This window comes from Pyxidicoccus fallax (assembly GCF_012933655.1).
Classification (GTDB): domain Bacteria; phylum Myxococcota; class Myxococcia; order Myxococcales; family Myxococcaceae; genus Myxococcus; species Myxococcus fallax.
In genome coordinates, this window is record NZ_JABBJJ010000002.1 from 1 (window position 1) to 113,574 (window position 113,574).

97 protein-coding genes and 1 pseudogene (1 of these 98 only partly in view) are annotated in these 113,574 nt (G+C 69.5%); 46 read left to right on the plus strand and 52 right to left on the minus strand.

The window, feature by feature from the left end; translation table 11 throughout:
* Positions 1 to 475: 475 nt before the first annotated feature.
* Entirely contained in the window at positions 476 to 826 is a 351-nt protein-coding gene (locus HG543_RS00545) for a type II secretion system protein GspG (protein WP_169342646.1), read from the minus strand.
* Positions 827 to 1,006: 180 nt separating this feature from the next.
* Between HG543_RS00545 and HG543_RS00550 the strand changes: the two genes are divergently transcribed.
* Positions 1,007 to 1,450 carry a RidA family protein gene (locus HG543_RS00550; protein ID WP_169342647.1) on the plus strand — a complete coding sequence of 148 codons (444 nt, stop codon included), beginning with the start codon at positions 1,007 to 1,009 and terminating at the stop codon, positions 1,448 to 1,450.
* A gap of 156 nt (positions 1,451 to 1,606) precedes the next feature.
* Here the strand turns inward: HG543_RS00550 and HG543_RS00555 are convergent, their stop codons facing one another.
* Positions 1,607 to 3,607 carry a hypothetical protein gene (locus tag HG543_RS00555; RefSeq protein WP_169342648.1) on the minus strand — a complete coding sequence of 667 codons (2,001 nt, stop codon included), beginning with the start codon at positions 3,605 to 3,607 and terminating at the stop codon, positions 1,607 to 1,609.
* Between the two features lie 175 nt (positions 3,608 to 3,782).
* On the minus strand, positions 3,783 to 5,102 hold the full coding sequence (locus tag HG543_RS00560; protein WP_169342649.1) for a DUF418 domain-containing protein: 1,320 nt from the start codon (positions 5,100 to 5,102) through the stop codon (positions 3,783 to 3,785).
* 108 nt (positions 5,103 to 5,210) lie between these two features.
* On the opposite strand from HG543_RS00560, the gene HG543_RS00565 reads away from it, so the two are divergent.
* The 4 genes from HG543_RS00565 to HG543_RS00580 all read left to right on the plus strand — a co-directional run bounded on the left by HG543_RS00565 (position 5,211) and on the right by HG543_RS00580 (position 11,461).
* Positions 5,211 to 5,387 carry a hypothetical protein gene (locus tag HG543_RS00565; protein ID WP_246356649.1) on the plus strand — a complete coding sequence of 59 codons (177 nt, stop codon included), beginning with the start codon at positions 5,211 to 5,213 and terminating at the stop codon, positions 5,385 to 5,387.
* A 608-nt stretch (positions 5,388 to 5,995) separates the two neighbouring features.
* Positions 5,996 to 9,391 (plus strand): CARDB domain-containing protein, encoded by a 3,396-nt coding sequence (locus HG543_RS00570; protein WP_169342650.1) that lies wholly within the window; start codon positions 5,996 to 5,998, stop codon positions 9,389 to 9,391.
* A 380-nt stretch (positions 9,392 to 9,771) separates the two neighbouring features.
* Positions 9,772 to 11,190 (plus strand): hypothetical protein, encoded by a 1,419-nt coding sequence (locus HG543_RS00575; protein WP_169342651.1) that lies wholly within the window; start codon positions 9,772 to 9,774, stop codon positions 11,188 to 11,190.
* A 31-nt stretch (positions 11,191 to 11,221) separates the two neighbouring features.
* Positions 11,222 to 11,461, plus strand: coding sequence for a hypothetical protein (locus HG543_RS00580; RefSeq protein ID WP_169342652.1), 240 nt, complete (start codon positions 11,222 to 11,224; stop codon positions 11,459 to 11,461).
* 74 nt (positions 11,462 to 11,535) lie between these two features.
* Here the strand turns inward: HG543_RS00580 and HG543_RS00585 are convergent, their stop codons facing one another.
* Positions 11,536 to 12,297, minus strand: coding sequence for an SDR family oxidoreductase (locus HG543_RS00585; protein WP_169342653.1), 762 nt, complete (start codon positions 12,295 to 12,297; stop codon positions 11,536 to 11,538).
* Positions 12,298 to 12,395: 98 nt separating this feature from the next.
* Between HG543_RS00585 and HG543_RS00590 the strand changes: the two genes are divergently transcribed.
* Positions 12,396 to 13,301, plus strand: a complete 906-nt coding sequence (locus HG543_RS00590; protein WP_169342654.1) for an AraC family transcriptional regulator — start codon at positions 12,396 to 12,398, stop codon at positions 13,299 to 13,301.
* Between the two features lie 268 nt (positions 13,302 to 13,569).
* On the opposite strand, the gene HG543_RS00595 is transcribed toward HG543_RS00590, so the two are convergent.
* The 8 genes from HG543_RS00595 to HG543_RS00630 form a co-directional block, all read right to left on the minus strand.
* Positions 13,570 to 14,979, minus strand: a complete 1,410-nt coding sequence (locus tag HG543_RS00595) for a dihydrolipoyl dehydrogenase family protein (RefSeq protein WP_169342655.1) — start codon at positions 14,977 to 14,979, stop codon at positions 13,570 to 13,572.
* 11 nt (positions 14,980 to 14,990) lie between these two features.
* Entirely contained in the window at positions 14,991 to 16,328 is a 1,338-nt protein-coding gene (locus tag HG543_RS00600) for a Dyp-type peroxidase (RefSeq protein ID WP_169342656.1), read from the minus strand.
* A 16-nt stretch (positions 16,329 to 16,344) separates the two neighbouring features.
* Entirely contained in the window at positions 16,345 to 17,394 is a 1,050-nt protein-coding gene (locus HG543_RS00605; RefSeq protein ID WP_171817841.1) for a hypothetical protein, read from the minus strand.
* 8 nt (positions 17,395 to 17,402) lie between these two features.
* Positions 17,403 to 17,954, minus strand: a complete 552-nt coding sequence (locus HG543_RS00610; RefSeq protein WP_246356650.1) for a hypothetical protein — start codon at positions 17,952 to 17,954, stop codon at positions 17,403 to 17,405.
* A 149-nt stretch (positions 17,955 to 18,103) separates the two neighbouring features.
* Positions 18,104 to 19,228, minus strand: a complete 1,125-nt coding sequence (locus tag HG543_RS00615) for an ABC transporter permease (protein WP_169342657.1) — start codon at positions 19,226 to 19,228, stop codon at positions 18,104 to 18,106.
* A gap of 2 nt (positions 19,229 to 19,230) precedes the next feature.
* The gene (rbbA, locus tag HG543_RS00620) at positions 19,231 to 22,122 is read right to left on the minus strand and encodes a ribosome-associated ATPase/putative transporter RbbA (RefSeq protein ID WP_169342658.1); all 2,892 of its coding nucleotides are present in this window, start codon (positions 22,120 to 22,122) and stop codon (positions 19,231 to 19,233) included.
* 28 nt (positions 22,123 to 22,150) lie between these two features.
* Positions 22,151 to 23,164 carry an HlyD family secretion protein gene (locus HG543_RS00625; RefSeq protein ID WP_169342659.1) on the minus strand — a complete coding sequence of 338 codons (1,014 nt, stop codon included), beginning with the start codon at positions 23,162 to 23,164 and terminating at the stop codon, positions 22,151 to 22,153.
* A gap of 10 nt (positions 23,165 to 23,174) precedes the next feature.
* Complete coding sequence (locus tag HG543_RS00630; protein ID WP_246356651.1) at positions 23,175 to 24,734, minus strand: efflux transporter outer membrane subunit; 1,560 nt, start codon at positions 24,732 to 24,734, stop codon at positions 23,175 to 23,177.
* 290 nt (positions 24,735 to 25,024) lie between these two features.
* Between HG543_RS00630 and ppk2 the strand changes: the two genes are divergently transcribed.
* Positions 25,025 to 25,798, plus strand: a complete 774-nt coding sequence (ppk2, locus tag HG543_RS00635) for a polyphosphate kinase 2 (RefSeq protein ID WP_246356652.1) — start codon at positions 25,025 to 25,027, stop codon at positions 25,796 to 25,798.
* Here the strand turns inward: ppk2 and HG543_RS54345 are convergent.
* Positions 25,744 to 27,357, minus strand: coding sequence for a Cof-type HAD-IIB family hydrolase (locus HG543_RS54345; protein ID WP_211193641.1), 1,614 nt, complete (start codon positions 27,355 to 27,357; stop codon positions 25,744 to 25,746). The two genes, ppk2 and HG543_RS54345, sit on opposite strands and share 55 nt — an antisense overlap.
* A gap of 294 nt (positions 27,358 to 27,651) precedes the next feature.
* On the opposite strand from HG543_RS54345, the gene HG543_RS00655 reads away from it, so the two are divergent.
* The 7 genes from HG543_RS00655 to HG543_RS00685 all read left to right on the plus strand — a co-directional run bounded on the left by HG543_RS00655 (position 27,652) and on the right by HG543_RS00685 (position 37,479).
* Complete coding sequence (locus HG543_RS00655; protein WP_371876497.1) at positions 27,652 to 31,068, plus strand: class I fructose-bisphosphate aldolase; 3,417 nt, start codon at positions 27,652 to 27,654, stop codon at positions 31,066 to 31,068.
* Between the two features lie 9 nt (positions 31,069 to 31,077).
* The gene (locus HG543_RS00660) at positions 31,078 to 32,286 is read left to right on the plus strand and encodes an acetate/propionate family kinase (protein WP_211193642.1); all 1,209 of its coding nucleotides are present in this window, start codon (positions 31,078 to 31,080) and stop codon (positions 32,284 to 32,286) included.
* Positions 32,283 to 32,657, plus strand: a complete 375-nt coding sequence (locus HG543_RS00665) for a DUF202 domain-containing protein (RefSeq protein WP_169342662.1) — start codon at positions 32,283 to 32,285, stop codon at positions 32,655 to 32,657. Before HG543_RS00660 ends, HG543_RS00665 begins: the two co-directional genes overlap by 4 nt.
* A gap of 115 nt (positions 32,658 to 32,772) precedes the next feature.
* Positions 32,773 to 33,825: a 2-hydroxyacid dehydrogenase gene (locus tag HG543_RS00670; protein WP_169342663.1), complete on the plus strand. Its 1,053-nt coding sequence runs from the start codon at positions 32,773 to 32,775 to the stop codon at positions 33,823 to 33,825.
* 27 nt (positions 33,826 to 33,852) lie between these two features.
* Complete coding sequence (gene pyk / locus HG543_RS00675; protein ID WP_169342664.1) at positions 33,853 to 35,304, plus strand: pyruvate kinase; 1,452 nt, start codon at positions 33,853 to 33,855, stop codon at positions 35,302 to 35,304.
* 129 nt (positions 35,305 to 35,433) lie between these two features.
* The gene (locus HG543_RS00680) at positions 35,434 to 36,477 is read left to right on the plus strand and encodes a zinc-dependent alcohol dehydrogenase family protein (RefSeq protein ID WP_169342665.1); all 1,044 of its coding nucleotides are present in this window, start codon (positions 35,434 to 35,436) and stop codon (positions 36,475 to 36,477) included.
* A 21-nt stretch (positions 36,478 to 36,498) separates the two neighbouring features.
* On the plus strand, positions 36,499 to 37,479 hold the full coding sequence (locus HG543_RS00685) for a glucokinase (RefSeq protein WP_169342666.1): 981 nt from the start codon (positions 36,499 to 36,501) through the stop codon (positions 37,477 to 37,479).
* A gap of 106 nt (positions 37,480 to 37,585) precedes the next feature.
* Here HG543_RS00685 and HG543_RS00690 read toward each other — a convergent pair whose 3' ends face one another.
* Entirely contained in the window at positions 37,586 to 38,293 is a 708-nt protein-coding gene (locus tag HG543_RS00690) for an outer membrane beta-barrel protein (RefSeq protein ID WP_169342667.1), read from the minus strand.
* A gap of 296 nt (positions 38,294 to 38,589) precedes the next feature.
* Here HG543_RS00690 and HG543_RS00695 point away from each other — a divergent pair, with 296 nt between their 5' ends.
* Complete coding sequence (locus HG543_RS00695; RefSeq protein ID WP_246356653.1) at positions 38,590 to 39,687, plus strand: chemotaxis protein; 1,098 nt, start codon at positions 38,590 to 38,592, stop codon at positions 39,685 to 39,687.
* Positions 39,688 to 39,717: 30 nt separating this feature from the next.
* Here HG543_RS00695 and HG543_RS00700 read toward each other — a convergent pair whose 3' ends face one another.
* Complete coding sequence (locus HG543_RS00700; protein WP_169342669.1) at positions 39,718 to 40,296, minus strand: DUF4136 domain-containing protein; 579 nt, start codon at positions 40,294 to 40,296, stop codon at positions 39,718 to 39,720.
* Positions 40,297 to 40,588: 292 nt separating this feature from the next.
* Between HG543_RS00700 and HG543_RS00705 the strand changes: the two genes are divergently transcribed.
* The 5 genes from HG543_RS00705 (at position 40,589) to HG543_RS00725 (ending at position 45,019) form a co-directional block, all read left to right on the plus strand.
* Positions 40,589 to 41,986 (plus strand): DUF2254 domain-containing protein, encoded by a 1,398-nt coding sequence (locus HG543_RS00705; protein ID WP_169342670.1) that lies wholly within the window; start codon positions 40,589 to 40,591, stop codon positions 41,984 to 41,986.
* 229 nt (positions 41,987 to 42,215) lie between these two features.
* Positions 42,216 to 43,028, plus strand: coding sequence for a DUF2092 domain-containing protein (locus HG543_RS00710; protein WP_169342671.1), 813 nt, complete (start codon positions 42,216 to 42,218; stop codon positions 43,026 to 43,028).
* Positions 43,025 to 43,432 carry a hypothetical protein gene (locus HG543_RS00715; protein ID WP_169342672.1) on the plus strand — a complete coding sequence of 136 codons (408 nt, stop codon included), beginning with the start codon at positions 43,025 to 43,027 and terminating at the stop codon, positions 43,430 to 43,432. The genes HG543_RS00710 and HG543_RS00715 overlap by 4 nt, the downstream gene beginning before the upstream one ends.
* A 216-nt stretch (positions 43,433 to 43,648) precedes the next feature.
* Positions 43,649 to 44,212: a hypothetical protein gene (locus tag HG543_RS00720; protein ID WP_169342673.1), complete on the plus strand. Its 564-nt coding sequence runs from the start codon at positions 43,649 to 43,651 to the stop codon at positions 44,210 to 44,212.
* Positions 44,213 to 44,407: 195 nt separating this feature from the next.
* Complete coding sequence (locus tag HG543_RS00725; protein ID WP_169342674.1) at positions 44,408 to 45,019, plus strand: outer membrane protein; 612 nt, start codon at positions 44,408 to 44,410, stop codon at positions 45,017 to 45,019.
* A 60-nt stretch (positions 45,020 to 45,079) separates the two neighbouring features.
* Here the strand turns inward: HG543_RS00725 and HG543_RS00730 are convergent, their stop codons facing one another.
* Both HG543_RS00730 and HG543_RS00735 read right to left on the minus strand, forming a co-directional pair.
* Positions 45,080 to 45,418 carry a protealysin inhibitor emfourin gene (locus tag HG543_RS00730; RefSeq protein WP_169342675.1) on the minus strand — a complete coding sequence of 113 codons (339 nt, stop codon included), beginning with the start codon at positions 45,416 to 45,418 and terminating at the stop codon, positions 45,080 to 45,082.
* A gap of 14 nt (positions 45,419 to 45,432) precedes the next feature.
* Positions 45,433 to 46,590, minus strand: a complete 1,158-nt coding sequence (locus HG543_RS00735; RefSeq protein ID WP_169342676.1) for a M4 family metallopeptidase — start codon at positions 46,588 to 46,590, stop codon at positions 45,433 to 45,435.
* A gap of 318 nt (positions 46,591 to 46,908) precedes the next feature.
* On the opposite strand from HG543_RS00735, the gene HG543_RS00740 reads away from it, so the two are divergent.
* Positions 46,909 to 48,759 carry a glycoside hydrolase family 15 protein gene (locus tag HG543_RS00740; protein WP_169342677.1) on the plus strand — a complete coding sequence of 617 codons (1,851 nt, stop codon included), beginning with the start codon at positions 46,909 to 46,911 and terminating at the stop codon, positions 48,757 to 48,759.
* A 199-nt stretch (positions 48,760 to 48,958) separates the two neighbouring features.
* Here HG543_RS00740 and HG543_RS00745 read toward each other — a convergent pair whose 3' ends face one another.
* From HG543_RS00745 to HG543_RS00755, 3 genes are all read right to left on the minus strand, one after another.
* A complete protein-coding gene (locus HG543_RS00745; RefSeq protein WP_246356654.1) occupies positions 48,959 to 50,941 on the minus strand; it encodes an FG-GAP-like repeat-containing protein in 1,983 nt (660 codons plus the stop codon).
* A 217-nt stretch (positions 50,942 to 51,158) separates the two neighbouring features.
* The gene (locus HG543_RS54875; RefSeq protein WP_246356655.1) at positions 51,159 to 52,241 is read right to left on the minus strand and encodes an MBL fold metallo-hydrolase; all 1,083 of its coding nucleotides are present in this window, start codon (positions 52,239 to 52,241) and stop codon (positions 51,159 to 51,161) included.
* 321 nt (positions 52,242 to 52,562) lie between these two features.
* The gene (locus HG543_RS00755) at positions 52,563 to 52,763 is read right to left on the minus strand and encodes a hypothetical protein (RefSeq protein ID WP_169342679.1); all 201 of its coding nucleotides are present in this window, start codon (positions 52,761 to 52,763) and stop codon (positions 52,563 to 52,565) included.
* A 523-nt stretch (positions 52,764 to 53,286) separates the two neighbouring features.
* On the opposite strand from HG543_RS00755, the gene HG543_RS00760 reads away from it, so the two are divergent.
* Positions 53,287 to 53,847 carry a hypothetical protein gene (locus HG543_RS00760; protein ID WP_169342680.1) on the plus strand — a complete coding sequence of 187 codons (561 nt, stop codon included), beginning with the start codon at positions 53,287 to 53,289 and terminating at the stop codon, positions 53,845 to 53,847.
* A gap of 209 nt (positions 53,848 to 54,056) precedes the next feature.
* Here HG543_RS00760 and HG543_RS56140 read toward each other — a convergent pair whose 3' ends face one another.
* The 3 genes from HG543_RS56140 to HG543_RS00775 form a co-directional block, all read right to left on the minus strand.
* The gene (locus tag HG543_RS56140) at positions 54,057 to 55,586 is read right to left on the minus strand and encodes a M57 family metalloprotease (RefSeq protein WP_343073235.1); all 1,530 of its coding nucleotides are present in this window, start codon (positions 55,584 to 55,586) and stop codon (positions 54,057 to 54,059) included.
* A gap of 743 nt (positions 55,587 to 56,329) precedes the next feature.
* Positions 56,330 to 56,716: a VOC family protein gene (locus tag HG543_RS00770; RefSeq protein WP_169342682.1), complete on the minus strand. Its 387-nt coding sequence runs from the start codon at positions 56,714 to 56,716 to the stop codon at positions 56,330 to 56,332.
* Positions 56,717 to 56,771: 55 nt separating this feature from the next.
* Complete coding sequence (locus HG543_RS00775) at positions 56,772 to 57,719, minus strand: LysR family transcriptional regulator (protein WP_169342683.1); 948 nt, start codon at positions 57,717 to 57,719, stop codon at positions 56,772 to 56,774.
* A gap of 93 nt (positions 57,720 to 57,812) precedes the next feature.
* Here HG543_RS00775 and HG543_RS00780 point away from each other — a divergent pair, with 93 nt between their 5' ends.
* From HG543_RS00780 to HG543_RS00800, 5 genes are all read left to right on the plus strand, one after another.
* Positions 57,813 to 58,808 (plus strand): aldo/keto reductase, encoded by a 996-nt coding sequence (locus HG543_RS00780; RefSeq protein ID WP_169342684.1) that lies wholly within the window; start codon positions 57,813 to 57,815, stop codon positions 58,806 to 58,808.
* Positions 58,809 to 58,842: 34 nt separating this feature from the next.
* Positions 58,843 to 59,943, plus strand: a complete 1,101-nt coding sequence (locus tag HG543_RS00785; RefSeq protein ID WP_211193644.1) for an FAD-dependent monooxygenase — start codon at positions 58,843 to 58,845, stop codon at positions 59,941 to 59,943.
* A gap of 47 nt (positions 59,944 to 59,990) precedes the next feature.
* Positions 59,991 to 60,887, plus strand: a complete 897-nt coding sequence (locus tag HG543_RS00790) for an aldo/keto reductase (protein ID WP_169342686.1) — start codon at positions 59,991 to 59,993, stop codon at positions 60,885 to 60,887.
* A gap of 211 nt (positions 60,888 to 61,098) precedes the next feature.
* The gene (locus HG543_RS00795; RefSeq protein ID WP_169342687.1) at positions 61,099 to 62,037 is read left to right on the plus strand and encodes a DUF2381 family protein; all 939 of its coding nucleotides are present in this window, start codon (positions 61,099 to 61,101) and stop codon (positions 62,035 to 62,037) included.
* 11 nt (positions 62,038 to 62,048) lie between these two features.
* A complete protein-coding gene (locus tag HG543_RS00800; protein ID WP_169342688.1) occupies positions 62,049 to 62,540 on the plus strand; it encodes a serine/threonine protein kinase in 492 nt (163 codons plus the stop codon).
* Positions 62,541 to 62,608: 68 nt separating this feature from the next.
* On the opposite strand, the gene HG543_RS00805 is transcribed toward HG543_RS00800, so the two are convergent.
* The 3 genes from HG543_RS00805 to HG543_RS00815 all read right to left on the minus strand — a co-directional run bounded on the left by HG543_RS00805 (position 62,609) and on the right by HG543_RS00815 (position 69,862).
* Positions 62,609 to 62,920, minus strand: a complete 312-nt coding sequence (locus HG543_RS00805; protein ID WP_171818011.1) for a hypothetical protein — start codon at positions 62,918 to 62,920, stop codon at positions 62,609 to 62,611.
* Positions 62,921 to 63,125: 205 nt separating this feature from the next.
* Positions 63,126 to 64,022 (minus strand): CHAP domain-containing protein, encoded by an 897-nt coding sequence (locus HG543_RS00810; RefSeq protein WP_343073236.1) that lies wholly within the window; start codon positions 64,020 to 64,022, stop codon positions 63,126 to 63,128.
* A 68-nt stretch (positions 64,023 to 64,090) separates the two neighbouring features.
* On the minus strand, positions 64,091 to 69,862 hold the full coding sequence (locus tag HG543_RS00815) for a hypothetical protein (protein ID WP_246356657.1): 5,772 nt from the start codon (positions 69,860 to 69,862) through the stop codon (positions 64,091 to 64,093).
* A gap of 202 nt (positions 69,863 to 70,064) precedes the next feature.
* Between HG543_RS00815 and HG543_RS54350 the strand changes: the two are divergent.
* From HG543_RS54350 to HG543_RS00840, 5 genes and pseudogenes are all read left to right on the plus strand, one after another.
* A pseudogene (locus HG543_RS54350) lies at positions 70,065 to 70,223 on the plus strand (DUF2380 domain-containing protein); the annotation flags it as partial.
* 28 nt (positions 70,224 to 70,251) lie between these two features.
* On the plus strand, positions 70,252 to 70,965 hold the full coding sequence (sitI6, locus tag HG543_RS00825) for a SitI6 family double-CXXCG motif immunity protein (protein ID WP_169342692.1): 714 nt from the start codon (positions 70,252 to 70,254) through the stop codon (positions 70,963 to 70,965).
* A gap of 73 nt (positions 70,966 to 71,038) precedes the next feature.
* Positions 71,039 to 71,551, plus strand: coding sequence for a GNAT family N-acetyltransferase (locus HG543_RS00830; protein WP_169342693.1), 513 nt, complete (start codon positions 71,039 to 71,041; stop codon positions 71,549 to 71,551).
* A 121-nt stretch (positions 71,552 to 71,672) separates the two neighbouring features.
* Complete coding sequence (locus tag HG543_RS00835; RefSeq protein ID WP_169342694.1) at positions 71,673 to 71,906, plus strand: hypothetical protein; 234 nt, start codon at positions 71,673 to 71,675, stop codon at positions 71,904 to 71,906.
* 19 nt (positions 71,907 to 71,925) lie between these two features.
* Positions 71,926 to 72,660 carry an endonuclease III domain-containing protein gene (locus HG543_RS00840; protein ID WP_371876499.1) on the plus strand — a complete coding sequence of 245 codons (735 nt, stop codon included), beginning with the start codon at positions 71,926 to 71,928 and terminating at the stop codon, positions 72,658 to 72,660.
* Between the two features lie 8 nt (positions 72,661 to 72,668).
* Here the strand turns inward: HG543_RS00840 and HG543_RS00845 are convergent, their stop codons facing one another.
* Complete coding sequence (locus tag HG543_RS00845; protein ID WP_169342696.1) at positions 72,669 to 73,955, minus strand: phospholipase D-like domain-containing protein; 1,287 nt, start codon at positions 73,953 to 73,955, stop codon at positions 72,669 to 72,671.
* A 146-nt stretch (positions 73,956 to 74,101) separates the two neighbouring features.
* Between HG543_RS00845 and HG543_RS00850 the strand changes: the two genes are divergently transcribed.
* Positions 74,102 to 76,447, plus strand: coding sequence for an acyl-CoA dehydrogenase family protein (locus HG543_RS00850; protein WP_169342697.1), 2,346 nt, complete (start codon positions 74,102 to 74,104; stop codon positions 76,445 to 76,447).
* 16 nt (positions 76,448 to 76,463) lie between these two features.
* Here the strand turns inward: HG543_RS00850 and HG543_RS00855 are convergent, their stop codons facing one another.
* From HG543_RS00855 to HG543_RS00860, 3 genes are read right to left on the minus strand one after another with little or no spacing between them, the layout of a single operon-like run.
* Positions 76,464 to 76,805, minus strand: coding sequence for a DUF4276 family protein (locus HG543_RS00855; protein ID WP_211193645.1), 342 nt, complete (start codon positions 76,803 to 76,805; stop codon positions 76,464 to 76,466).
* Complete coding sequence (locus HG543_RS54355) at positions 76,759 to 76,971, minus strand: DUF4276 family protein (RefSeq protein WP_211193646.1); 213 nt, start codon at positions 76,969 to 76,971, stop codon at positions 76,759 to 76,761. The genes HG543_RS00855 and HG543_RS54355 overlap by 47 nt, the downstream gene beginning before the upstream one ends.
* Positions 76,968 to 78,056 (minus strand): AAA family ATPase, encoded by a 1,089-nt coding sequence (locus tag HG543_RS00860; protein ID WP_169342698.1) that lies wholly within the window; start codon positions 78,054 to 78,056, stop codon positions 76,968 to 76,970. Before HG543_RS00860 ends, HG543_RS54355 begins: the two co-directional genes overlap by 4 nt.
* A gap of 263 nt (positions 78,057 to 78,319) precedes the next feature.
* Between HG543_RS00860 and HG543_RS00865 the strand changes: the two genes are divergently transcribed.
* The gene (locus tag HG543_RS00865) at positions 78,320 to 78,811 is read left to right on the plus strand and encodes an ester cyclase (protein ID WP_246356667.1); all 492 of its coding nucleotides are present in this window, start codon (positions 78,320 to 78,322) and stop codon (positions 78,809 to 78,811) included.
* Here HG543_RS00865 and HG543_RS00870 read toward each other — a convergent pair.
* From HG543_RS00870 to HG543_RS00880, 3 genes are all read right to left on the minus strand, one after another.
* Positions 78,784 to 80,436 (minus strand): RCC1 domain-containing protein, encoded by a 1,653-nt coding sequence (locus tag HG543_RS00870; RefSeq protein ID WP_169342700.1) that lies wholly within the window; start codon positions 80,434 to 80,436, stop codon positions 78,784 to 78,786. The genes HG543_RS00865 and HG543_RS00870 overlap by 28 nt on opposite strands.
* A 29-nt stretch (positions 80,437 to 80,465) precedes the next feature.
* Complete coding sequence (locus tag HG543_RS00875; protein WP_169342701.1) at positions 80,466 to 81,173, minus strand: LysM peptidoglycan-binding domain-containing protein; 708 nt, start codon at positions 81,171 to 81,173, stop codon at positions 80,466 to 80,468.
* Between the two features lie 82 nt (positions 81,174 to 81,255).
* Entirely contained in the window at positions 81,256 to 81,759 is a 504-nt protein-coding gene (locus HG543_RS00880; RefSeq protein WP_169342702.1) for a hypothetical protein, read from the minus strand.
* A 196-nt stretch (positions 81,760 to 81,955) separates the two neighbouring features.
* Between HG543_RS00880 and HG543_RS00885 the strand changes: the two genes are divergently transcribed.
* Both HG543_RS00885 and HG543_RS00890 read left to right on the plus strand, forming a co-directional pair.
* Positions 81,956 to 85,060, plus strand: a complete 3,105-nt coding sequence (locus HG543_RS00885) for a tetratricopeptide repeat protein (RefSeq protein WP_169342703.1) — start codon at positions 81,956 to 81,958, stop codon at positions 85,058 to 85,060.
* Complete coding sequence (locus HG543_RS00890) at positions 85,057 to 85,950, plus strand: sigma factor-like helix-turn-helix DNA-binding protein (protein ID WP_169342704.1); 894 nt, start codon at positions 85,057 to 85,059, stop codon at positions 85,948 to 85,950. Before HG543_RS00885 ends, HG543_RS00890 begins: the two co-directional genes overlap by 4 nt.
* Positions 85,951 to 85,963: 13 nt before the next feature.
* On the opposite strand, the gene HG543_RS00895 is transcribed toward HG543_RS00890, so the two are convergent.
* Positions 85,964 to 86,584, minus strand: a complete 621-nt coding sequence (locus HG543_RS00895) for a hypothetical protein (RefSeq protein ID WP_169342705.1) — start codon at positions 86,582 to 86,584, stop codon at positions 85,964 to 85,966.
* A gap of 176 nt (positions 86,585 to 86,760) precedes the next feature.
* On the opposite strand from HG543_RS00895, the gene HG543_RS00900 reads away from it, so the two are divergent.
* Positions 86,761 to 88,197, plus strand: coding sequence for a M48 family metalloprotease (locus HG543_RS00900; protein WP_169342706.1), 1,437 nt, complete (start codon positions 86,761 to 86,763; stop codon positions 88,195 to 88,197).
* Positions 88,198 to 88,219: 22 nt separating this feature from the next.
* Here the strand turns inward: HG543_RS00900 and HG543_RS00905 are convergent, their stop codons facing one another.
* Positions 88,220 to 88,966, minus strand: a complete 747-nt coding sequence (locus HG543_RS00905; protein ID WP_343073237.1) for a hypothetical protein — start codon at positions 88,964 to 88,966, stop codon at positions 88,220 to 88,222.
* A gap of 233 nt (positions 88,967 to 89,199) precedes the next feature.
* On the opposite strand from HG543_RS00905, the gene HG543_RS00910 reads away from it, so the two are divergent.
* The gene (locus tag HG543_RS00910) at positions 89,200 to 89,664 is read left to right on the plus strand and encodes a DUF3293 domain-containing protein (protein ID WP_169342707.1); all 465 of its coding nucleotides are present in this window, start codon (positions 89,200 to 89,202) and stop codon (positions 89,662 to 89,664) included.
* Positions 89,665 to 89,707: 43 nt separating this feature from the next.
* Here the strand turns inward: HG543_RS00910 and HG543_RS00915 are convergent, their stop codons facing one another.
* Positions 89,708 to 90,613, minus strand: a complete 906-nt coding sequence (locus HG543_RS00915; RefSeq protein ID WP_169342708.1) for a LysR family transcriptional regulator — start codon at positions 90,611 to 90,613, stop codon at positions 89,708 to 89,710.
* Positions 90,614 to 90,783: 170 nt separating this feature from the next.
* On the opposite strand from HG543_RS00915, the gene HG543_RS00920 reads away from it, so the two are divergent.
* Positions 90,784 to 91,842, plus strand: coding sequence for an SDR family oxidoreductase (locus tag HG543_RS00920; RefSeq protein WP_169342709.1), 1,059 nt, complete (start codon positions 90,784 to 90,786; stop codon positions 91,840 to 91,842).
* A gap of 12 nt (positions 91,843 to 91,854) precedes the next feature.
* Here the strand turns inward: HG543_RS00920 and HG543_RS54360 are convergent, their stop codons facing one another.
* Together HG543_RS54360 and HG543_RS00930 are read right to left on the minus strand one after the other, a co-directional pair.
* Positions 91,855 to 92,577 carry a hypothetical protein gene (locus HG543_RS54360; protein WP_211193647.1) on the minus strand — a complete coding sequence of 241 codons (723 nt, stop codon included), beginning with the start codon at positions 92,575 to 92,577 and terminating at the stop codon, positions 91,855 to 91,857.
* Positions 92,578 to 92,589: 12 nt separating this feature from the next.
* Positions 92,590 to 92,871 (minus strand): hypothetical protein, encoded by a 282-nt coding sequence (locus HG543_RS00930; RefSeq protein WP_169342710.1) that lies wholly within the window; start codon positions 92,869 to 92,871, stop codon positions 92,590 to 92,592.
* Positions 92,872 to 93,475: 604 nt separating this feature from the next.
* On the opposite strand from HG543_RS00930, the gene HG543_RS00935 reads away from it, so the two are divergent.
* Positions 93,476 to 94,036, plus strand: coding sequence for a pyridoxamine 5'-phosphate oxidase family protein (locus HG543_RS00935; RefSeq protein WP_169342711.1), 561 nt, complete (start codon positions 93,476 to 93,478; stop codon positions 94,034 to 94,036).
* Between the two features lie 2 nt (positions 94,037 to 94,038).
* On the opposite strand, the gene HG543_RS00940 is transcribed toward HG543_RS00935, so the two are convergent.
* The 3 genes from HG543_RS00940 to HG543_RS00950 all read right to left on the minus strand — a co-directional run bounded on the left by HG543_RS00940 (position 94,039) and on the right by HG543_RS00950 (position 95,850).
* Positions 94,039 to 94,461, minus strand: a complete 423-nt coding sequence (locus HG543_RS00940) for a hypothetical protein (protein ID WP_169342712.1) — start codon at positions 94,459 to 94,461, stop codon at positions 94,039 to 94,041.
* A gap of 129 nt (positions 94,462 to 94,590) precedes the next feature.
* Positions 94,591 to 95,295, minus strand: coding sequence for a hypothetical protein (locus tag HG543_RS00945; protein ID WP_169342713.1), 705 nt, complete (start codon positions 95,293 to 95,295; stop codon positions 94,591 to 94,593).
* Between the two features lie 105 nt (positions 95,296 to 95,400).
* Positions 95,401 to 95,850 (minus strand): hypothetical protein, encoded by a 450-nt coding sequence (locus tag HG543_RS00950; RefSeq protein WP_169342714.1) that lies wholly within the window; start codon positions 95,848 to 95,850, stop codon positions 95,401 to 95,403.
* Positions 95,851 to 96,032: 182 nt separating this feature from the next.
* Here HG543_RS00950 and HG543_RS00955 point away from each other — a divergent pair, with 182 nt between their 5' ends.
* On the plus strand, positions 96,033 to 96,833 hold the full coding sequence (locus HG543_RS00955) for a helix-turn-helix transcriptional regulator (RefSeq protein ID WP_343073238.1): 801 nt from the start codon (positions 96,033 to 96,035) through the stop codon (positions 96,831 to 96,833).
* Here HG543_RS00955 and clpP read toward each other — a convergent pair whose 3' ends face one another.
* Entirely contained in the window at positions 96,834 to 97,439 is a 606-nt protein-coding gene (clpP, locus tag HG543_RS00960; protein WP_169342716.1) for an ATP-dependent Clp endopeptidase proteolytic subunit ClpP, read from the minus strand.
* Positions 97,440 to 97,691: 252 nt separating this feature from the next.
* Entirely contained in the window at positions 97,692 to 99,092 is a 1,401-nt protein-coding gene (gene fumC, locus HG543_RS00965; RefSeq protein ID WP_169342717.1) for a class II fumarate hydratase, read from the minus strand.
* Positions 99,093 to 99,261: 169 nt separating this feature from the next.
* Here fumC and HG543_RS00970 point away from each other — a divergent pair, with 169 nt between their 5' ends.
* A complete protein-coding gene (locus HG543_RS00970) occupies positions 99,262 to 99,684 on the plus strand; it encodes an MOSC domain-containing protein (RefSeq protein ID WP_169342718.1) in 423 nt (140 codons plus the stop codon).
* A 42-nt stretch (positions 99,685 to 99,726) separates the two neighbouring features.
* Here HG543_RS00970 and HG543_RS00975 read toward each other — a convergent pair whose 3' ends face one another.
* Positions 99,727 to 100,074: a PspC domain-containing protein gene (locus HG543_RS00975; protein ID WP_169342719.1), complete on the minus strand. Its 348-nt coding sequence runs from the start codon at positions 100,072 to 100,074 to the stop codon at positions 99,727 to 99,729.
* Positions 100,075 to 100,348: 274 nt separating this feature from the next.
* Between HG543_RS00975 and aceB the strand changes: the two genes are divergently transcribed.
* The 3 genes from aceB to HG543_RS00990 all read left to right on the plus strand — a co-directional run bounded on the left by aceB (position 100,349) and on the right by HG543_RS00990 (position 103,960).
* Complete coding sequence (gene aceB / locus HG543_RS00980; protein WP_169342720.1) at positions 100,349 to 101,974, plus strand: malate synthase A; 1,626 nt, start codon at positions 100,349 to 100,351, stop codon at positions 101,972 to 101,974.
* Between the two features lie 83 nt (positions 101,975 to 102,057).
* Entirely contained in the window at positions 102,058 to 103,344 is a 1,287-nt protein-coding gene (aceA, locus tag HG543_RS00985; RefSeq protein WP_169342721.1) for an isocitrate lyase, read from the plus strand.
* Between the two features lie 184 nt (positions 103,345 to 103,528).
* Positions 103,529 to 103,960 (plus strand): hypothetical protein, encoded by a 432-nt coding sequence (locus HG543_RS00990; RefSeq protein ID WP_169342722.1) that lies wholly within the window; start codon positions 103,529 to 103,531, stop codon positions 103,958 to 103,960.
* Between the two features lie 88 nt (positions 103,961 to 104,048).
* Here the strand turns inward: HG543_RS00990 and HG543_RS00995 are convergent, their stop codons facing one another.
* Complete coding sequence (locus HG543_RS00995) at positions 104,049 to 104,315, minus strand: hypothetical protein (protein WP_169342723.1); 267 nt, start codon at positions 104,313 to 104,315, stop codon at positions 104,049 to 104,051.
* A gap of 104 nt (positions 104,316 to 104,419) precedes the next feature.
* Positions 104,420 to 104,764: a hypothetical protein gene (locus HG543_RS01000; RefSeq protein ID WP_169342724.1), complete on the minus strand. Its 345-nt coding sequence runs from the start codon at positions 104,762 to 104,764 to the stop codon at positions 104,420 to 104,422.
* A 206-nt stretch (positions 104,765 to 104,970) separates the two neighbouring features.
* Here HG543_RS01000 and HG543_RS01005 point away from each other — a divergent pair, with 206 nt between their 5' ends.
* A complete protein-coding gene (locus HG543_RS01005; RefSeq protein WP_169342725.1) occupies positions 104,971 to 106,752 on the plus strand; it encodes a DUF1565 domain-containing protein in 1,782 nt (593 codons plus the stop codon).
* Positions 106,753 to 106,766: 14 nt separating this feature from the next.
* Here HG543_RS01005 and HG543_RS01010 read toward each other — a convergent pair whose 3' ends face one another.
* The 6 genes from HG543_RS01010 to sitA5 all read right to left on the minus strand — a co-directional run.
* Complete coding sequence (locus HG543_RS01010; RefSeq protein ID WP_169342726.1) at positions 106,767 to 108,050, minus strand: TIGR04013 family B12-binding domain/radical SAM domain-containing protein; 1,284 nt, start codon at positions 108,048 to 108,050, stop codon at positions 106,767 to 106,769.
* A 69-nt stretch (positions 108,051 to 108,119) separates the two neighbouring features.
* Positions 108,120 to 109,742 carry a serine hydrolase domain-containing protein gene (locus tag HG543_RS01015; protein WP_169342727.1) on the minus strand — a complete coding sequence of 541 codons (1,623 nt, stop codon included), beginning with the start codon at positions 109,740 to 109,742 and terminating at the stop codon, positions 108,120 to 108,122.
* Positions 109,743 to 110,679: 937 nt separating this feature from the next.
* Positions 110,680 to 112,203, minus strand: a complete 1,524-nt coding sequence (locus HG543_RS01020; protein WP_169342728.1) for a pyridoxal-dependent decarboxylase — start codon at positions 112,201 to 112,203, stop codon at positions 110,680 to 110,682.
* A gap of 61 nt (positions 112,204 to 112,264) precedes the next feature.
* On the minus strand, positions 112,265 to 112,615 hold the full coding sequence (locus HG543_RS01025) for a HEAT repeat domain-containing protein (protein ID WP_169342745.1): 351 nt from the start codon (positions 112,613 to 112,615) through the stop codon (positions 112,265 to 112,267).
* A 33-nt stretch (positions 112,616 to 112,648) separates the two neighbouring features.
* Positions 112,649 to 112,999, minus strand: a complete 351-nt coding sequence (locus HG543_RS01030; RefSeq protein ID WP_169342729.1) for a DUF2019 domain-containing protein — start codon at positions 112,997 to 112,999, stop codon at positions 112,649 to 112,651.
* On the minus strand, positions 112,996 to 113,574 hold the 3' portion of the coding sequence (sitA5, locus tag HG543_RS01035; RefSeq protein WP_169342730.1) for a SitA5 family polymorphic toxin. It continues 756 nt past the right edge of the window; 579 of the gene's 1,335 nt are visible here — the last part of the coding sequence; the start codon falls outside the window, past its right edge; the stop codon is at positions 112,996 to 112,998. The genes HG543_RS01030 and sitA5 overlap by 4 nt, the downstream gene beginning before the upstream one ends.

A 113,574-nucleotide genomic window follows, 5' to 3' on the forward strand; every position in this document is an offset into this window, starting at 1 on the left:
GCTGTCGCCCTCCTGCTTCGCCTCAGGAGGTGGAGCCGAGGGCCAGCTGCGCTTGGGCACCCGACGGTGCAGGGTGAACCGCACCAGCCTTTTGTCGTTTGTGGCTAAACCGCCAACTCGAACGTCCTCCTCAGCAACTCGGCAAAGTCCACTCGCGGCGTTCTCTGCTTCATCCGCTCCGTTCTGGCCGCTGCCTCCTTCCCCGCTCTCGCCTCCTCCTCACCTGCTTGGGGGAGCAGAAATGGCCGCAGTTTGGCGCCTGGAGCGAAGACGCCGTGGAACCTCGTGAGGTTTGCCCGAGGCACCAGGGACGCCACACGTCGTAACAGTTCCAGTCCGGTGAAGTGCAGGTGCGTCGTACCGTTTCATGGATGGGAACGAGCACTGCTTCCAGGCGGTGAGGTAGCGCGGGCCAGGGGAGGTGCCGCCGCTGCTGGAGCAAGAAGTCGAGGTCGCGGCGGAGCCGCGTCGTTCGCTAGGGGCCGGGGCGCGGGTCGGGCAGGACGGGGAGTTGGAGGGAGATGTCCGCGTCAACGCCCTCGCCGCCGGGGGCGCCGTCCTCTCCGAGGGACAGAATGACAGGCCCGCCATCCCTCACGTGGTACAGGTAGTCATGGCCCCAGGGGTCTTGGGGGAGGAACTTCAGAATCCCCGCGTCCACCAGAGGCTGGAAGCCGCTCGCCTCATCTGGATAGCGGCCGTGCTTCCTCGCATACACGGAGAAGGCGCTCCGCAGCTCCCGGAGATCCAGGCCGGCACGGTCCCGGGCCGCATCCTGGCTGGGGAGGACCACCACGAGCACCGAGCCGGCCGCGAGGCCGAGCACGAGGAGGACGAGGAGGAGTCGTCGTGGACGTCTTCTCGCGCACACGTTCGAGGTGCATCTGCGTCACGCGCTGCGCGGAGAGCGTCTCCCTCCCCGGAGGAGTGCGAGGTTCCCTCGGATGGGGGGTGCTGCCGGCGGTGGAGCCGTTCAGAATCCGGCTTCCACTCAGAGGGCCACATCATGAGCAGCTCGAATCGAAAGACCGCCAGCTTCGGGGTTCCTTGGGAAAAGGCGTATGGCTACGTGCAGGCCGTACGCGTGAACAACACCATCTACGTCTCCGGCCAGCTTTCGCACACCCCGCGGGGCGAGCTCGTCGCTCCGGCAACGCTGGGCGCGGGCGGCAAGCCCGCGGACTTCTCGACCATGGAAGCGCAGATGAAGCGCACCTACGAGAATGCCGAGGTGCTGCTGGCCGAACTGGGCGCGACCCTGGCGGACGTGGTGGAAGAAACGCTGTTCGTGCTCGACGTTCCGTCTGCCTTCGCAGCCAGTTCGAAGGTGCGGCCGCGGGTCTACAAGCAAGCGGTGCCGCAGGTTGCCAGCAATCTCATCGGCGTGTCTGCCTTGGCCTTCCCCGAGCAGCTCATCGAGATTGCTTTCAGGGCGGAAGTCCAGGGCTGAGCCCGGCCGCGCGCGAGGCCGGGCGTGGAGCTGGTGCCCTCCCCCCACTTCTACCCGTAGAGCTCATCGCCACGGGCCGCATCGCGGAGCACGTCAAGCCGCTGTGAGGCGGGCGGGCACCGCTGGAGTCGGGTGCCCGCCGTTGCCGCGAGCGGACTACCCGTTGATGTAGGCGCCGCCGATGTTGATGTTCGGCTGGCCGCTGCGCCCATCCGCGAGCGAGACGCCCGCGTTGATGAGCTCGAACATGTCCGTGAGGTCCCCCGGGTTGGCGCCCTGGAGGGCCTCGTCACCGAAGAACGGCGCCCACGCGCCCTCGATGATGGAGCCGGCGAGCTTGGTGACGGCGTCCTTGGACGCGCTCACGTCGCCAGCGAACTTGTCACCGAGCCAGTTGAACACCGCGTCCACGCTCGCGCGGTCTCCGGTGCCGCTCTTGATCTTGCTGTAGGCGCCGGACACCGGGCTGGCCTCGATGGCGGTCTCCACGAGGCTGCCCATCACGTCCACGATGGCCTTCTTGCGCGCGTGCTCGTCGCCGATGTCCTTCAGCGCGCCCTCCGCGCCCTGGTAGAGCGCGCCGAGGAGGAAGCCCATGTTGCGCGCCAGGATGTTTCCGCGATCCGCCATGAAGGCGTCGTTGCCCTTGCTCGCGGCCAGCTCGTCGACGATGCCCTGCTCGTTGCCCACGCCCAGGTATTTCTGCAGCGCCTGCGTCACCTTCTCGCGGCTGCCCTCGCTGCGGAAGGCGACGTGGTCGAAGAACTTCGCCAGCGCCTGGCCCTCCCGGTCGTGGAGGCGGTGGGAGGTGTTGGCGGACGTGTTGACGATGCCCTCGGTGTCCGCCGCGAACATGTTGGCCAGCGCCCGGTGCGTCCCCGCGCCCTCGGCGAAGAAGTCACCGTCCACCGCCTTGGAGACCTTCTGGAAGGTCTCGATGCGCAGCTCGCGCGCGGCCAGTCTCGCTTCCGGCGTGTTGCCGAAATTGGCGGGGTTGATGCGCGACACGTCCATCAGGAACTCGTTCACCCCGGCCCGCACGTCCGCCTGGAAGTTCGCCCCGGCGTCGACGTCCGGCGCGCCGTAGCGCTCGGAGGTGGTGAGCTTGTCGAGGAACTGCGTGCGCTGCTCGTGGGTGAGGTTGACGATGGGGCCCATGCCGCCGGTGCTCGGGCTGCCCGTCGTGGAGCCCAGCGCCCACGCCACCGCGCGCGCCTCCTCGGGCGACAGCGACTCCGGGTTCGCCTTGAACTCGTCGAGGTACTTGTTGGCGAAGTCATTCTTGAGCGCGTCGCTGCCCGCGTGGGCGACGAGCCACGCCGCGGTGGAGACGCCCGGCGCCGAGGTGTACTGCTCGCCGTTCTGGATGCGCTCCAGCGCGCCCGCGGCCTCGGCCTTGCCCGGCGAGCCGGCGGGCTGCGAGTGGAGGGTGCCCAGCATCTTCGCAACGTTCTCGAGCTTGGTGCGGTAGTCCGGGTTCACGGCATTGGGGTTGCTGACGTATTCGACGCCCTCCGCCAGGGTCCTGCCGAGCATCTCGGAGCCGAGGCTCTGCACGAGCTTGCCCTGGTCCGCGGGGGAGTACGCCTCGGACGCGGCCGACAGGATGTTGACGGCGAGACCCGGGCCGTTGTCCGAGTCCTCACGCACGTGGCCCATCATCTCGGCCACGCGGTCCGCCCCCAGGGCGTTCATCAGCTCGCGGCGGAACGCGACGTCCTCGGGGCTGTTGGTGTTGTGCTCGCTGAGCGCGATGGAGAGCCCGATGCCCTGGGCCTGCGGCTGGAACTCGTTGATTTCGTCAATGGCCGCCTGGACCTCGGGAGAGACCTGCGTGCCGCCCTGGCCAACGGGCCCCCCCTGGGCGACGGGGCCGGGGTTGCGGACCGTCGTGTTCTGGGCCAGCGGGGTGCCGCCCGCGTTGGCCACCGGACCGGGCTGGAAGGTCTGGGCCGTGGTGCCACCAAGGAGGTTCTGGAACTGCGCCTGGGGCTTCGTCGAGCCGGCCTCGAAGCCGTCCTTGTTCAGCCGGTTCCGGACGGAGCTCGGCTCCAGCTTCTTCGGGGCGGGCGTCTCCACCTTCGGCTCGGGAGGCTTGCGCTCTTCGACGCGGTGGGACTTCGAGGCCTTGCTGCCGCCGTCAACCTTCATGGACATGGAACTACCCCCCTCTCGGCCAGGTGGGCCGCGATGTGTCTGAGACATTATCGTGCGGGGGCTCGGCGGGTTGTGTACCGGGTGGACAAACATCTGCCACGGGCGCACTCCCGGAAAAAGCCGTGGCCGGCCCCTCGAGTGGAGGGAGCTGGGCGTGGTGTTCCGAGTTCACGCATCAGCTCACCGAGGGCTCCACGGTGCTCCGAGGAGCCAGACGCATGGGCTGTGCCCGTCCGTAGGTGAGCGAGCGCCACAGCCACTCGGCCGGGCCGAAGCGGAAGCGTGCCAGCCACCACTGGCTGAGGGGCACCTGGAGCGCGAAGAGGATGAGCGTGAGCGCCACGCAGCGCGATGGCGGCATCCGTCCGATGAGGCCCAGTCCCCAGCCGTCATAGATGCAGAGGCTCACCACGGTCTGCAGCAGGTAGTGGGTGAGCGCCATGCGGCCCACCGGTGCGAGCACCTCCTGCACCTTCCACCACCACTGCTCGCGCTGCAGGAGCAGGGCGAAGGCGGCCACGTACACCGCGGCCAGACCCAGCAAGCCCAGCTCCCCGAGGGTGGGCAGGGCGAACATCCAGTGGTCCTTCGCCGGATCCACGACCCCCGCGATGCGCAGGCGCTGCGCCACCCCCCATGCGCCGTTGCCCAGCACGCCCACCACTGCACCCCAGACGAGCATCCGGCGGTACGAGGCCCGGTGGCGCTCCACGTCCTGGAGCAACAGGTACCGCCCCGCGAGCAGGCCCAGCAGGAAGCGGCCCAGGGTGACGCTCATCCAGAGCAGCCGTTTGAACTGGGGGAGGACGAACATGGCGTATTGCGCGTTCGCCGCCTGGGCCAGCTGGAAGGAACCGCTGGAGAGTCCCTCCAGGAAGAGTGTCCGCGCCTGGGCCTCTTGCGCTTCACTGGCCTTCGCGGCCTCGGCCGCCGCCTGGGCGCCGGACATCAGCAGGGGCACGAAGTGCTGGAGGGCGGAGACGAGAAGCGGCACTCCCACGATCAGCACCAGCGCCCAGATGAGCACCGTCCGATTCGAGCTCCGGAGGAAGAGCAGCAGCGCGAAGCCCACCAGGGCGTAGGAGGCGAGCACGTCGCCCACCCAGAGCCCGAACATGTGCGTCACACCGATGCCCAGCAGCACCAGCAGCCGCCGCGAGTACAGGGGGACGATGGGGACGCCCCGGGCCTCGGCGCGCGTGAGCTGGATGGAGAAGCCCAGCCCGAAGAGGAAGGAGAAGAGGACGACGAACTTCTGGTTGACGAAGAAGTAGTAGAGCGCGGTGACGACGCTCTCGAGGGGAGGCGCCGACAGCGCCTGGATCTGCTCGCGTGGCAGGAGCGCGCGGCCGCTGAACCACGAGAAGCTGTTGGAGACGAAGACGCCGCACAGCGCGAAGCCGCGCAACACGTCCACGAGGAGTACTCGCTCGGTGACGTCCACCGGGCGGGCGTGGGCTCCGGAGGGCGGCGCGGGAGGAGTGGGCTCGAACATGTGTCCAGCAGATGCCCGAGGGACTCCTCGGTCAATCCGCCCCTCCCCGTCGTACGGGGGGCGACCATCCACCACACGACGGCCCTGTCGTCGCACCACGCGGGAGTCATGCGGAACTCTTCCCTGATGAACACCCGCGGCCCACCCGACTCCGAATCCACCGAGCCCACCGCTCCGTCCGTGGAGGCGGCCTTCCAGGCGGCTCCCGAGGAATGGGTGGCGGAGAGCCTGGAGGGCGTGCTGCACCTCCGTCCGCGTCCGGCCCGTCCTCATGCGTCCGAGTGAGGCGCGTGAGCGTCACCCGGCGCTCTCAAGTAGTCGTCGCAACAGCTGACGCGAATACTTCGGCGGGCGTTCGCCATGCAAGTGTTTGACGCGGATGCCCGTTGAGCTCGTGCGCGATGGCATCAGCCTCTTCGGGCCGGCCACGGCCGGTGCGGACCCCGCCGCCGCCGAGGCCATGCTGCGCCTGCTGATGTCGAGCCCGCAGACGCCCTGAGCATGGGGCGGCTCGCCCCCCTTCGGACTTCACGTGGTGGTGGCGACTTCTCACCAACCCAGACGGCCCCTCCAGCAAGGGGGCCGCAGGGGCGTGAGCTTCTGGAGCAGCCGAGCTGTGTGCCAGGCCGGTGTAGGGGGCCGAGCCTCCCATGGGGCCCACCGCTGACGGCCCGCGTCGGCCTGAGGCTGCGCGGCATCCCCTGAGAAAATGGAAATCCACTCTCTCTGCTTTCGTCGGGCCGCTCGGCGACTTGTAGAGCCGGCCTGTAGCACCAAGCCAGCAGGGAGCAGAAACACACATGCAACGAAACATCGGACGAACGTTCGTCGGCGCGCTTGCGCTGGCGAGCGTAGCGGCGGGGTGTACCTCGAAGGACGACTCCGGGGAGTCATTGACGGAAACGAAGCAGGGGCTGGGAGGACCCGACTTCGTGGTGACGGCGCTGCGTGCGCCGCCCAGCACGCCTCCCGGCAGCCCGTTCGAAGCGACGGTGACGGTCTGCAACCAGGGGGACGTGGGGATCGGGACGGAGGTGGCGCTGGTGCTGTCGGATGACACCAGCCTCTCCATCTCAACAGACACCCGGGGTGGGAGCGTACACCTGGGCTACCTGCCGGCCGGCGGCTGCGAGACGCGCTCGCTGCAGGTCAGCCCCGCGCCGTCGGCAGGCGCGTGGTACGTGGGCGCGCTCGTGGACCCGTACGGCCGCGAGCTCGAGTCCGACGAGCGCAACAACACGCGGCTGCACGGTCCGATGAGCGTGGGGTACGGCCCCGACTTCGTCGTCACCCGGGTGGACGGGCCCCCCAGCGCGCGGGAGGGCCAGCTCCTGAGCTTCTTCGCCACGGTCTGCAACCAGGGCACCGAGCCCGGTGACGCCCCCGTCGAGCTGTCCCTGTCCACGGACACCGTCATCCGTCCCGGCACCGGCCCACTGGATGATGCGCCCTTTGGCAGGGCGCCCTCCGACACACTGAGGCCCGGCCAGTGCCAGACCCTCCCGGTGCAGGGCAGGGTCCAAACGCCCTTCCCGAGCAGTGGAAGTGCCTACTACGTGGGCGCGGTGGTGGACCCGCAGGCTTCGCGCCCCGAGCTGCGCGAGGACAACAACACCCACGCGGCCTTCCGCATCGGCGTGGGCGACGCGCCGGACTTCGTCGTCACCTCCGTCACCGGCCCCGCGAGCGTGCAGCGCTTCCAGCCGTTCCCCGTACAGGTCACGGTCTGCAACCAGGGGACGCAAGCCGGCGGCGCGCAGGTGGGGCTCTTCATGTCCGCCGACGCGGTCATCCGCCCCAACACCGGCCCAGGGCCCATGGAGGACGCACCCGCGGGCCAGGCCTCGGTGGGCTTCCTCGTCCCCGGCCAGTGCTCCACGCTCCCGGTCCAGGCCTACGCCCAGCTGCCCCCTCAGGGTGAGGAGGGGCCGTACCACCTGGGCGCGGTGGTGGACCCGAATGGCACCGTCTCCGAGATCCTGGAGGACAACAACACCTCGTCGGGCCATCGCCTCGGCGTGGGCCACCGACCGGACTTCGTCGTCACCGCCGTGAAGGCCCCCGCCAGCGTGCGGGAGGGCGAGCCGCACGGCGCGCAGGTCACGGTCTGCAACCAGGGCACCGCGTGGGGCGATACAGAGGTGGAGCTGTACATGTCCGTCGATGAGGTCATCCACCCCCGCATCGGACAAGCCTCCTCCGAGGACCGCCTGGTGGGTCGAGGGGTCTCGGGCCTCCTCGCTCCGAGCCAGTGCACCACGCTGGCGATGCCGGGCGAGGCGGGGCTGCCCTACCCGGGCACTCCGGGCGCGTACCACCTGGGCGCGGTGGTGGACCCGCGTCAGTGGATGACGGAGCTTCGCGAGGACAACAACACCTCGGCGGGCCAGCGGCTGGGGGTGGGTGACGGGCCGGACTTCGTCGTCACCGCCGTGAAGGGCCCCGCCAGCGTGCGGGAGGGCGAGCCGCACGGCGCGCAGGTGACGGTCTGCAACCAGGGCACCGAGTGGGGCGCGGCCGAGGTGGAGGTCTACCTGTCCGCGGACGAGCACATCCAGCCCAGCGACAACTCAGGCCCCTCGGAGGACCGCTTCGTGGGCGGGGCCCCGACGGACACCCTGGCGCCGGGACAGTGCACCACGCTGGCGGTGCCGGGCTCGACGTGGCTGCCCGCTCCGGGCATGCCGGGCGGCTACCAGCTGGGCGCGGTGGTGGACCCGCGCAACCAGCGCACGGAGCTGCGGGAGGACAACAACATCGCGTCCGGCTACCGCATCGGCGTGGGCGCGGAGCCCGACTTCATCATCACCGCCGTGAAGGGCCCCGCGAGCGTGCAGGTCGGCCAGTCCCTGACGGCGCAGGTGACGGTGTGCAACCAGGGCACCGAGCCGAGTGGCACCTGGGTGGAGCTGCTCCTGTCCGCGGACGCCATCCTCCGGCCCAACCCGGGCGGGGGAATGGTGGAGGACCTGCGCGTGGGTGAGGCCCTGGTGGACGTCCTCCAACCGGGCCGGTGCGCCACCGTTCCGGTGACGGGCCTCGCGACCCCGCCGCCTCCGGGCAGTCAGGGGGCGTACTACCTGGGCGCGGTGGTGGATCCGCGCGGCCAGGACCTGGAGCTGCGGGAGGACAACAACATCGCGTCCGGCTACCGCCTGGGGTTGGGCACCGAGTCGGACTTCGTGGTCACCTCCGTCACCGGGCCCTTCAGCGTGCAGCCGGGCAGCGCCTTCAGCGTGAGCGTCGCCGTCTGCAACCAGGGCCAGCAGGGCGGCATCGCGGACGTGGACGTGTACCTGTCGGCGGACGCCACCGTCCGGCCGACCTCGCTCGCGCCGGCCGAGGACTTCCCGGTGGGCACGGTGCGGGGCGTGGCGCTCAGCCCGGGCCAGTGCGCCACACGGACCGTGAGCGCCACGGCGCCCTCGGTGGTGGAGGGCGCCTACTACCTGGGCGCGGTGGTGGACCCGCGCAACGACGCCGTGGAGCTCATCGAGGACAACAACGTCTTCACGGGCAACCGCATCGGCGTGGGCAGCCGGGAGGACTTCGTCGTCACGGCCGTCACGGGTCCGAGCAGCGTGAAGCCGGGGAGCACCTTCAGCGCCAGCGTCACGGTGTGCAACCGGGGACAGCAGGCGGCCACGGTGGACGTGGACGTGTACCTGTCCGCGGACAGGGTCATCCGTCCGGCGTCACCGCCCCGGTTCGTGGAGGACTTCCTGCTGGGCACGGTGGCGGGGGTGTCCCTCAACGCGGGCCAGTGCGCCAGCCACGCGCTGGGCGTGACGGCGCTATCGTGGCTGCCGGAGGGCGGATACTTCCTGGGTGCGGTGGCGGACCCGCGGCTGCAGCGAGCGGAGCTCATCGAGGACAACAACATCGTCACGGGCAGCCGCATCGGCGTGGGCCTGAGGCCGGACTTCGTCATCACGGGGGTCTTCGCACCCGCCAGCGTGCGGCAGGGCGCCGCGTTCGCGGTGAACGTCATGGTGTGCAACCAGGGGCAGGCCCCGAGCACCACGGACGTGGACCTGTTCCTCTCCGCGGACGGCGTCATCCGCCCGCCGGCGGGCTCGCTGCCGCCGGAGGACCTCTACCTGGGCACGGTGACGGGGGTGTCGCTCGGCGTGGGCCAGTGCGTCATTCGCTCGCGCATGGTGAACGCCAACGTGATGACCACGGGCGCGTACTTCGTGGGCGCCGTGGCGGACGCGGCCGGAGCGCGTCAGGAAATCCTCGAGGACAACAACGCCCAGCCGGGCACCATCGTGTCCGTCACGCCTTGAGCTGAGTCGTAAGAGCCGGCCCGCCTCGTCCCTTCGCCCCGGGGCGCGGCGTGTGCCGGGGCTCTTCAGCGAATCGTCGATGCGGCGCGCGGGCGGCAGGCTGGAGACGGCCCGGTGCTTGGGGGTCTACCGGAGTGATGGAGCGCAGGAGCCGCCCGTTCCGGTCGATGCACTCGCCCATGCTCGAGGTCCGCGTCGGCCTGCCAATGCTTGCGGATGCACTCGTACCCAAGATACAACAATATTCCGATTGTTCATGTAAAGCTGGTTTTCGCAAAGACACTTCGAGGCTTCGCTCATCGAGGGGGAAGCCCCCGAGTGAAAGCCGCCGCGACGAGGCGCTCCGCCTCGCCGACCCCCTGCAACGAGGAGCGCGGGTGATGCTGCACAAGACGGGTGTTCCCACCATTCTCATCTGGAGCAGCCTGTGTCTGCTCATGGCATGTGACAACACGCCCAGGGCCACAGAGGTCATCAAGTCCCATGGCCCTGAAGAGGGCTCCGCGGCGCTGGTGCTTCTCATCGAGCGGGCAGGCGGCGAGGGGCCGTACGTCGAGGGGGCGACGGAGCACTTCCGCGTCGTCACCTCGGACGAGACGTTCAAGTCGGTGCGCTGGAGCGTGAGCGCGGGTCTCGTCACGCCCGACTCCGAGCGCGTCAGCTGGACGCTGCCCCCGGCTGGACAGGCCGTCCTGTCCGTATCGGTGGAGACGCAGTCGGGGAAGACGGCCGAGGGCGCATTCACGTTCAACGTGGTCGCCGCTTCGCTCGCCGCGGGCATCGCCATCGATTCGGGACCGGATGTGACGGGCAGCGCCTGCGAGCTCGCGTTCGACAACGCCGGAAGGGGGCACCTCCTCTACCTCAACGACACCCACCGCTCCCTCTGGTACGCGCGCTGGGATGGCACGACCTGGACGAGGGAGCAGGTGGACGGTCCCGGCTTCGGCACCGGGGGTTTCATCTCGGCCTTCGCGCTCGCGCTCGACGCCGTGAGCGGGACACCGCACGTCGCGTACCTGAAGGGGTATGGCAGCCCGGGTGGTGCGCCCGGCTTCAATCGCATTTGGTACGCCACGCGCGTCAATGGCGCGTGGGTCACCGAGAACACGGCTCCCGTGAATCGCTCCCCCAACACCCGGGTCAGCATCGCACTCGACCCCGCGCAGGGACTGCGGCCCGTCATCGTCGTCAGTGACAACGTCACCTCCCTCTCGTCGCTGACCCGGACGGCGCCAAACACCTGGAGCCCCGCGATCATCGATGCCACGTCCGGCACCGCGGTCGAGTACGTCATGGGCGATGTCGCCTTCGATGCGGCGGGGACGTTGTACATCCCCGTGACCACGGGCAGCGGCGGGCCCATCTACCTGACCGCGGTCCGGGGGACGACGGCCGAAAGCCTCCGCCTGGAGCCGGTGGACCTCGCGAACCGCTGGCTCCCGATGGTCTGGGGACCTGGCAACCATCTCCTGATGCTGGCGAGCGGTGGCTCGCTGGGTGCGAGGATGGGCCTGCTGGACATCACCGTCGCGAGCCCCTTCTCCGCGAGCACGTACACCGCCTTTCCGGTCGACAACGAGAACGACGCCAGCGACCTGGCGTATGCCGGCAAGCTGTTCATCGCCCACCGCCATGGGACGGCACTCGAGCTCATCACCCCCGACGCACGGAACCTCTGGACGTACACCCAGATTGGGACGGCGCAGTCGTCGTCGCGCCCGAGCATCGCGGTGCGCCCCACGACCGGCGTGGCCCACGTCTGCTACCAGCGCGATGACAAGGTGAGCTTCCAATAGGCGCTGGCCTCGAAAGGAAGATGGACAACAGATGAAGCGGCTGTGGCTGGTGGTGCTCGCGGTCGCGGGCCTCCCCAGGCAGCAGGCCTACCTCAAGGCCTTCAACACGGAGGTGGACGACTCGTTTGGCGGAGGCACTGCGCTGTCGGGAGATGGCCACACCCTGGCGGTGGGGGCGTCCAATGAGGACAGCAGGGCCACTGGCGTCAACGGCAACCCCGCGGATGAAAGCAGCGAAGAAGCCGCCGCCGTCTACATCTTCGGCCGCTGAGCAGCTTGATTATCTGCGCACGCCTTTCCGGGCGTGAGCCGCTCTCGTGGAGGGCGCCCTGGACCCTCTGCTAATTAGGGGCTTGTGCGGGCCATCTCCACGGCGTCCGCGCCCGCGGGCAGGCGGAGCGGAGCGGACGGGTCGGTCACCGCGCGCCAGATGGCCTCCGCCACGTCGAGCGACCGGGTGAACGGCTCCGACTGCTGCGCCGTCCTCCGCTCGAAGATGCCCCGCACGAAGTCGGCGTAGGACTCGGGGACGGTGACGCCCTGGTCCCGCATCCGGGCCTGCGCGTTCTGCCCGAAGGGCGTCTCCGGGGACCGGCCCGGAATCACCAGGCTCACCCGTACATTGACGGCCTGGAGCTCCAGCGCCAGCGACTCGGTGAACGCGTTGAGCGCCGCCTTGCTCGCGGTGTAGACGGAGAGCAGCGGGAGTGGCTTGAACGTCGTGCCCGACGAGACGTTCACGATGACCCCCGCCTTGCGCTGCCGGAACCCGGGCAGGAACGCCTGGGTCACGGACATCACGCCGAACACGTTCGTTTCGAAGGTGTTGCGGACCGTCTCCATCGGGGTGCCTTCGAAGACGCTCATCAGGCCCACGCCCGCGTTGTTGACCAACACGTCGATGGGGCCGGCGGCCTCCGCCAGCGCGTGGATGCTCTTCGGGTCGGTGACGTCGAGCGGGAGCACGCGCAGGTGCTCGGAGCGGGGCAGGACGTCCTCGCGCGGCGTGCGCATCGTGGCGATGACCTTCCAGCCGCGCTCGAGGAAGTAGCGGGCGGTATCGAGGCCGAAGCCGGACGAGCAGCCGGTGATCAGAATCGTCTTCATGGTGTCTCCTGGGAGGTGGCTTTCGGTGACGGATATACGGAGCGATGTCCGGACCTGCTACAACAGGGAGTCCAGATTTCATTCGCAGGAGTCCGGTCATGGTGGATCCGCTCGCTGAAGTCGTCACGCTGCTCCAGCCGGGCGCGCCGTTCTCGAAGCTCGTCAGCGCCGCGGGCCGGTGGAGGGTGCGGCGCGCGGAAGCAGGGCGGCCCTTCTACTGCGCGGTCCTCATGGGGCGGATGCGCCTGGCCATCGACGGACGCGAGCCGGTCATCCTGGAGAAGGGGGACTTCGTCCTCGTCCCCGCGGCGTTCGACTTCACGACGACGAGCGTCGAGCCGCCCAAGGGGAAGCACGAGACGCCGCGCATCATGTTGCCCGATGGGGAGATCCGGAACGGTGAACACCACGGTCCGCCGGATGTCCGGCTGATGGTGGGCTACTGCGTCTTCGCCTCTCCGGACGCGAGCCTGCTCGTGTCGCTCCTGCCCCAGTTCGTGCATGTCCGCGGTGAGCAGCGGCTCTCCTCCCTCGTGGAGCTCCTGCGGGAGGAGTCGCGCGAACGGCGGCCCGCGCGCGAGGTCATCCTCGCCCGCCTCATGGAGGTGCTCCTCATCGAAGCGCTTCGTTCCACGGCGGGCACCGCCGCGTCGCCGGGCCTGCTGCGCGGGCTCGCCGACGAGCGCCTGGCCGTCGCGATCCGCCGGATGCACGAGCACCCGACCCGGGCGTGGACCGTGGCGCAGCTGGCGAAGGAGGCCGCGCTGTCGCGCTCGACGTTCTTCGAGCGCTTCAGCCGCGCGGTGGGCGTGGCCCCCATGGAGTACCTGCTCGGCTGGCGCATGGCCCTGGCGAAGGACCTGCTGCGGCGCAAGAAGGAGGTCACGGTCGCGGAGGTCGCGGAGCAGGTTGGCTACGGCTCCGCGAGCACCTTCAGCGTGGCCTTCACCCGCCACGTCGGACTGCCGCCCACGCATTACGCGCGGGAGCGGGCGGCGTCGTGAGAGCAGCCGGGCGGACCGGCCCCGGGCGAAGGCCCTGGAGGGACACCGGCAAGGGGGCTCATGCGGCCTGTCCACCGGCCGGGAGCATCGCTCGGGCGGCGCTGTCAGCGGCCCTGCTCGGCCTCTCTGCACCCTCCCTCCCCCTCAACAGGTCAGTCGATGGCGGCCCATCAGGGCGAGTCGATGCGCAGCACGGACTCTCTGGCTCAGCGTCGCCCGGAGGGCCGCCAGCTCCTTGCAGGGGACCTGCTGCGATGCGCCCCCACCCTCAGGCGCCGTCCAGGGGGTTCTCCTGCCAGCCGACCTGCTGGTTGAGCTGGTGGGCCGCGACCGCCGCCGCTCGCCCGAGCATGCCGGTGTAGGTGGGAAACGAGAACGGGACTCGCGCCAGCTCCGCGACCCGCATCCGCGCCGCGATGGCGATTGCCGCCGCCTGCGCTGTCTCAGCGGCCCTCTCGCCGACGATATGGCACCCCAACACGGTGCCCGAGCGGTCGACGACGAGCTTGCAGAAGCCCGTCGTCCTCCCATCGATGATGGTGCGGGTGGCCGAGTCGCAGCGAACCATCGCCACGATGACATCGTGGGTTTCACGGGCCTCCGCTTCGGTCAGTCCCACCTGCGCGTACTCGGGGTCCGTGAAGCTGGCGATGGGGTTCACGGAGTATTCGCTCGTCAGGTGGGTGTCGAGCACGGCATTCGTCGCGGCGACGAAGCCGTCCTGCATCGCCGGGGGGACCAGCATTCGCCGGCCCGTGACGTCGCCCGCGGCGAAGATGTGGTGGGCGGAGGTCCGGAGCTGGTCGTCCACGGCGATGAAGCCGCGAGCCGACGTCTCGACCCCCGCGGCCGCCAGGTTCAGCCCCGCGACGTCCGCGGCCCAGCCAATCGCGACGACGGCGAGCGCCGCCTCCGCTCGCTCCTGGGCGCCAGCATGGGTGAAGTTCATCCGGACGCCGTCCCGCGTCCGCTCGAACGAGTCGATGGTGCCGAAGCCCTCGCGCACGTCGATGCCCGCCTCGCGCAGCGCGGCCCTGACGGCCACGGCCACGTCCCCGTCCTCGGTGCGCAGGATTCCAGGGCCCGCCTCGAAGAGCTGGACGCGCGAGCCGAAGGCGTTGAAGACCGAGGCCAGCTGCACCCCGGTGGCTCCCCCGCCGACGACCAGGAGTGAGGGCGGGACCTGGGTCAGGCTCCACGCATCGCTGTGGGTGGCCGTCAGCTCGGCGCCTGGGACCGGGAGCGGGCGGCTGATTCCTCCGGCGCAGATGATGAACCTGTCCGCCCGCAGCCGCTGGCCGCTTTCTGTCTCCAGGGTGTGCTCGTCGAGAAAGCGCGCGGTGCCCGCCTTCTCGCGCACGGTGACTCCAAGGTCCTCGAGCTGCTCTCGAAGAATCGAGTGCTCGCGCACGTCGTCGACGACCTCGCGCACCCGGCCGAGCAGGTGGTCGTAGTCCAGCCGCGGCGTCCCCGTTTCGATTCCATACCGGTGACACTGGCGGACCTCTCGCATCAGCCGGGCTGCATGGGCGAGCGTCCGCACTGGAACAGGTCCGTCATTGGCGGCCATGCCACCATATTCAGCGCGGGTGACGAGCGTCGTTCGTGCTCCCAGGATGGCGGCACGCATCGCCGCCGCCAGTCCCGCCGGTCCGGCGCCAATGATCAACACATCCATCGTCCGCTCCTCTAGGTACGCAGGTCTCCGAGCCAACGCAGGGCCTGGAGTCCCGGCATGAAGGCGTATTCACCGCCGCGCGTGGTGACGAAGCGCTGCAGGCCCGTCAGGCGGCGGCGAATCGGGCGGTGGGGAATCGAGAACTCACCCCTGCCGTCATGGGCTCCGGCGAGCGGGTCCTTCGTGTGTCCCCCACCGAAGAAGGCGCCTTCGTTCATCCATTCCGACTGCACGAACTCGAACTGGCGTCCGAGGTGCGCGCCGACGAATGCGAACATCAACCCTCGCTCGACACCGTCGTCTTCGAGGACTCCCTCGGGCAGAGGAGGGCCGTACGAGGTGCCCCGCCGAAGCATCCGATGCAGGCTGACGACGCCGGCGACCGAGGCGTCGCGCGGGTTCGCTCGCCGGATGTGCGAGCCGGGCGGGGTCTTGTACCCAATCGCATCGTCCTCTTGAAAGAGGAAGTCGTTGTTGCGCCGGGGGTCGGCGCCCAGCTCGGGGTCATCATGAAAGGGGCACCGTGCGAGAGGCGCTCCACTGCGCCAGCGCCCCATCATCTTCGCGGCGAGCCACTCTTCCTCCCCTGCCGCCCTGGCGTTGGCCTTCAGGTACTGGCGGAACTTCGCCACATCCTGGTGCAGCTTGCGGAAGGCGACGTAGGTCCCATTGCGGCCCAGGGCTTCGGGTACCGGCGCGGGAGGAAGTCCACCCGTTTCGTCCGGGTAGCCGAGCACGAACTCGCCTGCCTTGAGGGGACGCTCGTGTGGGTTGGAGCCGGGAACGGACGAGCCTTCGATTCCCGGAAAGCTGATTCCATCCTTGAAGCCAAAGGCCTCCCTGCCGGTGGCCAGCGAATGACAATCCTGGCGCCAGAGTGCGCGAATGCCGGGCAGGTCCTGGTAGGCACGGCGCGCACGCTCCAGCGCGCGCTCGAGCTGTTCCGTTTCCGGAGCGAGCGCGACCAGGATGACGTGGACCTTCCGGCTCCCCAGGGGCTTCTCCCAATGTTCGGGGTTGCTGGGGCCGGTATCTCCCAGCGCCTCGGCCCGCGCGGCCATGCCCTGCCGGAACTCCCACGCGAAGCTGGCGAGCGAAGCCTCGGGGACGCCGAGCGCCTCGAGCCCGGAATACGTGAGCGCGACGCTCACCCACGTATCGCCCGCGGGGCTCGTCAGGTGCGCGGCCGAGGCGACGACTTCACTCAGCCGTCGCATGAGCGCGCGTCCCGCGGCCGGGTCCTCGATGTGCAGCAGGATGTAGGTCGCGGCGTAGGGGGAGGGCCGCGCACTCAGGAGGCCGCTCTGGATGTTCTCCAACTCGAGCGCGCTGCCGTCATTCCCGTCCATGGCCGCTCCCCGCCGCTCACTTCCTGCTCGCCAGGTTCTTCCAGAAGCGGTCCAGGCTCTCGTCCATCCCGAACAGGGTGCTGAACACCGTCGAGTCGGCCATCAGGACGTCTCCGCCCCGACTACCGCTGGCGGGGAGCCAGACCAGGGCATTGAATTCGCGGTTGCCGGCCTCGGTGAAGGGATGGGGCCTGGACAGGTCGATGGGCTGCTTCGCGAGGACACGGATGGCCTTGGGGTCGTCCCGTGTCGGCGCATAGTGGGGCAGGTGCATGTGCGAGGAGAAGGTGGTGACTCCCTCCAGCCAGCCCCGGGTGTCCAGGTCCCGGTTGGCGGAGAGCGGGGCGGGCCTGTTCGAGTCCTTGTCGGCGGCGGGGCGAAGCCCGAAGCGATTCTCGATGGGGATGTCCAGCCCCTGCATCAGGGAGCGAAGGTAGCCACCGAACCGCTGCTGGCGTGGGACCAGGGAGTCTCCATGGTGGTTGTACTCCTGCGCCCGCACCTTCAGGTCATCGGACGCACCGACGTCATGGTGCGGCCCGAGCACCAGGCAGGTTCCCTCGCGGGAGAGGAACTGGCGTACCGCTTCAATCTCCGCGGGCTCCGCTGTCTGCTCCGTCACGTTGTGGTCGAGCCCGAAGACGAGCAGGGTGTCCGTATCGGCCAGGACGCGTTCGTCGAGCGGCAGCCTGAACCCGGCTTGGTCGACGCGCTGGCAGACGGGAACCCCGTGCCCCGTCACCTCCTCGACGAGGCGTTGAAAGCGGGTCCACGAGCGGAAGAACAGCTCCAGGCCTCCCGCGATGCCCTGCTGGAACAGCCCGGGGTGTGCCCACTCCCGGCCCTCCCAGCGAGGCCATTCCGCTCTCCGCACCTCGGTCATCGTCGAGAAGCGGTTGTCCATGACGGTGACGTCCCGGTTCGCTTCTCCCGGGAAGCTCCACGACACGTAGATGCTCACGCGCCGGCGGCCTGCCGTGTAGGGGCGGGGACGGTGGTTCTGATTGTAGGTCCGCGCCGGTCCCTTCGGCTGCGCTCGCACCGAATCGCTCTCTGCTCCGTACATGGCCCCTCCTACTGCATCGCATCGAGCACGGAGCTGAAGGTGCGGCGAACCTCGAGCGCCTTTTCGACCTCGGAGACCGTGGTGCCTGGATAGCTGGCGAACTCGAAGATGCTGTCGACCTGATGCTCCCTGAAGAACTGCACGAAGGCGGGAATGTTCGTCTTCCAGTCGTCGGGGAAGCCGACCATGCATTCGAAGAACGTCGCCAGGCCCGACTTCATGAACAGGCGGTGGGCATCCTCGACGTACAGCTCGAAGTCCGTGTCGAAGATGGCCTGATACATCAGCTGGGTGTCATTGTTGAGGATGACCCAGCGGGCATAGTGAAGCGTCAGGGGCTTGAGCAGCTCGTACAGCTCCCTGGGCGAGGTGGCGGCCGCGCGTTCGCGGGCCATCTTCCGAAGCAGGTCGACCTTGCCCGGCTTGATGTCACCGATGATGGTGAAGCCGTGCGCCGGAGTCTTTGGCGCGATGGGGCCGTACTTTCCGACCTGCGGCTTCGCATCCGGCATCGGAAGCGCCGCGGCGTAGGGCACTGATTCATGGTTTGCTGCCGACATTGCCGTCTCCTCGGGCCTCACTCCTAGTGGGGAGTTGGACATGGCGGAGGAGGGCTACAAGTAGCGCTGCGACGTCTGGACGGCGGTCGTCGGGCCGGAAGCTCCCAGGCAGCGAGAGAGGCGGCAGGCGCCGGCTTTGCGCCCACGTTTTATTTGCTCACCGCGATGGACTTGCGGAAGAGCGCCAGGCTGTAGGCGAAGAATCCCAGGCCCACGGCGCTCACCATGAGGAACTGGCGCCAGACGGCGTCCAGCCCTCCGCCGCGGTAGATGATGACCTGCGAGAAGCTGACGAAGTGGCGGGCCGGCAGCAGGTACGTCAGGTACTGCAGCCACTTCGGCTGGCTCTCCACGGGCGTGCTCCCGCCCGACAGCAGCATCAACACGAGGACCACCAGGATGATGAGCAGCGCGAACTGCGCCATCGACCGGGAAATCGTCCCCAGGAAGATTCCGAGCGCCGTGGCGAAGAAGAGGTAGAGCACCACCCCGAAGAACCACAGCAGCACCGAGCCGGCGAACGGCACCTCCAGAATCATGTCCACCACCACGAGGAGCGACGCTCCGGTGGCGACGAGGATGACGAGGCTGTTGGCCCATACCTTCGCCATGGCGATTTCGAACGCGCTCAGCGGCATCACCAGCAGGTGCTCCAGCGTGCCGTGCTCCCGCTCGCGGATGACCGCGGCGCCCGTCAGCACCACCGTCAGCAGCGTGATTTGATTGATGATGGCCACCACGCTCTTGAACCAGGAGGACAGCCCATTGGGGTTGAAGAGCTTGCGGATGACGAGCCGGACGGGCGGCGTTTTCGCCACCTCGGTGCTCCGCAGGAAGGAGTCAATCCGGTCGCTGATGATGTTGCGGATGTAGCCGGCCCCAATCCCCGCCTGCTGCATGGCCGTCGCGTCGATGTTCACCTGGACTTCCGGGTTGCGCCCCGCGCGCAGGTCATGCTCGAAGCGGGGCGGAATCACGACGACGAACATGAAGCGGCCCCGGTCCATCTCCGCCTGGACCTCTTCGGAGGTAATCCGCTCGGGCAGCTTGAAGCGCGGGGGATAGAAGGCGTTGAAGAGCTCCTTGGACAGCGTGGACTCGTCCTCGTCCACGAAGGCGATGGACGCGTTGTTCACCTCGCTCGAGGTCCCCGTCGCCTGGACGTAGATGGCCAGGGTGAACGCGTAGATGACGAAGACGACCATCACCGCGTCGCTCAGCAGGCTGCGAATCTCCTTGAGACCCAGCCAGAGAATGTTGAGCAGCGATTTCACCCCTATTTCTCCTGCTTTCTCAAGCCGATGACACTGATACCCAGGAGGATGGGGACGCAGGCGGCCAGGAAGGCGACATCCTTCATGATGAGGCCTGCATTGAGTCCCTTGGTGAAGGCGCCCAGGCTGGCGTGCATGTAATACGAGGCCGGCCAGATGGAGCCGACGACACCGGCGCCGCCCTGCAGCGTGGAGACCGGCTGCAACAAGCCGGAGAACTGGATGGTGGGGACGATGGTCAGAATCGCCGTGACGAAGACGGCGGCCACCTGGCTGGTGGTGAACGTCGAAGTCACCATTCCGATGCCCGTCGTCGCCGCGACGTAGAACAAGGTGCAGAGCAACAGCGTGAGGAAGCTGCCCTTGATGGGGACTCCGAAGACGATGAGCGACAGGGCCGTCAGGATGAAGAAGTTGGCCATGCCAATGGCGATGTACGGCAGCTGCTTTCCAATCAGGTATTCCAGCCTGCCCGTGGGCGTGACATAGAAGTTGATGATGGAGCCCAGCTCCTTCTCGCGCACGATGCTGACGGCCATGAGGATGGCGGGAATCAGCAGCAGCAGCAGCGCCGGGACGCTGGGCACGATGGAGTAGATGCTCTCGAACGTCGGGTTGTACATGAAGCGCTCTTCGAGCTCCGCCGTATATCTTTGAGGCTCGGCCGTCCTGAGCCCGGTGGCGGGGTCCCTGAGCAGCTCGCCGTGCACGCCCTCGACGTATTGCGCGACGGTGTCGCCGCGGAAGGTCATGGCGCCGTCCACCTGCGCCAGCACCTCCGGCGCGGCGCCACGGCGGAAGTCGCGACCGAAGTTCGGCGGAATCTCCAGCACCACCGAGACATCATCGGACTGGAGCCGGCGGAAGGCCTCGTCGGAGGAGAAGGCCGGGGGCGTGGGGGCGAAGTAGCGTTGCGCCGCGGCGAACTGCTCGAGGTAGGCGCGGCTCTCGGGAGACTGGTCGAGGTCGAGCGCGGCGTAGCGGATGTTCTCGACATCGGTGGTGATGCCGAAGCCAAAGATGAGCATCAGCAGCGCCGAGCCGAGGAAGGCGAAGGCCAGGCGGATGGAGTCCCGGCGAATCTGCATGGCCTCGTTGTGGGCGTAGGCGAGCATCCGGCCCACGCGCAGCCGGAGAGAGGCCCGCTCCGGCCGCGCGGGCTGGGACGCATCCTTGACCAGAGGCGCGGGAGCGGGCTCCTGGCCTCCGGCGCCCGCCACGAAAGTCGTGGCCGAGGCCGGGCTCCCGGTGCCCGGCGCGGGAGGGGAGGCCGGGGCCGTGCTTCCGGCGCCCTTCGCCGCGTCCGCGTTGGCGATGGCGTCTTCCATGTAGGCGATGAAGGCGGTCTCCAGCCCATCCGCCTGCTTGGAATCGATGAGCTTCTGCGGCGTATCCGCCGCCAGCACCCGGCCCGCGTGCATCAGGGAGATGCGGTCACAGCGCATCCCTTCATTCATGAAGTGCGTCGTCACGAAGATGGTGACGCCCTGCTTGCGCGACAGGTCAATCAGCAGCTCCCAGAAGCTGTCGCGCGCCACCGGGTCCACTCCCGACGTGGGCTCGTCCAGGATGAGAATCTGCGGCCCGTGCAGGACGGCGACGGCCAACGACAACCGCTGGCGCAGGCCCATGGGCAGACTCTCGGCCAGCGCGTCCAGATGCGCGCCCAGCCCGAACCGCTCCACCAGCTCCGCGATGCGCGCCTTCGCCTGCTCCGGTGGCAGATGGTACAGCCGCGCGTGCAGGACCAGGTTCTGATGGACGCTCAGCTCGCCGTACAGCGAGAACGCCTGCGTCATGTAGCCCAGGTTCTTGCGCACCTCCACGCTTCCGGCTTCGACGGAGCTGCCGAAGAGCTTCGCCGTCCCTTCCGTGGGCGGCAGCAATCCGGTCAGCATCTTCATCGTCGTGGACTTGCCGCAGCCGTTGGAGCCCAGGAAGCCGAAGATTTCCCCACGCTCAATCGACAAGGTGACGTGGTCAACGGCCGTGAAGGTGCCGAAGCGCTGCGTCAGCCCGTGGGCTTCGATGGCCAGCTCCGCCTTGCCCGGCGGCCGGGGGGGAATGGTGATTTCCCGGTGCCCCTTGCGCTTCTCCTCGGGCAGCAGCGCGATGAAGCAGCGCTCCAGGTCCTCGGTGCCCGTGCGCTTCATCAGCTCCGCGGGCGTCCCGGTGGCCAGCACGCGGCCCGCGTCCATGGCCACGATCCAGTCCCACTGCTGCGCCTCGTCCATGTACGCCGTGGAGATGATGACGCTCATCCCCGGGCGCCCCACTCGAATGTCGTTGATGAGCGACCAGAACTGCCGCCGGGAGAGCGGGTCGACGCCCGTGGTGGGCTCATCGAGGATGAGCAGATCCGGGTCGTGCACCAGCGCGCCGCACAGCCCCACCTTCTGCTTCATGCCGCCCGACAGCTTGCCGGCGGGGCGGTCCGCGAACTTGCCCAGCCCGGTGGCCTGGAGCAGCTCCTTGACGCGCACGGAGCGCTCCTCGGCCGACAGGCCGAAGAGCCGGGCCATGAAGTCGACGTTGTCGTAGACGCTGAGCTCCAGATAGAGATTCTTGCCCAGGCCCTGCGGCATGTAGGCGATGCGCGGGCCCACCGCGCGCCGGTGCCGGGCGTCGGCGATGTCGCCCTCCAGCACCGTCACCCGGCCCTGCTGCATCTTCTTGGAGCCCGCCACCAGCGCCATCAGCGTCGACTTGCCGACTCCGTCGGGGCCCACGATGCCGACCATGATGCCGCTGGGAACATCGAGCGAGATGCCGTCGAGCGCGACGACGTTGCCATAGCGGTGCGTCACCGCCTGGATGGAGACCACGGGCTTGCTGGCACGCCCGCCGTCGTTGACGCGCCCGTCTGGCGTTGCTGGAGACGCAGCTGAGGCCATGGATGTTCCCCCCCCCCTGGTGACCGGGCTACCGGGTTGCAGGTCGGGCCGCGATGACCTTCTGCAGCTGGGTCGGCCAGGCGGTGGAGGGGTCCACCTTGACGTAACCGACGCCACGGACACCCGTCTTGATCTGCTCGACGTAGCGGGTGGCCAGCTCCTCGGGCAGCTGGAGCTTCACGCGGAACATCAGCTTTTCCCGCTCGCTCTTCGTCTCCACCTGCTTGGGCGTGAACTGCGCGTCCGGAGACACGAAGCTGACGAACGCGGGAACCGACCGCTCGGGCTCGTAGTCGACGGTGATGCGCGCTTCGGAGCCGAGCTTCACGCTGGCCGCCTCGTTGGCCGGGAGGAATATCTCCATGTAGACGTCATCCAGGTTCACCAGCGTCAGCGCCCCTCCGCCGGGCTCGAGCACCTCGCCCGGCTCGGCGAGGCGGTAGAGCACCCGCCCCGTCACCGGCGACTTGAGCGTCGCGTCGTTGATGCGCGTCTGGATGGTCTCCGCGTTGGCCCGGGCGACTTCCACCTCCTGGGTCGCGGTCTTCAGCAGGGCCTGGGCTTCCGCCAGGCTGGCCCGGGTCGTCTCCACCTTGCTCTTGCGGACGTCCAGCTCCCGCTGCGAGGCGGCGCCATCCCCCAGCAGGTTCTTGACGCGCTCGAGCTCGATATCGGCGAGCTCAATCTCGCTCTTCTGCTTGACGATGGACGCCTGCGCCTGCGCCAGGCGCTCCTGTGCGGCCGCGACGCTCGCATTGGCTTCGGCGAGGCTCGCCTCCAGCGTGGTGGTATCCATCCGCACCAGCACCTGGTCGGATTGGACGAGGTCGCCCTCATTCACGAGGATTTCCTTCACCCGCAGCGGCTCCTTGGGCGCGACATCGACGAGCTTCGCCTCGATGCGGCCGTTGCCCGAGACAATTCCCTCGGGCAGCTCGGCCTGCTGCGATTTCCAGAACCGGAAACCGATGAACGCGATGGCCACGACGACAATGGACCCAATGATCCACTTGAACGCACTCTTGGGGACCTTGTTGGGCATGACGGACTCTCTATTCGTTCTCAGGTGGAGCGCTCTGCTGGTTGCCCGGTGAAGGGCTCTGCGTGGCTTCTTGCTTCGTTTCCTGCTTCCGGGGCTTGGACACCAGGTCACCCCAGTCGGTCCGCCGCTCCATCTCGCGCTGCGTCCCTTCCGGTACGATGGGTTGTCCCTGGCGAACTTCCCACCCCCCACCCAGCGCTTTGTAGAGGGCGACCAGGCTGGTGGCGATGGAGGAGCTCGTCTGGGCCAGTTGGTTCTGCTCCTCCAGCAGCGTCCGTTGCGCATCCAGCACGCGCTGGTAGTCCACCGAGCCTTCCCGGTACTGCACCACCGCGATTTCCACCGAGCGCTGGGCCGCCTTCACGGAGGCCCGCCCGAACGTCAGGGCCTGCTGGGATTTGACGTAGCCCACCAGCGCATCCGCCACCTCCTGCGCCGCCTTGAGCACCGTGTTGCGGTAGTTGACCAGCAATTGCTGGAAGCGCGCATCCTCGACACGCACCCCGTTCTTCAGGCGGCCGTAGTTGAGGAAGGGAAAGACAATCCTCGGGCCCACGGCATAGAAGAGGCTGTCGAGGGAGAAGAGATTGGCGGAGGGGGAGCCGGCGCTACTCGCCCTCAGCCCGATGCTGCCGAAGATGGTGAAGCTCGGATAGAGCTCCGCCTCGGCGACGCCGATGCGCGCACACTGCGCGGCGGCATACAGCTCGGCGCTGCGGACATCCGGGCGCCGCCGCAGCACCGCGGCGGGCACGCCGACGGCCACCTGCTCGGGAGCCCTCGGAATCTGCTTGGGGCCTTCCAGCAAGGCCTCCACCGCGCCCACCGGCTGGCCCAGCAACGTGCTCAAGGCGTTGCGCGCCTGCTCCAGCCCGATTTCCAGCTGGGGAATGGTGGCCCGGGTGCTCTCCAGGAGCGTCGTGGCCTGGGCGACGTCGAGCTCCGAGGTGGCGCCATTGCGGAAGCGGGACTCGGCAATCTGGAGTGACTCCTCCTGAAGCTTGACGTTCTGCTGCCCCAGCTCGATGAGCTCCTCGAACGTCCGAATCAGCACGTAGGTGCGCGCCACCTCCGCGGAGAGCGAGACGAGGCCGGATTGGTAGTCCGCCACCGAGGCGAGCAGGCCCGCCGTTCCCGCCTCCACCCCGCGCCGGTACTTGCCCCAGAAATCCAGCTCCCACAGCGCATCGAAGCCCAGCTGGTAATCCAGGAAGTGGCGCTCGGCGAGGACGGTATTGGCGGCGTTCTCGCTGACGCCGACGGCCGTGGCGCTACCGAAGGCCACCTGCACCTGCGGATACTGCTGGCCGGTGAGGATGCTCAGCTGGGCCCGGGCCTCCACGATCCGCAGGCCCGCCTGCTGAAGCGGCAGGTTCTGCCGGTAGGCGAGCTCGACCAGTTTGTCGAGCGTTGGGTCTCCAAACGACTTCCACCACGCGCTGTCGACCTCGCTCTGCGTCGAGACCCCTGCTGCGTCGTGGGTGCGCCACTCCTGGGGAAGCGCGGCCTCGGGCTTGGTGAATTTGGGACCGACCGAGCACCCGGAGAGCGCCGCCAGGACCCCGAGCAATGGCAATGAACAGACAGGGCGCGCAACCGCCGGGCGAAGCCCTTGTCTGGTGTTTTCCGTCCCCCGCATTCGGCACACCTCGTTAGAAGCGGATGGTATGTACCTGCCGGAGTGCCTGGAACCGAGACACCTGGGCGACGTGGCTGTCCTCTGTCACACAGGGATGTGAGCGTCGCGGGTGGGCCGAGAGAGGCAGTGCACCCACCCACGCTCGTCCTTGGATGCGCATTGCGAGCGCCGTCCCACCGCCCAACCATAAGGGCATGGCACACGATACAGAGACGAAATCGTTGAAGCGCAAAGCCTATGAAAAGGAGCTTCGCGAGCTCCAGGCCCAGCTCTGCCTGCTTCAGGATTGGGTCAAGCAGGAGGGGATGCGCATCGTCGTGGCCTTCGAGGGCCGGGACGCCGCGGGCAAGGGCGGCACCATCCGCGCCATCACCGAGCGGGTGAGCCCCCGGGTGTTCCGAGTGGTGGCCCTGCCGGCGCCCACGAGCCGGGAAAAAAGCCAGATGTACCTGCAGCGGTACGTGCCCCATTTCCCGGCGGCAGGCGAAATCGTCATCTTCGACCGCAGCTGGTACAACCGGGCCGGCGTGGAGCGCGTGATGGGCTTCTGCACGCCCGAGGAGCATGAGCGCTTCTTGAAGGGGTGCCCTGTCTTCGAGAAGTACATGGTCGACAGCGGAATCCTCCTGCTGAAAATCTGGCTCGAGGTCGGCAAGGAGGAGCAACAACGTCGATTCGAAGCACGGATTGACGATCCGCTCCGGCAGTGGAAGCTGAGCCCGATGGACGTCGAGGCCTGGACCCGCTGGTACGACTACTCCCATGCGAGGGACCAGATGTTCGCCGCGACGGACACTCCGTATGCCCCCTGGTACCTCTTGCGGTCCGACAGCAAGAAGAAGGCGCGGCTCAACTGCATCCGCTTCCTGCTGGACAAGATTCCTCATGAGCGGGTGAAGCGTCCCAAGATCAAGCTGCCCCCGCGCTCCAACCACGGGGCCTATGATGACGAGGCGTCGCTCGCGGGGAGGAACTGGATACCCGACGCGTACTGAGCGTCGCCTTCCCGTCTCTCGGGTGAGCGGCTCGCCGCGCTGTCCTGGACGAAGAGGTCGGCCGGGTCCGTCACCACGGCGTCCGCGCCCTGGCGGCGAAGCTCGGCGGCCTGGCCCTTGCGGTCGATGCCCACGATGTAGGCGAAGTGGCACGCCCGAGCGGCCGCGATGCTCGCGGGCTCGCTTTCGAAGACGGCCGCTTCCTCGGGATGGACACCGAGGGCCTGGGCGGCCACGAGGGGGTCCCTGGCGGCTGGAGAAGCCCCTCGAGCGGCCCCGTCGAGCCGCGCATCGAAGAGGCTCGCGATGCCGGCCGACAGGAGAATCTCGCCGCAGTGGCTGCCTTCGGAGACGGCCGCGGTCCGAAGCCCGGCGGCGCGTGCGGCCTGGACGTAGCGGAGCGCTCCCTCATACGACTCCGCCTCTTCTTGCCGGAGCAGCTCGCTCAGGAGTGCGCTCTCGCGGTCCGCCAGCGCGTGCACCGTCTTGTCGGGCAGCTCGATGCCACGCGAAATGAGGAACGCGCGGATGCCCTCCAGCGTGGGCCTGCCGTCGAAGTAGCGGCTGTAGTCACGAACCTCGTCGAAGGGGATGAAGGGGAGCCCCGACGCTCGCGCCCGCCGCCGCAGGTAGTAGTCGCACAGCTGCTTCCAGGTCCTGGCGTGGAGGTGGGTCGTCTGCACCAGGACCCCCTCCAGCGCGAAGAGGCACGCGCGCACGCGGGGCGGGAGCCCGAGCGGCGTCCGAGCAAGGGGCGGCTCGCCCAGGATGAAGGACTCGACCGCATGGGCGAACCCATCCTCGTCATTGGTGCGCGTGACGTGGCGGGCGACGCGCTGCACCTCGGGGCCGGCATTGCCCATGGCGATTCCAAGGCCAGCGGCTTCCAGCATCGGGATGTCATTGGACATGTCCCCGATGGTGGCGATTTGCTCCAGGGGCAGTTGGAGAAGGCGTGAGGCCTCCCGCACGACCATGCCCTTGTTCGCCTCGGGATGCGTGACGTCGAGATAGTAGGGGGTCGAGCGTGCCGCTGATGCATCGGTGCCGAGCCGCTCGCCAAGCGCGGTCTCGCAGCGAGCAATCAGCGCGCGGTCCTCGCTCACGCCGACAATCTTGATGGGAGCGTCGAGCACGGCGTGCAGGTTCCGCAGGACGACCGGGTCGAACCCGACGTTGCTCCTCTCGCGCGCCACGCGGAACGCCTCGGGGTCACGGAGGAACCAGTCGGCGCCCTGGTACACCCAGACATCCATGCCCTCCCCCAGCAGGTAGTCGACGGTGTCCCTGGCGACGTCCGGAGGAATCGTTCGCTGCGCCAGCACGGTCGTCAGGTCGGGCTTGACGTAGACGCCGCCATTGAAGGCGGCCACGGGGGCGGTGAGCTTCAGCTGGGCCACCAGCCCCGCCATCCCACGCGGCGGCCGTCCGCTGGTGACGGTGAACATGACACCGCTGGCGCGCAGCCGAGCGACAGCCTCGCACGTCCGCGCCGTGAGGACCTTGTCGCGCGTCACCATGGTTCCGTCGATATCCGCTATCAACAATCTGATCGTCATGGCTGGCTCCCGCGCTCGCCCATCCCGCGAGAACAGCCGCACGGCAGGCGATTCCGCCGAATCAAGATGGCCTCGTGGCAAGTCATTCGCGGCAGGGGAACATTGCCGGCACTCCCCTCCTCGGTGACTCTGCGTGCCTGCCCGGTGCCGCCCGATACCCCGCTGATTGCGGGTGCGCCAGGGCGCCCTCAGCCTCTTGTCTGGACCCATGGGAGGCTGACAATGATAACGGCGCCAACCACCAACGAAGCCGCGCAAGCAATCCGAGGACTCATCGAGACCGCGCGAGCCATTGTGGCTGACGGTAAAGGCATCCTGGCGGCGGACGAGACGGTCTCCACGATTACGAAGCGCCTGACCGCGCGCGAAATCGAGTCGACCCCGGAGAGCCGCCGCGACTACCGGGAGATGCTCTTCAGTACGCCCGGCCTCGCCGAGTTCATCGGCGGCGTCATCCTGCAGGACGAGACGATTCGCCAGCGAACCTCCACGGGGACACCCATGGCGGACCTGCTGGCCAGCCGCGGCATCATTCCCGGCATCAAGGTGGACGCGGGCACGCACCCGCTGGACGGGGCCCCGGGAGAGCTCGTCACGGAAGGACTCGACGGGCTGCGCGAGCGTCTCGCGGAATACCGCCAGCTGGGCGCGCGCTTCGCCAAGTGGCGTGCGGTCTTCACCATCCGCGAGGGACTGCCGACCGAGAAGTCTGTGCGCGAGAATGCGCGCGCGCTCGCACGCTACGCCGCCCTCTGCCAGGAGCAGGGGCTGGTGCCGATTGTGGAGCCCGAAGTCCTGATGGACGGAGCGCATTCGCTCGAGCGCTGCGAGGAGGTGACGGGGCGCGTGCTGCGAGCGGTCTTCGAGGCGCTCTTCGAGGAGCAGGTGGCCCTGGAAGGGATTCTGCTCAAGCCGAACATGGTCACCGCGGGCCAGGACGCCCCCAAGCAGGCGTCGGTGGAGGAAGTGGCCGCGGCGACGGTGCGCACCCTGAAGCGGCACGTCCCGGCCGCGGTCCCCGCCATCGTCTTCCTCTCCGGCGGGCAGGACCACGTCCAGGCCACCGAGCATCTCAATGCCATCAATCGGGTGGACAGCCCGAAGCCCTGGACGCTGAGCTTCTCCTATGGCCGCGCGTTGCAGGACGAGGCGCTCGAAGCCTGGCAGGGCCGAAGCGAGAATGTCCGGGCCGGCCAGCGCGTCTTCTATCACCGCGCCATGTGCGACCGCGCCGCGGCCCTGGGCCGGTATCGCAGCGACATGGAGCTCGAAGCGGACTCCGCCCAGCCCATGCTGGCGCGCGGACAGACCCCAGAAGCGCCGCCGTCCGCCAGGGACCAGACCCGCGGGGGGCCGCTGACCGCCTCCGAGGTGAAGTTGATGAACGCCTATTGGCGGGCGTGCAACTACCTCTCGGTCGGGATGATCTACCTGCAGGACAATCCCCTGCTGCGCAGGCCCCTGAAGCCGGAGGACGCGAAGCACCGGCTGCTCGGCCACTGGGGCGCGAGCCCCGCGCTCTCGTTCACCTGGATTCACCTGAACCGGCTCATCAACAAGCATGACCTCGACGTCATCTTCGTCGCCGGGCCGGGCCACGGCGCGCCGGGTGTGCTGGGGCCGGCGTACCTGGAGGGCACCTACTCGGAGGTCTATCCGGAGAAGAGCCAGGACGCGGAGGGCATGCAGCTGTTCTTCAAGCAGTTCTCCTTCCCCGGCCACATCGGCAGCCACGTCACCCCGGAGACACCGGGCTCCATCCATGAGGGCGGCGAGCTGGGCTACAGCCTGTCCCACGCGTATGGCATGGCCTTCGACAATCCCGACCTCATCGTCGCCTGTGTCGTGGGCGATGGCGAAGCGGAGACGGGGCCGCTGGCCACGGCATGGCACTCCAACAAGTTCATCAACCCCGTGCACGACGGCGCCGTGCTGCCGATTCTCAACCTCAACGGGTACAAAATCGCCAACCCCACCATCCTCGCCCGCATCAGCCACGAGGAGCTGGAGTCCCTCTTCAAGGGCTACGGCTACAAGCCCTACTTCGTCGAGGGCAGCGACCCGGAGCAGATGCACCAGAAGATGGCGGAGACGCTGGAGCGCGCCGTCGAGGAGATTCGCGCCCTGCAACGCCAGGCGCGGCAGACGAACACGCCAACGCGGCCGCGGTGGCCGATGATTGTCCTGCGCTCCCCCAAGGGGTGGACGGGCCCGAAGGAGCTGGAAGGGCACAAGCTGGAGGGCTCCTGGCGCTCCCACCAGGTCCCCTTCGGCGACGTGCGGCAGAACCCGGCGCACCTGAAGGCGCTCGAGGACTGGATGCGCAGCTACCGGCCCGAGGAGCTCTTCGATGAGAGCGGCCGGCTGATTCCCGAGCTGCGGGCCCTCTCACCCAAGGGCGCGCGGCGCATGAGCGCCAACCCGCACGCCAACGGCGGCCTGCTGCGCAAGGACCTCAAGCTGCCCGACTTCCGGGACTACGCCGTGCAGGTGGACACGCGTGGCGCCACGCTGCATGAGAACACGCGGCCTCTGGGTGAGTTCCTGCGCGACGTGATGAAATACAACCCGACGAGCTTCCGCGTCTTCGGCCCGGACGAGACGGCGTCCAACCGGCTCCAGGCCATCTACGAGGTGAGCAAGAAGACCTGGATGGCGGACCTGCGGCCCGAGGACGGGGACGGCGGAGAGCTGGCGCGGGATGGCCGCGTCATGGAGATGCTCTCGGAGCACACGCTGCTCGGCTGGCTCGAGGGGTATCTGCTCACCGGGCGCCATGGCTTCTTCCACACGTACGAGGCCTTCGCCCACGTCATCGACTCCATGTTCAACCAGCACGCCAAGTGGTTGGACATCAGCAAGAACCACGTGAAATGGCGGGCGCCCGTCGCCTCGGAGACCATCCTGCTGTCGTCGACGGTGTGGCGGCAGGACCACAACGGCTTCTCCCACCAGGACCCGGGCTTCATCGACCTGGTGACGAACAAGTCGCCCTCCGTCACGCGCATCTACCTGCCGCCGGACGCCAACACGCTGCTGGTGGTGGCGGACCAGTGCCTGCGCAGCACCGACTGCGTCAACGTCATCGTCGCCGACAAGCAGAAGCACCTGCAATTCACCACCATGAACGAGGCCATCGCCCACTGCGCCAAGGGGATTGGCATCTGGAAGAGGGCCAGCACGGACGCCGACGCGGAGCCGGACGTCATCCTGGCGTGCTGCGGCGACGTGGCCACGCAGGAGGCGCTGGCGGCCGCCGCCATCCTGCGAGAGCGCGCCCCGGACCTGAAGCTGCGCTTCATCAACGTCGTCGACATCTTCAAGCTGCAGTCGTCGACGGAGCATCCGCACGGGTCGACGGAGCGCGAGCTGGACGGGCTCTTCACGCCGGACAAGCCCATCATCTTCAACTTCCATGGGTATGCCTCGCTCATCCACAAGCTCGCCTACCGCTTCAAGGGGCAGGACAACCTGCACGTGCATGGCTACAAGGAGAAGGGCAACATCAACACGCCGTTCGAGCTGGCGATACTCAACGAGACGTCACGCTTCCACCTGGTCATCGACGTGATTGAGCGCGTGCCGAAGCTGCGCACGAGGGCGGGGCACCTGAAGGAGGAGATGCGCAACGCGCTCATCTCCAACCTGGCCTACGCGCACGAGCACGGCAGGGACCGGCCGGAAATCGCCGACTGGGTCTGGCGGGACTGAGGTGCGCACATGGCGCTCCAAGCGGGTGACGTGCCGAACGCGCTGCTCGTGCTCAACGCCGGTTCGTCGAGCCTGAAGTTCTCCATCTTCCTCGACGAGGAGTCCCCGCGCCTGCTGCTGCGCGGGGAGTTCGAGGCGCTGTCGACTCACCCACGGTTCACCGCGCGGGCGGACGGCGCCGTCATTGGCGAGCAGGACTGGGCTCCCGGAACGCGGCTGGGGCACGAGGGCGCCATCGCGCATCTGTTCGCCTGGGGGCGGCGGGAGGAGGTGCTCGGCGGACGTCATATCTCCGCCGTCGGTCACCGCGTGGTGCATGGCGGCACCCGCTTCTTCGGGCCCGCCCGCATCGACGCGGCGACCCTCGCCGAGCTGGAGGCGCTCATTCCCCTGGCGCCGCTACACCAGCCCCACTGCCTGGCGGCAATCCAGGCCGTCACGCGGACGGCGCCCACGGTGGCGCAGGTGGCGTGCTTCGACACCGCGTTTCACCGCACCCAGCCGGCCGTCGCCCAGGCCTTCGCCCTGCCCCGCCGCTATGCCGAAGAGGGCATCCGCCGCTACGGCTTCCACGGGCTGTCCTACGAATACATCGCCTCCGTGCTTCCGGAGGTGGACTCCCATGCCGCCAGGGGACGCACGGTCGTCGCACACCTCGGGAACGGCGCGAGCCTGTGCGCCCTGCTCGGAGGACGCAGCGTGGCGACGACCATGAGCCTCACCGCGCTGGATGGCCTCATGATGGGCACCCGCTGCGGTGCCATCGACCCCGGAGTCCTTCTCTACTTGATGGAACGGCACGGCATGGACGCGCGCGCCCTGGAGCGGCTCCTCTATGAAGAGTCCGGCCTGCTGGGCGTCTCCGGCGAGTCCAGCGACATGCGAGACCTGCTCAACCGCTCCAGTGCCGCCGCCGGCGAAGCGCTGGACCTGTTCGTCTACCGCATCCACCGTGAGCTCGGCTCGCTCGCGGCGGCGCTGCACGGGCTCGACGCGGTGGTCTTCACGGGGGGCATTGGCGAGCACGCCGTCCCCATCCGCGCGCGGGTCTGCCAGGGCGCGCGCTGGCTCGGGCTGGAGCTGGATGAGGAGGCCAACGCTCGCGGCGGGCCCCGCATCAGCGGCCCCGGCAGCCGTGTCGCCCTCTGGGTGGTTCCCACGAATGAAGAGGTGATGATCGCCCGCCACACCCGACGCGTGCTGTGTGAGGTTGCATGAGCAACCCCTCTCAGCCTCCGGCCGACGAGTCCTCCAGGCTCGCGCTCGACAACAACCATATGGCGGCGACGCGGACCCTGTTCTCGCTGGTGAGGACCGGCGCGGCCATCGCGGGCGGAGGCGCGCTCGTCACCGACCTGCTCATCAAGACGTGGCCACGCTGGGTGGTCCTCTCGATCTCCTCCGCCTTCGTCGTCCTCGGCTACGCGCTGATGTGGTCGGCCTTGAAGACGGGCCGTCGGCTGCGCGCGCAGGTCGAGTTCAAGCAGGCAGGAGAGGCGTTCCTCTTCCCGCTCCGCAAGGTCACGGTCTGGACGCTGTCCCTCCAGTTCCTCATCCTGATGGTGCTGGTGCTCTACTTCCTCGGCTGACGTCTCGCGGTCGCCCGGCGTGACTGGCCCTGGCTCGACGGCTCACCCCGGGGTGGCCTTCGGCACGAGCGTCATCCACCTTCAGTGGCGCACCGGCCTGGATGGAGGCAGGAAGATGATCACCGCCGTCTACGACACGAAGCCCTACGACCGGGAGCGGCTGCTCGCGGAGGCGCCCCGGGACACGCTCGAGTGGCGGTTCTGGGACTTCCGGCTCACCGCGGAGACAGCGCAGACGGCGGAAGGGGCGCAGGCCGTCTGCGTCTTCGTGAACGACGTGGTGGACCGGCCATGCCTGCAAGCGCTCCGCGAGCTGGGCGTGAAGCTCGTGGCCCTCCGCTGCACGGGGTACAACAACGTCGACCTCGATGCGGCGCGGGAGGCGGGCATCACCGTCACGCGCGTGCCCGTGTACTCCCCCTACGCGGTGGCCGAGCACGCCGTGGCCCTGCTGCTGACCCTCAATCGGAAGACCCACCGCGCCTTCAATCGCGTCCGCGAGCAGAACTTCTCACTGGCCGGACTGGTCGGCACCGACCTGCACGGCAAGACGGCCGGCATCTTCGGCACCGGAAAGATTGGCCGCATCACCGCCCAGATACTGCACGGCTTCGGCATGCGCATCCTGGCCTTCGACATGTACCCGGCCACCGAGTGGGCTCGGCAGCTCGGCGTGCGGTACGTCGACGCGAAGACCCTCGCGCGCGAGAGCGACGTCATCTCGCTCCACATTCCCCTGACGCCCGAGACGAAGCACATCATCCGCGGAGAGACCCTGGAGCTGATGAAGCCGGGAGTCATCCTGGTCAACGTGAGCCGGGGTCGCCTCATCGACACCACCGCGCTGATCGACGCGCTGAAGGCGGACAAGCTGGGCGGCGTGGCGCTGGATGTCTACGAGGAGGAGGAAGGTGTCTTCTTCGAGGACCTGTCCGGCGAGGTGCTCCACGACGACGAGCTGGCGCGGCTGCTGAGCTTCCCCAAGGTGCTGGTCACCGCCCACCAGGCGTTCCTGACCCGGGAGGCGCTGGGAGACATCGCCCGGACCACGGTGGCGAACCTGGAGGCGCTGGCCGGGGGGCGTCCCTTCGTCGACGGCTCCGTGCTGACCGAGGGGCCTTCCGCCGTCAGCCATCCCGAGCCCTCCGGGAGTCCCGCCGTCCATTAGTGGCGTGAAGCCTCATACGGAGAACCCATGTCACTGCCCGCCCAGAAGACCAAGATCGTCGCGACCATCGGTCCGGCCTCTGACTCGCCCGAGGTGCTCGAACGGTTGATTGCCGCCGGGCTGAGCGTCGCGCGGCTCAACTTCTCCCATGGCGAGTTCGCGGCACACGCCGCGACGATTGCCCGCCTCCGGGCGGCCGAGAAGGTCGTGGGACGCCCGGTCACCATCATGGTGGACCTGCCCGGTCCCAAGATGCGGCTCGGCAAGATTGAGCCGGAGCCCATCCACCTCGTGGCGAACGACCGCTTCATCCTGACCACGGAGCAGCTCACCGGCAACGCGAAGCGTGTCTCGATGACCTTCGAGGACCTGCCGAAGGTGGTCAAGCCCGGCGACCGCCTCTTCCTGAACGACGGGCTGGTCCAGCTCGTCGTCGAGCGCGTGAAGGGCAACGACGTGGAGTGCGTGGTGGCGGTGGGAGGCGAGCTTCGCTCCCGCAAGGGGCTGAACCTCCCGGGCATCAAGCTGGGCATCAGCGCCTTCACCGCCCGGGACCGCGCCTGCCTCGACTTCGCCCTGGAGCAAGGCGTGGACGCCGTGAGCCAGTCCTTCGTGGAGACGGCGGCGGACATCCAGATGGTGCGCCAGGCGGCCGCCGCGCGAGGCAAGCAGCCCTTCATCATCGCCAAGATCGAACGAGCCGGCGCCCTCCAGCACATCGAGGAGATCCTCGACGCCGCCGACGGAATCATGGTGGCGCGCGGGGACCTGGGAGTCGAGGTGCCCATCCAGCAAGTCCCCCTGCTCCAGAAGCAGCTGATTGCCCTGGCGAACCGCGCGGGCAAGCCGGTCATCACCGCCACGCAGATGCTGGAGTCCATGGTGTCCAGCCGCCTCCCGACGCGCGCGGAGGCCGCGGACGTGGCCAACGCCATCCTCGACGGCACCGACTGCGTCATGCTCTCCGCCGAGTCCGCGATGGGCCGCTATCCGGTGGAGTCCGTCGCGACGCTGGCGAGCATCGCGGCCGAGACCGAGGCGAGGCGCTCGACCCGCGGACCCGCCGCCATGCAGGCGGCCTTCCCCGCTGGCAAGGTGACGACGGCGGCGGAGGCCCTCGCGTCGGTCGCGCATCACGCGCTGGAGACCGTCCCGTGCGCGGCGGTGGTGGTGCCGACGCAGAGCGGGACGACGGCCCGGATGATTTCCCGGTTCAAGCCCGCGGTGTGGGTCGTCGCGGCGAGCAGCGATCCAAGCGTCTGCCGGGGCCTGGCCTTCTCCTATGGAGTGCTGGCCATCCAGCAGCCGGACGAGTCGACAGACTGGCAGCGGTTCTCGGTGGACTGGGTCCGCCGCCACCAGCTCGCCGGGCCGCTGGTCATGCTCGTCTCGGGTCCCTCGAAGAGCGCCCCACGGGCGAACTACGACCTCGAGTTCATCAGCACTGGCGAGCGAGCCGGGGTGGAAGCGCCTCTATAGACAGACAGGCTCGCCCCTCCCGCGAGTGCATCCCTCTCGTCGGTGCGGTGGTGGGTCCCTAGTTTCATCCAGAACTCTTCGGGGGCATGACTCATGGCACAACCAGCCGCCAGTCAGAAGGCAGAGACGATGCGGGGCGTCATCCTGCCGGGCAACAGGACGGTGGACTTCAGGGAAATTCCCGTGCCCCAGCCGCAGCATGGCCAGGTGCTGGTCAAGATCATGGCCTCGGCCATCTGCGGCAGCGACATCCGCGCCATCTATCGAGCCCACATCGGCGAAGGGGCCGAGCGTTACGTCCCCGGCATGATTGCCGGACACGAGCCGTGCGGCCGAATCGCGGCGGTCGGCCCGGGATGTCAGGCGCTGAAGGTCGGCGACCGCGTGTCCGTCTATCACATCAGCGGCTGCGGGGTCTGCGACGACTGCCGCGAGGGCTACCAGATCAGCTGCTCCAGCCCGGTGCGCGCGGCGTATGGCTGGCAGCGGCACGGAGGCCACGCGCCGTTCATGCTGGCGGACGAGCGCGACTGCATCCCGCTGCCCGAGAGCCTGTCCTGGGTGGATGGCGCCATGTGCGCCTGCGGCGTCGGCACCGCCTGGGAAGCCCTGACACGCATTGGCGTCAGCGGCGGAGATGCGCTGCTGGTGACGGGCCTGGGGCCGGTCGGCATGGGCGTGGCGATGCTGGCCAAGGCGCTGGGAGCCAACAAGGTCATCGGGACGGAGGTCTCCCCGGGACGGCGGAAGATGGCCCAGGAGCTCGGCATCGTGGACGAGGCCCTGGAGGTGGATGACAAGACGCTGGTCCGCATCAAGGACCTCACGCGGGGCAAGGGCTGCGAGGCAAGCATCGACTGCTCGGGAACGGCACCGGGAAGAGTGCTGGCCCTGCAAGGCACGCGGCAGTGGGGACGGTGCGCGTTCGTCGGTGAAGGCGGCAAGATCGAATTCGACGTCTCGCCCGTGCTCATCCACCCGCAAATCACGCTGTACGGCTCCTGGGTGACCTCGCTCAAGCACATGAGCGACCTCCTGGACCGGCTGGCACGCTGGGGGGTGCACCCGGAGAAGATCTGCACGACCCGCCTGCCGCTGAACGAGGCGGCGCGCGGCTACCAGATGGCCGACAAGGGCGAGGCCGCCAAGGTCTGCTTCGTCTTCGAAGGCTGAGAGCGATAGGAGCGACGCCGCATGCTGGTGCTTGCCGGAGATGTGGGCGGAACGAAGACGGCGCTCGCCCTGGTGCAGGGCGAGGCCATCGTCGAGCGGCGCGTCTATCCGAGCGCCGCCTTCCCGAGCCTCGAAGCCGTGGTGAACGAGTTCCTGGGCAAGCGGAGCAAGGAAGTCTCGCGGGCGTGCTTTGGCATCGCCGGTCCGGTCATCGAGGACAGCTGCCGGGCCACCAACCTGCGCTGGGTCATCGAGGCGAGGAGCCTGGAGCACACCCTCGGGCTCCCGCGCGTCACCCTGGTCAATGACTTCCATGCCATGGCCATCGGAGTCTCCATCCTGCCAGCGTCCGACTTCGCCATCCTGAACGACGCGCCGTCGGACCCCAACGGGCCCTGGGTGCTGCTCGGCGCCGGGACCGGGCTCGGAGAGGCGGTGGTGGTCCGCAAGGGTACTGGCTACGACGTGATTGCCTCCGAAGGTGGGCACACGGACTTCGCGCCGCGAGACGAGCTGGAGATCGACCTGCTGCGGTTCCTGCTGAAGCGGCACTCGCGCGTCTCCTACGAGCGGATCATCTGCGGGCGCGGGCTGGTGACGCTCTACGAGTTCGTCCGTGAGCGCTCACCCGGGGCCGAGTCCCCCGCGGTGCGCGAGGAGCTGGACTCCGCGTCCGGCGACCTCGCCCCCATCATCTCCCGTCACGGGCTCGCCGGCGATGACCCGCTCTGCACCCAGGCGCTATCGCTCTTCGTCTCCATCTATGGCGCGGAGGCGGGAAACCTCGCGCTCAAGGTCGTGGCGCGCGGCGGGGTCTTCGTCGGGGGAGGAATCGCTCCGAAGATCCTGCCCAAGCTCCTCGACGGGACCTTCCGCGCCTCCTTCGTCGCCAAGGGCCGGCTCAGCACCCTGCTGGAGGCGACACCGGTGAAGGTCGTGCTCAACAGCGACGCCGGGCTGCTCGGCGCCGCATCGCTGGCGTCCCGCGTCGCCCTACTCTAGGACGGATAGGAGCCCTGATGAGGGAGGCGGGCGGGTGAAGAACGAAGAAGCCGGGGCGGCGCGGAGGGGCCAGCCTCCGCGCGCGCCCGCTCCAGGCCCCGGGGCCTCAGTAGCGCAGGCCGAACATCACGGGGACGTACTGGCCGTCGGCACGCCGTGACGTGCCGCCCGCGTCGGTGAACTCCGGGCCGAAGATGTAGTGGTAGCGGCCCTCCACGTAGAGGCGCAAATCCCCGACGATGCTGAGGGTGATGCCCGCGCCCGCGTTGAGACCGAAGTCCGTGCTGCTCCGCGCGCCGAGGATTTCCTCCACGGGCACCACCTGCGTGCTGCAGTAGTACAGCCAGGGGTCGCAGTACGGAACGGCCGCCACGCCCGCCAGCTGGCTCACCGCCACCCTGCGGTAGTACAGGCCCGGTCCGCCGATGAGGTAGATGCCGATGGGGCTCTTGGGCAGCAGGTTCACCACCGCGTTGATGGAGCCGGCCTGCATGGAGTGGTCGCCCTCGACGTTGGCGACGTCCAGCACATCGGACTCCACGTCATAGGCGGTATAGAGGTACTCGGCGAGGACGCCGAGCCGCTGCTGGAACTGGAAGCCGGCGCCCAGCTGGAAGCCACCGCCCGTCTTGAAGCGGCCTCCCGCGTCCGCGATGGGGAAGGAGGTGCCGCCACCCACGCTGAACATGAAGTGGCGCTCGGGCTCGGGGGCCGCCACGAAGCCTGCTGTCGTGGGGTCACTGTATTGGGCATGAGCGGCCCCGGGCGCAATGAGCGCCAGGAGGCCGAGGAGAAGCAGGTGACGCAATCGCATGGCAAGCACCTCGTGTGCACTGACTTCGTGGTGGAGGGAGCGTGGAGACGGGACGGCTGTCCGCACACTGTCCCTTCGGGGAGGGACGTCCCGGGAGGCGAGGCCCGGGGTTCCGTACCCGCTCGCTGTCGCGGCCACGTCGCCGCCGACTCCGGGCAGAGGGCCCGTCCGTCCTGCGCGCAACGTGCCCACACGCTCACGGGGAGGGTCGGCGGAGCGGCCTCGCATGCGCAGCTTGCGCCGGTTCCATGTCACCGCCTCCTTGCCCCTGGCCTCGAATGTTCGTGGGAGTGCTCATGGCGCTCCTCTCCGCGTGCGCCACGGTGAGCCCTCCCACCTCGGCGCTGGGGGAGCGCGTGGGACGCTCGGACCTGGACGTGAGCGCGCTGCGCATCCGCGTGCGCGACCTGGCCCGGCGCTTCTCCGGGCTGCTGGAGGCGGCGGCGGATGACATCGCCGCGAAGGCCGGCACGCCGGAGATGTCGCGGAGGATGCTCGCGTTCAAGGCGGACGCGGTGCCCGCCATGCAGGGCGCCCTCTACCAGCCGGACCCGGTGGCGGCGCTGGTGGAGGCCTGGGCGCTGCTCGCCCAGCTCCAGGCCACGCTGCCCAACAGGGCGGTGAGCGCCTCACCGGAGCTGCTGGCCGAGGCCCAGCGCTCGCTGGCGGACATGGAGTCGCAGGTGGAGGCGCTGTGGCGGGAAGTCACGGGCAAGGAGGACGTGTCCGCCGCCCGCGAGCGCGTGCACGCGTGGGCCGCCGAGCACCCCCTGACGGGGCCGCTCGTCGCGCGCGAGTCCACCGTGCCCCTGCTGGCCTCCGTGACGGCGGCGTCGGGTGGAGGCCTGCTGAAGAGGGCCGCTGGCCTGCTGGAGGACACGCGCGACATCACCGCGCGGGTGGACCTCTACGCGGCCAGCCTGCCGCGCCAGGCCCGCTGGCAGGCGGAGCTGGTGGCCGCGGACGCCATGAATGCCCCCGCGCTCCAGTCCGCCCTGGCCGAGCTGGCGCGCACGGTGGACATCCTCGACCGGGTGGCGGGCGTGGCCGCCAACACGCCCGCGCTCGTCGCCCGGGAGCGCGCGGCGGTGCTGGAGGCGCTGGGCCGGGAGCGGCAGTCGCTCCAGGACTTCATCTCCGGTGAGCGTCAGGCCGTCATGGCGGGGGTGGGCCAGGAGCGCGCGGCGGTGGTGGACGCCCTGCGCGCCGAGCGGGTGGCGACGCTCCAGCAGGTCGACGGCCTGGCCCGGGGCTGGGTGGACCACGCCTTCGACAGGGCGGGGCACCTGGTGGACCGCGTCTTCCTGTGGCTGCTGGGGCTGCTGGGCCTGGGGCTGGTGGGTGGGCTCATCCTGGTGGTGCTGCTGGCCCGCGCCTGGAGGCGCGCCACGTGAGCGCGCCCACCGGGCGGGTGATGCGGACCTTCACTGCTCGGGCTGGGGCGGGAAGCGCTCGAGCATCTCCTCCACGGCCTCGTTGATGCGCTCCCGCGAGCTCTGCGCGGTGGGGTTCTCGTCCACCACCGCCTGGGCCGTGCCGCGCCAGACGAGCTGCTTCGCCTTCGCGTCCACGATGTCGAGGATGAGGGTGCCCTCTTCGTACTCGCGCACGTAGGTATACGGGACGCCGACCCCTCCTCCGTAGTAGGGGCTCCACATCGTGCCCCACCCGTAGCCGTAGTAGGAATTCACCGTCTGGGCGTCCAGCTTCGAGTCGATGGCACCCTGCCACCCGATGACGAAGTCCGGCGAGGCGTCCATGGCGACCTGCCGGTAGCCGCGTCCCTGCAGCACCCGGTCCACCGCCTGATGGAGGTTGTTGTTGATGAGGTCGTTGTAGACGCGCGGGTCCTTGCCCTCGGGCGTCGGCAGCCAGGCGTAGGTGCGATAGCTCTCCAGTTGCTGCACGGCGCTCGGGTCATAGTTGGTGTTGACCTCGATGCCCGAGCAGGCGGCGAGCATCAGGCCCACCAGGAGTGGAGCGATACGGGACGGCAACCGCATGGGGCTCTCCTTTTTTCTGGTACCGCGGCGCATGCCGTCGGCCTCCTGACTGACATTGGGAGTGGGGTGGATGGGCGCCAAGCCTCGCCCGTCTCGACCCGGGACGCTCCAGCGCGCCTGCCCCACCCTTCAGGCCGGCTCGTGCTCCGGCGACTGCGCCTGGCCCCCGGGCCCCTCCGGGTTGCGCTCGCCATGGCCCGCTCGCAGCTTCGGCGAAGGCGCCCTTCATCCGCGGTGCGCGGGCGTGGCCCTGGCGCCCGGCGATACCGGCGCTCGGAGCGGAGGTATGCACATGGCGGGAGCCCGGGCACTCGCGCGTGGGGAGGCGGGCCCTGGTGTGCCCCGGCACGCGCTGCCGGGTGACATCCACCACCTTGTCTGGTGGGCCCGCCACACGCTGTGGCTCCTACCCGTGCTGGGGGCGCTGCTGGGGGCCTTCCTGGGCGTGCTGATGGTGCACCCGCCGGAGCCACTGGCGTCGGTGCTGCGCGGCGTGGCGTGGCTGGCCTCGGTGCAGGAGGCGCGGTCGATGCTCTCCTCGGTGCTGGGCATCGCGCTCTCCTCGCTGAGCATCGTGCTGTCGCTGTCCATGCTCGTGGTGCAGAACGCCGCCGGGCAGTACTCGCCGCGCCTGCTGCGGCTGTACCTGCACAGCGCGGGCGTCCGCGTGGTCATCCCCATGTTCGTCGCCACGAGCGTCTTCTGTCTCGTGGCCGCGCAGTCGTTCGGGTTCATTCCCGGAGACGCGCGGCTGCCGCGTCCGGCGCTGAGCCTGGCCATGCTCCTGCTGGTCCTCTGCGAGGCGGCGCTCATCTTCCACGTGCTGGAGACGCTCCAGTTCATGCGCGTGGAGAACCTGGTGCGGGAGGTGGGGCGCGACACGCTGCGCGTCGCGCGGAGGATGGCGGCGCGCTGCCAGGAGGACCTCTCGCCCGCCCCGGTTCCGCCGCCCTCGTCGAGCACGACCTGGCCGCTCCGGGCCCGCGCGAGTGGCTTCGTCGCGGACGTGGACGGGCGCAGGCTCCTGGCCGTGGCCCAGACGCTGGGGCTCGTGGTCCACGTGGACGTCGCCATCGGCGAGCCGGTGACGCGAGGCGCGGTGGTGGGCCGGGTGGAGCCCGGCGGCCGAGGCCCGGCGGAGTCGCGCGAGGTGGCGGAGGCCCTCCTGCCCGCGCTGCTGATGGACCGCTGGAGGGACCTGGACTCGGACGTGGCGCTGGGCGTGCGGCAGCTCGTCGACGTGGCCATCAAGGCGCTCTCGCCGGGCATCAACGACCCGTACACGGCCGTGGAGGTGGTGGACCAGCTCACCTTCCTGCTGTGCGCCATGAGCCAGCTGCGCCTGGGCCCCCGGGTGCTGCCGGATGCGTCGGGGCACCCCCGCGTCTTCCTTCACGCCGCCTCGCTGCGCGACTACCTGTCGCTCGCCACGGACCAGATCCTCCGCTACGGCGCGGGCGAGCCCGCCGTGGTGCTCCGGCTGCTGCGGCTGACGGGAGAAGTCGGTCAGCGCGCGCGGAGCCCGGAGGACCGGCATGCCGCCCGGCAGACCCTGCGCCAGATACAGGCCGGGGCGGAGCGCGCCCTGGAAGGCGCCCCCTGGCGGGAGCGGCTCCGCGGCTACACGGAAGCCGTGGAGCGCGCGATGGAGGGCGGGCCGCTGCCGGCCCTGCCCGCCATCGGCTTCTGACACAGCACGGGGGCCCACGTTGCCCGAGGGTCGGGCCCGCCCGGGCCCGCCCGCCGCGAGCGGCCTCCCGTGCGCCCACGCGAGGAGGGATGTCTCGACCTCCTGTCCGCCCGGCTCTCCTCATCGTCTCCTGGCCAACCTCAGTCTTGAACCGTTCGCAGGAACGGAGGAGGTGCTCATGGCTGGCGCAAGTAACTCGAGGAGAGCAAGTGGAGGGCGACGCGGGCTCGTGCTCGCCCTCCTCGTGATGGCAGTTCCCGCACTGGGGGCCGAGCAGAAGACGCAGGCGCCCGCCGAGCAGGCCGCGAAAGTCGAGCCCAAGGCCGATCGCATCCTGCGCCAGATGAGCGACTTCCTGGCCGCGCAGCGCGAGTTCACCGTCCACACCGAGGGGTCGCAGGACATCGTGCTCGAATCGGGGCAGAAGATTCAGCTCAACCGCATGGGGGACGTGAGCGTGCAGCGACCGGACCGGCTCCGTGTGGACCGCGAGGGAGAGCTGGCGAAGCTTCACCTCTACTATGACGGCAAGCAGCTCGCGCTCCATGGGGAGGGAACCAATGCCTATGCGACAGCGCAGGCCCCCCCCACCCTGGACGCGACCATCGACATGGCCGCGGAGCAACTTGGACTGGAGGCCCCCGGCGGGGACCTCCTCCTCAGCAACCCCTACGCCGCCCTCATCGAGGATGTGCGCTCCGGCACCTACCTCGGACGCACCATGCTGGAGGGCGTGCCCGTACACCACCTGGCCTTCCGCAACCGCGAGGGGGTGGACTGGCAGCTCTGGGTCGAGGACGGCCCGCGACCCCTGCCGCGCAAGTACGTCATCACCTCCAGGGACATGCCCGGCAGCCCGGAGTACGCCGTCACCCTTTCCGATTGGAACCTGTCGCCCCGACTCGCCCAGGACCAGTTCCGCTTCACCCCCCCGCGCGATGCGATGCGCGTGTCGTTCCTCGCGCAGGACACGCAGGGTGGGAAGCAGCAGGAGGGCGGCAAGGCGCAGGAGGAAGAGCAGTCGCGGGGAGGTGCGAAATGAGTACGGAAGCGCGCGGGGTTCGCCGGCGGGGAGCGGGGATGTTGCTGGGGCTCTTCTTCCTGGGAGGGCTCCTCCCGGAGGCGGCCATGGCCCAGCACGTCGGCTCGATGCTGGGAGGGGCGCTCCAGGATGAAATCAAGGGCCAGTACGGCACCTCGCGCCGGGTGGCGCGGCGCACCTCACGGCGCACGTCCCGACGGCACGCGGCCGCCTACGGCGGCGGCTACGGTTACGGCGCTGCCGTGGTCGCGGCGCCAGTCGGCGTGAGCTACATCACGACGCTCCCCGCGGGCTGCGTGGCCTCGGTGGTGGGCTCCATCACCTACCAGCAGTGCGGCGCCGTCCGCTACCGCCCCTACTACCAGGGAGACACCCTCGTGTACGTGGAGGATGGTGATGACTAGGGCTCCGGCACGGAGCGCTTGAGGGGATGACCTGGGACGGCTCCGCGGCGAAGGCGTCCAACGCGGACGCCGCCCCGGGAGGGCCTGCTTGAATCCGCGCGCGGAGACGCACCTGCCCTGGAGGGCTGGGGAGCCTGGCGGGTGAGGTCGCGTTGCGCGGTGTGGGTGCCGTTCCCCACCTTTCTCGCGCAGGCTCAACGACAGGGGGACTCCCTCATGTTTTCGTCCAGACTTACCTCGGTGCTCGCCGTCTCCACGGCGCTGTGGCTCGGCGTCGGTTGCTCCCAGTCCGCCACGACGTCGCAGCAGTCCGCGCCTCCTCCAGAGGCGACGGGCGAGCAGCCACCGCCGCGGGCTGAAATCGAGCGTGACTGCCCCATGGTGGTCCCCGGCGCCCAGGCGCGCGCGGAGGACACGCCGGAGGGCGTGGCCCTCATCATCGTCACGGACGCGGAACAGCAGGTGGAGGCGCTGCGGCAGCGCAGCCGCGAGATGATGTCGCGGCAGCAGGAGCACGGCGTCTCGGGGCGCCGCGGGCTGGCCCAGCCGCCCGGCATCGAATACCAGGGCATGGGCGGCGGCGGGCTCGCGGGCTCGGCCGGTGCGCCGAGCGTGGTGTCCCGCTCCCGACTGGAGGAGATTCCCGGCGGCGTCAGCATCACCTACACCGCACAGAAACCCGAGGAGCAGGCGCGGCTGAGCTCGGATATCCACGAGAACGCGGACCTCATGAAGCCGGGCTTCTGCCCGGGGATGGCTCCCCCGGAACCACAACAGTGAGCACCCGCCCGCGGCCTCCACGGTCCCGCCCCATCCCATCGCGGCGTGCGCTCCATCGTCGACTCCACCGTCGCAGCCGGGGCCGGGCTCTCCTCACGAGCGCCCGCCGAGCCCGCCCGTTCGTCCCACGGTCCGTTGTCATCTCCCCATCATCCCCCCACCTTCACGGGCGACTCGCTGCGGAGGAGGACAGGCATGAGGGCAGGCATTCGGACCGGACTGTGCATCGCGCTACTCGCGGGAGGAAACGCGCTCGCCGAAGACCTCACGGCGATGGAATCGCGCTACGTGGAGTGGGAGGGCCCCTACTTCCTCTTGGGCCTCGGCGCGGAGGGCTACACCGGCAAGCTCGCCCCCAACCTCAACCCCGGCCTCTCCTACGAAGCCATCATCGGCTTCCGCGCCTCGGAGTTCCTCGGCTTCGAGGTGGGCTACAGCGGCGGCGTGAATGACCTGGACCCCGGGGCGGGCTCGGGCGTCGGCGGCCCCGACATCATCCGCAATGGCGGGCAGGTCGCCATCAACCTGGGCCTCCTCCCCAACACCCGCCTGCAGCCCTACGGCCTCGCCGGCATCGGCGTGGAGCGCTACTCCGTCCGCAGCGGCGTCTCCGTCCGGTACTTCGACGACACCAGCGGCTACGTCCCCGTCGGGCTCGGCCTGCGGTACAAGCTCAACCAGTCCCTCTTCGCCGATGCGCGCGCCAGCTATAGCGCCCTCTTCGGCCAGGACTTCGCGCCCGTCACCGATGAGGACGTGCTCGACGGGCGCTACCAGGGCCTGCTGCAACTGGGCGGCTCCTTCTGAACCCGTCCGGAGCCACGGCGCCCGCCAGTCCGCCGTCGCTCCGGGCCCACGGGGCTCCGGTTACGGATGCTGCGCCCGCGCCGAGGCGCGCTGCGTCTTCTCCGCCTGCTTGAGCAACTCCAGCAGGGCCCGCAGGTGCGGCTCCTCCACGGGTTCGAGGAGCTGCACCGAGTGCCGCCGTCCACCGTCATCCTCGACGGTGATGGTGTAGCGAATCCGGTCCGCGCCGCGCGCCGCCGTGCCCACGGTGGCGGGCTGCTCGAAGAAGCGCGCCTCCCGCACGGCGCGCTGGAGGGCCTCCGCCGTCTCCGGCGGAAGCGACGCCAGGTCCAGGCCGCGAGGCCGGTTGAGGCCCGGGAAGAAGGCGACGCCTCCCTCCCGCTTGAGTTCGATTCGCATCGCTCGCTCCAGCCCTAGTGCGTCGGCGGCTGCTGCTGGGCCTGCTGCGGGAGCTGCACGCCGGGGCCCCACGCCGGCTCGCCGGCCCGCTCGCGCGAGACGCGGATGCCCACCTGGTTCCAGGCGTCGCGGACCGCCTTCTCCTCGTCCTTGTCGCTCCCGTACAGCCTGCCCGCGGCCATCACCGTGAGCCGCGCGAAGGAGCCGAAGCCAGCGTTGGAGCGCAGCCGCGGGTCTCTCAGCGCCTCGTACCAGATGTGGCCGGCCCGCTCCCACGCGTAGCCGCCGAGCTGCGTCGCCACGAGATAGAAGGCCCGGTTGGGGATGCCCGAGTTGATGTGCACGCCGCCGTTGTCCTCCCACGTCTTGACGAAGCTCCGCATGTGGCCCGGCTGTGGGTCCTTCCCCAGCACGTCGTCGTCGTACGCGGTGCCAGGGTCCTTCATGGAGCGCAGCGCCACGCCCTCGACGTTGTCCGTGAAGAGGCCCTCGCCGATGAGCCAGTCCGCCTGGTCCGCCTTCTGGTTCAGCACGCGTTGCTTCACGAGCGAGCCGAACACGTCGGATATCGACTCGTTGAGCGCGCCCGACTGGGAGAAGTAGGTGAGGGGGCCGTCGTGCTCGGTGACGCCGTGGGTCAGCTCGTGGCCGATGATGTCGACGGCGATGGTGAAGCGGTTGAAGAGGTCGCCGTCTCCGTCGCCGAACACCATGCGTTCGCCGTCCCAGAAGGCGTTGTTGTAGTTCTCCCCGTAATGGACGTGGGCGTGCAGCGGCATGCCCATGCCGTCGATGGAGTTGCGGGCGAAGACCTCCCAGAAGAGGTCATACGTGGCGCCCAGGCCGTTATAGGCCTCGTTGACGCACACGTCGGAGGTGTCGCCCTGCCCCTCGGTGCGGACCACCGTGCCGGGGAGGGCCTCCGTGTTCTTCATGTCGTAGATGGTCCGCTGCAGCTGGCTCTCCACCATCATCGGGGAGGGAATGAGCCGCTGCCCCAGCGGAATCATGGCTCCGCGCGCCACGCGCATGGACCGGAAGGTGGTGTCGATGGAGAGCGTCCGGAGGATGCGCTCGCGCTGTTCCCTCGTGCCGTTCCGGGCAATCTCCCGGCTCAGGTACGGAGGCAGGATGCAATGCAGGGAATGTCGGTGTCTGGAATGGGGTCTCATCGGCGGTCGCTCCTGTGGGTGTGTTCAGAAGGGCTGACTGTGACGCCGGCCGTTGTGACGGGACGCGCCCGCCGGCCTGCCTCCCCGCCGCGTGGCCGGGCCGGCCGGCATCCCGACGTGGGGAGGGGCGCCGCTTGCGAGCCAGGCGCCCGGGCTCCTCGTACCGGAGGGCGGGGCGTGCCCCGGGCGGCTGCCGAGCCCTCACCTCGGCGTCGTCTTGATGGGACGGGGCGCGGGGGCTTCGATGCCTTCCTGGTGCCGGTGTCGCGCGTCCTGCAAAGCATCTCTCCTTGAGAGAGCCAGCCAAGGAGAGAGACCATGGAAGGACCCCAGACGACGGAGGCGCCGCGCCCGGCGCCGGACCGGGCGGCAGCCCCACCCACGCAGCCGCGGATAGAGGACCACGCGCTCCTGGGCGACATGAACTCCGCCGCCCTCGTCACCCGGGACGGGGAAATCGATTGGCTGTGCCTCCCCGCGTTCGACTCGGACGCCTGCTTCGCGGCGTTGCTCGGGACTGCTGAGAACGGCCGTTGGAAGATTGGCCCCAGCGAGCAGGTGCGCCAGGTCCGCCGCCGGTACCGCGGGGACACGATGATTCTGGAGACGGACTTCCAGACCGATTCTGGAACGCTCCGCCTCATCGACTTCATGGTGCCGGGGCAGAGCCCGCCGCAGCTCGTCCGGACGCTCCAGGCGCTCGACGGCAGCGTGCCCGTCCACGTCGATTTCGTTCCCAGGCTGGCCTTCGGTCACGCCGTCCCCAGCATCGAGCGGAAGAAGGACTTCACCGTCGCGCTGGCCGGACCGGATGCGCTGTACCTGTACGGAGGCCCCACGGCCGGCGGACCCGAGCCGGTGGCGGACTTCACGCTCTCCCAGGGGGACAAGGTCTCCTACGTCTTGACCTGGGGGCGCTCCTTCGAGCCCGCTCCGAAGGCCATCGACCCCGCGGTCGCGGAACGGGAGACCGAGCGCTACTGGACCGACTGGGCCGCTCGGATTCAGGCGCCCAAAAACCATCGAGATGCCGTGGTCCGCTCGCTCCTCACCCTGAAGGCGTGCACCTACGCGCCCACGGGTGGAATCGTGGCGGCACCCACCACGTCCCTGCCGGAGACTCCGGGCGGCGTCCGGAACTGGGACTACCGATTCACCTGGCTGCGCGACTCGGCCCTGGCCGTGCGGGCGCTGGTGAACGCCGGGCTGGCCGACGAAGCCATCGCCTTCCGGGACTGGATGCTCCGCGCCATCGCCGGAGACCCTTCCCAGATTCAAATCATGTACGGCATCCGGGGGGAGCGGCGGCTCACCGAGGCCGAGCTCTCCTGGCTCCCCGGCTACGGCGGAGCCAGGCCCGTCCGGGTGGGCAACGGCGCCTTCGACCAGTTCCAGCTGGACGTCTTCGGGGAGGTCGCCAGCGTCATCAACTTCTCGCAGCGGAAGTTCGGGAAGATGGGCCCGATGGGCAACAAGAGTCTCCTGGGCATCGCGAACTTCGTGGCGGAACATTGGCGGGACCCGGACCGCGGCATCTGGGAGATGCGCGGGCCGGAGCGCTCCTTCACGGCCTCCAAGGTCTCGGCCTGGGCGGCCATCGATGCCGCCATTCGCGCCAGCGAAATGGCCGGCGAGGACTACCCGCTCGACAAGCTCCGCGCGGTCCGGGATGAGATTTTCAAAGAGGTCTGTGAGAAGGGCTTCAACGCCGAGAAGAACACCTTCACCCAGTACTATGGAGGCACGGACCTCGACGCGAGCCTCCTGGCCATTCCCCTGACCCGCTTCCTGCCGGCGACGGACCCGCGCGTCGTGGGGACCGTCGCGGCGCTCGAGCGCGAGCTGATGGAGGACGGGTTCCTCCTGCGGTTCCGCCCCGTGGCGGACGTGGATGGGCTGAGCGGTGACGAAGGCGCGTTCCTCGCCTGCTCGTTCTGGCTCGCGGACACCTACCAGCTGATGGGACGCACGGACGACGCCCGAAAGCTCTTCGAGCGCCTGGTGGGCTTGAGCAACGACGTGGGGCTCCTCGCCGAGGAGTGGGACCCGGTGGGGCGGCGCCAGCTCGGGAACTTCCCGCAGGCGTTCACCCACTTCGCGCTGGTGAACGCGGCCTACGTGCTCGAAGGGGCGGACCCGGACTTCCCCAGCTCGACCGCGGTGCACTGAAGTCCGAGGCTCGCACGGGAGGCCCAGATCCTGGCCTCCTGGCGCGCGGTCCGGGCAGGGCGCCTCGAGACGCGCCCGGGCCGCGGCCCCGTCACTGCCGTGCCGCGCCGCCAAGTGGTGCTGGCTGGCGCACGGTTGTTCGCGTCGGTGAGCGAGACGAAGGAGGCAGGGCGGCGGCGGCCGCCCTGCCCGGGAGGCGCTAATGCGACGCGTTGAGGAGGACGCTGCTGGTACCGCCGGAGTAGTTCCCGGTGACGATATCGCGCTTCCCGTCGCCGTTGAGGTCGCCCACCGCCATGAAGAAGGGCCCCGTGCCCACGGCGAAGTTGATGGCGGGCTGGAGCGTGCCGTCGCCGTTGCCGAGCAGCACGCCCACTGCGTTGGAGCTGAAGAGGGTCCCGGCGAGGTCGGCTCGGCCGTCGCCGTTGAAGTCGGCGATATGAAGGTCGCCAGCACCGTTGGCCACGGGGTAGTCGACGGCGGACTGGAACGTGCCGTCGCCGTTGCCGAGCAGCACACTCACGAGTTTGTCGTTGAAGAGGCTGGCGGCGACGTCGGCCCTGCCGTCGCCGTTGAGGTCGCCCACCGCCACGACCTGCACGAACCTCCCCAGCGGAGTCGTCACTGCCGACTGGAACGTGCCGTCGCCGTTGCCGAGCAGCACGCCCACGCTCCTACCGTTGTAATTGCCCGTGACGATGTCGAGCTTGCCGTCGCCGTTGAGGTCCACTGTCGCCACGGAGTTGGGAGTGCCTGGCATGGCATGGGGGACAGCGGCCTGGAACGTGCCATCGCCATTGCCGAGCAGGATGCTGACCGTGCTGCCGACGAAGTTGGCGGTGGCGATGTCGAGCTTGCCGTCGCCGTTGTAGTCCGCCACCTTCACGCCGCTCGGATCGGCGCTGTTGACGTTGTAGTCGACGCGGCCCTGGAACGTGCCGTCACCATTGCCGAGCAGGATGCTGACGCTATGCATCGAGTTGATGTATCCCCCCACGGCGAGATCGGCATTGCCATCGCCGTTGAAGTCAGCGATCTCCACGAACTTGGGGTTGCTGCCCACCGGGAACGTGCTGGCGGCCCCGAACGTGCCGTCGCCGTTGCCGAGCTGCACGCTCACGAGGGCGGAGGTGATGAGGGTGAAGGCGACGTCCAGCCTGCCGTCGTTGTTGATGTCGCCCACCGCCACGCCGTAGGGCCGGGTACCCGCGGGGGAGTCCTGGTGCGGCTGGAAGTCGAGGACCGGCGCGCGACATACCCCGGCCTCGCAGATGCCACCGCCGCAGAGCGTCCCGTCGGGAGCGGTGGGGTTGGAGCACAGGCCGGTGGCGGAATCACAGGTGCCGGCCACGTGGCACTCGTCGAGAGGCGCGCAGACCACCCCCGCGCAGAGGTCGGGCTCGCAGGTGTAGCTCCCAGGCGTGTTGACGCAGATTTCATTCGGCTGGCAGTTCGCTGTCCCGTTGGCGCACTCGTCGATGTCGGTGCAGATGCTCGGCTGTCCCGTGCAGGCGTAGCCCGGCTCCACCGTGCAGACACTGTTGCAGCCGTCTCCAGAGAGTTGATTGCCGTCGTCACAGACTTCGAATCCGCCCAGCACTCCATCACCACAGATGGGCCGCAGCGACGTCTCCACCGCGTCCACCAGGTAGAGCGCGAGCACCGAGCCTCGCAAGCGGACGTAGCGATAGGGCACGTTCCCCGGGTACGTCGCCACCGCGATGTGCGTCCCCAGTCCCAGCTCCATCAGGTGTAACGAGCTGGAGCCGATGAAGGTCCCATCCGCCTTCAGGAAGTCCACCTGGGCCACCAGCGCCAGCGACAAGCCCTGGTAGTAGACGCGCAAGTCTCCGGTGCCTTCCTCACCCTGGCCCAGGTCGAGCACGAGCGCCGTGTTGAGCAGGCCCAGCAGCGTCGCGGCCTGCCCGTCCGGAGCGCCCAGGGCCGCGCTGGAGTTGAGCACCGTCGCCGTGGTGCCCGAGGCCACCGCGTCCGCATACGGGTCCCACGTCAGCGAGGCTTCCGGACGCTCACGCGTCAACGCCGCGTCGTCCTCCTGCGATACCGCATTCTCCGGAGGACCTACCTTCTCCTCCAGGGACTCCACGGCACAAGCCCCCAGCGACAAGGCCAGCGTCACGCCCAGTCCCCACGACCACAGCATGCCAAGATGACTGCGCATCGAGTGTCTCCCCCCCGAGAAGCAGGATGAAGCCCGGAATGGGCCACCCCTCCTCATGGAATGAACGACACCATTCCTTGCCCCCCACTGCTCGGCACGCAACACTTTGATGGCAAACGTCCTCCGGCAACCATTCGACAAGCCTTCGAGGACCATCGACATACAATCCATGACATGCCGCTACCCGTTGCGGGCTTTGGGCACACACCGGCCCATCTTATGGCTTTGGCACCAACGTCGGAATCGATGCGAAGCTCCGCGGATCATGCGCGACGACGATGGTCATCTCCGGGTATCGCGCTGATATCGCGGCCATATGCGCGAGGTTCTCACGAACGAGCCGAGGCTCGGCATCCGCGAGGCGCTGCGGGAGCGGGCGCTCCTCCTGCTCGGTGACGCCCTCCAATTGCCAGGCGAGGTCTCCGATAAAGGCGTAGCGCTTGTTGTCCGGAAGCGTCACGAAGACAATCACAGAGCCCGGCGTATGGCCGGGCGCCGGGACGATGACCACCGTGCCATCTCCGTAGACATCATGGCTCTCCGCGAAGCCGAGATAGGGGCGCGCATCGAATCGATACTCTTCGAAATGCAGCGACTTGATGCTTCTTGCCGAGGCCGTGGTGAAGTCTTCACCGTGTACGAAGCTTCGTTCCGCGGGAGGTATCCAGACAGGCACTTCGGGAAAATCCGCGGCGCCGCTGATGTGGTCCCAGTGGGAGTGGGTCAAAAGGACCGCGCGCAGCCGGGACAGGTCATACCCGCTCGATTGGAGTTGCTCGCGCGCGGTCTTGTTCAGCGAGTATCGTGTCAGGAGCCGGAAGAAGAGAGGCAGCTTCGCGAGGTGCTGTGCGATATCCCGACCGAACCCGGCGTCGATCAAGAGATCCCCCTTGGGGTGCTTGATCAGGGTCGCGGTCATGGAGAACTCTCGCGGCTCGAGGAGAGAGCCACCGCGATACCCAAAGGACGCGCTGCGGTAGGTGGCGCCGGTCGGAAGCTGGGCAATCGACATCTCGGAAGGCGCGGAAGCCGGCGGGAGCGCGCCGAACTCGAAGGTCTTCGATACGGAGAACGGCGACGCACGATAGGTAGACAAGAGCCCCAGCGGCAGCAGATAGAGCGCGAGAGAGAGCGCTCTCAGGGGACGAGAGAACGAGCGCAGAAAAGAAAAGCCAGCGACGCAGGCACTGCCAATCAGAGCGCCAGTAACGACCAGCCATGAGGTCGGCCCGTGAGCGCTCAAGAACAAAATCCATACTGCGAGCAGAACCGGCGCGACGCACGCAAGGAGCCATTTCATCGGGGATTGCCTGGAGCCTCGGCGCATAGGCGAAGGCGATGCGCTGTTCTCGCGAGTGGTCGGAGAGGTCGTCCACGTGGAGCGCGGGTCCGAAGACATGAACAACTTTGTCCCGGTTGCCCGAGCGAGCCTAGGAAAAAAGCATGGGGCTGAGGTGACGCGGGGCCTCGAGGACGCGCTGGCCGGGGCCGGGCTGCTCCCGAAGCCCGATGACCTCACGCGGATGCAGCAGGCGCTGCGGCGGGTGATGGCGCGCGGCTGAACTCGCGCGCCACCCGGGCGCCCCGGGCGGCGAAGCCCCGGGGCCTCAGCGGGTCCGGCTCACTCGCACCAGGCGGTGCGGCACTGCCGGAGCTGGCGAATGCACGCGGCCTCCTGCGTGGAGGTCACGACCGTGCTCAGGCAGATCTCGTACGACTCCCAGCAGGACTCACACGAAGACTCGGCCTCCGCCCGGGTGCCGTAACCCACCGTGAAGCCGATGCACATCACCACTGCAGCCAACGCGAGCTTGAGCTTCAAGACGTCCTCCGTTCGGGTTGCATCCCCGGGCACCTGCCCGGTTGATACAACCGTGTCACCATTGCGGTATGGACGGCTGGGCTCGTGTCCACGCATCGGGCGAATGGGAGGGGTGTTGAGGGTGAGGGCTGATGCAGAGGGGTCGAGGAGGGCCGCTGTCGGGTGCCGCCGAGCTGTGCGCCAGGCGGAGGAAGAGGCCGTGCAGCCTCCTTTGGGCACATGCCAACCCAGACGGCCCCTCCAGCAAGGAAGCAGCAGGGGCGTGAGCTTCAGCTTCTGGAGCAGCGCGAGGCTGGTGGAACGGTTCCTCCAGCAACATGCGCCGGTCGACTGATGGGTATACCCGTGCGCGCAAAGGTAGGCGGAAAGCCTCCCGGCGTTTTCTTGCGTCATGCAACTCAGTACCACAATCGCGCACAAACGCAGAGCCCCACACGACTCCCCTTGAACCGAACCAAAATCACATGCCATACAAGAAAGGATTTCGCCTCAACAAACCCAACAATCAACGCAGGGGAAGTCCATGACAAAGAAGATGAGGTGCCTCCTGACCAGCTCGCTGATGTCCCTAGCACCGTCAATCGCGCTCGCAGAGCAGACGGCGATCCTGGATGCCGACTTCCTCTCTCCACGTCACGAGTACGTCAGCGTCAAGGATGGCGCGATCCAGCTCCCCGTGCGGAAGGAGCCCTCGGAGGCGTTCGTTGATCCTGCCACGCAGGACTTCTTCGTCTACAACCTGACAGGCGCCACCCTCGCCCTGCACATCCAGAGCCTGACGGGGGCATTCATCGGCGTCCGCACGCCCTACCCTGTGCCGCCGCTCAGCTACGGCGGATTTCAAATCAGCGCCCCCGCCCCCGCCCCGGTGGTCGTCCAGCAGTACGCCTGGACGGTCGACCCGGCGAATCCCGCCGGTTCGAAAACGTGCGTCTGGCGAGTGGAGGTTAGCGCCGTCGGCGGTAGCTGCACGGCACAGGTCTTCTTCGGCACATATGGTGGCGCCGTCTGCACCGTTGACAGCACCCTGTCCTTTGTCGACCCGACCACGTGCCAGACGCAGCTTGTGACCAACATGCAGTGACCTGCGAGACCCCGCCTTCAAAGGGCCGACTCAACGACCGTTTGACGTTGAAGGGCGCGATGGCGGTGACGACTCCGCCTGGAGCGGCTCCACTCGCCCGTTGCTCGCAACGAACGCCCCGGGTTCCACACCGCTGGTGGCTTCGGCTCAGTCCCCGACAGGGGCACCCCAGAGCCGAAGCCACGTGAGGCAACGCCGCTCGCGCCAGCTCAGAGTTCGGAGATGGCGGTGTACGTGCGGTTGAACGTGCCGAGCAAGTTCCACACCACATCGCGCTTACCGTCGCCCGTGATGTCGGCGACGGACAGCGTGAAGCCGCCCCAGTTGGCCTCCGGCTGGTCCCACGCCGTCAGCACGCGTGTGAACGTGCCGTTGCCATTGCCGCGCGCGACGTACGTCCGGTTCACCGCGCTCAGCTGGTTCCACACGAGGTCCGCGCGACCATCGCCCGTCACGTCGGCGACATGCAGCTTGTAGCCAGCCCAACCGGACTCCGGCTGGGTCCACCCGGTGAGGGCCCGGGTGAACGTGCCATCGCCATTCGACAGCGCCACGTACGTCGAGTTGCTCTCTCCAATGTTGTTCCACACCAGGTCCGCGCGACCATCGCCATTCACCTCGGCGACGGACAGCGTGAAGCCACCCCAGTTGGCCTCCGGCTGGTGCCACGCCGTCAGCACGCGTGTGAACGTGCCGTTGCCATTGCCGCGCGCGACGTACGTCCGGTTCACCGCGCTCAGCTGGTTCCACACGAGGTCCGCGCGACCATCGCCCGTCACGTCGGCGACATGCAGCTTGTAGCCAGCCCAACCGGACTCCGGCTGGGCCCACCCGGTGAGGGCCCGCGTGAACGTGCCATCGCCATTCGACAGCGCCACGTACGTCAAGTTGCTCTCTCCAATGTTGTTCCACACCAGGTCCGCGCGACCATCGCCATTCACCTCGGCGACGAACAGCGTGAAGCCGCCCCAGTTGGCCTCTGGCTGGTCCCACTCTGTCAGCACGCGCCGGAACGCCGTCTGCGGCGTGTACAGCGCCCTCAGCGCGGTGAGGTCGCCGGAGCTGAACTCGCCCGTTTCGACCGAGCGGAAGCAGGAGTTCATGAGCGAGCCACCGACGACCGCCGTGGTCGGCGTGCCCGGGATGTGGATGGCGCCGATACCGGCGTCACCCTCATCGCCGCCGGTGCCGCAGCTGATGCTGCGGTTGTAGTAGTCCGAGTGGCGGAAGCCGATGGTGTGACCAAGCTCGTGCGTGATGACGTGCTCGATGACGTCGACGCTGTAGGAGGCGAGCCCGCCGCCGATGTTGATGGTGTGGTACGGCAGTCCGCCCGACGGGAACCCGGCGGAGCCTCCGACCACACCCGGCTGGATGACCGCGTTGATGGTGAAGCTGCAGCCGGTGCTCGGCGTGCGCGCCATGGCGAAGGTGAGTGGCAGCTCGTCGTAGTTCTGGATGGCGAGGTCGAGCGCCGTGCTGAACGCGCCGGTGAACGTCGAGCCGTTGATGCAGATCTTCGTCAGCGACGTGCTGACGAGGTTCGTGGTGCGGTACTGCTCCTCGGTGGTGTCGCCGGACTCGAGCATCTCGCGTGACGCGGCCATGGACACCTCGGCGTCTCGCCCGACGTAGACCTTCCCGTCCACGACCATGATGTCGTCGGCCGGGAACCCGGCCTTGACCAGGTTGCTGACGATCTCCCGCGTCTCATCGGGTGGCTCAGCGCACCCGGACACCAGAGCAATGCATCCCGCCGCCAGTACGAGGCTTCTTGCAAACATGGAGACTCCTTTCGGACGTGCATCTCAAGGCACCCGGCTCGGGGCACGCCTTCCCGCGACACGTGCCCAACGGAGTCGGATGGTGGCTTGATACCAGGAATTCCAGAAAAAGCACATAGACAGGTCGGGGGGGGTACGAGGCCCTGGCCATCGTCGAGGTCGGCCACGGTCCACGGGTAGCTCCTGCCCAGCCGTCCCGGCCGCCCCCTTTGGCGCACGTGTCGTCAGCGCGAAGCCGCGTCCGGCGACATGACCACCGCACGGATGTTCGCAATCACCTCATTGGCCGTGTCTTCGAAGAAGAAGGGTGTACGTGGGCGAACTCGATGGTCCTGTGATTGGGAAAGGCCTGCTCACAGCGGGCCAGGTCGGCGCGTGGGAAGCCCGGGTCCTGCATCGGGCGAATGGGAGGGGTGTTGAGGGTGAGGGCTGATGCAGAGGGGGCGAGGAGGGCCGCTGACGGGTGCCGCCGAACTGTGCGCCAGGCGGAGGAAGAGGCCGTGCAGCCTCCTTTGGGCACACGCCAACCCAGACGGCCCCTCCAGCAAGGGAGCAGCAGCGAGTGGAAGTGCGGCGTCACCTGCAACGCCGAGCCGAAGAACGGGATGAACGACACGGCCCCGGCCTGCCCATACTTCCGACTGCTTGACACGCAAAACGAAAGAGCGGTCGTTGGCAATCGAGAGGGGGCAGCCGAGTCACTCCGCCTCGTGACAAACGGCCTCGATGTTGTGACCGTCCGGATCGAGCACAAAGGCACCGTAGTAGTTGGGGTGGTAGTGGGGTCGCAAACCGGGTGCGCCGTTGTCCTTTCCGCCCGCTGCGATGGCCGCCTTGTAGAACGCGTCCACTGCGGCGCGAGAGGACGCGCGAAATGCAATGTGGATGGGCGGCTTGATCGCATCGCCCTGCCTTATCCAAAAATCAGACCCGTCCGCATGGCAGAAGCCTGCACTCTCCCCTTGAGCAGCATGCGTGGCCGGCAGCTCAATCAACCGCGAATGGCCGAGCGGGGCGAGCGCCTGCACGTAGAAAGCCTTGCTTTTCGCGTAGTCGCTGACGACAACGCTCAAGTGATCAATCACGGGAACCCCTTTTGGTTGGCATGACGACTCAATCGTTTTGAAGCGGGAGGACGGCTCAGCGCTCAGGTCGTCGCGCCGGCTTGCGACGCTCCGAGCGGGCTGGCCCGCCATCCTGACGCCGCGCTTCACGCAGATAGTCGATGAACGCGCGCAGTGCCGGCGAGGCGTGCCGGCGCTGTGGGTAGTACAGGAAGAAGCCGGGGAACGGAGTCGAGAACTCCTCCAGCACCGCCACCAACTCACCGCGTGCCACCTGGTCGCGGACGCGGTCGTCCGACAAGGTGATTCCTACCCCGGCCCGCGCAAGGCGCAGATTGAACGCCACGTCGTTGGTGAGGACCCGGGCCGGCACTTCGACGGAGAAGTCCCGGCCCTTCTCGGTGAACTCCCACCGGTACGGGGGCGCCCCCGCGGCCGGGCGCCAGTTGATGCACTCGTGCTCCACGAGCTCGCGCGGGTGCGTCGGCTTCGGGCGCCGGGCGAAGTATGACGGCGCGCCCACCACCAGGAGCCGCAGCTCCCCGGAGACCGGCACCGCGATCATGTCCTTGTCAATGACCTCGCCGAGCCGGATCCCCGCGTCGTACCCCCCGGCAACGACGTCGATCGGCTCGTCGGAGAAGAACAGGTCGAGATGGACGTGCCGGTGCTCGGCAACGAACCCGCGCATCAGCTCGCCCCCCAGGAAGCTCGCGGCAGCCGGCGACACGAGCAGGCGTAGCGTGCCGCGCGGTTCGCCTCCCAGCGCTCCCACCGCGCTGGCAGCGGCGCGCACCTCGGCGAGCGCCGGCCCGACGCTCGCGTAGAGCCGCTCACCCGCATCGGTGAGGCGCAGGCTGCGCGTGGTCCGCTGCACGAGCGTCACGCCGAGCCGCGCCTCGAGCTTGCTCAGCGCCTGGCTCACCGCCGACCCGCTCACGCCGAGCCGCTCGCCGGCCTCGCGAAGGCTCTTCGATTCCGCCACGGCCACGAACACGGCCATGCCTTCGAGTTCGTCGTTCATTCCGAAGCGCAGCTTACGACCGCGTCCAGCATTCACAAATATCGCGAACGGTCCACCCAGGGTTACTCGGAAGGAGCAACCACAGGAGAGAACATGCAAAAGCGCATCCTCGGACAGGGCCACCTCGAAGTCTCGGCAATCGGGCTCGGCTGCATGGGCCTGTCCTTCGGCTATGGCCCACCCACCGACAAGCAGGCGGCCATCGCGCTCATCCGGAAGGCGGTCGAGCGCGGGGTGACGTTCTTCGACACCGCCCAGGTCTATGGCCCGTTCACGAACGAAGAGCTGGTGGGCGAGGCGCTCGCCCCGTTTCGGGACCAGGTGGTCATCGCCACCAAGTTCGGCTGGAACATCGACCCAGACACCGGGAAGCACCACGGCAACGTGAGCAGTCGCCCCGAGCTCATCCGTCGGCTCACCGAGGGTTCGCTGAAGCGGCTCCGCGTCGAGGCCATCGACCTCTACTACCAGCACCGCGTCGACCCCGCCGTGCCCATCGAGGACGTGGCGGGCACGGTGAAGGACCTCATCGCCGAGGGGAAGGTGAAGCACTTCGGCCTCTCCGAGGCGGGTGCCCAGACCCTCCGCCGCGCCCACGCGGTGCAGCCCGTCGCCGCGCTCCAGAGCGAGTACTCGCTCTGGTGGCGCGAGCCGGAGCAGTCGGTGCTCCCGACACTCGAGGAGCTCGGCATCGGCTTCGTGCCTTTCAGCCCCCTCGGGAAGGGGTTCCTCACGGGGAAGATCGACGAGACGACGAAGCTCGACCCCACCGACTTCCGCAACACGCTTCCCCGCTTCGCGCCGGAGAACCGGAAGGCGAACCAGGCAATGGTCGAGCTGGTGACCCGGATCGCCGCGCAGAAGCGAGCCACGCCCGCGCAGGTGGCGCTCGCGTGGCTGCTCGCCCGGAGGCCGTGGATCGTGCCCATTCCGGGCACCACGAAGCAGCACCGCCTCGAGGAGAACCTCGGCGGCGCCACCGTCGCGCTCACCCCGGACGACCTCCGCGACATCGAGGCGGCCTCGGCACACATCACCATCCACGGGGAGCGGTACTCCCCGGCCGGGCTGGCCACCATCGACCGCTGAGCCCCGCGGGATGCTGAAGGAGGAGACCCCAAGCATGACGAGCAGTCGCAGAGCCGCCATCGTCGTCGGCGCTTCCCTGTCGGGGTTGATGACGGGGCTGGCCCTGTCGCGCGCGGGCCTGGACGTCACCCTGCTGGAGCGGGCGGGCACCTTCCCGCGGACGGGGGCTGCCATCGGCCTGGATGCGGGCGTGCTCAGGAGGCTGGCACGGCTCACCGGTTCGACTTCGTTCTCACTGGCGCCGAGTCCCACCTCACTACAGGGGGCGACCTGGTCCGAACTGCACGCTCGGCTGCGTGCGTCCGCCGAATCCGACCCTCACATCGTGCTCCATCACGAAGCCCCCGTGCAGCGCGTCGACCAGGACGCGGATGCCGTATGGGCGGCCACCTCCGACGGCCGGACGTTCCGGGGTGACATCCTCGTCGGTGCCGATGGGCACCGGAGCATCGTCCGCCGGCAGGTCTCGCCCGAGAAGCCCGACGCCACCTTCGCCGGCTACCTCATCTGGCTCGGCCTGGCCGACGAGGCCGCGCTCCCAGCACCCCGGCGCTGGCCTCAGGACGTCGTCATGCTCAGCGGGGCGGACGACTTCATGTTCGGCTACCCGGTCCCCGGGCGCGACGGGTCCCTCGTCCCGGGCTCCCGGCAGATTGGCTGGGCCTGGTACGACGCGGGCCGCAACGACCTTCTCCGCGCCACGGGCTGCGTGGTCGGCGACGTCGTGCACCGCTCCCTCGCTCCTGCCCACATCCCAGCGGCGACGCTCCGCGAACTCGAAGAGGAGGCCCGAGAGCGCTGGCCTTCCCCCTGGCGCGACGCCATCGTGGACTGCCTGCGGCGGCGAGCCCTCATCGGGACGCCGATTGCCGAGTACGTCCCCGACAGGCTCGTTCACGAGCGCCTCGTCCTGGTGGGAGACGCCGCGCACGTGCCGAGCCCGATGACCGGCAAGGGCTTCGCTGCGTCTCTCGATGACGCAGAAGCTCTCGCCGCATCCTTGGCCGCTGCCGCGGGGAGCGCCTCGGTGCCGGATGCGCTTCGTGCCTACGAGCGGAAGCGACTCGAGAGCGTCCGGCGCATGGTGCAGTCGGGCCAGCAGTTCAGCCGTGGCTTCTCCCGAGAAGCAGCGTGAGCACGGAAACCGAACCCCCACAGGAACACGCAATGGAGACAATGACCATGACTGGAACGAGCTCTCTCATCACCTTGAACAACGGTATCCGGATGCCAGCCCTTGGGCTCGGCGTCTTCCAGAGCACCCCAGAGCAGACCGCGGGTGCCGTCGCGTCCGCACTCGAGAAGGGGTACCGGCTCATCGACACCGCGGCGGCCTATTTCAACGAGCGCCAGGTCGGCGAGGGGCTCGCCCGGAGCGGGGTCCCTCGCTCTGAGGTGTTCGTCACGACCAAGCTGTGGATGAGCGACTACGGCTACGAGCAAGCGCTCCGTGGGTTCGACGTGAGCCGGCGCAAGCTGGGCCTCGAGTACGTCGACCTGTACCTGCTCCACTGGCCGGTGCCCACCGACTTCGCGGCGACCGTGGCATCCTACAAGGCGGCCGGGCGCCTGCTCGCAGACGGACGTGTGCGGGCCATCGGCGTCTGCAACTTCGGCCCGTCGCACCTCGCCGACCTGATCGCGCGCACGGAGGCGGTGCCGGCGGTGAACCAGGTGGAGCTGCACCCGTTCTTCACCCAGCGCGCGCTGCGCGAGGCCGCTGCGCGCTACGGCGTCATCACGCAGTCCTGGTCGCCGCTCGGGGGAGTCAACGTCTACGCCGCGAAGGATCCGAGTGTCGCGAAGAGCCCGCTGACGCACCCGGTGGTCGTCGCTCTGGCAAAGAGGTACGGCAAGACTCCGGCCCAGGTGGTGCTGCGCTGGCACATCGAGCACGGGCTCTCCGCGATTCCGAAGTCGGTGCGGCCGGAGCGCATCGCGGAGAACATCGGGATCTTCGACTTCGCCTTGAAGACGGAAGACGTCGCGGCCATCGACGCGCTGGACACCGGCGTGCGCGGCGGCCCCGATCCGGAGATCGTCGACACCAGACTGTTCAACCTTTCGATCCCAGACTGAGCAGTCATCGGGCGGAGGCAACACCGTGCGCAGGAAGACGGTGAGGACGTCCGAGAGCCGTCTTACGTCCTTGAGCGTCGGCCGTGACAGATCCTGCACTCAGTCGAGACCACCGAATCCAGGTCCGGTGCCCGGGCGTGCGTTTCCCTTCCGGGTGGCCATGCCTCCAGGGTTGTGCGCATGGAAGCCCATCTGCTAGGTCTGCCCCACTATGCGAAACCCTCCGTTCGCCCAGGTGGCCCTGCTTCTGGCGCTCGTGGCCTCCGGGGCCCTGGCCCGAGAGCCCGGCCACAAGGTCGTCATCCGGACGCTCCTGGTATCGGAGCACCCGGCGAGAACGACGCCCAACCTCTACGTCTCCGGTCAGGTGGCCACCGTCCTCCGCTTCGAGCAGAACGTGGACCCGGAGAAGACGCGGCTCCTCGCGTGGGAGGGCCGCTTCGAGCCCCTGCTCGTGGGTGGCAAGAAGGTGGTCATCGAGCCGCTACGTGACCTCCATCAGGACGAAGGCGTGCCCCTGCTCGTGACGCTCGCGGACGGAACGGAGCTTCCATTCCTCGTGCAGCCTCCGTGGCGCAAGGATGATGGCCCGGCGCCGTTCACCGACCACCAGGTCAACGTGTTCAAGGACCGCAAGAGCTACGACGCGGTGCTCTCGTCCCTCTATGACTCGCTCAATCGGGAGCGCGAGCTGAGCGAGGAGAACGAGCGGCTCAAGCAGGAGGAGAACTCCGTCGACCACGCCTACGCGACACTGCTCTTGAATGGCGAGGTGAAGAAGACGCCGTTTCGTCAGCAGCGGATGGTGGTCATGAAGAACGAGGACATGGTCACCAAGGTCGAGGTCTTCTCTGGCCCTGGAAAGGCGGCGGTCGTCATCCACCTGACCAACATGGACGCGAGGGCTCGGTGGACCTTCGCTCGCGTCCAGCTGACCTCCGAGTCCACCTACACAGATCGTCCCTTCGCACTGCGGATGAACCGGGCTGACCTCGCTCCAGGCCAGTCGGGGAAGATCTCGGTCGTCGTGGACAAGAGCGCCTTCGAATCAGAGAAGGGGGGTCTTGTCGATCTCGCCCTCCAGCTCTTCCGCGAGGATGGGCTCATGCACGTCGCCGTGCCAATGGACCGCAAGCTCCTCCGGAATTAAGAGTGCGGTTCATGCTCAGGCTCAACGCACTTCTGCTCGGCCCCATCGTCCTGCTCACCTTGTCAGCCGGGTGCACCACGACAGGCGGGGTGGCACTCCGGCCGGATGGAACTCCAGGTCCTCAGGAGTGTCCCGAGGAAGCCAAGCGGGTGATGCGAGCACTGAAGCTGCGAGTGGGAGACGCGGCATGGGTAGAGCTCGACGCGAACCAGATCAAGTCGAAGCCCATCACCCTCTATGACGGGCCCATCGAGAGCATCCTGGAGCAAGACTTCGGCACCCTGGAAACCACGACCCGTCTATACGGGCAGGTCTGGACCGGCGGTCCACAGGTCGTCATCCGGTATTACGAGGCCCACCCGCCGGATACCGAGAAGCTGCCCATCTGCGCGGTCGCCCGATTGAGCGAGAACCAACTCCGGAAGCTCCCGGGCTCCAAGCCTGGAATGGCCATCCTCGAGTTCTCTGTCTCCGGCGTTGCCATCGTCGACGCCTTCCGCTGAACCACGCACCAGACAGGCCGCACTCCGGCGGGGAGGCGCAAGAGCCCCTCTCCCGACGCAACAGTCACTCAGTCGTCGTGCCGCGCGTGGCCCTTCTTCTTCCCGCGCCCCCGGCCGTGGCCATGACCGTGGTCATCATCATCCCAGTCGTCGTCGTCCCAGTCGCCGCGACGGGCCTTCACGTTCTCGTCCACGCGAAGGAGGTTGCGGGAGTACGCGTCGAAGTCCAGGTGCAGCTTGCCGCGTGCGCCGGGCGCGAAGGCGTGGAACTTCACCTTCCACACGTCATTGCCGGTGCGGTGGGCCTCCTTCAGCTTGCACTCGTAACGTCGCGCGCGGCACTCGCGGAAGCCGCGGTCCACGGCCTCGTCGTACGACATGGCCGACGGACGCGGCGGCGGCGGGGGCGGAGGAGGACGCTGCGGACGCGGCGCTGGGCGCGGCAGGGGCCGCGAGTGGACGACACAGCCCGGAGCGAGAAGCAGACCCCCCAGAAGCAGCAGGACGATTCTCATATGGCGCCTATGACGCACGAGCCGCCCCGCGCTTCAAAGCCACGGCGGGTATGGGCCGCCAGACGGAAAGTTACAGCCCCTCAGGCGAGGCGAACGCGGCGAACAGCTCTCCGGCGAGGTAGGCGCGCGAGCCCTTGGCGGCGGGACGGATGTAGTCGTTGAGCACGGCCCCACCCTGGCTGGCCTGGTGCTTCGTGGGCGCGGACAGGTTGAGCCGGCTGCGCGCCACGCCCTTGCCACCGCGGTGGATGAACGTGACGGTGCCGTCCGCGTCCACACCCTCGACGACGCCGATGTGGGTCATCCCATCATTGCGGCGGCCATCGCGGTTGCGGTCATACGTCTCGCGGAAGAAGACGAGGTCGCCCGGACGCGGGGACTGGTGGTGGACGGTGCCCACCTCGATGGCGCGGCGGAAGATGGCGGAGACGGCGTTCTCCCCGGCGAGGAAGCCGTGCGCCACCAGGTCGATGCCACCCGCGAGATACGCGAGACGCACGAAGCCGGAGCAGTCATTGGGCACGCCACGGCTGAGCTTGCGCGCGCCGACGAGCTCGATGGAGCGCTTGACGATGGCGCGCCCCAGCTCCGTCGGAGAGAGCATCTCGTCCCAGAAGCGTCCCGTCGTGTTCGCCGGGCCCGTCACCAGCGCCGCGGCCTGCAGCGCGGCGGCGATCACTCCCGCCGTCACCAGCCGCACCTTCTCCTCCCGCTCGGAGTCCGTCATCGCTTCCGGAGCCGCCGCCACGGGAGTCCCCTCCACCGTCGCCACCGGCACCGTGCTCGCCTGCCCTGCCACGGAGTGTGGGTCGGCGGCCGTCACCGCGTTCCCGGCCGGTGCCACCATCGCCGGAGCCGTGGGCTCCATGGCCACCGGAGGCTCCGCGGCGCGGGTCTTCACGGTGGCACAGCCGACGAGAGCACAGAGGGGAATGGCGGCGAGCAGACGCAGGCGAAGCAACAGCACTCCTCCGGGGGGTTGTTGGGGCTGCATTCAATCCCACGTCCAGGGTGGGCCGCCAAGAACTCTCCGTCTCACCCCTCCCAGGTGGAGAGCATCTCTCGCACCCGCGCGTACCTCTGGAGCAGGGCCGCGCGGTGGGCGCTGAGCATGACCATGGAGCCGATGACGAGCAGGCCCAGCATGAACAGCGACGCGGCGGCGATGCGGTGGTCCCTCATGCCGAAGCGCACGAGGTTGGCGGCGATGCACGTCACCAGGAACGCGGTGCCCAGGTACACGTACGAGCGGATGCGCAGCGCGATGCCGAAGCCCACGCCCACCACGCACAGCACGACGCACAGGAGCATGGAGCCGCCATCGCTGAACATGAGCGGCTTCCACGCGCCCGCCACGTAGATGCCGGTGACGGCCACCGCGCGCAGCCGCGCGTAGGTGTGCTCCTCGATGGAGTCGCGGAACACGCGCAGGAGCGCGAGCAGCGAGAGCCCGGCGGGGATGACGTAGTACTGCGGCTCGCCCGCGCCGGTGCCCTGCCATACCAGCAGCAGCGCGGCGTTGAAGGCCACCACCGCCGCCAGCGACGCCACGCTCCGCCGCGCCGGGTGCGTGCCCAGCGCGGAGAAGTGCGCGGCGTGCCCCACCAGCAGCGCGGCCACCTGGAGCGGCTCGCCCCACGGCGCGGAGAGCAGGCCCGCCAGCGGGAAGAGGAACGCACCCACCAGCGCGGGCCGGCGGAAGGCCTCCAGCCCCGAGCCCTCGCGCTGGACGAAGAAGTAGAGGCCCGTGAAGAGCGCGCCACCCACCAGGGCCGCGAGGCTGTCCGCGACGTCCGGGTGCGCGCCCATGCCCAGCAGGCGCACGGACAGGTAGCCCAGGGCGAGCACCGCCTGCGCGAGGAAGGCGGACCGTTCATCCCCCTCCCCCGCGGCGCGGCGCACCAGCGCGAAGAGCAGCACCGCCAGCGACACGGAGGCGACGAGCGCCTCGCGCAGCGCGCCCTCGGTGGCGCCCAGCAGGGACAGCCCCAGCAGCACCTCGGTGAGCGCCACCACGGTGAAGCCGTGCCCCACGCCCCGGCGAAGCTTCTCCCCCGCCACGAAGAGCGCCAGCGTGGCGAGCAGCGCGCTCGCGGCGCCGAAGTACGGGAGGATGAACTCCGAGCCTCGGCCCGACGAGTACACCGCGCCCAGGTGCATCAGCCACCCGTGCACCGCGGCGAGCGAGGCCAGCCAGCCCACCACCTCGCGCCCGCGCCGCCGCAGCACCACGGTCCACGCGGAGCCCAGGCCGAAGAGGATGCACAGCGGCGTGCCCGCGTGCCTCAAGTCTCGCAGGCCCGCCAGCGACAGCAGCGCCAGCACCCAGCCACCATGGTGCAGCGCCGCGCCCACGCGCACGCCGCGCGCGTCCAGCGCGAAGCCCACGAGGCACAACACCAGGCCCGTCCCGCTGACCACCGCGGGCGCCCACAGCGGCGGCACCGCGGCGATGAGCGACGCGCCCAGCAGCACCGTGGCCACGTTGGCCATCCACCGCTCGCGCGCCACCATCAGGACGGCCGACGTCAGCGCGGCGCCCACCGCCACCGGAAGCGGCAGCGAGCCCACGCCCGAGTCCAGCAACCACCCCGTCAGCAACAGGCCGAGCGCGCCCGCGCTACCGGCCCACAGCGGCTCGCTCCAGGTGCCGTCGAGCTCCGGCAGCACCCGCGCGAAGGCGGCGGAGAGCGCGCGCTGCACGCGGCCGGACTGGCACGCGGCGGACAGCAGCGCCGCGCCGAGCGCCACGGCGATGACGGCCAGCCCCGGCGCGAACGAACCGTCCCGGAAGAACATCCCGCGGTCCAGGCCCGCGGGCGCCAGCGCCAGGGCCCAGACGGCGGGGGTGAGCAGCCAGCGCCGCGACAGCAGGAACGCGGCGGCGGCGAGCACTGCCGCCAGCCCGGCCAGCCGGTCTGTCGAGGGGACGTCCAGCACCGGCAGCGTGGCGAGGACGAGCGCCGCGCTGACGGACGCGAACCGCAGGTGCTTGTCCGGCGGGCAGCGGAAGAAGGCCCAGAGCGCCGCGGGCCGGTGGTGCTCGGCCAGGGCCAGGGCCAGCAGCAGCCCGGTGACGATGGGCCGCGCCTGCGGCACGAAGAGGAGCAGCAGCGCGGAGCCGCAGACGCGCAGGAAGGGCTGGGGCCCGGGCATCAGCACCAGCGCGGCGGCGAGGAAGTACAGCGGCGTGGGCGCACGCCACACCACCATCAGCATCAGTGCCGACGCGCCCGCGAGCGCCCCCTGCATCCACGAGGACAGCGCGTGCCGGGGCTTCTCCTCCGACGAGCGCAGCAGCAGCGACGCCACGGCCGGGAAGTGCTCCACGGCGCGCACCACGGCGAGGGCCACCAGCGGCAGCGCGTTCACCCAGGCCGGCGGACGCCCACCCGCCATGGCGATGCCCACCAGCGAGTAGGGCACCATGAGCGAGGCGAAGAAGGGCTGGCGGTTGGCGCGCGTCCACAGCAGCGGCAGCAACACCGTGCCCGCCAGGAGCAGCGGCAGGCCCGCGTCATCCCACTCCGCCACGGCGATGCCCAACACGATGGCGGCGGACAGCGTGGCGACCATCGCGAAGCGCCCGCCTCCCGCGCCGGTGCGCAGCACGGCGGGCACCTCCTCCAGCACGGCGAGGACGCTCAGCGCGGCGGCCAGGGCCAGGAGTGCCACGGGGCCGAAGCTCGACACGCCCACGGTGGCGTACAGCGCGGCGACGGCGACACTGAGCCCCGCGGGCAGGGCGCGCGCGGTGAGCAGGGCCGCGAGCGCCGCGCCCAGCATGAGGACCCCGTACTGCCGCGACCCACCCACCACGGCGGTGATGAGCGGGAAGAGCAGCGCCACGACGCCCGCGGTGGTGGTGCTGGCGCTCCGTCCCCAGCGCGCGGCGGTGACGGACGTGCCCAGCGACCAGAGGACGAACAGCGCCATGGACAGGGCCGGAGACATCCACCCGCCCCACGGTGAGTAGTACGTCCCGCTATCAGGCAGCAGCGCGAGCGCGGCGATGACCACCGCGAGCGGCCGCACGAAGCGGAACGTGCGCGACGTCACGGCCACGGACGCCGCGGCGGTGAGAATCACCAGGCCCAGGCCCGGCGTCGTGGCAAGAACACCCCACGGCAGCGCCAGCAGCGCGTAGAAGACGGCGGGCACGCCGAGCAGCCGAACCAGCCCCCCACGCTGCCCCAGCAGCGCGAGCCCGAGCGCCACGAGCGCGAGGGCGGGCGCCACCCACGCCAGCGCCACCTCGCTGGCGAGCCGGGGCAGGAGCGCCGCGGCGAGGAACGCGGCATACGCCATGGCCGGTGGGCTCTGGAGGGCCCAGGCCGTGACGAGCGCCGCGGCGCCACACAGCGCCACACCCGTGACGGCCATCGCACTCCCATGGCCGAAGATGCCCATGAGGAATCCCACGGTGGACAGCACGCCCACGGCGGACGCGAGCAGCCAGCGCGTGCGCGCGGTGCACAGCAGGCACACGCCCGCGAGCAGCAGCCCCAGCACGCCGGACACCACCGACGCGGCCTCGGAGCCCAGCAGGGACGCGGCATGGAAGGGCAGGAACATCACCAGCACGGCGCCGACGACCGTCAGGTAGAAGCGCTCCACCAGCAGGCCCACCGCGAGGCACACCACGGCCAGGCCGAGCGCGCTCCAGAAGGCCGGGCGCGCGTCGGGACCGGCCATGCCATGCAGGGCGAAGAGGGGGCTGGCCACGGCGGTGGCGCGCAGCAGCACCTCCGCGAGCGCGATGTCCCGCGCGTTGCCCGTGCGCTCACCGCGCCACAGGCGCCACACCGCGAGCACGGCGCCGGCGGTGACGAAGGGCAACGCGGTCAGCGCGCCGAACTGGAGCGGCAGCGCCTCGTTGACGGGGTAGCCGAGCCGGGCCTTGAGCCTGTCGATGAAGAGCCTCACCGCGCCGGGGATGAGCTGCGCGCTGGAGCCATAGGAGAAGTACGCGCCGACGTAGGCGCCGTACACCCAGGGCAGACGGGCCACATTGCCGCGCGCCAGCGTCACCATCGTCCAGGTGAGGATGGCGGCGGTGAAGAAGAAGCCGGGCGCGGGAGCGGTGGCGGCGGTGATGAGGCAGACCACCTGGAGCGAGGCCACGCCGAGCGCGAGGGAATCCGTGGCGCGCTCCGGCGGAAGCGCGCGGAAGCGCAGCGCGGTGGCGAGCAGGAAGGCGACGAAGGGCGCGTAGGTGCCCGGCGACGGCTCCAGGTCCACACCCACCAGCGCCACGTGCAGCCGCACCGAGTACAGGGCGAGCAGGTAGAGCGGCGCGGCCACAGCGAACACGAGCGCGATGCCCTTGCGTGGCTCGGCGATGGGCCGGGTGGAGAGGACGTAGAACAGCACGCACGGCAGGACGTTGAGCCAAGGCGCGAGGCCGCCGAGCTTCGCGGCGAGCGGCGCGAGTCCCATCATCAACGTGGCCGCGGCGAGGCCGGCCTGGACGAAGGGACGCGAGGGCGCGTCGAAGGCCTCCGCCGGCTTGCGGACGAGGACGGCCGCGACCCCGGACCAGACGAGCAGCGCCGGGACGAGCAGCACGGGTCCGACGCCGCCGAGCTGGAGCGCCTCTCCGAAGTCGAAGGGCCCGAGCGCGATGCCCGCCAGCGGAGCCACCGCCGCGCCGATGAGGCCGAGGATGTTGCCGGGATTGCGCAGCGCCTCGCGCCGCGCGAGGTACGCGCCCCAGATGGAGAAGCCCGCGGCGGAGCCCGCCGTCATTCCGAAGACGGTGAGCGAGCGGACGCTGGAGGACATCCCCGCCCAGCTCTCGAAGACGAAGTACAGGGTGCCGGAGAGGATGAGGAAGGCACCGACGAACCACATGATGCTCTCGTAGAGGAACGGCCTCCACACCCGGTTCCAGGTGGAGGTCTCCTCGACGAGGCGCGCGGTGAGGCTGCGCGGCGCGGGAGGCTCGGCGTACGGCTCCGCGGGATTCTCGGGCAGCGACGTCTCGGGCCACGGCAGGCCCGGGCCGCGCGCCGCATCCGCCTGGGCTTCCGAGCCCGCACCGGAACCGTGAGCAGCCGTCCGGTACGCCGCCGGCCACGCGTCTTCCTTCCCTTCCTCGTCCGCAGCCTGGGAGGCATGGGCCTGCGCCGGAATCTCCCCTGCCTGGGCCCGCGTGCCGCCAGCCGCCTCGTTCGGCGCGTGGGTTTCGGAACCTTCCACTGCTCGCGCGGTGGCGGCGTCTTCCGCTCGCGCATGGACATTCCTCTCGTCCGCTCCGCGCGTGGAGGCCGCGGACTCCGCCGCCGTCACCGGCTCGGAGACCGTCGCTCCCACGGGAGTCGCGCCGACCGCGTCCTCACCCTTCGCATCGAACGCCCCAGGCGCGCCGGCCGGCGTCACCGGCCCCAGCGCCACCGCGGACGCCCCCATCATCGACGGTGCGGAGAACGAAGCAGCCACCTCCCCCGCGGGCGCTGTCTCCGCAACCTCGGTGGAAGTCTCGGCGCGCACGGCCGGGCCCTGGCCCACGGCCCCCGAGGAAGCCTCGGCGACCCCGGCCGCGACCTGCCCTACCGCCTCCGGAGGCGTCTCGGTGAGCACGGCAAGGAGGATGCGGGCCTGCCGCTCGTACCGCTCGGAGATGAACCGCGCGACGTTGCGCGGCACCTCGGAGGTGTCCCAGCGCTTCAGCTCATCCAGGAGGAAGTGGACGTGCGCGAGCTCCGCTTCCACGGCAGCGCGCGGTCTCGCGGTCATCTCCGTGCCGCAGAGCGCGCATCGGCGTGCTTGGCCGAGCCGCTCCTGCCGGCAATCAGGGCAGTACATATCTCCCCCTCGTTACAACTGACGTGCCACCCAGGATGCCCCGGAACCCGGGCCGGAGGAAGCCGCCCTCCCAGTTCCCTCGCGCCGCCCTGTGTATCGCCCCGGTGTCACCTGTGCACCGGGCTGCACACTTGGAAGGCCGATTGAGTCCTGGCGGTGCCACGCCTACCCATGTTCGGTGGCGGCAGGCGACGGACCAGGATTATGCCTGGGGGCCGCCTGCGGCTTCTACCGTTGCGAGGAGAAGCTGGAGCTGGCCGGAGATATCGAGCTGGCACTCTTCCCAGGCGCGCGCCCACCTGCGCCTGCGGCGCCGGGCAGTGGGCCGCGGAGGAACTGGGGAGGCGCGGGAAAGCTCCCCCGCCCTGGAGCGTGAGGTCTCGTGACACATGAGTCGGTACTTCTGGCTGCGCGAGGCTGAGAAGGCAGTAACGGCCAGCTTCGATGCTGCACACAAATGGGGGCTGCCCGGCGCGCGGTGCCACACGTGCGGAACCACGTGGGCGAGTTCAGGGCACCAGTACCCCGCGGTGGACCTGTCGCAGCTGCCCGAGCGTCACGCGTTCGAAAAGGCCAGACCCGAGCCTTTCCCCGAGTTCGCGCGTCTGCGGGAGTTGGTGCGCCCCCTGGCGCCCCCTGATGCCGCGTTGCCACCCGGAACAACCTTCGGTCCCCTGGTAGGCCGTGCCTCCGGGAAGTTCGGCCCGTTCACGTCCCTGGGGCACGTGCTTTGGGTGGTTCGCCGGGATGCACTGGAGCGCCTCCAGGCGGAAGGGGTGCGCGGACTGCAGGGCTGCCGGACGGAGCTGCGGTTCCGGCAGAAGGACCCGCCGGAGCTGCTGGAGCTTCAGATAGAGCCGCACGGCCGGCTCCATCGGGACTGCATTCCGCCCGATGTGCCGCCACCCTGCGCGACCTGTGGCTGGGTGTATTTCCGGCTCCCGGAGGAACCCATCCTGGATGCGGCCTCGCTGCCCACGGACCTGGACCTGTTCCGCGTGGGCAACTACGCCACGGTGATTGTGGGCACCGAGCGCTTCATGGACGCCGTCCGCCGCCTGGAACTGCCCGGCATCACCTTCCACGAGCTGCCCACCCGCTGAAGGTGCTGGAGCGCGGCACACACACAGCCTGCCCCTGGCCCCCGGGCGCGGGCTGTGGAACGTTGCGGCCCCCATGAGCACGAGCATGGAAGACCTCATCATCCGTCCCATCGAGCCCCGGGACGACGCGGCGGTGGCCGCCATCATCCGCACCGTGATGCCGGAGTTCGGCGCGGACGGCCCCGGCTTCGCCATCCACGACCCCGAGGTATCGACGATGAGCGCCGCGTACTCGCGGCCCCAGCACGCCTACTTCGTACTGGAGCGCGCGGGCCGCGTCATCGGCGGCGCCGGCATCGCCCCCCTGGAGGGCGGCGACCCGGGCGTCTGCGAGCTGCGCAAGATGTACTTCCTCCCCGAGGCCCGGGGCCTGGGCGCGGGCGAGCGGATGCTCCGCCGCTGCCTCACCTTCGCGCGCGAGGCGGGCTTCCGGCGCTGCTACCTGGAGACCCTCGCCGGGATGCAGCAGGCCCAGAAGCTCTACCGCCGCCTGGGCTTCGAGCCGCTCTGCGCCCCCATGGGCAAGACGGGCCACTTCGGCTGCGACAACTGGTACGCGCTGGATTTGACGAAGCCGGCCGCCTGACCTCCAAGGTCTCCCGCGCACCACACTACCCTCTCGCCTCCCTGCCCTCCCGGCGGCCCCGGGGGCGAGCCTGGGCCGTGCCGCGCCTCCGTCCCCATCCTTCGGGGACAGGAGGCGAACCATGGCGAAGAAGCAGGACAAGGGTCAGGGACGGATGGACGCGAGGGACGAGCCCGAGAGCCAGCCTCGCAAGGCGGACTCCGGGGACGTGTCGGGCCAGGGCCGCGAGCGCCGGGACGATACGGACGTCTACCCCGCCAATCGCAACGCCGGTGACTTCGGCACCCACGGCGGCCCGAACAAGAACGGCGAAAAGCGCTCGGATGACCTCGGCCCGGAAACCCAGGACGTCTAGCCGGCGCGCCCCCGCGCGCGTGAGCGCGAGGACGGTCCGTCCACCCCCGGAGCAGGCACCGGGGGTGGTGGCCGAGCCGCCGCCCCGCCCGGACAAGGCCCCCTTCGACATCGACGAGGTGCTCCCCCGAATCCGCGAGCAGGTGCGCGGCTTCGCGGACGCGGCCATGTTCGCGCTCGCGGCGCGCGGCCATGACTCGCTCTTCGAGCAGCTCGTGGCCTGCATCCTCTCCATCCGCACGCTGGACGAGGTGAGCCTGCCGGTGTCGCTGGCCCTGCTGGGACGCGCTTCCACGCCCGAGGCCATGGCCCGGCTGACGCCGGAGGAGATTGACGACCTCATCCGCCCCGTCACCTTCCACGAGCCGAAGGCGCGGCAGATTCACGCCATCGCCGTGCGGACGCGCGACGAGTTCGGCGGGAAGCTCCCGTGTGACGCGCGGGTGCTCCAGTCCTTCAAGGGCGTGGGCCCCAAGTGCGCGAACCTGTCGCTCGGCATCGCCTGCGGCCACGAGGCCATCAGCGTGGACATCCACGTGCACCGGGTGACGAACCGCTGGGGCTACGTGACGGCGCGCACGCCAGAGGCCACGCTGGAGGCGCTGGAGGCCCAGCTCCCCCGCGCGTACTGGGTGGAAATCAACCGGCTGCTGGTGCCCTTCGGCAAGCACGTGTGCACGGGCGCGAGGCCCAAGTGCTCCACGTGCCCGGTGCTCCAATACTGCCGACAAGTGGGCGTGACGGACCCGCGCTGAAGCGCGGGCTACCGGTCCCGTCCCACGAGCTGCGTGGCCCGCCGCGCGGCTCGCCGCCACGGGTTGGTGCGGCCCCCGTTCTCCAGCGTGATTTCCTTCGAGTGCCGCAGGTCCTTCGCCCAGCACCGCTGCAGCTTGCGGACGAACTCCGGGTCGGAAATCACGAGCGAGCCCTCGCCCAGCTTGTTGAGCGACAGCGAGTCCAGGTTGGTGGAGCCCACCACCGCGAGCCAGTCGTCCACGAGCATCGTCTTCGCGTGCATCATTGATGGCTGGTACTCGTAGATGCGCGCCCCCGCGGCCAGCAGCCGCTCGTAGGTGGAGCGCTGCGACGCGCGGATGATGGGCACGTCGTGCACCGGCCCCGGCCCCAGGATGCGCACCTCCACGCCCTGGCGGAGCTTCTCCTCCAGCTGCTCCAGAATCGCGTTCGGTGGCGTGAAGTACGCGTTGGCAATCCACAGCCGCTCGCGCGCGGCGGCGATGACCAGGCGCACCATGCGCTCGGCGTCGGTGACGCCCAGCTTGCCCGCGCTGTCGACGAAGCCCACGCTCGCGCACTCCTCCCCCACGTGCGTCTCATCGGGAGGTGGGAAGGCGCTCGGCGGCAGCAGCCCGCCACCGGCCTCCTGCCAGTGCCGCGAGAAGGACAGCTGCATGCGGAGCACCTCGGGGCCCTCGACGCGCACGCTGGTGTCGCGCCAGTTCTCCGGCTTCAGGCCGTCGCCCTCCCACACCTTCCAGATGCCGAAGCCGCCCGTGTAGCCGATGCGTCCGTCGACGACGACAATCTTGTTGTGGGTGCGCCCCAGGAGCCGGCCCATCACCTTGCCCGCGAGCAGCCGGTAGTAGTGCACCTCCACGCCGGCCTCGGTGAGCACCTTCTCCACCTGGAGGTCGAAGTCCTTGTCGCCGGCGACCTCCTCGCTGCCCACCGGGTCCACCACCACGCGGCACTGCACGCCCGCGCGAGCGCGCTCCACCAGCGCCTCCACGATGCGGTCCGACACGCCGCACGGCCGCCAGATGTAGACGAGGATGTGGACGCTCTGCTTCGCGTTGCGGATGTCCTCCAGCATGCGCTCGAAGACGGTGCCGTTCTCCAGCAGCTCCAGCCGGTGGCCCGGCATCAGCCCCACGCCGACGGACTGGTACAGCGCGAAGGAGAAGCCCGTGGGCCCGGGGGGCAGCATGAAGGGCCCCTGCATCTCGTGCCGGGCCCGCTCGCGGTCGCTGTCGAGGAAGTGTGCGCCAGCCTGCGGCAGCAGCTCCTCCAGTTCCTGCATTTCGTCCATGCGCGGCAACGTGGGGATGCTTCCCTGCCCCCGGCAACGCACGCCCGCCCGCCTGCCCACCAACGGACGGAGCGTCTTCTCCGGTTGCCGGCCGGCGCCGGGCTGTCCAGACTGCGCCCGTCCCCTTGCCTCCTGGAGAGCCGACCATGATGGTGGATGAAGGCCGCCCCACGGCGCACGAACTGCTGTCGCTGCCCCGCCTCGCGCCGCTGGTGCCCATGCTGTACGTGGCCTGGACGGACGGCGAGCTGAGCGCCAACGAGCTCCGCGCCCTGGGCGAGGCGGCCCGCCAGCAGCCCTGGCTGGATTTGCGCTCCAACGTGGTGCTCGCCCGCTGGCTGGACCCGGTGCTGCCGCCCAGCCCCGGGGAGCTGGCCGTGGTGAAGGACCACATCCGCCGCACCGCCGAGCAGCTCTCCCACAGCAGCCACCAGAGCCTCGCGGAGCTGGGCGCGCAGCTCGCGCAGGTCATCAGCGGCTCGGACGGGCTGCCCGCCCCCATGCCGGAGCTGTCCCGGGCGCTGTCCCAGCTGGAGCAGACGCTGGGCATCTCCGGCCGCGAGGCGGTGCGCTCGCTGGTGCCCCACGCCGCGCCCGCTCCCACGCACGAGGGCCCCACGGAGACGACCTCCTTCGACCCGGAGGCGCTGCGCGCGGTGCTGGACCGCAAGTACCCCGAGGCGCGCCAGAAGGTGCGCGCGTGGCTCGCGGACCCGGCCTTCCGTTACACGTCCACCCGGGACACCACGGCCTACCGCGACCAGGTCTTCAAGTGGCTGAAGTCGATGGCGGACCAGGGCCTGGGCCACATCGCCTTCCCGGCCGGCGACGAGACGGGCGCGGACCTGGGGGCCTTCATCGCCGCCTTCGAGACGCTGGCCTTCTTCGACCTGAGCCTCGTGGTGAAGGCGGGCGTCCACTTCGGCCTGTTCGGCGCGAGCATCCTCTTCCTCGGCACGGAGAAGCACCACCGCGAGTACCTGCCGAAGGTGGCCTCGCTGGAGCTGCCGGGCTGCTTCGCGATGAGCGAGCTGGGCCACGGCTCCAACGTGCGCGACGTGGAGACGGTGGCGCGCTACGACGCGGAGTCCGGCAACTTCGTGGTGCACACGCCGTCCGACAACGCGCGCAAGGAATGGATTGGCAACGCCGCGCGCCACGGGCGCATGGCCACCGTGTTCGCGCAGCTGGAAGTGGGCGGCAAGGCGCTGGGCGTGCACGCGCTGCTGGTGCCACTGCGCGACGAGGCGGGCCGCCTGCTGCCGGGCGTGCGAATCGAGGACTGCGGCGAGAAGATGGGCCTCAACGGCGTGGACAACGGCCGCATCTGGTTCAACCACGTGCGGGTGCCGCGGGAGAACCTGCTGGACCGCTTCGGGCGCGTGGACGAGAAGGGCGAGTACACGAGCGACATCCCCGGCGACTCCAAGCGCTTCTTCACGATGCTGGGCACGCTGGTGGCGGGCCGGGTGAGCGTGGCGTGCGCGGCGCTGAGCGCGGCCAAGAGCGGGCTGACCATCGCCGTGCGCTACGCGGAGCTGCGGCGCCAGTTCGGCCCGGTGGGCGCGCAGGAGGTGCGGCTGCTGGACCACCAGACGCACCAGGCGCGGCTCCTGAAGCCGCTGGCGAAGACGTACGCGCTGGACTTCGCGCTGGAGCACCTGGTGGAGCGGTACGTGAAGCGCACGGAGGAGGACGCGCGCGAGGTGGAGGCGCTGGCGGCGGGGCTGAAGGCGTACGCCACGTGGCACACCACCGCGGTGCTCCAGGAGGCGCGCGAGGCGTGCGGCGGCCAGGGCTACCTGGAGGCGAACCGGCTGCCGGCGCTGAAGGCGGACACGGACGTGTTCACCACCTTCGAGGGTGACAACACGGTGCTGATGCAGCTCGTCGCCAAGGGCCTCCTGACGGGCTACCGCCAGCGCTTCGAGGACGACCGCGTCTTCGCGGTGCTGCGGCTTCTGGCGGACCGGGCCACGGAGGCGGTGACGGACCGCAACCCCTTCGCGGCGCGGCGCACGGACAGCGAGCACCTGCGCGACGGCGACTTCCAGCTCCGCGTGCTGCGCTACCGGGAGGAGGACCTGCTGGCCTCGGTGTCGCGGCGGCTGCGCAAGCGGCTGGGCGCGGGAGTGGAGGCGTTCGAGGCGTTCAACCAGTGCCAGGAGCACCTGCTCGCGCTGGCGCACGCGCACGTGGAGCGGCTGGTGCTGGAGCAGTTCCTCAAGGGCGTGGCCGCCGTGCAGGAGCCGGGGCTGAAGACGGTGCTCGGGCGGCTGTGCGACCTCTACGGCCTGTCCTGCCTGGAGTCCGCGAGCGGCTGGTTCCTGGAGCACGGGCTCCTGGAGGGCTCCAAGGCGAAGGCCATCCGCAAGGAGGTGGAGCGGCTGTGCGCGGAGGTCCGACCGGACGCGGTGGCCCTGGTGGACGCGTTTGGGATTCCGGACACCAGCCTCGCGGCGCCCATCGGATTGGGCCGGCTTGCGCCATGAACGGAGCGGCCGGAGCTCACCCTCCGGTCGCTTCCCCCTCCGCGGGCTGCGCGGACAGGCGCTCCAGCGTCGTCAGCCAGCTCGCGAAGTGCGGGCACTCGCGCCGGACGGCCTCCAGGCCAATGCGACTCACCGCCGCGGGGCCGAAAAAGGTCTTGTCGTACCTGGGGAAGAGCTGGAGGAGACGCTTGGACGGAGCGGTCTCCGGTGAATCGTTGATGTGCTCGGGAGTCTCGAACGCGCCGCGAATCTTCTGGAGCTGCTGCAGCTCCGAAGGGGTGGCGCCAAGAACGTACCCCGTCGTCGCCACGTCACTGAAGAGGAGCGCCTCGAACTCGTGAACCTGGAGGTACGGCATTGGCGTAGCTGACCAGACCGCCCCGGAAGATTCGCTCCTTGCGGCGCCCCGTGGCGACACAGCGCGCGGCGACGAAGACCTGACGTTCGCCCAGATGCGGAGCGAGCAGGTCCCGCACGAAGGTCTCCTCGGTCTGCCCCTCGACGATGATGTTCAGCCGGATCACCGCGAAGGCCTCCCTCCCAGGACGTTCTTCATCCACAGCTCGCCCAGGCTGTACTCCTCCATCCACTGCGCGAACTCCTCGGTGGAGAGCCGCTTGAAGACGGACTGCCCGTCGCGGCGCTCCACGACAATCAGGTCCTCCAGCTCCAGCAGGTCGATGAGGGTCACGGACTGGGTGGCGAGGATGAGCTGGGTCCGGGTCGAGGCGCTCCGCAGCAGGGAGGCCAGGACGTTGATGGCGTAGGGATGCAGGCCCAACTCCGGCTCATCGATGAGGATGGTGGAGGGCAGCTCCGGCTGGAGCAACAGCGTCGCGAGGCAGATGAAGCGCAGCGTGCCGTCAGAGAGTTGGTGCGCCAGGAATGGGAAGTCCGAGCCCTGCTCGCGCCACTCCAGCTGGATGGAGTTCGGGGCCAGCGGAGAGGGACGCAGCATGAAGTCATCGAAGGTGGGCATCACCAGCCGGACCGCATCCCGGATGCGCTCGTACTCGGCCCCGTGCTGCACCTTGAGCCGATAGAGAAACGCCGCGAGGTTGCCCGCGTCGGACCGCAAGAAGAGGTTGTCGTTGAGGGCCCCTACCCCTTTGACATTCGCCGCGTCGCTTGTGTCGTGGAAGTGGTACACCCGCCATGCCTGAATGGCCGGAACAATGGCGGAGTAATACTCGGGCACCCCGATTTGAAGGCTCGGCGCGTGACTCTCGACATGCGCCGTTCCCAAAGAGTCCGCCATGGGCACCGTTCCGCCTGTGAAACGGAACAGCTCGTTGTGAAAAATCAGCCGGTTATCCACCGTGGGAACGAGGCTGAAGAGATAGCCGTTCTGGCCAAAATAGAGCTCCGCTTCTAGCCGGGCCGTCGTCCTGCGCCCGAAGTGAAGCAGCGCATCTGGCCCACCTCGTTGGGCTACATGAAGCTGAAGCCTCTTCTCGATCAGCTCATTCAACAGCCGGAAGAACGCGATGAAGTTGCTCTTGCCCGCGCTGTTCGCCCCGATGAGCACATTGAGCCGGCGCAGTTCCAGTCCCTCCAGCGACCGGATCGACTTGAAGCCCTTGATGGTCAGCTTCTCGAGTTGCGACATGACGGCCTTGCTCCCGGAGTCGATGCGGCGCGACGACAGCCCCACTCGACCGGTAGCAAACGGCTGGGGCATCCGGCCCCGCTTATCGCATCCGCCCCTCCATCAGGGAAGGACTGGCGCGCGCCGAGGCGGTGCGGAGGACCCAACACGCCGCCCTGCCCGTAGGCCGGCTTGCGCCATGAGGTGAACGTTTCCCGGCCCCGGGGTGCTGACGCTCCTGGGGGGCGTGTACAGACTCCGGGGCCATGAAACGACACGTGACGATGCTTTTGTGCGCCCTGGGACTCTCCGCCTGCGCCACCGTGTCTCCGGTGGAGCACGCCGCCCTGCTCGAGGAGCAGAACAAGCAGCGGGCGCGGATGCTCACCGAGGAACTCTACAACCTGCGCAAGCTGGACCGCATCCCCGAGTTCATCGCCGAGGACTTCGTGGACCACTCGCAGGACACGCCCTCGGGCGTCACGGGCCCCGCGCTCGTGCGCCAGCAGGCGGAGGCCAGCTTCCAGGCGTTCCCCGACCTCAAGTTCGACATCCTCCACGTCGTGGCGGACGGAGACCTGGTCGCGGTCCACTGGAAGGCCCTGGGCTCGGACCCGAAGAACCTCGACGCGGCCGGCAAGCCGAAGCCGCTCACCCTCAACGGCCAGTCCCTCTACCGCATGCGCGAAGGCAAGGTGGTGGAGGCCTGGGACACCACGGACCGCCTCTCGCCGCTCCTCCAGCGCGGCTACAAGGTGGTGCCGCCGACGCCCTGACGTCGGAGGCCCACCGGGTAGTTCAGCGCCGGCACCGGGGTTGGAACGATGCGGTCCACGCCCGTTCCGTCCCCAATCATTCCCCACTCATTGCTTCCCCAGACCCAGGCGGTGCCATCCCGCCTCACCGCGAAGCTGTGGGACCAGCCGGCCATCACGGAGACCACCTCGCCAAGCCCATACGCCCGCACGGGCACCGCGCTGCCGCGGGTCGAACCGGTCCCCAGCTGGCCTCCGGCGTTGCTGCCCCAGGCCCAGACCGTCCCGTCCCGCGCCAGGGCCATCGTATGGTTGCCGCCTCCGAAGACGCCGACGGCGCCCCCAGGCACCGAGACCTGCACGGGCTCGGGGCTGTCGAACGTCGTTCCATCTCCGAGCTGCCCCAGGTCGTTCCGTCCCCAGGCCCACACGGTGCCGTCCCGCTTCAGGGCCACGGTGTGGTCTCCGCGGGAGGTCACCGAGGCGACGCCCGTCATCCCCAGGACCTGCGCGGGCACCGGCCGGCTCTCGAACGTCTCATCCCCCAGCTGGCCATTCCCGTTGAACCCCCAGGCCCAGACCGAGCCATCCCGCCGCAAGGCCACGGTGTGAATCGAGCCCGCGACCACGGAGACGACGTTCGACAAGCCCTTCACCTGGACGGGACGGAAGCGGTGGACGGTGCTCCAGTCCCCCAACTCTCCGCTGGTGTTGTGTCCCCAGGCCCAGACCGTGCCATCCCGCCGCAGCGCCACGGAGTGGTGCCGCCCCGCGTCGATGGCGGTCACCTCGGAGAGGCCCTGGACCTGGGTGGGCACCAGCCGGGTGTCGGGCGCCGTCTCTCCAATGCCGAGCTGGCCCCACTCGTTCAGCCCCCATGTCCAGACGGTGCCATCCTGCTTCAGCGCCACGGTGTGGTAGGCGCCCGCGGCAATGGCGACGACACCGGTGAGGCCCGGTACCGGCACGGGCACGTCACGGCGGGTGGCCGTGCCATCCCCGAGCTCGCCCCACCCGTTGCGTCCCCACGCCAGCAGCGTTCCATCCGGGCGCAGTGACACGGCGTGGAACTCCCCCGCGGAGAAGAGCGCTTCGTCCACGCCCCCGGAGCAGTTGTTGTCCTTGCCGTCGAGCATCTCGAGCAGGCCTGGGCCGCGCTCCGGGTCGCCGTCGTCACAGTCTCCCGCGCGAGCGACATGTGCCAGCGGCGGCCCGCAGGCCCTCACCGCGGCGCCCGCTCCCACTCCGTCGCCATCCGCGTCCAGATAGAAGTCGCTCACCGCGAGCTCTTCATCGATCTGACCATCGCAGTCGTTGTCGACGACGTCACACACCTCCGTGGCGCCTGGGTGGACCAGCGCGCGGAAGTCGTCGCAATCATCGTTCACCCGGGAGTAGCTCGCGGGCACCTGCTCACAGAAGCTCCGGGCCTCCGCGCCGGGAGCGCCGTGCCCGTCTCCATCCGCGTCGGGGTACGCCTGGATGAGCGCCGTCGGGCACTGGGTCCCCGCGTCTCCCTCCTGCGGGCAGACCCCTCGCGCGGCACACTTCTGCTGCCATTCCTTCTCAATCTCATCGAGACTCGGCACGACACAGCCCGCGCCCAGGAGGAGCAGTCCTCCCACCATCAGTGCGATGCGAATCATTGCCACTCCCGGAGCGCGGTGCTGGGAACTCAGGCCTTGCCGTCCAGCATCTTCAGCGTCGGGGTGTGGACGTACTTGAAGTAGTCCGGGCTCGGCAGCGGGCGCAGCTTCGCGCTCTTGCTGCCCGAGTTGTCGTAGATGTAGTGGACCCCGTTCTTCTTCCCGGCGTAGATGCCGCCGTGCCACTTGTCTCCCCAGGCATGGCCCTCATGGGTGGAGAGGACGGCGCCCGGCTTGAGCTTGTCCCAGTCGATGCGGCTCCAGTTCTTGCTGCCGCTCTTGCTGCCCGCGTCGTCCACCGGCAGCGGGGACTTGCCCTGCTTCTTGAGGATGGGGTTCCAGACCCGCCGCACGAAGCCGTAGCAGTCGTTCTTCCCATCGAAGCGGTAGCCGCCGGTCCGGTTGATTTCCTCGCCCTCCGTCTTCGCCTTCTTCATCACGTCCGAGCTCTTGATCGGCCCCCCATCCCCGCCCTTCGTGTCCTTGGCGTTGGAAGCCTTGTCGGTCCCCTTGGAGCCGTCGACGAAGGTGTCCCCGGACGAGACGTTCTTGGACTTCTTCGTAGGCGTGCCGTCGAACCCATCCGTCTTGCCGGGAATCCGCAGCGTGTCCTTCGCCCGGATGACGTTCGCGTCCTGGATCTTCGGGTTCGCCTTCATCAGCGCGCTGACGGTGGTCTTGTTCTCCGCGGCGATGCGCGACAGCGTCTCACCTGCCTTGATGCGATGGATTTCCATGGGAGTCTCCGGGGAAGGGGTGCTTCGGGTTCGCGGTGATGAAGAGGGAATGACCCGTCCCCCGTTCCAAAAATGGCCGAGGTCATTCCAGCTCCGCTTCGCGCCCCGTCTCCTCGTGGGCGGAGGCGAGCTCCCTGCGCTTCGGCTTGAGCCTGTCGATGTCCTTCTGCGTGAAGGGGGGCCGCACCTTCTCCTGGGTCGCCAGCGTGTTCGCCTCGCGCATGGCGTCCTCGGCCCGCTTCGCCGTCAGCGCTACGCGCTCCTCGGCGGCCCGGAGCTTCCTCTCCTCGGTGGCGGCCTTCTCGGTGGCCTGCTGGCGCTTCTTGTCTGCGGCGAGGGCCGCCGCCAGGGACTTCTTCGCGGCCGCGGGCGTCTGTCCCGGTTGCCGCGCGGCCTCGCGCGCATCAGCGGCGGTCCTCTCCTCGGCCACCTGCTGTTGGCGAGCGGCCGCGGCGGCACGCCAGGCGACCAGGGAGATACGACGCGCGGCCCCGGCGGCACGACGCGCGGCCTCCGCGGCACGCAGGGCGTCCTCGGCCTCCTGTCGGGCTTCCTCGATATGGCGGGCGGTCTCCGACGTATTCACACCTGACTTGCAGAGACCATCCGATGGCGGAACACCCCCCATGGAAAATTCCTCTTCTGCCAGGAGCAGCCCCAGCGCTTCGGGCGGAAAGAGGAAGCGGCGCGGACCGCGTTCCAAAAAAGTCTGGACCCCCCTCGTGACCAGCGGCACCTACGTTTGACACAGTGCGAAACGTGAACTCCGTGGTGGCGCCCCCATGAATGCGTGCCCCCAAGACACGACGCTGAGCGACCTCCTGGCGGGGTTGCTCTCCGACGAGCAACGGGCCGACGTCCTCGCCCACGTGGAGGACTGCTCCGATTGCCAGTGGGTGCTGGCGGCGGGGGATGGCGCCCGGGTGCTGAACAGCCCCTCGGCGAGGCTCACGCTGGAGCGCCCGCCGCCGCTGGCGCGCGGCTCCACGGTCTCCCGGTTCGTGGTGCGCGAGTGCATCGGCGCCGGAGCCATGGGGGTGGTGTACGCGGCGGATGACCCGGAGCTGGGCCGCCCGGTGGCGCTCAAGGTGCTGCGCCCCGAGGGACGCCATCACGAGGAGCTCCAGCAGCGGCTGCTGCGCGAGGCGCAGGCGCTGGCGCGGCTGTCCCACGCCAACGTCGTCACCCTCTATGACGTGGGCACCTTCGGCGACGGCATCTTCCTGGCCATGGAGCTGGTGGAGGGCACCACGCTGGCCGAGTGGATGAACCCGCCGCGTCCCTGGCGAGAGGTGCTGCGCGTCTTCGTGGAGGCGGGCCGGGGTCTGGCGGCGGCACACGCGGCGGGACTGGTACACCGCGACTTCAAGCCCGCCAACGTCCTCCTCGGGAAGGACGGCCGGGTGCGCGTGACGGACTTCGGCATCGCCCGGCTGCTCCACCAGCAGGAGGCCCCCGCCGCGCCAACGAATCCCGAGGCCCCCATTCCAGCCACGGGCCGGCTCACCCGGACGGGCCTCGTGCTGGGCACCCCCGCGTACCTCGCCCCGGAGCTGCTGCGCGGTCAGCGCGCCGACGCGCGCTCGGACGAGTTCAGCTTCTGCGTCGCGCTCTACGAGGCCCTCTTCGGCCTGCGTCCCTTCCACGGGGAGACGCTGAGAGAGCTGGCCCAGGCCATCCAGCAGGGCCGGGTGCGCCCGCCCGGGCGCGAAGTGAAGGCCCCTGCCTGGGTGCGGCGCGCGGTGCTCCGCGGGCTGCGCGCCGAGCCCGACGAGCGCTTCCCGTCCATGGACGCCCTGCTGGCGGCCCTCACCCCGCCGCGGAGGATGCTCGCGCGGGTGGTGGCCACCGCGACGGTGACGGGCGTGCTGGGGGCGCTCGCGGCCTACGGGGTGACGCACCGGCGCGAGGCGCGCTGCGAGCAGGAGGTGGAGAAGCTCGCGGCGGCCTGGAGCCCCGAGCGGCGGGAGCGGGTGCGCGCGGCCTTCCTCGCCACGGGTGCGGCCTTCGCCGCGCCGGCCTGGGAGCGGCTCTCGACGGCGCTGGACGCCTACGCCACCCAGTGGCGCACGCTGCGCGCCGAGGCCTGCGTGGCCGCGGACGACAGCGACACCGCGAAGGGCGCCTGGCAGACGTCCGCGTGCCTGGACGCGCGGCTGTGGCAGTTCGCCGCGGTGACGGAGTTGCTGGAGAAGGCAGACGTGGTGACGGTGCAGCACGCGCACCAGATGGCGACCTCCCTGGAGGGGCTCAACGGCTGCCGGGACGCGCCCGGCCTCTCCGCCCGCCCGCAGCCGCCCGACCCCCTGCGCCCGCGCGTGGAAGCGGCACGGCGGAAGCTGGCGCAGGCCCGCGCCCACCTCCTGTCGCACCGGTTCAAGGAGGGCCTCGCGGTGACGACGGCCCTCCTCGAGGACATCCAGGGGCTCGACTACAAGCCGCTGCGGGCGGAGGTGCTCAGGGCCCACGGCGAGCTCCTCGGGGCCCTCAACAAGACGAAGGACGCGGAGGAGGCCGACTACCAGGCCCTGTGGGCGGCCGAGGCCGCGGGTGACGACGAGACGGCGGCGCGGGCCTTGATGGAACTCATCTGGGTGGTGGGCGAGGAGCAGTCCCGCTTCGACGAAGCGGAGAAGCTCATCCGGCACGCCCAGGCCGCCCTCGAGCGACTGGGGCGAGAGCGCTTCCCGGACATCACCACGGACCTGCACACGCGCCTGGCGTCGCTGAGGCAGATGCAGGGCCGCCTCGCCGAAGCGGAGAAGGAGGCGCTCCAGGGCCTGGCTTTCTCGCGCGGGAGGAATGGCCCGGACAGCCTCCGCACGCCCAACCTCCTCCACCTGCTGGGACGCATCCGCTCCGGCCAGGGCCGCTATGAGGACTCGCTGAAGCTCCACCGCGAGGCCCTGGAGATACGCGGGCGCCTGATGGGCTCCGGCAACCCGGCCCTCGTGACGTCCTACAACCGTGTCGCCACCGCCTCACTCCAGGTGGGCCGGCACACCGAGGCCGTCAGCGCCTGGCGCAAGGCCCTGGCCCTCCAGGAATCCACCTCCACCCCGGAGACCACCCAACTGGGGACGGTGCTGCTGAACCTCGGCGGCGTCACGCGCATCGAGGGCCGGCTGGAGGAGGCACGGTCCATGACCGAGCGGGCGCGCGCCATCTTCGAGAAGGCCCGGGGCCCCAACCACCTCACCGTCGTGTTCGCGCTCGTGGAGCAGGCGCGCATCACCAGCGACGCGGGCCAGGATGCCAAGGCACTGGCGCTCGCCACCGACGCCCTGGAGCGCATCCAGCGTTCGCAGGGCCCGGACACGCCGCGCGCCTCCCTCCCGCTGACCCTCCGGGGGCAGCTGTATCTGAAGACGGGCCGCCACCCCGAGGCCCGGCGCGACCTGCTGGACGCGCTGAAGCGGATGGAGCAGGAGCATGGCCCGGAGGGCGGTCACTCGGTGTCGGCGCTGCTGCCCCTGGCCGAAGTGGCCCTGGCGACGCGGGCTCCGAAGGAGGCGCTCGCGTACTGCGAGCGCGCACGCAAGGTCACCGAGAAGGTCCAGGGCCTGGAGTCCCCGGAGGCCGCCAGCGCCCTGACCTGTGCCGGCAAGGCGCACCTGGCGCTGGGCGCCGCGGACGAGGCCGTGCCGTTGCTGGAGCGTGCCCGGCGCATCCAGAACCGCTGGGGCGAGCCCGGTGACAAGGAGGAGGCTGGGAGGACGACCTTCCTCCTGGCCCGGGCGCTCCTGGAGACGCGCACCGCCCCGGACCGGAAGCGGGCGCTGGAGCTGGCCGAGGAGGCCCGCGCGCGACTGGAGTCCGCGGGCGTCCGGGGCCGGCCGGAGCTCCAGAAGGTGCTGGCCTGGCAGCGGCGGGAGGCGAAGCCATGAGCGACGAACGGAAGACGGGCGCCCTGGCGGCGCTGCTGCGCGAGCACGTCTCACGGGAGCAGCGCGCGGAGCTGGCGAGCGTGGAGGGGCTGGAGGCGCTGCTGCGAGGGCACGTCGAGGCGGCCCGCGCGGCGTGGCCCTCGCTGACGCTGCCGGCCGAGGACTACGTGCGGCACCTGACCCGGCACCTGCCCACGGGCAAGGCCGCGGAGGTGCTGCGCATCCTCCACGGCGCCGACCTGTACCTCGCGTGCGCCTGCGCCCAGGGGGAGCCCGCGGCGCTGCGGGCCTTCGAGCAGGACGTCCTCCGCTACATCCCCGCCCGGCTCGGGGCGCTGTCACCCAGCATGGTGGAGGAGGTGCTGCAGGTGCTCCGCGAGCGGCTGCTGGTGGGCGGCGCGGGCGCACCTCCCCGGATTGGAAGCTACGCGGGCCGGGCGCCGCTGTTGACGTGGGTGGGCATCGTCGCGGCGCGCATCGCCGGAGAGCTGGTGGAGCGCAACGGGCGCGAGCTGCTCGTCACCGAGTCCCCACAGGTCTTCGCGCGGATGCTGGCCACGGCCAACCCGGAGCACGAGGTCCTTCGGGAGGACGCGCGCCAGATGTTGGTCGAGGCCATCCAGAAGGTGGTGGCGACGCTCTCCGCCCAGGAGCGCGCCCTGCTGCGCCTGCACTACTTCCATGGCTTCACCATGGACCGGCTCGCGCAGCTGTACGGCGACTCACGCTCGGGCGTGGCGCGCAAGGTCACCCAGGCGCGCCAGCTGCTGCTCGAAGGCGTCCAGGCGGAGCTGGCCGGCCAGCTGCGGCACGACGCCCTCGCGGTGGAGAGCCTGCTCGGGCTGGTGCGCAGCCAGCTCGACATCAGCCTCCACCGGATGCTGGGCTGAAGGCCCCGTCACGTCACTGCACGCCGGGCGCGCGGAACACCTCGCCGTCGCGCCCTTCCACCACCAGGCTGGCCGCGTCCGTCGGAGACACCCGCAGCGCCACGCGCGGCTGCCCACGCCGGTCCACCAGCAGCAGGTTGGGCGAGCCGTGCTCGTCCGCGCCCAGAATCGCGCGGGGCCGCCCGTTGGCGTCGGCCAATTCCAGCCGCGACGAGCCGTCCACCTGGAGCCCCACGGAGAAGAGGTCCGCGCCCCCGGCCTTGGACAGCGTCAGGCGCGGGGCCTCGTCCGAGTACACGGTCAGCTCGGCCAGCGACTCGCCGCCCGCCGTGGAGAAGCGCAGCCGGGGCGAGCCATCCTCGCCCACGCCCAGCAGCGCCCGGGGGCGGCCCTCGCCGTCGCTCAGCACCAGCCCGGCGTTGCCGCTCGCGTCCGTCCCCAGCGTGGCGCGCGTGCGCCCCTGCGCGTCCGTGAGCACCAGCCGCGAGGCCATCATCTCTTCCGGAGGCCGCGCCTCCCGCAGCGCCGCCACGCCCAGCCCCAGTCCGGCCAGCGCGAGCGCCGCGAACGTCAGTCCCTGCCACCGCCGGCACCGGCGCTCCAGTTGCTCCATCCGCGCGTCGAGAGAGTCCATCCGAGAGCCTCCTCCATGGAGAAGCTAACGGAAGTCCGGCCACCCCGCGCGCCCATCTGTCCGGCAGTGACACCCCGCCCTACACCACCCGTGTCCTCCCCGGCGGCGCTGTCCTAAGTCGGACCTCTCCGCCCCGGGCCCGGCCCTCCCGGGGTGCCATCCTTTCGGGAGGTGTCATGGCCCCAGGACTCCGGGTGCTGCTGCCCCTGCTGCTCGTCGCGATGACCGCCTGTGTGCGCAACCCCGCCACCGGCAAGCGAATGCTGGCCCTCGTGTCCAACGACGAGGAAATCGCCCTGGGCAAGCAGGGCGCGCTGGACGTGCGGCAGTCCATCGGCCTGCTCGACGACAAGAAGGTGCAGGACTACGTGGCCGCCGTGGGCCTGCCCATGGCGCGCCGCTCGGAGCGGCCGGACCTGCCGTGGACGGTGCAGGCGGTGGACGACCCGGTGGTGAACGCCTTCGCCCTGCCCGGCGGCCCCGTCTTCGTCACCCGCGGGCTGCTCACCCACCTCAACTCGGAAGCCGAGCTGGCGTCGGTGCTGGGCCATGAAATCGGCCACATCACCGCGCGGCACTCCGTGGAGCAGCTCTCCCAGGCGCAGCTCGCGCAGCTGGGCCTCGTGGTGGGCAGCGTCATCAGCGAGGACATCGCGAAGTACGGAGGCCTCGCCGCCGCGGGCCTGCAGCTGCTCTTCCTCAAGTACGGCCGAGACGACGAGCGCCAGGCGGACGAGCTGGGCTTCCGCTACATGCTGGGGTCCGGCTACGACGTGCGCGAGGCGGCGGACGTCTTCTCCACGCTGGGCCGGGTGAGCGAGTCCGCCGGAGCCGGCGGCCTGCCCTCCTGGCTGTCCACGCACCCCGACCCGGGAGAGCGCGTGGAGGCCGCCCGCGCGCGCGCCGCGAAGGCCCACGTGGACGTCAGCCGCCTGAAGGAAGGCCGCGAGGAGTACCTCGCCATGCTTCAGGGCATGGCCTACGGGGAAGACCCGCGCCAGGGCTTCTTCCGGGGCAATGTCTTCCTGCACCCCGGCCTGCGCTTCCAGCTCACCTTCCCTCAAGGGTGGAAGACGGCGAACCAGACGCAGGCGGTGCTCGCCGGCAGCCCCAAGGAGGACGCCATCATCGGCCTGGCACCGGCGGGCAACGTCGCGCCGGAGGCCGCGCTGCGGCAGTTCCTCTCACAGCAGGGCATCCAGCCCATCAACGCGGCGCCCGAGGGCTACCCGGCCGGCTCCGCGTACTTCCAGGCGCAGACGGAGCAGGGCGCCATCGGCGGCGTCACCACCTTCTTCACGCATGCGGGCACCACGCTGCAGCTGTTGGCCTACACGGCGGCCGGACAGCTCGCGTCGTACGACGACACGTTCCGCGCCACCTTCCGCAGCTTCGGCGAATTGACCGACCCGGCCGCGCTGGCGGTGCAGCCCGCCCGCATCGAGCTGGTGAAGCTGGACGCCGCCATGACGGTGAAGCAGTTCCAAGAGCGCTACCCCTCCACCATTCCCGTGGAGGAAGTGGCCCTCATCAACGGCGTGAAGCCCGAGGACACCCTGCCCGCGGGCCACACGGTGAAGCGTGTCACGGGAGGGGTGAAGCCCTCACCGTGACGGGTGCGCTTCGGGCGCGGCTTCAGTCCTCGTAGCCGTCGTTGCCCGCGTTCTCGTCGCCGCTGTCGACGCTGGCGTTGTCGATGTCCGCCGCGTCGATGCGCGAGTCGCGGTTGATGGGACGGCCACCGCCGAAGAGGAAGCCCAGCTTGAACTGGACGAAGCCGCCGCCGAAGCCGGAGGCCACCTCGGAGTCCGTCTGCGTGGTGTTCACCTCGCCCAGCACCGGCATGGACACGCCGACCTCCGGCATCAGCCGGAAGCCCTCCGTCACGCGCAGGGCGTAGCCCACGGACGCGCCGACGCTGAGGATGTTGACGGCGGCGCCGTCCTCCAGCGCGCTGCCGGAGATGCGGGTGCCGGAGACGCGGGGCCCGAGCACGAACTCCGAGCCACCGCTCGTCTTGAAGCCCACCAGCAGCGGCAGGGACAGGTTCACGTAGCTGATGGAGGCATCGTCGCCCTCGTCACCCGTGCCGAGGAACATGCCCGTCACGGACGGCGCCAGCGAGATGGCCTTGTTCGGGTCGCGCGAGTCCGTCAGCAGGAACTTGCTCTGCAATTCCACCAGTGACGAGCCGAAGCGCACGCCCAGGTCCACGCCGTCGGACACGCCGTAGCGCGCCGCCAGGTCGATGTGCGGGTAGTAGATGCTGCCGCCCCCCACGTCGCTGTCGATGACGGCCGCGCCGCCAACGCCGGGCTCCACGGCGAACTGGAACTTGCCGGAGCCCAACGTGTCCGCCGTCTGCACATGACTCACGGACACACAACCGCTTCCAAATGCCGCGACCAACGCGGCACCCGCGACGACTCGACGCATCATGTTTCGTTTCCCCTCGCTCGCCTGAGCGTTCCGCGAATGGAACGTGGCTGGGCGCTTCGACGTCGCACGAAATCAAACATTCAAAGGAATTGCACGACACCCATTTCGCCAATCCCAGGTCGGGGGTGACCCTGTCACAGGTGACATCCCATGGTGCCGGACGTCACAATGCGGGGATGGACGACTCCAAGCGTGAGGGATTGCTGAAAGCCTACCGGGCAACGCGCTACGTCATCGGGCCGCATGCGGTCACCGGGGGCGAGGAGCGGGAGCTTCGCGTGGGAGCGTTGCATCCGGCCCTGGACGCGGTGCTGGAGGAGCGCGGCCACCGCGAGTGGGCCTTCCTGACGGCGTGGAACCCGGGCTCACACCCGCGCGACAAGAACGAGAACCAGCGCGCGCAGGACCAGTTGTTGTCGCAACTGATTGCGGGAGGCTGGCAGGTGGCCGCCGCCGTTGGCCAGTCGGAGGACGGCAACTGGTCCGAGCCGAGCTTCTTCGTCCCCGGCCTGTGCCGCGCGGAGGCCGAGCGCTTCGGCCGCGCCTATGGGCAGGTCGCGGTGCTGGTGGGCCGCGTGGGCGGCCTGGCGGAGCTGCTGTTCTGTGACGGCGAGGATACACGGCCCGCCGCGGCCCCGTAGGACGACACGGCGTGCTACCGGGAGGGCCCATGGCAACGGGCACTCAGCCCAGCCGCACCCTCGCGGCGAGGAAGTCCAGGAACGCGCGCACGCGCGAGGGCAGCGGTCCTCCCGCGCCCACGAAGACGGCGTGGACGGGCTCGGTGTCGCCGGGGTTGTGGTCCTCCAGCACGGCCACCAGCCGGCCCGCCGCGATGTCCTCCCGCACCTGGAAGGCCGCGAGCCGCGCCAGTCCCAGGCCCGCCAGCGCGAGCTGCCGCAGGGCGTCCCCGTTGCTCGCCTGGGCATTGCCGGAGGGTGAGACGCGCACCTCGGCGCCGCGCTCCACGAAGGGCCACTCCTCCATGGCGCGCGAGTAGCCGAAGCGCAGCAGGTTGTGCCGCTCCAAATCCCGCGGCTTCCCCGGCGTCCCCCGGCGCTTCAGGTACGCGGGCGCTCCGACGATGACCATGCGCGTCTCGCCCAGCTTGCGCGCGACCAGGTCGGAGCTACCGAGCGGCCCGCTGCGGATGGCCACGTCGGTACGGTCCTCCAGGAGGTTGACGACCTCGTCGGTGAGCACGAGGTCCAGGGTGACGCCGGGGTGGCAGGCGAGGAACTCCGGGGCGAGGGGCAGCAGGAAGTGCGTGCCGAAGGGCACGCTGGCGTTGACGCGCAGCCGGCCGCGCGGCGAGGTATTCGCGGCGATGCCGCGCTCCGCCTCGTCCAGGTCGGCGAGGACGCGGACGCTGCGTTCGTAGAAGGTGACGCCCTCGGGGGTGAGCTGGAGCCGCCGCGTGGAGCGATTCACGAGCCGCGCGCCCAGCCGCTGCTCCAGCCGCGCCACGAGCTTGCTCACCGCGGACGGCGTCATCCGGAACGCGCGCGCGGCGGCGGAGAAGCCGCCCAGCTCCACCACGCGCACGAAGACCTCCATCTCTCCCGAGCGGTTGACGTCCAGCCGCGCCATCGTGAGTTCACCTCACAAGTCCTATGCCGCCATCACGCGTGGTCCGCGAGCGGCGTGCCGCCCATTATCAGGTGCAGCCGCGCCTGTCGTCGCGAGGAGGCCTCCCCCACCCGTGCGCCACGCGCGGCGGCCCCTCGGCGCGCTGGCGCCATTCCCCACGGGAGAAGGACATGAGCACGAAGAACAAGGTGGCCCTGGTGGTCGGAGCCCAGGGCGTCATCGGCCGCAACCTCGTCACGCACCTCGCGGCGCTCGGCGACTGGGACGTCATCGGCCTGTCGCGGCGGGGCGGCGCGCCCTCGGGCCGCGTCCGGTACGTGGAGGTGGACCTGCTGAACCCAGAGGACTGCCGCGCGAAGCTGGGCGGCCTCACCGGCGTGACGCACATCTTCTACGCCGCGTACCAGGACCGGCCGACCTGGGCGGAGCTGGTGCCGCCGAACCTGGCCATGCTGGTCAACGTGGTGGACGCCATCGAGCCCATCGCCCCGGGCCTGCGGCACATCAGTCTGATGCAGGGATACAAGGTCTACGGCGCGCACCTGGGCCCGTTCAAGACGCCGGCCCGCGAGACGGACGCACCGCACATGCCGCCCGAGTTCAACGTGGACCAGCAGGCCTTCCTGGAGACGCGTCAGAAGGGCCGGGCCTGGAGCTGGTCGGCCATCCGCCCGTCGGTGGTGTGCGGCTTCGCGCTCGGCAACCCGATGAACCTGGCGATGGTCATCGCGGTGTACGCGGCCATGTCGAGGGAGCTGGGACTGCCGCTGCGCTTCCCGGGCAGGCCGGGCGCGTACGACGCGCTGCTGGAGATGACGGACGCGGAGCTGCTGGCGAAGGCCACGGTATGGGCGGCCACGGACGAGCGCTGCGCCAACCAGGCCTTCAACATCAACAACGGCGACCTGTTCCGCTGGAGCGAGCTGTGGCCGAAGCTGGCCCACGCCTTCGGATTGGAGGTGGCGCCGCCGCTGCCCATGTCGCTGGAGGTCGTGATGGCCGACAAGGAGCCCCTGTGGAAGGCCATGCAGGAGAAGCACGGGCTGGAGCGGCACCCGTACAAGGACGTGTCCTCCTGGCGCTTCGGGGACTTCGTCTTCGCGTGGGACTACGACGTGCTGGCGGACGGCTCGAAGGCGCGGCGGTTCGGCTTCCACGAGTACGTGGACACCGAGGCCATGTTCCTGCGCCTCTTCGCCGACTTCCGCCGCCGCCGGGTCATTCCCTGAGGACGGCCCGGCCTACTTCAGCCCCAGCGCTTCCTTCATGCCGGCGTTGCGCTCCTTCGCGCGGCGCACGGCGATGAGCAGGTCATTGGGGTCCGGCGGGACGGCCATCCACGAGAAGTAGCGAAGCTGTCCCCCACCGTCCGCGTCCTCGATGCTGCCGACGACGACCGTGCCGTGCTTGAAGGCCTCCTCCCAGGGGCCGCAGCCCGACATGGAGAAGTGCTTCACGTTGGGGTCCGTGGCCCGCGTCCAGGCGATGCAGGGGAACTCGGAGCAGTCCAGCGCGACGACATCCAGCCCCATCCCGCACTCCTTCGCGGCGCGCTGGGAGACCCGCTCGAAGCCCTTGGGCGTGTAGGGCTCCGGGGTGTCCGGAGCGAACGGCAGGGGCTGGTCCGGCCCCGCGCCCGGAGCACTCGCGCGAAAGGTGGGCGCCGGAGTGGAGGGCGCCGTCGTGGACGCGGCAGCCGGCGGGCCACTCGCGCCGCTCCGCAGGGCCTGAAGCTCCTCTTCCAGGGCCTTGTTCTTGCGTCGCAGCTCGGCGGCCTCCGCCTGGGCCATGAGCGTCTCGTTCACGCGCGGAACCTCGGTCCGCCGGGCCGGCGCGGGCGGGGCCGGAACCGGCTCCGCTTCCAGGCGAACCTGCGTGGGTCCCTGGCTGCTGGCGAACCAGACCCCGACGCCAAAGCCGAGCGCCACGGCGACTCCCACGACCGACCGGGTGAGCAGCTTCATGAGGCGAAATCCCTACTCGTCCGCGATGAACTTCACGGGCTGGTGACCCGGGCCGAAATAGCCAGCGGGAACATCCTTGCCCGGGGTGATGACGAGCGCCTGCCCCTTCTCGAGCACCGCGCTCTTGAGAGGCGCCTCGACCCCGGGTCGCCACACCGTCACCTTGAGGGTGCCGGAGGGCTCGCGGTCCGCCTGGACGTTCAGCTTTCCCTGCCAGGCAGACCGCTGCCACGACACCGCTCCACCTGCTTCCAGGCGGATGTCGATGGTCCCCTGCGCGTCCTGCAACTTCATGGCGACCATCTTCGGATCACACCACGTGGGTGGGTCCCGAGGTCCGCACGGGGGCGGCGCGGCGAGCACTTCTCCCGACAGCGCCAGGAGCAGTCCCACCAGCACGCCAGAATGGGTCCGACCCATCATCGAATCCGCCATGGGAGAGGAGGCTAGCCCGCTTCACCGGGTTCGGCGAATCGGGCCACCTCCTCGCGGTGGCCGCTTCGTGGCCGCTTCAACGAGCGACACGGAGGCGGATTAGCAGGGGCCGCACTTGACGCCGCACATCTCCACGCACAGACCGCACGCGGAGCCGCCGCCGCAGCTGACGCAACAGTCACGCGGCTGCGCTTCCGCGGTGGCCGGGGCGCTCACCACGCCCAGAATCGCGCCAATGCCAAGACCCCCAACGAGCACTGCCAGCTGAACGAGCTTCCCCATGATTCCTCCCAGTCGAACCCCGACAAGGGCTCTCTCGCAGTCACGGCCCGCCGCGAAAAGCGCGGTTGGCAACAGCACTGCGAATGCAACTTGACGCACGGCCTGGGAATGACTGACGCGCGCCTTTGCTTTTTCCAACACTTCGCGGAGGTCCTCCACGTGTGATGGAGTCGTCTGCCCCATGGCGAAGCAATTCCCGCACCTCCAGCCCGAGCACCGTGAGTTCATCCAGCGGCAGCGGCTGTTCTTCACCGCCTCCGCGGCGTCCACCGGGCGGGTGAATGTCTCACCCAAGGGGCTCGACGCGCTCCGCGTGCTCGGTGAGCGCGAGGTCGTCTACCTGGACCGCACCGGCAGCGGCAACGAGACGGCCGCGCACCTGCGCGCCGACGGGCGCCTCACCCTCATGTTCTGCGCCTTCGAGGGGCCTCCCTACATCTTGCGCCTGTACGGACGCGGCCGGGTCCTCCGGCACGGTGGCCCCGAGTACACCCGGCTGCTGGCGGACGTGTTCGGCAACGAGGAGCCTCCGGGCGCGCGGCAGATGGTGTGGCTCGACATCGACCTCGTGCAGAAGTCGTGCGGCTACGGTGTCCCGCTCTTCGAGTACGAAGGAGAGCGGCCCACCCTCACGAAGTGGGCCGAGGCGAAGGGACCGGAGGGGCTGGACACGTACCGGCGCGAGAAGAACGCCCGCAGCATCGACGGCCTGCCGACCGGTCTCTTCGACGACGAAGCCTGACGTCAGGGAATGGGCACGCGGCCCTGGCCCGCGTTGGGCACGCTCACCCCGCTGCCGCCCTGCGCCGACTCCGCTGGCAGCGCGCCCGGGGTGATTTCGATTTCCTGGGCGCGGGTAATCCGGCGCGCCAGCTCGTCGAACTCCAGCTCGATTCCGCGGCCGGGCCGGTCCGCGAGCCCGAAGCGGATGCGCCAGTAGTTCGGGCGAATCTCGATGGCCTCGCTGGCCTCCGCCAGCAAGAAGCTGTTGTTCCGGGCGTATTCCTCGCCTGCCTGGATGACGTCCCGCTGTCCAATCTCCTGCTGGACGGCATAGGCCGAGGGTGGCTGGGGAAGCCGGTTGGTCGGTCCGGCGCACGCGGCACCGAACAGCAGGGCACCGGACAGGAGGTAACGGGGGACGAGGCGGAGGCGGGGCGGGACCATGCATGGACATTGAGCATGGACCGTGCCACCCGCGAGCAAGGGAGCCCTCGCGGCACGCGCGAAGAGTCTGCGCCTGCTTGGGCCACCAGCGCAGGGCCTGCGCCCATCCCCCATGGGAATCCACCCGGCTCAGGGCCCCGCGACCGCGTCCGGCGTCAGCTCCACTCCCGCCCGTGCCAGCCAGGCCACCGCCTGGACTCCTCCGGGAAGCGCCGGGTTCCCCTTGAGCGAGGCCATGAACGCGCCGTCCCACGGATTCCCCGTGCCGAGCAGCGCCTCGCGAACGAAGCCCTGGAAGGACTCCAGGCTCGGATGGGACATCTCGAGCCGGCACATGGAGCTGCGGCACTCCAGGGACACGACTCGCGCGCCCCGCGGCAACAGGACACCGAGCCGCTCCGCGCGCGGCAGGGCATCCCGGCTCCACGCCGCATCCACCTCCTCGCCAAAGAAGCGCGCGTCCAGCCTGGCGACCACCTCCTCAGGCGTGGGCTCTGGAGGCACCGCGTCCGCGCCTTCCGCGGAGGGACTCCCCGCTCCCGCCGGCTCCACGGCTCCAGCGCCTCGCTCCGGCGCGGGGGAGGTCTCCACGCGGGGACCGACGGCGGCCTGGGCGGCGCGAGCCGTCACCTGCGCCTCACGCGCCAACCGCTCGGAGCCGGCGACCGAGGCCTCCAGCTCACGGACCTGCTGCTTCAACCGCCGCAGCTCGGCGGCTTCTCGCTCGGCGGAGGCGGAGGTGCCCGCGGCCTCCCCGCCGATGAGGCGGCCGAGGCCCAGGGTCAGCAGCCCACCGAGCAGGCCGGCGATGACAAATGCCCATTTTCTTTCCATGTCGCGTGCACCGGGGCGCCCGCGAATACGCGAGCGCCCCACCCCGGCAGTCATTGGCACATCGGACGGACGCCGGCCCACGTGCCGGCGCCTCACGCGCTCTTGCTACGGGTTGTAGTCGACCGAGTTGACTCGTCCGCCATTGTCGAGGTGGCAGCTGACGTACAGATAGCCCCTGGACGGAACGTGGGCGTCGGTCAGCGTGATGAGCTGCGTCGTGTTGATGGGGGGGCCGATCCACTTGCGCGTGCCGCCGTAGACCTGGGTGAACTCGCGATTCATCCCCACGGCGGCGCAGCCCACGAGGCCCGACGTCGTGGTGACCTGGGCGGCGACGACGACCGTCTTGTCCCCAGACGAGTCGATGGAGAGGGGAATCTCGAAGCTCTTCCGAGTGGAGCAATCATTGATGATGGTGCTGTAGGCCACCCGGAAGCACGTGCCGTCGCTCCAGAACTCGGGCCGGCCGCTGCTCGCGGGCACACTGCGCGCCACCGCCACCAGCGGCAGGAGGGCTCCCGCCATGAGCACCACTTTCTTGAGTCGGCTCTTCATCACGCGTCTCTCCTCGGGTGGGGCTGGAGCGCCGTGTCCCGTGACACGAGGCTCCAGCGGTTTCACCCGGGGAAGCTCCCATCCGCGTCGCCTACCCAGCAATTCACTAAAATCAGGGAGTATGCTCTCCGAGGACCACCGCGGGAGGCTCGATGGGGAGCGGCCATCTTCGGAGTCATCAGGTGCGCGCGCTGGTGCGGTTGCTCAACGAGGCGCACGAGCTGCCGGCGACCGGGGACGAGCGCCCCAGGCATCTGCTCTCCGGCATGCGGCGCATCCTGGGCGCGGCCGTGAGCGCCTGCGTGCTGGACCGGGACTTCCAGCCGGAGGGGCGGGGCAACTTCACGTACGTCGTGCTGGAGGGCTGGGACGGCACCACGCTCCCCTCGATGCAGGCCCTGAGACAGGCGGGCAGCGCCTTCCATCCCGCCATTCGCGCGCTGATGCACCGGAGCGTCGAGCCCGCGGCCCTCGTCACGTTGAGGCGGCGGGAGCTGGTCGATGACCGGGGCTGGTACGGCGCGCCCTTCGTCGAGCACCACCTCATGCCGGCGCACCTCGATGACTCGCTGTACTCGATTCGCCGCTCGGACGAGCCCTCGGTGGTGCAGGGCGTCGGGTTCTACCGGGCGCGCAACGAGCGGCCGTTCGACGAGGCGGACCGCGAGCTGCTGCACCTGTTCCACGCCGAATGCGGGTCGATGTTCGATGCGCCGGAGCCCGAGGGCGATGCGCTCCTGAAGGCCCGGCTCGCGCCGCGCGAGCGCCAGACGCTGGAGCTGCTCCTGCGGGGGCTCGCGGACAAGGAAATCGCGGACCAGCTCGGCATCAGCCGGTTCACCGTGAATCAGTACACGAAGTCGCTCTACCGCCGCTTCGGCGTCCACTCCCGGGCGGCGCTCATCTCGCGGCTGCTCGGTCGCCCGGCGCTCGCGAGCGGACCACCCCCGTCCGCCGGAGCGAACGGGGGCGGCGGGACGTGACTACTTGCCCGCGGTGGGAGGGGTGATGCGCTGCTTCTCCACCACCTCGTCGATGAGGCCGTACTGCCGGGCGTCCTCGGCGCTCATGAAGTAGTCGCGCTCGGTGTCCTTCTCGATGCGCTCGATGGAGTGGCCCGTGTGCTTCACGATGAGGCCGTTGATGTAGCTGCGCAGGCGGAGGATTTCCTTGGCCTGGATGTCGATGTCCGTGGCCTGGCCCTGCGCGCCGCCGAGCGGCTGGTGAATCATGATGCGGCTGTTGGGCAGCGCGTAGCGCTTGCCCTTGGCGCCGGCCAGCAGCAGCAGCGCGCCCATGGACGCGGCCTGCCCGACGCAGATGGTGGACACCGGACACTTCACGTACTGCATGGTGTCGTAGATGGCCAGGCCCGCCGTCACGGAGCCACCGGGCGAGTTGATGTAGAGGTTGATGCCCTTGTCGGGGTCCTCGGACTCGAGGAACAGCAGCTGGGCGACGATGATGTTCGCCACGTCGTCGTTGACGGGCGTGCCCAGCATGATGATGCGGTCCTTGAGGAGCCGGCTGTACAGGTCGTACGCCCGCTCGCCGCGGTGCGTGGTCTCGATGACGAAGGGGACGTTCATGGCCCCAGTACCCTAATCGTCCTGTCGCCCTCGCGCCCGCCCCTTCTGACACGAGCGTGTGCTGCCCTACGCTTCTTCCCGTCCCCCACCCCGCGCGCCTCCGTCGCGCGGCTGCCCTGGGGCCGGGCACCGCCCCTCGCGCCCCACCCGCCAGGGGGAACGGACGAGGCCGCCCCACCTTGGGGCTCACCTTCTCGTACACGCCCCATGGCGGGCGGGCAGGCGAGCACCCGCCGGCCGTGGGCGCCGGGCTCAGCCCTTCTCGCCGACCATCGCCTCCGGGCGGACCCACTGGTCGAACTGCTCGGCGGTGAGGAGGCCCAGCTCCACGGCGACCTCCTTGAGCGTCTTGCCCTCCTTGTGGGCCTTTTTGGCGATCTTCGCCGCGTTGTCGTAGCCGATGTGCGGGTTGAGCGCGGTGACGAGCATCAGGCTGCGCTCCAGGTTCTCCCGGATGCGCGGCATGTTGGGCTCGATGCCCACGGCGCAGTGGGTGCGGAAGCTGCGCATGCCGTCGGCCAGCAGCCGGCAGCTCTGCAGGACGTTGTGGATGATGAGGGGCTTGAAGACGTTCAGCTCGAAGTTGCCGGACGCGCCGCCCACGGACACCGCGACGTCGTTGCCCATGACCTGGGCGCACAGCATGGTGAGCGCCTCGCTCTGGGTGGGGTTCACCTTGCCCGGCATGATGGAGCTGCCCGGCTCGTTCTCCGGAATGGTGATTTCGCCCAGGCCGGAGCGCGGCCCGGAGGCGAGCCACCGCACGTCGTTGGCCACCTTGAAGAGCACCGCGGCCAGGCCCTTGAGGGCGCCGTGCGCCTGGACGAGCGCGTCATTGGCGGCGAGCGCCTCGAACTTGTTGGGCGCGGTGACGAAGGGGTGGCCGGTGAGGCTGGCAATCTCCTTCGCCACGCGCTCGGCGTAGCCCTTGGGCGCGTTGAGGCCGGTGCCCACGGCGGTGCCGCCCAGGGCCAGCTCGTACAGGTGCGGCAGCGTCAGCTCGAGGTGCTTCCGCGCGTGCTCCAGCTGGGCCACGTAGCCACTGATTTCCTGCCCCAGGGTGAGCGGCGTCGCGTCCTGGAGGTGGGTGCGGCCAATCTTGACGATGTCCTTGAAGGCGCGGGACTTGTCCGCGAGCACGTCGCGCAGGGCCTTCAGCTCGGGGATGACGTTCTCGACGATGGCGATGGCGGCGGCCACGCTCATCGCGGTGGGGAAGACGTCGTTGGAGCTCTGCCCCTTGTTGACGTCGTCGTTGGGGTGGACCTTGCGGGCCTCGCCGCGCTCGCCGCCGAGCAGCTCCGAGGCGCGGTTGGCCAGCACCTCGTTGCAGTTCATGTTCGTCTGGGTGCCGCTGCCCGTCTGCCAGATGCTCAACGGAAACTCGCCGTCATGCTGGCCGGCGAGGACCTCGTCGGCGGCCTTGACGATGGCGTCACCCTTCTCGCGCGGCAGGGTGCCGTTCTCCATGTTGACGATGGCGGCGGCCTTCTTCACCAGCACGAGCGCGCGGATGAGGGCGGGCGGCATGTGCTCGGTGGAGATGGCGAAGTTCTGGAGGCTGCGTTGGGTCTGCGCGCCCCAGAGGCGCTCGGCGGGCACCTCGATGGGGCCAAAGGTGTCCTTCTCGATGCGAACGTTCTTCGTGCTCACGCGCGGGGGCTCCTCGAAGGAAGGGGTGACGTCGGCGGGCCAGGGCATAACAAGCCGGACCTGCCCGACGCCGGCCCGGCGTGATTACCGTTGTCCCGTGAGCACTCCCGGCGCCACTGGAAACGGAACCATCCGAGCCCTCCTGCTCGCCCAGGCGAGGGGCACGCCCATGCGCCGCGTCACCGAGGCGCGCGCCGTGGAGGGCCGGGGCCTCGAGGGGGACCGTCACTCGCAGCGCGCGCTCGGGCACAAGCGCCAGGTGCTGCTCCTGGACGAGGCCTCGCGCGCGGCGCTGGACGTGCCCGTGGGCGCGCTGAAGGAGAACGTGCTGGTGGAAGGTCTGCCGCTGGACACCCTGCCCCCGGGCCAGCGGCTGGCGCTCGGGGACGAGGTGCTGCTGGAGCTGACCGAGCCGTGCGTGCCGTGTTGGAAGCTGGACGCGCTGAGGCCGGGCCTGCTGAAGGAGAGCTGGGGGCGGCGCGGCCAGCTCGCGAAGGTGCTGAAGGGCGGCACCGTGCGGGAGGGCGACGGCGTCCGGCTCCTCGACGTGAACCCGGACGCGCCGCGCATCATCCGCCCGAAGCTGCCCTGAGGGCCCGCGCGGAAAGACACCCGCGCCGGCCCGTTGACGGGTTTACACGCGCTTTTCGACCTGGGGCGCGTCGCTGCCGCCGACGCTGCCGAGCCAGTCCACCGCCTTCTGCACGGGGGGCCTGCTCACCGCGGTCGCGGGCGTGAAGGCCCAGAGGAGCAGGTACACCATCGTCGCCGTCCCGCCGGAGAAGGCGAGCGCCACCACGAAGGCGACGCGCAGCAGCGCCGCGTCCACGCCGAAGTACTGCCCCAGCGCCGCGCACACTCCGGCCAGCTTCTTCCCCTCCACGTCGCGGTGCAGCGGCTCCATCCGGGTGCCGCAGTGCGGGCACTTCCGCGCCTCCAACTTCATCTCCTCCGCGCAGTCCGCGCAGCGCTTCGTGTCCATGGCGTGTCTCTCCCCATCGGGGCCCCTTGGCGTCAGCGGCCCTCGTTCCTACCTACGGAGGTCGGCGCGCCCGATTGCGTCGTGCGCCACAGGCCTTCGGCCCTGTCCAACAATCTCCGCCCCCGTTTGTTGATTTACAGATTTAATGCGGATGCTGTTGACAGGCTTACAGGCAAGCAGGCAGATTTTGACGCGCCCTTCCATTTCCCGCTCGGAAGACCCATTTTCCGAACCGTCTGACGGCATTTACAACGCACCAAGCCAAGGAGCCCGGATGAGCGCCTCAGCCCCCAATCAGAAGACCCCGTCCTTTGGTCCAGGGGTGGTGGTGAAGGGGGCCTGGCACCCCGACTACGCGGAGGTGCTCACGCCCGAGGCGATGGAGTTCGTGGCGAAGCTGGTGCGCACCTTCGGGGAGCGCCGGCAGGCGCTGCTGGAGCGCCGCAAGGTGGTGCAGCAGGCGTGGCGCAAGGGCGAGCGGCCCCACTTCCTGCCGGAGACGAAGGCCATCCGCGAGGGGAACTGGACGGTGGCACCCCTGCCGGCCGACCTCCAGGACCGCCGGGTGGAAATCACCGGCCCGGTGGACCGGAAGATGATCATCAACGCGCTCAACTCGGGCGCGAGCGTCTTCATGGCGGACTTCGAGGACGCCAACAGCCCCACCTGGGACAACGTGGTGCGCGGGCAGGTCAACCTGCGGGATGCCGTGCGCCGCACCATCAGCTTCACCGCCGAGGGCGGCAAGCACTACGCCCTCAACCCGAAGCCGGCGGTCCTCTTCGTGCGGCCCCGCGGCTGGCACCTGCCGGAGCGCCACGTCGAAATCGACGGCAAGCCCATCTCCGGCTCGCTCTTCGACTTCGGCCTCTTCTTCTTCCACAACGCCCGCGAGCAGCTCGCCCGGGGCACCGGCCCGTACTTCTACCTGCCGAAGATGCAGAGCCACCTGGAGGCCCGGCTGTGGAACGACGTGTTCCACCTGGCCCAGTCGGAGCTGGGCATCGCTCGCGGCACCATCAAGGCCACCGTCCTCATCGAGACGCTGCCCGCCGCGTTCGAGATGGACGAAATCCTCTACGAGCTGCGCGAGCACTCGGCCGGCCTCAACTGCGGCCGCTGGGACTACATCTTCAGCTTCATCAAGACGCTCCAGTCGGACACCGGCGTCGTGCTGCCCGACCGCGGACAGGTGACGATGGACAAGGCGTTCCTCAACGCCTACTCGCAGCTGCTCATCCAGACCTGCCACCGCCGCAACGTGCACGCCATGGGCGGCATGGCGGCCTTCATCCCCATCAAGGGTGACGCCGCGGCCAACGAGGCCGTCCTGGAGAAGGTCCGCGCGGACAAGCTGCGCGAGGTGAAGAACGGCCACGACGGCACGTGGGTGGCCCACCCCGGCCTCGTCTCCGTCGCGAAGGACATCTTCGACGCCCACATGAAGGGGCCGAACCAGGTTTCCAACAAGCGCGAGGACGTGCGCATCGGCGAGGCGGAGCTGCTCAAGGTGCCCTCCGGCACGCGCACCGAGGACGGCCTGCGCCACAACATCCGCGTGGGCATCCAGTACACGGCCGCGTGGCTGGGGGGCCTGGGCTGCGTGCCGCTCTACAACCTCATGGAGGACGCGGCCACCGCCGAAATCTCCCGCGCCCAGGTGTGGCAGTGGATCCACCACGGCGCCTCGCTGGAGGACGGCCGCAAGGTGACGGCGGAGCTGTTCCGCAAGCTCCTCGTTGAGGAGATGGCCCGCATCGAGAAGGAGGGCGCGAAGGAGAAGTACGGCGCCCAGCACCTCGAGCGCGCCCGCGTCCTCTTCGAGCAGCTGTCCACCGCCGGCACCTTCGAGGACTTCCTCACCCTGCCCGCCTACGAGGCGCTCGACGCCAACGCCTGACGTTTCCATGGGGACCGCCCCGGTCCCCCGCATCACACGCAACAACCCGTATTCCACATACTCACTGCAGCGAGGAGCACGCGATGTACGACGCCACGCCGACGACGACCGAAGTCTCCCCTCACGCCAAGCTCCACGCTCAGCGGTTCGAGGGCATCACCCGCAACTACACCCAGAAGGACGTGGAGAAGCTGCGCGGCTCCATCCGCATCAGCTACACGCTGGCGGAGATGGGCGCGAAGCGGCTGTGGGAGCTGCTCCATACCGAGGACTACATCAACGCGCTGGGCGCCCTCACCGGCAACCAGGCGGTGCAGATGGTGCGCGCGGGCCTGAAGGCCATCTATCTGTCCGGCTGGCAGGTGGCGGCGGACGCCAACTCGGCCGGGCAGATGTACCCGGACCAGAGCCTCTACCCGGTGGACAGCGTCCCGGCGGTGGTGAAGAAGATCAACAACGCCTTCCGCCGCGCGGACCAGATTGACCACGCCGAGGGGCGCACGGACCGCTACTGGTTCGCCCCCATCATCGCCGACGCCGAGGCCGGCTTCGGCGGCCCGCTCAACGCCTTCGAGCTGATGAAGTCGATGATTGAGGCCGGCGCCGCGGGCGTGCACTTCGAGGACCAGCTGGCCAGCGAGAAGAAGTGTGGCCACATGGGCGGCAAGGTGCTGGTGCCCACCAGCCACTTCGTGCGCACCCTGAACGCGGCCCGTCTGGCGGCGGACGTCATGGGCGTGCCCACCCTGCTGGTGGCCCGCACGGACGCGGACAGCGCCAAGCTGCTGATGAGCGACGCGGACGAGTACGACCACGCCTTCATCGACAAGAAGTCCGGCCGCACCGGCGAGGGCTTCTACCGCATCAACGGCGGCATCGACTGCGCCATCGCCCGCGGCCTGGCGTACGCCCCGTACGCGGACCTCGTGTGGTGCGAGACGAGCACCCCGGACCTCGCCCAGGCGAAGAAGTTCGCCGAGGCCATCCGCGCGAAGTACCCGAACAAGCTCCTGGCCTACAACTGCTCGCCGTCCTTCAACTGGAAGAAGAACCTGGACGACGCCACCATCGCCAAGTTCCAGCGTGAGCTGGGCGCCATGGGCTACAAGTTCCAGTTCGTCACCCTGGCCGGCTTCCACGCCCTCAACTACGGCATGTACGAGCTGGCCCGGAAGTACAAGGACCGCGGCATGGCGGCCTACAGCGAGCTGCAGCAGGCCGAGTTCGGCGCCGAGAAGGACGGCTACACCGCCACGCGTCACCAGCGCGAGGTGGGCACCGGCTACTTCGACCAGGTCGCCGAGGTCATCTCCGGCGGCAACGCCAGCACGCTCGCCCTCCACGAGTCCACCGAGGCGCACCAGTTCTAGGAGTTCCGGGGGTTTTCCCCGTTGCTAGAGGCCGTGGGCTCGCGGGCTGTCTGCCCGCCGGGTCCGCGGCCTCCGGCCTTTTTGGGGCCCGGACGCAACTTCCGCCGGGCCGCGGCGATAATGTGGATCAAAGGCCTGAAGCGCGCGAAGTGCGCGTTCTCCTGAAGGCCGGGACGGAGCCGCCATGAACCGCATCAACTCCTTCACGACGGGCCTTCGGGTGCAGCAGCCCACCACCCCGACGACGGGTGGCGCTTCCCGCACGGGCTTCGGCTCGCTCGTCCAGGGCGGCGGCGCGCAGCAGTCCGCGGCCTTCCGGCCCGGCGACCCGCTGATGACGTCCGGCGGCCAGGTGGTGTCCTCGGCGCTGGCGTCGGTGGGCAGCGCGCCGCACACCGGGCTGATGAACTCCTACCTGTCGGCCGTGGGCCGCGGCCCCATCTCCGCCGAGGGCAGCCGGGAGCCGGCCGCGGGCACGGCGACGCAGGCGCAGCCGGGCTCGGAGCAGGCGAAGCAGGAGCAGGCGCTGATGGACCTCGCCGCGCTGTCCGCCGCGACGCTGGGCAACTCCATCATCCACATGGGCAACAAGATGAAGATTTCGCTCGACACCTGAGCGTCGCGTTCAGGCGCCGGTAGGCGACAAGGGCGGGAGTGCGCCACGCGAGTGGACGCCCCCGCCCTTCGCATTCCTGGCGACGACTTCAGCGCTTGTCGTCGTCCTTCTTCGCTTCCTTCTTGTTGCTCTTCTCGTCGTACTTCTGGCGGTACTCGTCCTGCAGCTCCGGGGCACCCTTCCACGGGAGGTCCACCTCGGTGCGCTGGCCGCCGTGCTGCTCGGTGATGTCGTTGAGGTGCTCGGCGCGGCCCTCGGCGGGCACCGTGTCACCGGCCTCCTCGGGGTCCTTCTGCTTCGCCGGGTCCAGGGGGATGCCCACGCCGCGCTTGAGGTACTCGTCCTTCGGGTCCATGAGAGGGCTCCTTCGAGGAAGGTTCGTTCAACGCCTTGCCTCGAAGGTGGGGACGGTGGGCCTCCATGCGCACCGAGCGGGCGGCCATGCGGGGGCCCGGCGGCTCAGTTGAGGTACTTCGGCCGGGGCGGCGTGGGCGGGGCCTCCTGCTGCTTCATCAGCTCCAGCCCCTGGCGGGTGAGGACGAAGCGGACGACGCCGGAGCCGCGCTCGGTCTCGATTTCGGCCTCGAAGGCGGGGCCGGCGATGCCGCCGAGGGCCACGTCCCTGCGGAGGTTGGTCACCCGGCCGCTGAGCATGTCGCCGGCCACCTCCCGCGAGCCCTCACCCCGCTGGTGCAGGTCGAAGGCGGCCTGGTGCAGCGTCATCGCCAGCGCCGGTGTCAGCGGCTGGGAGCTGAACAGGACGGAGATGAGGAGCCAGTAGGGCGGGGTCTGGTCGGAGGACATCGCGCACGCATACTAAGCGCCTCGCGCCGTGGAGGCCCGGAGAAGTCGCCGGGGTGATACCCGAGCCCACCCCCTTGCTCGCGCTTCGCCCCACCTTTCCGGACCTGCTGGCAATCCCTGTCATGCCACCGGGGCTGCGTGCTCTATTACCGGGCCACAGCTCAGCCCAGACATCTTCGAACAGCTCCTCCGCCGAGGTGATGACCATGCATGGCAAGACGCGATTCCCCGCAGTCTGGAGCGCGGTGGGTTCCCTGCTGCTGTTCATGATGGGCTGCGGCTCCCAGGACGATGGCGGCTCCAGGGGACGCCCGCCGGTCTTCAGTCCCCCGCCCGGGGAGGGTCCGTCGCCCTCTCCGGGCTCCACGTGCGGGACGTCCTGCCAGCTGGTGTTCCTGACGGAGCCGCAGACCGTCGCCGCGGAGCAGTGCTCCAGGGAGGTGGTGGTCCAGGTCCGGTCAGCGCAGAACGCGCCCCTCGTGCTGGACCGCCCGCTGCAACTCAGCCTGTGGAGCCGCGCGCTCGCTTCGCCCTTCTATGCGGATGCGGCCTGCACCGAGTCCATCTCCCACATCGCCATTGCCAGCGGTGAGAGCACGGCGCGCTACTACTACAAGCCGGTGGCGGCTGGCCGTTTCATGCACGAGGTCTCCGCGTCCCAGGACCTCCTCGTCCGGCAGTTCCATACCGTCACCAGCGCCACGGGGCCGCTGCGGTCCACCTGCCGTCTCCAGTTCCCCCCGGCGGCGGGGGTTCCCTGCGACATCGACACGCCGGGCGAGCAGTACTACGTCAGCGCCACGCGGGGGGATGACAGCGCCCCTGGCAGCCTGGAGAGGCCCTGGGCCACGCTGACCCACGCCGTCCGGACCGCGCCCCCGGGCAGCACCGTCCGGGTCGCCGCGGGGACCTACTCGAAGGAGCCGGAGCCCTATGTGGGAATCTGGAGTCCACTCACCGTCAAGGGCGGCTTCAACGATACCTTTTCGGAGTGGGACCCCGACCGGTTCCACAGCCTCTATGGCGGGCGCGTCTGGCTGGAGCATGATGGCGCGACGTTCGGTGGGTTCCGCCTGGTGGCACGTCCGTCCCACGGTGAGCAGGACCTGCCCTTCATCGAGGCCTTCCACCGGGTGTACGCGGGCACGTTCATCCGCAACTACGTCGAGCTGCTCTACAGCGAGCAGCTCAGCGGCAGATTCATGGCCGTGGGCGCCGGGGCCTCCCGTGACGCGACGTCTCGGGTGCTGTGCAACGACATCTATGTCCGGGGCGCGAGCCTCATGGGGCAGGTCGCCATCAGTGCGCTCACCTTCCAGGACCACTCCGGCACGGCGGAGGTATCGTCGAACCGCATCTGCGCGGACCACAGCCCGACGCCCTGGGATACCCAGGCCGTCGAGGGCAGCGGCAGCTGTAGCCTCGCGGGACGGGCCCGCGTGACGCTCACCAACAACCTCATCGAGGCCAGGCAGCGGAGTGAGCGAAACGACGAGGGCTGGGGCATGACCTTCAGTGGGTGCGCCTCGGACATGGACGTCGTCCTCACGAACAACACCATCATCAGCACGCACTCCGCCCTGAGCGGGTCCCCGGCGCAGAGCGGCGCCACCGTCCACTGGAAGCTGAGGAACAACATCTTCTTCGGCGACGACAGCACCGGCGCGGCGCTCGCGTTCGACGGTCCCCTCTCCCTGGAGAGCGGAGGCAACCTCGTCTTCGGCTACACGAACAACCGGTTGTCGCCCGAGCCGGCCCCCACCTCGACGGACGACACCACGGGCGAGGCCCGCGCGGAAACCGTGTTCCAGGACAGCTCCCGCGGTGACTTCCGCCCGAGGCCTGGCGGCGCGGCTGCGGGCAGAGGCCTCAACCTCCACGGGGACGCCGCCTCCGGAGCGGTGACGCGGGACCTGCTCCAGCGGCCCCGTCCAGTGGAGGGAGCGTGGGACCGGGGCGCGCTCCTGGCGCCAGCAACGGGCAACTGAGGGCCGGGACGGCCTCAGCCCGCGCGGGGCCGGCGGCGGGAGACGATGCCCTCGGCCAGCACGGCCTGCTGCTTCCAGTGGCCGTACAGCCGGCCCTGCGAGGCCAGCCGGTCCAGCTTGCGCTGCGTCTCCGCGTCCACCCGGCCGGCGGGCGCATCCCGGAAGGGCGTGCCGGGCAGCGGCATGAAGGTGTGGCCGTGCACGCGGGCGCCCAGCGCGGCGAGCCGCTCCATGAGGACGACGGTGGCCTCCACGTCCGAGGGCTCCTCGCCGGGCAGGCCGAGGATGAAGTCCACGTTGGGGACGAAGCCGCCCTCCACGGCGATGCGGGTGGCGCGCACCACGGCCTCCACGTCATGCCCGCGGCGGGTGGCCTGGAGGATGCGCTCGGAGCCGGACTGCCCGCCGATGATGAGGTTGTCGTTGTGCACGTAGCGCTTGAGGAGCGCGAGCGCCTCGGGAGTGACGTGCTCGGGACGGACCTCGGAGGGGAAGGTGCCGTAGTAGATGCGCCCGTCCGGGGCCATGGCCTCGCGCACCGCCGCGAGCAGTTCCTCCACGGCGGCGAGGTTCACCGACTCGTCGGCGGTGCCGTAGGACATGGACGTGGGGGTGATGAAGCGGATGTCGCGGCGGCCCGAGCGGCGCAGCTCGCGCGCCCAGTGCGCCACGTTGGCGACGGAGCGGTGGCGGAAGCGCGCCTTGCTCATGAAGGGCGTCTGGCAGAAGCGGCAGGCGTAGATGCAGCCGCGCGTGACTTCGATGGCGCCGTACATGCCGTGGCGCGCGGCGAAGGGCGGGAAGTCGTCGAGCGCCACGCCCTCGCCGCGGCCGTTCTGCACCAGCTTGCCGTCCTTGAGGTGCGCGACGCCGTGGGTGGCGCGAGGGTCCTCGCCACGGAGCACGCGGCCGAGCAGCGCGCGCAGGGTGTACTCGCCCTCGCCGACGCCGATGAGGTCGAAGCCGGCCTGGAGCGTCTGGAGCGGCTCGGCGGTGGCGTGGACGCCGCCAGCGATGCACAGCACATCCCGGCCCTCCAGCCGCGCGCGCACCCAGGCCAGCTCCTCCGCGGACTGGGCGAAGCTGGCCGAGTAGAACGACCACGCGGCCACCACGGTGTCACCGGCGTCGGCGCGCTCGCGCACGGTGGCCAGGAGTGTCTCGCGGTCTCTCGGGAAGTGGAGCGTGACGTCCGCGAGCGCCGGGTCGGACTCCACGGCGCCCGCCAGCACGGTGAAGGCGTACTTGCCCGGGTACTGGTAGCTGAGGACGAGCGCGACGCGGCGGTGGGGCTCCATGCAGGGTGGGCATGATGCCACACGGCCCGCGCCGCAAGACTTTCCATGAGCGGCCGGGCGGACAGGCGGTCAGCGGGTGGCGGCGGCGGGTGGGGAGGAAGGGACGAGCTTCATCACGAGCCGGGGGAAGTCGCCGAACTCCATGACCTCGGGGGGAACGCGCTCGTCCTCCACGGCCATGCGCACCGCCACCAGGTCCTGCCCGGGCAGCACCACGAGCTGCTGACCGGACTGGCCCAGCGCCGCGTACCCCAGGGGCGCTCCCTTCACCTGCCTTCGCGGGGACACGCGCTGGGTCTTCATCATGAAGTCCACCACTCCGTCCATGCCGCCGAGCCGCTCGGTGAGGGCTTTCTGGAAGTCGGCCAGGGTCATCGGCCGGTCCACCAGGTCGCGCAGCCAGGCCAGGGTGGGCTCGGGCATCCCGTTGCGGCGCGCCTCCTCCAGCATGTCCGCGCCCAGTACGACCTCCGAGCGCTCATACAGGAGCCACCACAGCAGGCCGCCGGTGGGGGTGTGCGGCTGGGACGGGGCGGCGGTGCACTCGCGCACCCACGCCTCGCTGAGCACGCGCTGGCCGTTCCACAGGCCCTTCTGGAGCATGAGCTGGCCGACCTTGGCGAAGTCCACCGGGTGGAGGTTCAGCCCGGCCATGCCCATGGGGTTGCCGGCGCGGTCCTTCATCCACTCCACGTCACGGATGCCGAGCGGCGCGAAGAGGCGGCGCTTCAGGTACACATCCATCTTCTCGCCCGAGGCGCGCTCCACGATGCCCGCGAGGAGGTTGGTGGCCTTGTTGTTGTAGAAGTGCCGACTGCCCGGCTCGTCCACCACCTTGGAGTCGAGCGCGTAGCGCACGAAGTCCGGGGACTGGTGGATGTCCATGGCGGAGCGGTTGGCCGCGAGCCCCGAGGTGTGGTTGAGCAGGTGCCGCAGCGTCACCTTCGATTTCAGGCCCTGGCTCCACTCGGGGAAGAAGGCGGAGACGGGCGTGTCGGCGGAGGGAATCTTCCCGTCGTCGATGAGCAGGCCGATGGCCAGCGCCACCACGGCCTTGGTGGCGGACATCGCCTCGATGCGCTGTGTCTCGCCGCCGAAGTACCACTCGCCCACGAGCTTGCCGTGGCGCAGCAGCACCAGCGCCGAGGAGCCCGAGGCCTCGGCCTGCTTGAGCAGCTCCGCCAGCGCGGGCTCGGACAGGCCGGCCCGGGCCGGGGTCGTCTTCTCCAGGCCGGAGCCCACGTTGCCCGCCTCGCGGGCGGCGAGCGCGTTCTTCCGAGCCCGCTCCACCAGCGCGTCATACCCCGGCAGGGTCCTCAGCGGCGCGAACGCCTTGGCGTGCAGCAGCTCTCCCGGAGAGTCCATGCCCCGCTCCACGGCGCGCTCGAGCCAGGTGAGGGCCGCCGCGTTGTCCCCCGCGCCCACCGCGCCATAGGCCGCGAACCAGGCCACGTCCCGGGTGCCGTGACCTTCGTCCCAGAGCCGCTGCGCCACCGCGAGCCCCTTCGCGTACTCCTTCGACCAGATGGACTGCTCCAGCTCTCGGAGGGCCGCGCGGACCTCGGGGGAAGGCTCGGCCGCGGTGGGCGGCTGTGGCGTGACGGAGGGAGAGTCCTCCGGCGGCGTTCCCGCTGACGGCGAGTGGGCACAGGCCAGCAGGGTGCACAAGGACAGCAACAGCGTGCGTCGCATGAGGGCTCCCATCTGAGCAGGGGTGTGGATACCCGGAGGAACGCGCGGCACCTCGCTTTATTGCGAAACGTCGGAGAGCGCCCTCTCGGTGCAGCAGGGCCGCAACCGTGCAGCCGTGTGGCGCGTGATGCGAAAAGCGCCCGCGCGGTCGCCGGGCACTTCACGGCCGATCCAGTGCCATGGCCTTGCGACATGCCTGGCGCCATCACGGCTCCGGACACCTGCCATCGGCGGCTGGACGACGAGACCGTCACTCTCTGACTGATGTGGACCTGATGGGCCCATGAGGAATGGAACTTCAGCTCCGGATGGGCGGCCCGGGCCGACAGTGCCATGCGGAATGGAGCTTCCGTTCCGGACGAGGTGCCTCGGGACCTGCGGTGCCTCGCGGAATGGAGCCTCCATTCCGGACGAGGCGCCTCGGGGGCGGCGGTGCCTCGCGGAATGGAGCCTCCATTCCGGACGAGGTGCCCGAAGCCGACAGCCCTCGCGGAATGGAGCTTCCGTTCCTGATGGAGATGCCCAGGGCCGGTAGACCCTCGCGGAATGGAGCTTCCGTTCCGGACGAGGCGCCTCGAGGGACCGGCGGTATCTCGCGGAATGGAGCTTCCGTTCCGGACGAGGCGCCTCGGAGGGCCGGCGATACCTCGAGGAATGGAGCTTCCGTTCTGCACGGGGCCGCCCCGGGGCCGACGGTGCCTCGCGGAATGGAGCTTCCGTTCCGGACAGGCGCCCTGGGACCGGCGGTGCCTCGCGGAATGGAGCTTCCGTTCTGCACGGGGCCGCCCCGGGGCCGACGGTGCCTCGCGGAATGGAGCTTCCGTTCCGCACGGGGTCTGGGGGCTGGCCTGCCCTCAGGCTCCAGGCAGCGCGAAGACGCCCGACACGCCCCTGCGCCTTCGGCTCGGCCTCGATGGTTCCGCGGCGGGACGCATCATCAGGCCGCGGCCGCGGAGAGTGCCTCCCAGGCGGCGCGCACGTGCCGCTCCTCGGTGTACGTGCCGCCGATGGCCATGCGCAGCACGTAGCGGGGCGGCTGGCCATCCACGGCCGGCAGCACCGTGTGCGTGAGGAACAGTTTTCCGGAGGCATTCACCCGGTCCAGCAGGGCGCGGTTGCGCGCATCGGTGGCTTCGGGCTTCTCGCCGGGCTGGGGCTTGAGACGGAAGCACACGAGGGACAGCGAGCGCGGCGCGGCGACTTCGAAGCGGGCGTCGTTGGACACCCAGGACTCAAAGTGCTCGGCCATACGGATGTGGCCACGCACGTGGGCGCGCAGGCCGCGAGCGCCGTAGTGCCGCAGCACGAACCAGAGCTTCAGCGCGCGGAAGCGGCGGCCCAGCGGCACCTGCCAGTCGCGATAGTCGATGACGGCGCCACTCGCGCTCGCGGCGTTGCGCAGGTACTCGGGCGTGACGCTGAGCGCGTCGAGCAGGGCGCGCTTGTCCCGCGTGTAGAAGGCATTGCAGTCGAAGTTGGTGAGCAGCCACTTGTGCGGATTGAAGGAGAACGAGTCCACCGCCTCCACGCCGTCGAGGAGCCCACGGTGCTCGGGGCACACGAGCGCGGCACCCGCCCACGCGGCGTCGACGTGGAGCCAGCCGCCCGCGGCCTTCACGCCGGTGCGCTCCAGGACGTCACCGAGGGCGCCGACGGGGTCGAAGGCACCGGAGGAGGTGGTGCCCAGGGAGGCGCAGACGAAGAAGGGCCGGCGTCCCGCCGCGAGGTCCTCGCGAATGGCGCGCTCCAGGACGTCCGGGCGCAGGGCATAGCGGGCGTCCGTCTCGAGCTGGCGCACGTGAACCGTGTCATCCGCGCCCCGAGCGACGCCACACAGCATCGCGGCCTTGAGCACGGACGAGTGGGCCTGCGAGGAAGCATAGGCCACCCACTGCGAATCGGCGGGAGCGCCCTGACGGCGGACGCGCTCACGGGCGGCGACCATGGCGACGAGGGTGGCCTCGCTGGCGGTGCCCTGAATGACGCCGCCACCGGTGGCGGAGGTGGAGCGGTAGGCCTCGGGCAGGCCGGTCAGCTCGGCGAGCCAGTCGAGGACGCGGGTCTCGATTTCGGTGGCGGCGGGGCTGGTGGACCAGAGCATTCCCTGGACGCCGAGGCCCGCGGAGAGCAGCTCACCGAGCACCGCGGGGCCGGAGGCATTGGCGGGGAAGTAGGCGAAGAAGGAAGGAGACTGCCAGTGGGTGACGCCGGGGAGGACAATGTCCTCGATGTCCTTGAAGACAGCGTCCCAGGCGTGCTCGCCGGACAGGCCCTCTTCGGGGGGATGCGCGGGGAGCTTGGAGGCGACCGCGCCCGGAGCGACCTGGGAGCGGACGGGGAAGGACTCCAGGCGGGACCAGTAGTCGGCAATCCAGTCCACCATCTTGTGGCCGAGCTTCCGGAACTCCTCGGGGGTCAGGTGGGGGACCGCTCCGTCACCGTCACGCGCATCGTGGCTCATGGGTGGGGTTTCCTCCCATGGGTCGCGCGGGGCTTCAAGCGACAGTGCGGAAGAGGCGGGGCTACTCGGGGTCGAGTGCCCAGGTGCCTTCTTCCCAGCGCTTCAGGGCCTGCCCGGCCTCGAACGCTACCAGCCCGTCCCCCTTCGCGACTTCTTCCAGGACAGCTATCGCCTCCGCGGTGCGGTGACGGAGCAAGTACGTCGCGGCCATGGCACGCACGTCGGCACGCGGGTGAGTCAGGAGCGCGCACAGGGCATCACGCCCTGCATCTCCGTGGGCACACAGCTTCTTGAATGCCGCGATGCGCTGTTTGGCGTGCTTGTTGCCGATCCTGGCATCTCCCTTCCAGATGGCATCGGTCTGCGCAACCGTGTAGCGGGCGAACGAATCAACGAGGCCATGGAGATTCACTTCCAGAGTTTCCCGACGTTCGGATGGCAAGCGCTAATCCACATCGAGACTCCAGGTGCCTTCGTTCCAGTACTTCAACGCCTGAGCCGCCGTGAACGGAATCATCCCCTCACTCTTCGCCGCCTCCTCCAGAACGGGCCTGGCGGCCGATGGACGCTCGCTCAGTAGATAGATCGCCGCCTTGACGCGGACATCCATGCGGGTGTGGGTAAACAGCGTAGCTAGAGCATCCATCCCCGCCTCACCATGTTCCCGGAGCTTCTTGAACGCGGCGATGTACCGCTTGGCGTGCCTGTTGCCCTTGCTGGCATTTCCGCTCCAGATGGCATCCGTCTGGGCAGCGACGTTTTCTGCGAACTCTTCTGCGAGTTCCTGCAGGTTCATCTCCAAAGCCCCTTTCTGATGTTCTCGATAGCCGATAGCCCGAAGTCGCGTTGCGCCTCATAGGACTGCGTGCTGAGCCACTGCCTTACAGTCAGGCGCGGGGACCGGGTGACGCTTTCTTGAATTGACGAGTAGAACGCGCTGACTCGGGTATGCAGACCCTTATCCAGCGGGATGACGTTCTCCGTGTTGTGGAGAGCCTCCGGACCGAACCGCTGCACGTTACCTGGGGTCTGCTCCACAATGTGGTGCCACTCCTTGCCCGGCCCCGCCGGTCCCATCGCCTTCTTGAAGCCACTGTGTGACTTCCACGCCCGGAATCCGGGGCTGGCCGACGAGGAACCACTGGCGACCATCGCCACGGCCCCTGGCGCGAGACTGAGGGTCACGCCTTCCGCCGTCACGGCCACCGTCTCCACCTGCCCCACGGCTCCGTAGACGATGCCGGCTTGAGCCTCGGCCCGCACCGTCGCCTGCGCCACCCCGGGCAGCCTCGGCAGCTTCGCCGCGAACGCGTTCGGCGTGCTCCCCACCGCGGCCATCGCCAGCATCGCGAAGGCTCGCGCCGCGTTCCT

Excerpts from the sequence above, each read along its gene's own strand:
- HG543_RS00730 (WP_169342675.1), bottom strand. The coding sequence starts at position 45,418 with ATGCGAATCGAACTCAAGCGGGAGGGAGGCGTCGCCTTCTTCCCGGGC.
- HG543_RS00850 (WP_169342697.1), top strand. The coding sequence starts at position 74,102 with ATGATGGTGGATGAAGGCCGCCCCACGGCGCACGAACTGCTGTCGCTG.
- HG543_RS00875 (WP_169342701.1), bottom strand. The coding sequence starts at position 81,173 with ATGGAAATCCATCGCATCAAGGCAGGTGAGACGCTGTCGCGCATCGCC.
- HG543_RS00625 (WP_169342659.1), bottom strand. The coding sequence starts at position 23,164 with ATGCCCAACAAGGTCCCCAAGAGTGCGTTCAAGTGGATCATTGGGTCC.
- HG543_RS00935 (WP_169342711.1), top strand. The coding sequence starts at position 93,476 with ATGGCGAAGCAATTCCCGCACCTCCAGCCCGAGCACCGTGAGTTCATC.
- HG543_RS00705 (WP_169342670.1), top strand. The coding sequence starts at position 40,589 with ATGGCGGGAGCCCGGGCACTCGCGCGTGGGGAGGCGGGCCCTGGTGTG.
- rbbA (WP_169342658.1), bottom strand. The coding sequence starts at position 22,122 with ATGGCCTCAGCTGCGTCTCCAGCAACGCCAGACGGGCGCGTCAACGAC.
- HG543_RS00700 (WP_169342669.1), bottom strand. The coding sequence starts at position 40,296 with ATGCGGTTGCCGTCCCGTATCGCTCCACTCCTGGTGGGCCTGATGCTC.
- HG543_RS00695 (WP_246356653.1), top strand. The coding sequence starts at position 38,590 with ATGGCGCTCCTCTCCGCGTGCGCCACGGTGAGCCCTCCCACCTCGGCG.
- HG543_RS00745 (WP_246356654.1), bottom strand. The coding sequence starts at position 50,941 with ATGCGCAGTCATCTTGGCATGCTGTGGTCGTGGGGACTGGGCGTGACG.
- HG543_RS00575 (WP_169342651.1), top strand. The coding sequence starts at position 9,772 with ATGCTGCACAAGACGGGTGTTCCCACCATTCTCATCTGGAGCAGCCTG.
- HG543_RS00595 (WP_169342655.1), bottom strand. The coding sequence starts at position 14,979 with ATGGATGTGTTGATCATTGGCGCCGGACCGGCGGGACTGGCGGCGGCG.
- HG543_RS00975 (WP_169342719.1), bottom strand. The coding sequence starts at position 100,074 with ATGGACACGAAGCGCTGCGCGGACTGCGCGGAGGAGATGAAGTTGGAG.
- HG543_RS00830 (WP_169342693.1), top strand. The coding sequence starts at position 71,039 with ATGAGCACGAGCATGGAAGACCTCATCATCCGTCCCATCGAGCCCCGG.
- HG543_RS00600 (WP_169342656.1), bottom strand. The coding sequence starts at position 16,328 with ATGGACGGGAATGACGGCAGCGCGCTCGAGTTGGAGAACATCCAGAGC.
- HG543_RS00845 (WP_169342696.1), bottom strand. The coding sequence starts at position 73,955 with ATGGACGAAATGCAGGAACTGGAGGAGCTGCTGCCGCAGGCTGGCGCA.
- HG543_RS00915 (WP_169342708.1), bottom strand. The coding sequence starts at position 90,613 with ATGGCGCGGCTGGACGTCAACCGCTCGGGAGAGATGGAGGTCTTCGTG.
- HG543_RS00900 (WP_169342706.1), top strand. The coding sequence starts at position 86,761 with ATGGCCCCAGGACTCCGGGTGCTGCTGCCCCTGCTGCTCGTCGCGATG.
- HG543_RS00945 (WP_169342713.1), bottom strand. The coding sequence starts at position 95,295 with ATGGAAAGAAAATGGGCATTTGTCATCGCCGGCCTGCTCGGTGGGCTG.
- HG543_RS00865 (WP_246356667.1), top strand. The coding sequence starts at position 78,320 with ATGCTTTTGTGCGCCCTGGGACTCTCCGCCTGCGCCACCGTGTCTCCG.
- HG543_RS00690 (WP_169342667.1), bottom strand. The coding sequence starts at position 38,293 with ATGCGATTGCGTCACCTGCTTCTCCTCGGCCTCCTGGCGCTCATTGCG.
- HG543_RS00860 (WP_169342698.1), bottom strand. The coding sequence starts at position 78,056 with ATGTCGCAACTCGAGAAGCTGACCATCAAGGGCTTCAAGTCGATCCGG.
- HG543_RS01030 (WP_169342729.1), bottom strand. The coding sequence starts at position 112,999 with ATGAACCTGCAGGAACTCGCAGAAGAGTTCGCAGAAAACGTCGCTGCC.
- aceA (WP_169342721.1), top strand. The coding sequence starts at position 102,058 with ATGTACGACGCCACGCCGACGACGACCGAAGTCTCCCCTCACGCCAAG.
- HG543_RS00685 (WP_169342666.1), top strand. The coding sequence starts at position 36,499 with ATGCTGGTGCTTGCCGGAGATGTGGGCGGAACGAAGACGGCGCTCGCC.
- HG543_RS00895 (WP_169342705.1), bottom strand. The coding sequence starts at position 86,584 with ATGGACTCTCTCGACGCGCGGATGGAGCAACTGGAGCGCCGGTGCCGG.
- pyk (WP_169342664.1), top strand. The coding sequence starts at position 33,853 with ATGTCACTGCCCGCCCAGAAGACCAAGATCGTCGCGACCATCGGTCCG.
- HG543_RS00835 (WP_169342694.1), top strand. The coding sequence starts at position 71,673 with ATGGCGAAGAAGCAGGACAAGGGTCAGGGACGGATGGACGCGAGGGAC.
- HG543_RS00735 (WP_169342676.1), bottom strand. The coding sequence starts at position 46,590 with ATGAGACCCCATTCCAGACACCGACATTCCCTGCATTGCATCCTGCCT.
- HG543_RS00815 (WP_246356657.1), bottom strand. The coding sequence starts at position 69,862 with ATGTACTGCCCTGATTGCCGGCAGGAGCGGCTCGGCCAAGCACGCCGA.
- HG543_RS00950 (WP_169342714.1), bottom strand. The coding sequence starts at position 95,850 with ATGAAGAGCCGACTCAAGAAAGTGGTGCTCATGGCGGGAGCCCTCCTG.
- HG543_RS00930 (WP_169342710.1), bottom strand. The coding sequence starts at position 92,871 with ATGAAGTTGCAGGACGCGCAGGGGACCATCGACATCCGCCTGGAAGCA.
- HG543_RS00585 (WP_169342653.1), bottom strand. The coding sequence starts at position 12,297 with ATGAAGACGATTCTGATCACCGGCTGCTCGTCCGGCTTCGGCCTCGAT.
- HG543_RS00665 (WP_169342662.1), top strand. The coding sequence starts at position 32,283 with ATGAGCAACCCCTCTCAGCCTCCGGCCGACGAGTCCTCCAGGCTCGCG.
- HG543_RS00790 (WP_169342686.1), top strand. The coding sequence starts at position 59,991 with ATGACTGGAACGAGCTCTCTCATCACCTTGAACAACGGTATCCGGATG.
- HG543_RS00990 (WP_169342722.1), top strand. The coding sequence starts at position 103,529 with ATGAACCGCATCAACTCCTTCACGACGGGCCTTCGGGTGCAGCAGCCC.
- HG543_RS00590 (WP_169342654.1), top strand. The coding sequence starts at position 12,396 with ATGGTGGATCCGCTCGCTGAAGTCGTCACGCTGCTCCAGCCGGGCGCG.
- sitI6 (WP_169342692.1), top strand. The coding sequence starts at position 70,252 with ATGAGTCGGTACTTCTGGCTGCGCGAGGCTGAGAAGGCAGTAACGGCC.
- HG543_RS00725 (WP_169342674.1), top strand. The coding sequence starts at position 44,408 with ATGAGGGCAGGCATTCGGACCGGACTGTGCATCGCGCTACTCGCGGGA.
- HG543_RS00780 (WP_169342684.1), top strand. The coding sequence starts at position 57,813 with ATGCAAAAGCGCATCCTCGGACAGGGCCACCTCGAAGTCTCGGCAATC.
- HG543_RS00805 (WP_171818011.1), bottom strand. The coding sequence starts at position 62,920 with ATGTCGTACGACGAGGCCGTGGACCGCGGCTTCCGCGAGTGCCGCGCG.
- HG543_RS00775 (WP_169342683.1), bottom strand. The coding sequence starts at position 57,719 with ATGAACGACGAACTCGAAGGCATGGCCGTGTTCGTGGCCGTGGCGGAA.
- HG543_RS00920 (WP_169342709.1), top strand. The coding sequence starts at position 90,784 with ATGAGCACGAAGAACAAGGTGGCCCTGGTGGTCGGAGCCCAGGGCGTC.
- HG543_RS00890 (WP_169342704.1), top strand. The coding sequence starts at position 85,057 with ATGAGCGACGAACGGAAGACGGGCGCCCTGGCGGCGCTGCTGCGCGAG.
- HG543_RS01010 (WP_169342726.1), bottom strand. The coding sequence starts at position 108,050 with ATGGAGCCCCACCGCCGCGTCGCGCTCGTCCTCAGCTACCAGTACCCG.
- HG543_RS00580 (WP_169342652.1), top strand. The coding sequence starts at position 11,222 with ATGAAGCGGCTGTGGCTGGTGGTGCTCGCGGTCGCGGGCCTCCCCAGG.
- HG543_RS00565 (WP_246356649.1), top strand. The coding sequence starts at position 5,211 with ATGCGGAACTCTTCCCTGATGAACACCCGCGGCCCACCCGACTCCGAA.
- aceB (WP_169342720.1), top strand. The coding sequence starts at position 100,349 with ATGAGCGCCTCAGCCCCCAATCAGAAGACCCCGTCCTTTGGTCCAGGG.
- HG543_RS00760 (WP_169342680.1), top strand. The coding sequence starts at position 53,287 with ATGACAAAGAAGATGAGGTGCCTCCTGACCAGCTCGCTGATGTCCCTA.
- HG543_RS00855 (WP_211193645.1), bottom strand. The coding sequence starts at position 76,805 with ATGCCGTACCTCCAGGTTCACGAGTTCGAGGCGCTCCTCTTCAGTGAC.
- HG543_RS54345 (WP_211193641.1), bottom strand. The coding sequence starts at position 27,357 with ATGACGATCAGATTGTTGATAGCGGATATCGACGGAACCATGGTGACG.
- HG543_RS00995 (WP_169342723.1), bottom strand. The coding sequence starts at position 104,315 with ATGGACCCGAAGGACGAGTACCTCAAGCGCGGCGTGGGCATCCCCCTG.
- HG543_RS00910 (WP_169342707.1), top strand. The coding sequence starts at position 89,200 with ATGGACGACTCCAAGCGTGAGGGATTGCTGAAAGCCTACCGGGCAACG.
- HG543_RS54360 (WP_211193647.1), bottom strand. The coding sequence starts at position 92,577 with ATGAAGCTGCTCACCCGGTCGGTCGTGGGAGTCGCCGTGGCGCTCGGC.
- HG543_RS00605 (WP_171817841.1), bottom strand. The coding sequence starts at position 17,394 with ATGTACGGAGCAGAGAGCGATTCGGTGCGAGCGCAGCCGAAGGGACCG.
- HG543_RS00560 (WP_169342649.1), bottom strand. The coding sequence starts at position 5,102 with ATGTTCGAGCCCACTCCTCCCGCGCCGCCCTCCGGAGCCCACGCCCGC.
- HG543_RS00715 (WP_169342672.1), top strand. The coding sequence starts at position 43,025 with ATGAGTACGGAAGCGCGCGGGGTTCGCCGGCGGGGAGCGGGGATGTTG.
- HG543_RS00680 (WP_169342665.1), top strand. The coding sequence starts at position 35,434 with ATGCGGGGCGTCATCCTGCCGGGCAACAGGACGGTGGACTTCAGGGAA.
- HG543_RS00885 (WP_169342703.1), top strand. The coding sequence starts at position 81,956 with ATGAATGCGTGCCCCCAAGACACGACGCTGAGCGACCTCCTGGCGGGG.
- HG543_RS00870 (WP_169342700.1), bottom strand. The coding sequence starts at position 80,436 with ATGATTCGCATCGCACTGATGGTGGGAGGACTGCTCCTCCTGGGCGCG.
- HG543_RS00785 (WP_211193644.1), top strand. The coding sequence starts at position 58,843 with ATGACGAGCAGTCGCAGAGCCGCCATCGTCGTCGGCGCTTCCCTGTCG.
- HG543_RS01000 (WP_169342724.1), bottom strand. The coding sequence starts at position 104,764 with ATGTCCTCCGACCAGACCCCGCCCTACTGGCTCCTCATCTCCGTCCTG.
- HG543_RS00550 (WP_169342647.1), top strand. The coding sequence starts at position 1,007 with ATGAGCAGCTCGAATCGAAAGACCGCCAGCTTCGGGGTTCCTTGGGAA.
- HG543_RS00670 (WP_169342663.1), top strand. The coding sequence starts at position 32,773 with ATGATCACCGCCGTCTACGACACGAAGCCCTACGACCGGGAGCGGCTG.
- HG543_RS00740 (WP_169342677.1), top strand. The coding sequence starts at position 46,909 with ATGGAAGGACCCCAGACGACGGAGGCGCCGCGCCCGGCGCCGGACCGG.
- HG543_RS00940 (WP_169342712.1), bottom strand. The coding sequence starts at position 94,461 with ATGGTCCCGCCCCGCCTCCGCCTCGTCCCCCGTTACCTCCTGTCCGGT.
- HG543_RS00660 (WP_211193642.1), top strand. The coding sequence starts at position 31,078 with ATGGCGCTCCAAGCGGGTGACGTGCCGAACGCGCTGCTCGTGCTCAAC.
- HG543_RS01005 (WP_169342725.1), top strand. The coding sequence starts at position 104,971 with ATGCATGGCAAGACGCGATTCCCCGCAGTCTGGAGCGCGGTGGGTTCC.
- HG543_RS00610 (WP_246356650.1), bottom strand. The coding sequence starts at position 17,954 with ATGTCGGCAGCAAACCATGAATCAGTGCCCTACGCCGCGGCGCTTCCG.
- clpP (WP_169342716.1), bottom strand. The coding sequence starts at position 97,439 with ATGAACGTCCCCTTCGTCATCGAGACCACGCACCGCGGCGAGCGGGCG.
- HG543_RS00970 (WP_169342718.1), top strand. The coding sequence starts at position 99,262 with ATGCGCCGCGTCACCGAGGCGCGCGCCGTGGAGGGCCGGGGCCTCGAG.
- HG543_RS54875 (WP_246356655.1), bottom strand. The coding sequence starts at position 52,241 with ATGAAATGGCTCCTTGCGTGCGTCGCGCCGGTTCTGCTCGCAGTATGG.
- HG543_RS00720 (WP_169342673.1), top strand. The coding sequence starts at position 43,649 with ATGTTTTCGTCCAGACTTACCTCGGTGCTCGCCGTCTCCACGGCGCTG.
- HG543_RS00555 (WP_169342648.1), bottom strand. The coding sequence starts at position 3,607 with ATGTCCATGAAGGTTGACGGCGGCAGCAAGGCCTCGAAGTCCCACCGC.
- HG543_RS00795 (WP_169342687.1), top strand. The coding sequence starts at position 61,099 with ATGCGAAACCCTCCGTTCGCCCAGGTGGCCCTGCTTCTGGCGCTCGTG.
- HG543_RS01020 (WP_169342728.1), bottom strand. The coding sequence starts at position 112,203 with ATGAGCCACGATGCGCGTGACGGTGACGGAGCGGTCCCCCACCTGACC.
- HG543_RS01015 (WP_169342727.1), bottom strand. The coding sequence starts at position 109,742 with ATGCGACGCACGCTGTTGCTGTCCTTGTGCACCCTGCTGGCCTGTGCC.
- HG543_RS00800 (WP_169342688.1), top strand. The coding sequence starts at position 62,049 with ATGCTCAGGCTCAACGCACTTCTGCTCGGCCCCATCGTCCTGCTCACC.